This window comes from Actinosynnema sp. NPDC023794 (assembly GCF_040639675.1).
Classification (GTDB): domain Bacteria; phylum Actinomycetota; class Actinomycetes; order Mycobacteriales; family Pseudonocardiaceae; genus Actinosynnema; species Actinosynnema luteola.
In genome coordinates this window covers 393674-502540 of sequence record NZ_JBFAFR010000003.1, presented here as the reverse complement: position 1 = coordinate 502540, position 108867 = coordinate 393674, and the positions used below count along the sequence as shown (strand labels likewise).

108 protein-coding genes, 2 tRNA genes and 1 pseudogene (1 of these 111 running past the window's edge) are annotated in these 108867 nt (G+C 71.4%); 65 read left to right on the top strand and 46 right to left on the bottom strand.

Annotated features, from left to right (window positions below):
- The 4 genes from AB0H12_RS10975 to AB0H12_RS10960 all read right to left on the bottom strand — a co-directional run.
- The coding region (locus AB0H12_RS10975; RefSeq protein ID WP_499622466.1) for a tetratricopeptide repeat protein at positions 1-3428 on the bottom strand (3428 nt) is incomplete at its 3' end.
- Between the two features lie 41 nt (positions 3429-3469).
- Positions 3470-3943: a hypothetical protein gene (locus tag AB0H12_RS10970; protein WP_499622464.1), complete on the bottom strand. Its 474-nt coding sequence runs from the start codon at positions 3941-3943 to the stop codon at positions 3470-3472.
- 149 nt (positions 3944-4092) lie between these two features.
- Positions 4093-4166 (bottom strand) — tRNA-Pro (locus tag AB0H12_RS10965).
- Positions 4167-4190: 24 nt separating this feature from the next.
- Positions 4191-5150: a metallophosphoesterase gene (locus AB0H12_RS10960; RefSeq protein WP_499622463.1), complete on the bottom strand. Its 960-nt coding sequence runs from the start codon at positions 5148-5150 to the stop codon at positions 4191-4193.
- A gap of 64 nt (positions 5151-5214) precedes the next feature.
- Here AB0H12_RS10960 and AB0H12_RS10955 point away from each other — a divergent pair, with 64 nt between their 5' ends.
- Positions 5215-5682 carry a GatB/YqeY domain-containing protein gene (locus AB0H12_RS10955; RefSeq protein ID WP_499622462.1) on the top strand — a complete coding sequence of 156 codons (468 nt, stop codon included), beginning with the start codon at positions 5215-5217 and terminating at the stop codon, positions 5680-5682.
- A 543-nt stretch (positions 5683-6225) separates the two neighbouring features.
- Here AB0H12_RS10955 and AB0H12_RS10950 read toward each other — a convergent pair.
- The gene (locus AB0H12_RS10950; RefSeq protein WP_499622461.1) at positions 6226-8697 is read right to left on the bottom strand and encodes a penicillin-binding protein; all 2472 of its coding nucleotides are present in this window, start codon (positions 8695-8697) and stop codon (positions 6226-6228) included.
- A 256-nt stretch (positions 8698-8953) separates the two neighbouring features.
- Between AB0H12_RS10950 and AB0H12_RS10945 the strand changes: the two genes are divergently transcribed.
- Complete coding sequence (locus AB0H12_RS10945; protein ID WP_123744590.1) at positions 8954-9250, top strand: WhiB family transcriptional regulator; 297 nt, start codon at positions 8954-8956, stop codon at positions 9248-9250.
- A 13-nt stretch (positions 9251-9263) separates the two neighbouring features.
- On the opposite strand, the gene bagB is transcribed toward AB0H12_RS10945, so the two are convergent.
- From bagB to AB0H12_RS10930, 3 genes are read right to left on the bottom strand one after another with little or no spacing between them, the layout of a single operon-like run.
- Entirely contained in the window at positions 9264-10379 is a 1116-nt protein-coding gene (gene bagB, locus AB0H12_RS10940; protein ID WP_230570035.1) for an ATPase BagB, read from the bottom strand.
- The gene (gene bagA / locus AB0H12_RS10935; protein WP_499622459.1) at positions 10376-11368 is read right to left on the bottom strand and encodes an ATPase BagA; all 993 of its coding nucleotides are present in this window, start codon (positions 11366-11368) and stop codon (positions 10376-10378) included. Before bagA ends, bagB begins: the two co-directional genes overlap by 4 nt.
- 55 nt (positions 11369-11423) lie before the next feature.
- Positions 11424-11675: a hypothetical protein gene (locus AB0H12_RS10930; RefSeq protein WP_499622458.1), complete on the bottom strand. Its 252-nt coding sequence runs from the start codon at positions 11673-11675 to the stop codon at positions 11424-11426.
- Positions 11676-11756: 81 nt separating this feature from the next.
- Here AB0H12_RS10930 and AB0H12_RS10925 point away from each other — a divergent pair.
- The 6 genes and pseudogenes from AB0H12_RS10925 to AB0H12_RS10900 form a co-directional block, all read left to right on the top strand.
- Positions 11757-12032: pseudogene (locus tag AB0H12_RS10925) on the top strand (Scr1 family TA system antitoxin-like transcriptional regulator); the annotation flags it as partial.
- A gap of 7 nt (positions 12033-12039) precedes the next feature.
- Positions 12040-12222 (top strand): DUF397 domain-containing protein, encoded by a 183-nt coding sequence (locus AB0H12_RS10920; RefSeq protein ID WP_499622456.1) that lies wholly within the window; start codon positions 12040-12042, stop codon positions 12220-12222.
- Between the two features lie 69 nt (positions 12223-12291).
- Positions 12292-12447, top strand: a complete 156-nt coding sequence (sp36, locus tag AB0H12_RS10915; RefSeq protein WP_106616451.1) for a Sp36 family protein — start codon at positions 12292-12294, stop codon at positions 12445-12447.
- Entirely contained in the window at positions 12444-12902 is a 459-nt protein-coding gene (locus AB0H12_RS10910; RefSeq protein WP_499622455.1) for a RidA family protein, read from the top strand. The genes sp36 and AB0H12_RS10910 overlap by 4 nt, the downstream gene beginning before the upstream one ends.
- Before the next feature lies 1 nt (position 12903).
- The gene (locus AB0H12_RS10905; RefSeq protein ID WP_499622453.1) at positions 12904-13506 is read left to right on the top strand and encodes a hypothetical protein; all 603 of its coding nucleotides are present in this window, start codon (positions 12904-12906) and stop codon (positions 13504-13506) included.
- 92 nt (positions 13507-13598) lie between these two features.
- Complete coding sequence (locus AB0H12_RS10900) at positions 13599-14807, top strand: hypothetical protein (protein ID WP_499622451.1); 1209 nt, start codon at positions 13599-13601, stop codon at positions 14805-14807.
- A 56-nt stretch (positions 14808-14863) separates the two neighbouring features.
- On the opposite strand, the gene AB0H12_RS10895 is transcribed toward AB0H12_RS10900, so the two are convergent.
- The gene (locus AB0H12_RS10895; RefSeq protein WP_499622450.1) at positions 14864-15763 is read right to left on the bottom strand and encodes a Gfo/Idh/MocA family protein; all 900 of its coding nucleotides are present in this window, start codon (positions 15761-15763) and stop codon (positions 14864-14866) included.
- A gap of 8 nt (positions 15764-15771) precedes the next feature.
- Positions 15772-16128 (bottom strand): hypothetical protein, encoded by a 357-nt coding sequence (locus AB0H12_RS10890; RefSeq protein WP_499622449.1) that lies wholly within the window; start codon positions 16126-16128, stop codon positions 15772-15774.
- 28 nt (positions 16129-16156) lie between these two features.
- Between AB0H12_RS10890 and AB0H12_RS10885 the strand changes: the two genes are divergently transcribed.
- Together AB0H12_RS10885 and AB0H12_RS10880 are read left to right on the top strand one after the other, a co-directional pair.
- A complete protein-coding gene (locus AB0H12_RS10885; RefSeq protein WP_499622447.1) occupies positions 16157-16960 on the top strand; it encodes an NUDIX hydrolase in 804 nt (267 codons plus the stop codon).
- Entirely contained in the window at positions 16957-17730 is a 774-nt protein-coding gene (locus tag AB0H12_RS10880) for an MBL fold metallo-hydrolase (protein ID WP_499622446.1), read from the top strand. The genes AB0H12_RS10885 and AB0H12_RS10880 overlap by 4 nt, the downstream gene beginning before the upstream one ends.
- On the opposite strand, the gene AB0H12_RS10875 is transcribed toward AB0H12_RS10880, so the two are convergent.
- Positions 17716-18030 carry a YybH family protein gene (locus AB0H12_RS10875; RefSeq protein ID WP_499622444.1) on the bottom strand — a complete coding sequence of 105 codons (315 nt, stop codon included), beginning with the start codon at positions 18028-18030 and terminating at the stop codon, positions 17716-17718. The two genes, AB0H12_RS10880 and AB0H12_RS10875, sit on opposite strands and share 15 nt — an antisense overlap.
- 25 nt (positions 18031-18055) lie before the next feature.
- On the opposite strand from AB0H12_RS10875, the gene AB0H12_RS10870 reads away from it, so the two are divergent.
- A complete protein-coding gene (locus AB0H12_RS10870) occupies positions 18056-18691 on the top strand; it encodes a winged helix-turn-helix transcriptional regulator (RefSeq protein ID WP_499622443.1) in 636 nt (211 codons plus the stop codon).
- A 53-nt stretch (positions 18692-18744) separates the two neighbouring features.
- Here the strand turns inward: AB0H12_RS10870 and dnaN are convergent, their stop codons facing one another.
- The 4 genes from dnaN to AB0H12_RS10850 all read right to left on the bottom strand — a co-directional run bounded on the left by dnaN (position 18745) and on the right by AB0H12_RS10850 (position 22708).
- On the bottom strand, positions 18745-19851 hold the full coding sequence (dnaN, locus tag AB0H12_RS10865) for a DNA polymerase III subunit beta (RefSeq protein ID WP_499622441.1): 1107 nt from the start codon (positions 19849-19851) through the stop codon (positions 18745-18747).
- Positions 19852-19899: 48 nt separating this feature from the next.
- Positions 19900-21135 carry an MFS transporter gene (locus AB0H12_RS10860; RefSeq protein ID WP_499622440.1) on the bottom strand — a complete coding sequence of 412 codons (1236 nt, stop codon included), beginning with the start codon at positions 21133-21135 and terminating at the stop codon, positions 19900-19902.
- A gap of 449 nt (positions 21136-21584) precedes the next feature.
- Positions 21585-22259, bottom strand: coding sequence for a Crp/Fnr family transcriptional regulator (locus AB0H12_RS10855; protein ID WP_033441932.1), 675 nt, complete (start codon positions 22257-22259; stop codon positions 21585-21587).
- A gap of 197 nt (positions 22260-22456) precedes the next feature.
- Positions 22457-22708, bottom strand: coding sequence for a hypothetical protein (locus AB0H12_RS10850; protein ID WP_015097743.1), 252 nt, complete (start codon positions 22706-22708; stop codon positions 22457-22459).
- A 269-nt stretch (positions 22709-22977) separates the two neighbouring features.
- Here AB0H12_RS10850 and nth point away from each other — a divergent pair, with 269 nt between their 5' ends.
- From nth to AB0H12_RS10830, 4 genes are read left to right on the top strand one after another with little or no spacing between them, the layout of a single operon-like run.
- Entirely contained in the window at positions 22978-23745 is a 768-nt protein-coding gene (nth, locus tag AB0H12_RS10845) for an endonuclease III (protein WP_499622439.1), read from the top strand.
- Positions 23742-24344: a TlpA family protein disulfide reductase gene (locus tag AB0H12_RS10840; RefSeq protein WP_499622438.1), complete on the top strand. Its 603-nt coding sequence runs from the start codon at positions 23742-23744 to the stop codon at positions 24342-24344. Before nth ends, AB0H12_RS10840 begins: the two co-directional genes overlap by 4 nt.
- Entirely contained in the window at positions 24341-25012 is a 672-nt protein-coding gene (locus AB0H12_RS10835) for an NUDIX hydrolase (RefSeq protein WP_499622437.1), read from the top strand. Before AB0H12_RS10840 ends, AB0H12_RS10835 begins: the two co-directional genes overlap by 4 nt.
- Positions 25009-26196, top strand: coding sequence for a MarP family serine protease (locus AB0H12_RS10830; protein ID WP_499622435.1), 1188 nt, complete (start codon positions 25009-25011; stop codon positions 26194-26196). The genes AB0H12_RS10835 and AB0H12_RS10830 overlap by 4 nt, the downstream gene beginning before the upstream one ends.
- Before the next feature lie 18 nt (positions 26197-26214).
- Here the strand turns inward: AB0H12_RS10830 and AB0H12_RS10825 are convergent, their stop codons facing one another.
- From AB0H12_RS10825 to AB0H12_RS10805, 5 genes are all read right to left on the bottom strand, one after another.
- Positions 26215-27141 carry an alpha/beta fold hydrolase gene (locus AB0H12_RS10825; protein ID WP_499622434.1) on the bottom strand — a complete coding sequence of 309 codons (927 nt, stop codon included), beginning with the start codon at positions 27139-27141 and terminating at the stop codon, positions 26215-26217.
- 8 nt (positions 27142-27149) lie between these two features.
- Complete coding sequence (locus tag AB0H12_RS10820) at positions 27150-27620, bottom strand: phage holin family protein (RefSeq protein ID WP_499622433.1); 471 nt, start codon at positions 27618-27620, stop codon at positions 27150-27152.
- 59 nt (positions 27621-27679) lie between these two features.
- On the bottom strand, positions 27680-28882 hold the full coding sequence (gene nhaA, locus AB0H12_RS10815) for a Na+/H+ antiporter NhaA (protein WP_499622432.1): 1203 nt from the start codon (positions 28880-28882) through the stop codon (positions 27680-27682).
- Between the two features lie 137 nt (positions 28883-29019).
- Positions 29020-30999 (bottom strand): acetate--CoA ligase, encoded by a 1980-nt coding sequence (gene acs, locus AB0H12_RS10810; protein WP_499622431.1) that lies wholly within the window; start codon positions 30997-30999, stop codon positions 29020-29022.
- Between the two features lie 202 nt (positions 31000-31201).
- On the bottom strand, positions 31202-31771 hold the full coding sequence (locus tag AB0H12_RS10805) for a GNAT family N-acetyltransferase (protein WP_499622430.1): 570 nt from the start codon (positions 31769-31771) through the stop codon (positions 31202-31204).
- 91 nt (positions 31772-31862) lie between these two features.
- Between AB0H12_RS10805 and AB0H12_RS10800 the strand changes: the two genes are divergently transcribed.
- Positions 31863-32588 (top strand): Fic family protein, encoded by a 726-nt coding sequence (locus tag AB0H12_RS10800; protein WP_499622429.1) that lies wholly within the window; start codon positions 31863-31865, stop codon positions 32586-32588.
- 127 nt (positions 32589-32715) lie between these two features.
- Here AB0H12_RS10800 and kynU read toward each other — a convergent pair whose 3' ends face one another.
- On the bottom strand, positions 32716-33837 hold the full coding sequence (gene kynU / locus AB0H12_RS10795) for a kynureninase (RefSeq protein ID WP_499622427.1): 1122 nt from the start codon (positions 33835-33837) through the stop codon (positions 32716-32718).
- Positions 33834-34649, bottom strand: a complete 816-nt coding sequence (locus AB0H12_RS10790) for a tryptophan 2,3-dioxygenase (protein ID WP_499622426.1) — start codon at positions 34647-34649, stop codon at positions 33834-33836. The genes kynU and AB0H12_RS10790 overlap by 4 nt, the downstream gene beginning before the upstream one ends.
- 107 nt (positions 34650-34756) lie before the next feature.
- On the opposite strand from AB0H12_RS10790, the gene AB0H12_RS10785 reads away from it, so the two are divergent.
- Entirely contained in the window at positions 34757-35206 is a 450-nt protein-coding gene (locus AB0H12_RS10785) for an Lrp/AsnC family transcriptional regulator (RefSeq protein ID WP_201438208.1), read from the top strand.
- On the opposite strand, the gene murQ is transcribed toward AB0H12_RS10785, so the two are convergent.
- The 6 genes from murQ to AB0H12_RS10755 form a co-directional block, all read right to left on the bottom strand.
- Positions 35175-36110, bottom strand: coding sequence for an N-acetylmuramic acid 6-phosphate etherase (gene murQ / locus AB0H12_RS10780; protein WP_499622424.1), 936 nt, complete (start codon positions 36108-36110; stop codon positions 35175-35177). The genes AB0H12_RS10785 and murQ overlap by 32 nt on opposite strands.
- Positions 36107-37024 carry a MurR/RpiR family transcriptional regulator gene (locus AB0H12_RS10775; RefSeq protein ID WP_230570005.1) on the bottom strand — a complete coding sequence of 306 codons (918 nt, stop codon included), beginning with the start codon at positions 37022-37024 and terminating at the stop codon, positions 36107-36109. Before AB0H12_RS10775 ends, murQ begins: the two co-directional genes overlap by 4 nt.
- Positions 37025-37133: 109 nt before the next feature.
- Positions 37134-38786 carry a serine hydrolase domain-containing protein gene (locus AB0H12_RS10770; protein WP_499622423.1) on the bottom strand — a complete coding sequence of 551 codons (1653 nt, stop codon included), beginning with the start codon at positions 38784-38786 and terminating at the stop codon, positions 37134-37136.
- A 12-nt stretch (positions 38787-38798) separates the two neighbouring features.
- Positions 38799-40046 carry an exo-beta-N-acetylmuramidase NamZ family protein gene (locus AB0H12_RS10765; protein WP_499622421.1) on the bottom strand — a complete coding sequence of 416 codons (1248 nt, stop codon included), beginning with the start codon at positions 40044-40046 and terminating at the stop codon, positions 38799-38801.
- A gap of 5 nt (positions 40047-40051) precedes the next feature.
- Positions 40052-41779 (bottom strand): glycoside hydrolase family 3 protein, encoded by a 1728-nt coding sequence (locus AB0H12_RS10760; RefSeq protein WP_499622420.1) that lies wholly within the window; start codon positions 41777-41779, stop codon positions 40052-40054.
- A 567-nt stretch (positions 41780-42346) separates the two neighbouring features.
- Positions 42347-43159: an HAD-IB family hydrolase gene (locus AB0H12_RS10755; protein WP_499622418.1), complete on the bottom strand. Its 813-nt coding sequence runs from the start codon at positions 43157-43159 to the stop codon at positions 42347-42349.
- A 474-nt stretch (positions 43160-43633) separates the two neighbouring features.
- On the opposite strand from AB0H12_RS10755, the gene ssd reads away from it, so the two are divergent.
- From ssd to AB0H12_RS10715, 8 genes are all read left to right on the top strand, one after another.
- Positions 43634-44686 (top strand): septum site-determining protein Ssd, encoded by a 1053-nt coding sequence (ssd, locus tag AB0H12_RS10750; RefSeq protein ID WP_499622417.1) that lies wholly within the window; start codon positions 43634-43636, stop codon positions 44684-44686.
- A gap of 583 nt (positions 44687-45269) precedes the next feature.
- The gene (locus AB0H12_RS10745) at positions 45270-46400 is read left to right on the top strand and encodes a TadA family conjugal transfer-associated ATPase (protein WP_499622416.1); all 1131 of its coding nucleotides are present in this window, start codon (positions 45270-45272) and stop codon (positions 46398-46400) included.
- The gene (locus tag AB0H12_RS10740; RefSeq protein ID WP_499622415.1) at positions 46397-47158 is read left to right on the top strand and encodes a type II secretion system F family protein; all 762 of its coding nucleotides are present in this window, start codon (positions 46397-46399) and stop codon (positions 47156-47158) included. Before AB0H12_RS10745 ends, AB0H12_RS10740 begins: the two co-directional genes overlap by 4 nt.
- Positions 47155-47709 (top strand): type II secretion system F family protein, encoded by a 555-nt coding sequence (locus AB0H12_RS10735; protein WP_499622414.1) that lies wholly within the window; start codon positions 47155-47157, stop codon positions 47707-47709. The genes AB0H12_RS10740 and AB0H12_RS10735 overlap by 4 nt, the downstream gene beginning before the upstream one ends.
- A 32-nt stretch (positions 47710-47741) precedes the next feature.
- Complete coding sequence (locus AB0H12_RS10730) at positions 47742-47918, top strand: DUF4244 domain-containing protein (RefSeq protein WP_499622412.1); 177 nt, start codon at positions 47742-47744, stop codon at positions 47916-47918.
- Positions 47915-48259 carry a TadE family type IV pilus minor pilin gene (locus AB0H12_RS10725; RefSeq protein WP_499622410.1) on the top strand — a complete coding sequence of 115 codons (345 nt, stop codon included), beginning with the start codon at positions 47915-47917 and terminating at the stop codon, positions 48257-48259. Before AB0H12_RS10730 ends, AB0H12_RS10725 begins: the two co-directional genes overlap by 4 nt.
- Complete coding sequence (locus tag AB0H12_RS10720) at positions 48252-48584, top strand: Rv3654c family TadE-like protein (protein ID WP_499622409.1); 333 nt, start codon at positions 48252-48254, stop codon at positions 48582-48584. Before AB0H12_RS10725 ends, AB0H12_RS10720 begins: the two co-directional genes overlap by 8 nt.
- Positions 48585-48854: 270 nt before the next feature.
- Positions 48855-49457, top strand: coding sequence for a bifunctional DNA primase/polymerase (locus tag AB0H12_RS10715; RefSeq protein ID WP_499622407.1), 603 nt, complete (start codon positions 48855-48857; stop codon positions 49455-49457).
- Here the strand turns inward: AB0H12_RS10715 and AB0H12_RS10710 are convergent.
- Complete coding sequence (locus tag AB0H12_RS10710; protein ID WP_499622406.1) at positions 49427-51835, bottom strand: DEAD/DEAH box helicase; 2409 nt, start codon at positions 51833-51835, stop codon at positions 49427-49429. The two genes, AB0H12_RS10715 and AB0H12_RS10710, sit on opposite strands and share 31 nt — an antisense overlap.
- 234 nt (positions 51836-52069) lie before the next feature.
- On the opposite strand from AB0H12_RS10710, the gene AB0H12_RS10705 reads away from it, so the two are divergent.
- The 8 genes from AB0H12_RS10705 (at position 52070) to AB0H12_RS10670 (ending at position 63500) form a co-directional block, all read left to right on the top strand.
- Complete coding sequence (locus AB0H12_RS10705; RefSeq protein ID WP_499622405.1) at positions 52070-54373, top strand: sodium-translocating pyrophosphatase; 2304 nt, start codon at positions 52070-52072, stop codon at positions 54371-54373.
- A gap of 143 nt (positions 54374-54516) precedes the next feature.
- Positions 54517-55101 carry a hypothetical protein gene (locus AB0H12_RS10700; protein WP_499622404.1) on the top strand — a complete coding sequence of 195 codons (585 nt, stop codon included), beginning with the start codon at positions 54517-54519 and terminating at the stop codon, positions 55099-55101.
- Between the two features lie 44 nt (positions 55102-55145).
- A complete protein-coding gene (locus AB0H12_RS10695; protein ID WP_499622402.1) occupies positions 55146-55751 on the top strand; it encodes a hypothetical protein in 606 nt (201 codons plus the stop codon).
- 90 nt (positions 55752-55841) lie between these two features.
- Entirely contained in the window at positions 55842-56759 is a 918-nt protein-coding gene (locus AB0H12_RS10690) for a hypothetical protein (protein WP_499622401.1), read from the top strand.
- A 126-nt stretch (positions 56760-56885) separates the two neighbouring features.
- Complete coding sequence (gene topA / locus AB0H12_RS10685) at positions 56886-59663, top strand: type I DNA topoisomerase (protein WP_499622400.1); 2778 nt, start codon at positions 56886-56888, stop codon at positions 59661-59663.
- A 13-nt stretch (positions 59664-59676) separates the two neighbouring features.
- The gene (locus AB0H12_RS10680; protein ID WP_499622399.1) at positions 59677-60168 is read left to right on the top strand and encodes a hypothetical protein; all 492 of its coding nucleotides are present in this window, start codon (positions 59677-59679) and stop codon (positions 60166-60168) included.
- 84 nt (positions 60169-60252) lie between these two features.
- Complete coding sequence (locus AB0H12_RS10675; protein WP_499622397.1) at positions 60253-62280, top strand: bifunctional MFS transporter/dTMP kinase; 2028 nt, start codon at positions 60253-60255, stop codon at positions 62278-62280.
- Between the two features lie 20 nt (positions 62281-62300).
- Positions 62301-63500 carry a DNA polymerase III subunit delta' gene (locus AB0H12_RS10670; RefSeq protein ID WP_499622395.1) on the top strand — a complete coding sequence of 400 codons (1200 nt, stop codon included), beginning with the start codon at positions 62301-62303 and terminating at the stop codon, positions 63498-63500.
- Between the two features lie 3 nt (positions 63501-63503).
- Here AB0H12_RS10670 and AB0H12_RS10665 read toward each other — a convergent pair whose 3' ends face one another.
- Positions 63504-65075: a hypothetical protein gene (locus AB0H12_RS10665; RefSeq protein ID WP_499622394.1), complete on the bottom strand. Its 1572-nt coding sequence runs from the start codon at positions 65073-65075 to the stop codon at positions 63504-63506.
- Positions 65076-65200: 125 nt separating this feature from the next.
- Here AB0H12_RS10665 and AB0H12_RS10660 point away from each other — a divergent pair.
- Positions 65201-65274, top strand: a tRNA-Thr gene (locus tag AB0H12_RS10660).
- Positions 65275-65292: 18 nt separating this feature from the next.
- Here AB0H12_RS10660 and AB0H12_RS10655 read toward each other — a convergent pair.
- On the bottom strand, positions 65293-65754 hold the full coding sequence (locus AB0H12_RS10655) for a tyrosine-type recombinase/integrase (RefSeq protein ID WP_499622393.1): 462 nt from the start codon (positions 65752-65754) through the stop codon (positions 65293-65295).
- 9 nt (positions 65755-65763) lie between these two features.
- Entirely contained in the window at positions 65764-66675 is a 912-nt protein-coding gene (locus AB0H12_RS10650) for a site-specific integrase (protein ID WP_499622392.1), read from the bottom strand.
- A gap of 328 nt (positions 66676-67003) precedes the next feature.
- Between AB0H12_RS10650 and AB0H12_RS10645 the strand changes: the two genes are divergently transcribed.
- Positions 67004-67975: an AAA family ATPase gene (locus AB0H12_RS10645; RefSeq protein WP_499622535.1), complete on the top strand. Its 972-nt coding sequence runs from the start codon at positions 67004-67006 to the stop codon at positions 67973-67975.
- Between the two features lie 391 nt (positions 67976-68366).
- Here the strand turns inward: AB0H12_RS10645 and AB0H12_RS10640 are convergent, their stop codons facing one another.
- From AB0H12_RS10640 to AB0H12_RS10630, 3 genes are all read right to left on the bottom strand, one after another.
- A complete protein-coding gene (locus tag AB0H12_RS10640) occupies positions 68367-68987 on the bottom strand; it encodes a hypothetical protein (protein ID WP_499622390.1) in 621 nt (206 codons plus the stop codon).
- Positions 68988-69507: 520 nt separating this feature from the next.
- Entirely contained in the window at positions 69508-70743 is a 1236-nt protein-coding gene (locus AB0H12_RS10635; protein WP_499622389.1) for a helix-turn-helix domain-containing protein, read from the bottom strand.
- A gap of 42 nt (positions 70744-70785) precedes the next feature.
- On the bottom strand, positions 70786-71208 hold the full coding sequence (locus tag AB0H12_RS10630; protein WP_499622387.1) for an NUDIX hydrolase: 423 nt from the start codon (positions 71206-71208) through the stop codon (positions 70786-70788).
- A gap of 161 nt (positions 71209-71369) precedes the next feature.
- Here AB0H12_RS10630 and AB0H12_RS10625 point away from each other — a divergent pair, with 161 nt between their 5' ends.
- The 5 genes from AB0H12_RS10625 to AB0H12_RS10605 all read left to right on the top strand — a co-directional run bounded on the left by AB0H12_RS10625 (position 71370) and on the right by AB0H12_RS10605 (position 74995).
- A complete protein-coding gene (locus AB0H12_RS10625) occupies positions 71370-72122 on the top strand; it encodes a TauD/TfdA family dioxygenase (RefSeq protein ID WP_499622386.1) in 753 nt (250 codons plus the stop codon).
- On the top strand, positions 72119-72463 hold the full coding sequence (locus AB0H12_RS10620) for a hypothetical protein (RefSeq protein WP_499622385.1): 345 nt from the start codon (positions 72119-72121) through the stop codon (positions 72461-72463). Before AB0H12_RS10625 ends, AB0H12_RS10620 begins: the two co-directional genes overlap by 4 nt.
- A gap of 330 nt (positions 72464-72793) precedes the next feature.
- The gene (locus tag AB0H12_RS10615; protein ID WP_499622383.1) at positions 72794-73876 is read left to right on the top strand and encodes a radical SAM protein; all 1083 of its coding nucleotides are present in this window, start codon (positions 72794-72796) and stop codon (positions 73874-73876) included.
- Positions 73877-73916: 40 nt separating this feature from the next.
- Positions 73917-74447, top strand: a complete 531-nt coding sequence (locus tag AB0H12_RS10610) for a class IV adenylate cyclase (protein ID WP_499622382.1) — start codon at positions 73917-73919, stop codon at positions 74445-74447.
- 368 nt (positions 74448-74815) lie between these two features.
- The gene (locus AB0H12_RS10605) at positions 74816-74995 is read left to right on the top strand and encodes a hypothetical protein (RefSeq protein WP_157620012.1); all 180 of its coding nucleotides are present in this window, start codon (positions 74816-74818) and stop codon (positions 74993-74995) included.
- Here the strand turns inward: AB0H12_RS10605 and AB0H12_RS10600 are convergent.
- The 3 genes from AB0H12_RS10600 to AB0H12_RS10590 all read right to left on the bottom strand — a co-directional run bounded on the left by AB0H12_RS10600 (position 74982) and on the right by AB0H12_RS10590 (position 77233).
- The gene (locus tag AB0H12_RS10600) at positions 74982-75932 is read right to left on the bottom strand and encodes a TIGR03617 family F420-dependent LLM class oxidoreductase (RefSeq protein ID WP_499622381.1); all 951 of its coding nucleotides are present in this window, start codon (positions 75930-75932) and stop codon (positions 74982-74984) included. The genes AB0H12_RS10605 and AB0H12_RS10600 overlap by 14 nt on opposite strands.
- A gap of 11 nt (positions 75933-75943) precedes the next feature.
- Entirely contained in the window at positions 75944-76708 is a 765-nt protein-coding gene (locus tag AB0H12_RS10595) for a thermonuclease family protein (RefSeq protein WP_499622379.1), read from the bottom strand.
- A gap of 72 nt (positions 76709-76780) precedes the next feature.
- Positions 76781-77233, bottom strand: coding sequence for a DUF4442 domain-containing protein (locus AB0H12_RS10590; RefSeq protein ID WP_499622377.1), 453 nt, complete (start codon positions 77231-77233; stop codon positions 76781-76783).
- Between the two features lie 128 nt (positions 77234-77361).
- Here AB0H12_RS10590 and AB0H12_RS10585 point away from each other — a divergent pair, with 128 nt between their 5' ends.
- Together AB0H12_RS10585 and AB0H12_RS10580 are read left to right on the top strand one after the other, a co-directional pair.
- On the top strand, positions 77362-77877 hold the full coding sequence (locus AB0H12_RS10585; RefSeq protein ID WP_499622375.1) for a MarR family winged helix-turn-helix transcriptional regulator: 516 nt from the start codon (positions 77362-77364) through the stop codon (positions 77875-77877).
- The gene (locus AB0H12_RS10580) at positions 77877-79547 is read left to right on the top strand and encodes an MDR family MFS transporter (protein ID WP_499622374.1); all 1671 of its coding nucleotides are present in this window, start codon (positions 77877-77879) and stop codon (positions 79545-79547) included. The genes AB0H12_RS10585 and AB0H12_RS10580 overlap by 1 nt, the downstream gene beginning before the upstream one ends.
- A 62-nt stretch (positions 79548-79609) precedes the next feature.
- Here AB0H12_RS10580 and AB0H12_RS10575 read toward each other — a convergent pair whose 3' ends face one another.
- Entirely contained in the window at positions 79610-80113 is a 504-nt protein-coding gene (locus tag AB0H12_RS10575; RefSeq protein ID WP_123744506.1) for an inorganic diphosphatase, read from the bottom strand.
- Positions 80114-80494: 381 nt separating this feature from the next.
- Between AB0H12_RS10575 and dacB the strand changes: the two genes are divergently transcribed.
- From dacB to hpt, 4 genes are all read left to right on the top strand, one after another.
- Positions 80495-81847: a D-alanyl-D-alanine carboxypeptidase/D-alanyl-D-alanine endopeptidase gene (gene dacB, locus AB0H12_RS10570; RefSeq protein ID WP_499622372.1), complete on the top strand. Its 1353-nt coding sequence runs from the start codon at positions 80495-80497 to the stop codon at positions 81845-81847.
- 205 nt (positions 81848-82052) lie between these two features.
- Positions 82053-83066, top strand: a complete 1014-nt coding sequence (locus AB0H12_RS10565) for a zinc-dependent metalloprotease (RefSeq protein ID WP_499622371.1) — start codon at positions 82053-82055, stop codon at positions 83064-83066.
- Positions 83063-83974: a tRNA lysidine(34) synthetase TilS gene (gene tilS / locus AB0H12_RS10560; protein WP_499622369.1), complete on the top strand. Its 912-nt coding sequence runs from the start codon at positions 83063-83065 to the stop codon at positions 83972-83974. Before AB0H12_RS10565 ends, tilS begins: the two co-directional genes overlap by 4 nt.
- Before the next feature lie 17 nt (positions 83975-83991).
- Positions 83992-84543 carry a hypoxanthine phosphoribosyltransferase gene (hpt, locus tag AB0H12_RS10555; protein WP_499622533.1) on the top strand — a complete coding sequence of 184 codons (552 nt, stop codon included), beginning with the start codon at positions 83992-83994 and terminating at the stop codon, positions 84541-84543.
- A 101-nt stretch (positions 84544-84644) separates the two neighbouring features.
- On the opposite strand, the gene AB0H12_RS10550 is transcribed toward hpt, so the two are convergent.
- On the bottom strand, positions 84645-86345 hold the full coding sequence (locus AB0H12_RS10550; protein WP_499622368.1) for a substrate-binding and VWA domain-containing protein: 1701 nt from the start codon (positions 86343-86345) through the stop codon (positions 84645-84647).
- A gap of 422 nt (positions 86346-86767) precedes the next feature.
- Between AB0H12_RS10550 and ftsH the strand changes: the two genes are divergently transcribed.
- From ftsH to AB0H12_RS10510, 8 genes are read left to right on the top strand one after another with little or no spacing between them, the layout of a single operon-like run.
- Complete coding sequence (gene ftsH / locus AB0H12_RS10545; RefSeq protein WP_499622366.1) at positions 86768-88990, top strand: ATP-dependent zinc metalloprotease FtsH; 2223 nt, start codon at positions 86768-86770, stop codon at positions 88988-88990.
- Between the two features lie 17 nt (positions 88991-89007).
- The gene (folE, locus tag AB0H12_RS10540) at positions 89008-89631 is read left to right on the top strand and encodes a GTP cyclohydrolase I FolE (protein ID WP_499622532.1); all 624 of its coding nucleotides are present in this window, start codon (positions 89008-89010) and stop codon (positions 89629-89631) included.
- Between the two features lie 29 nt (positions 89632-89660).
- The gene (folP, locus tag AB0H12_RS10535; RefSeq protein ID WP_499622531.1) at positions 89661-90449 is read left to right on the top strand and encodes a dihydropteroate synthase; all 789 of its coding nucleotides are present in this window, start codon (positions 89661-89663) and stop codon (positions 90447-90449) included.
- A 28-nt stretch (positions 90450-90477) separates the two neighbouring features.
- On the top strand, positions 90478-90840 hold the full coding sequence (folB, locus tag AB0H12_RS10530) for a dihydroneopterin aldolase (RefSeq protein WP_053715911.1): 363 nt from the start codon (positions 90478-90480) through the stop codon (positions 90838-90840).
- Positions 90833-91315: a 2-amino-4-hydroxy-6-hydroxymethyldihydropteridine diphosphokinase gene (folK, locus tag AB0H12_RS10525; protein ID WP_499622364.1), complete on the top strand. Its 483-nt coding sequence runs from the start codon at positions 90833-90835 to the stop codon at positions 91313-91315. Before folB ends, folK begins: the two co-directional genes overlap by 8 nt.
- 53 nt (positions 91316-91368) lie before the next feature.
- Entirely contained in the window at positions 91369-92025 is a 657-nt protein-coding gene (locus AB0H12_RS10520; RefSeq protein WP_499622362.1) for a maleylpyruvate isomerase family mycothiol-dependent enzyme, read from the top strand.
- A 17-nt stretch (positions 92026-92042) separates the two neighbouring features.
- Positions 92043-92495: a DUF3180 domain-containing protein gene (locus AB0H12_RS10515; protein WP_499622360.1), complete on the top strand. Its 453-nt coding sequence runs from the start codon at positions 92043-92045 to the stop codon at positions 92493-92495.
- Positions 92496-92545: 50 nt separating this feature from the next.
- A complete protein-coding gene (locus AB0H12_RS10510; RefSeq protein ID WP_499622358.1) occupies positions 92546-94237 on the top strand; it encodes a DUF6779 domain-containing protein in 1692 nt (563 codons plus the stop codon).
- A gap of 9 nt (positions 94238-94246) precedes the next feature.
- On the opposite strand, the gene AB0H12_RS10505 is transcribed toward AB0H12_RS10510, so the two are convergent.
- From AB0H12_RS10505 to AB0H12_RS10495, 3 genes are all read right to left on the bottom strand, one after another.
- Positions 94247-95311 carry an NADH-quinone oxidoreductase subunit D gene (locus AB0H12_RS10505; RefSeq protein ID WP_499622357.1) on the bottom strand — a complete coding sequence of 355 codons (1065 nt, stop codon included), beginning with the start codon at positions 95309-95311 and terminating at the stop codon, positions 94247-94249.
- Between the two features lie 4 nt (positions 95312-95315).
- The gene (locus AB0H12_RS10500; protein ID WP_499622356.1) at positions 95316-95801 is read right to left on the bottom strand and encodes a DUF1203 domain-containing protein; all 486 of its coding nucleotides are present in this window, start codon (positions 95799-95801) and stop codon (positions 95316-95318) included.
- Positions 95802-95864: 63 nt separating this feature from the next.
- Complete coding sequence (locus AB0H12_RS10495; protein ID WP_499622530.1) at positions 95865-96293, bottom strand: MarR family winged helix-turn-helix transcriptional regulator; 429 nt, start codon at positions 96291-96293, stop codon at positions 95865-95867.
- A 64-nt stretch (positions 96294-96357) separates the two neighbouring features.
- On the opposite strand from AB0H12_RS10495, the gene AB0H12_RS10490 reads away from it, so the two are divergent.
- Entirely contained in the window at positions 96358-96681 is a 324-nt protein-coding gene (locus tag AB0H12_RS10490; protein ID WP_499622355.1) for a cupin domain-containing protein, read from the top strand.
- Between the two features lie 3 nt (positions 96682-96684).
- On the opposite strand, the gene AB0H12_RS10485 is transcribed toward AB0H12_RS10490, so the two are convergent.
- Positions 96685-97596 carry an SAM-dependent methyltransferase gene (locus AB0H12_RS10485; protein WP_499622353.1) on the bottom strand — a complete coding sequence of 304 codons (912 nt, stop codon included), beginning with the start codon at positions 97594-97596 and terminating at the stop codon, positions 96685-96687.
- A 30-nt stretch (positions 97597-97626) separates the two neighbouring features.
- Here AB0H12_RS10485 and AB0H12_RS10480 point away from each other — a divergent pair, with 30 nt between their 5' ends.
- The 5 genes from AB0H12_RS10480 (at position 97627) to AB0H12_RS10460 (ending at position 101958) form a co-directional block, all read left to right on the top strand.
- Positions 97627-98799: a PrsW family intramembrane metalloprotease gene (locus tag AB0H12_RS10480; protein WP_499622352.1), complete on the top strand. Its 1173-nt coding sequence runs from the start codon at positions 97627-97629 to the stop codon at positions 98797-98799.
- A gap of 91 nt (positions 98800-98890) precedes the next feature.
- Positions 98891-99781: a Rossmann-like and DUF2520 domain-containing protein gene (locus AB0H12_RS10475; protein ID WP_499622351.1), complete on the top strand. Its 891-nt coding sequence runs from the start codon at positions 98891-98893 to the stop codon at positions 99779-99781.
- Positions 99778-100668: a pantoate--beta-alanine ligase gene (gene panC / locus AB0H12_RS10470; RefSeq protein ID WP_499622349.1), complete on the top strand. Its 891-nt coding sequence runs from the start codon at positions 99778-99780 to the stop codon at positions 100666-100668. Before AB0H12_RS10475 ends, panC begins: the two co-directional genes overlap by 4 nt.
- A gap of 10 nt (positions 100669-100678) precedes the next feature.
- On the top strand, positions 100679-101161 hold the full coding sequence (gene panD, locus AB0H12_RS10465) for an aspartate 1-decarboxylase (protein WP_230569962.1): 483 nt from the start codon (positions 100679-100681) through the stop codon (positions 101159-101161).
- Positions 101162-101172: 11 nt separating this feature from the next.
- Positions 101173-101958 (top strand): type III pantothenate kinase, encoded by a 786-nt coding sequence (locus AB0H12_RS10460; RefSeq protein ID WP_499622347.1) that lies wholly within the window; start codon positions 101173-101175, stop codon positions 101956-101958.
- A 64-nt stretch (positions 101959-102022) separates the two neighbouring features.
- Here AB0H12_RS10460 and AB0H12_RS10455 read toward each other — a convergent pair whose 3' ends face one another.
- The gene (locus AB0H12_RS10455; RefSeq protein ID WP_499622345.1) at positions 102023-102778 is read right to left on the bottom strand and encodes a class I SAM-dependent methyltransferase; all 756 of its coding nucleotides are present in this window, start codon (positions 102776-102778) and stop codon (positions 102023-102025) included.
- A gap of 62 nt (positions 102779-102840) precedes the next feature.
- On the opposite strand from AB0H12_RS10455, the gene lysS reads away from it, so the two are divergent.
- From lysS to AB0H12_RS10430, 5 genes are all read left to right on the top strand, one after another.
- Complete coding sequence (gene lysS / locus AB0H12_RS10450) at positions 102841-104352, top strand: lysine--tRNA ligase (protein ID WP_499622344.1); 1512 nt, start codon at positions 102841-102843, stop codon at positions 104350-104352.
- A gap of 114 nt (positions 104353-104466) precedes the next feature.
- The gene (locus AB0H12_RS10445; protein ID WP_053715841.1) at positions 104467-104814 is read left to right on the top strand and encodes a histone-like nucleoid-structuring protein Lsr2; all 348 of its coding nucleotides are present in this window, start codon (positions 104467-104469) and stop codon (positions 104812-104814) included.
- Between the two features lie 258 nt (positions 104815-105072).
- Positions 105073-106062, top strand: a complete 990-nt coding sequence (locus AB0H12_RS10440) for a FecCD family ABC transporter permease (protein ID WP_499622343.1) — start codon at positions 105073-105075, stop codon at positions 106060-106062.
- Positions 106059-107138 carry a FecCD family ABC transporter permease gene (locus AB0H12_RS10435; RefSeq protein ID WP_499622342.1) on the top strand — a complete coding sequence of 360 codons (1080 nt, stop codon included), beginning with the start codon at positions 106059-106061 and terminating at the stop codon, positions 107136-107138. The genes AB0H12_RS10440 and AB0H12_RS10435 overlap by 4 nt, the downstream gene beginning before the upstream one ends.
- A complete protein-coding gene (locus tag AB0H12_RS10430) occupies positions 107135-107929 on the top strand; it encodes an ABC transporter ATP-binding protein (protein ID WP_499622340.1) in 795 nt (264 codons plus the stop codon). Before AB0H12_RS10435 ends, AB0H12_RS10430 begins: the two co-directional genes overlap by 4 nt.
- Before the next feature lie 168 nt (positions 107930-108097).
- On the opposite strand, the gene AB0H12_RS10425 is transcribed toward AB0H12_RS10430, so the two are convergent.
- Positions 108098-108867: the 3' portion of a (2Fe-2S)-binding protein gene (locus AB0H12_RS10425; protein WP_499622339.1), read on the bottom strand. It continues 31 nt past the right edge of the window; only the last 770 of its 801 coding nucleotides appear in the window; the start codon falls outside the window, past its right edge — the gene reads right to left on this strand; the stop codon is at positions 108098-108100.

Genomic DNA, 108867 nt, shown 5'->3' with positions numbered 1-108867 from the left:
AGGATGCGTCGTTCGATGTCGAGGATGGCGCGTAGTTCGGCTTCGGCGGTGACGTGGTCGCCGCGGCTGCTGAACACGCTCGCCAAGCTGTGGCGGGTGGTCAGGGTGCTGGGGTGTTCGTCGCCGAGGATGCGTCGTTCGATGTCGAGGATGGCGCGTAGTTCGGCTTCGGCGGTGACGTGGTCGCCGCGGCTGCTGAACACGCTCGCCAAGCTGTGGCGGATGATCAGGATGCTGGGGTGCTCGTCACCGACCGTGCGCTGTTGCAGCTCGAGGATCATGCGGAATTCGGCTTCGGCGGTGAGGTGGTCGCCGCGGTCTTTGATGATCCCGGCCAGGCTGTGGCGGGTTGACAGGGTGCTGGGGTGTTCTTCGCCCAACATGCGGTTCTTGATGTCGAGGATGGCCCGTAGTTCGGCTTCGGCGGTGACGTGGTCGCCACGCCCGCTCACCACGCTCGCCAGGCTGTGACGGATGATCAAGGTTGCCGGGTGTTCGTCGCCGACGATGCGTCGTTCGATGTCGAGGATGGCGCGTAGTTCGGCTTCGGCGGTGACGTGGTCGCCGCGGTCTTTGATGATCCCGGCCAGGTTGTGGCGGGTGGTCAGGGTGCTGGGGTGTTCTTCGCCCAACATGCGGTTCTTGATGTCGAGGATGGCGCGTAGTTCGGCTTCGGCGGTGACGTGGTCGCCGCGGTCTTCGATCACCCCGGCCAGGTTGTGGCGGGTGGTCAGGGTGCTGGGGTGTTCTTCGCCGAGGATGCGTCGTTCGATGTCGAGGATCGCTCGCAGTTCGGCCTCGCCCGCCACTCGATCGCCGCGATCGATGAACATGCGGGCAAGGGAGTGGCGGGTGGTCAGGGTGCTGGGGTGTTCGTCGCCGAGCACACGTCGTTCGATGTCGAGGATCGCTTGGATCTCGGCTCGAGCCGCCCCGCGATCGCCGCGATCGTTGATCACCTCGGCCAGGTTGTGGCGGGTGACGAGGGTGCTGGGGTGTTCGTCGCCGAGGATGCGTCGTTTGATGTCGAGGATCGCTCGCAGTTCGTCCTCGGCCGTCATGTGGTCGCCGCGGTCTTTGATCACCCCGGCCAGGTTGTGGCGGGTGACGAGGGTGCTGGGGTGTTCGTCGCCGAGCAAGCGCTGTTGCAGATCGAGGATCATGCGCAGTTCGGTCTCGGCGGTGACGTGGTCGCCGCGCTCTTTCACCACGTTGGCCAAGGCGTGGCGGGTGGTCAGCGTGCTCGGGTGCTTGTCGCCGAACATGTGGTGCTCGATGGCGAGGATCGCGCGCAGTTCGGTCTCGGCGGTGACGTGGTCGCCGCGGTCGTTGATCACTTGGGCGAGGCTGTTGTGGGTGGTCAGGGTCGCAGGATGTTCGTCGCCGAGCACGCGCCGTCGCAGGCCGAGGATCGCGCGGAACTCGGTTTCGGCGGTGACGTGGTCGCCGCGACTGCCGACCACTTCCGCCAGGCTCTGACGAGTGGTCAGCGTGGTGGGGTGCTCCTCGCCGAGGGTCCGGCGTTCGATGGCGAGAATCGCCTGGAACTCGGCTTCGGCCGCAACGTGGTGGCCGCGGTCCCTGACCACGTCCGCGAGGTTGTGTCGGGTGGCCAGGGTGTCCGGGTGCTCGTCGCCGAGGATGCGTCGCCGTAGACCGAGGACCTCCTCGAACTCCGCCTGAGCCGCGACGTGGCGGCCGCGGTCGTTGATCATCGTGGCCAGGTCGTGACGAGTGGTCAGGGTGTCGGGGTGTTCGTCGCCGAGAGTGCGTCGCCGCAGGCCGAGGACTGCTTCGAACTCCGCCTCGGCTGCCGGGTAGTCGCCACTGCCACCGATCGAGACGGCGATCCCGTGCCGCGCCGCCAGAGTCCGAGCGTGCTCCGGGCCGAGGAGTTCGTGGCAGACCCGGTGCATGAAGTCGTACTCGGCCCTTGCCTGGGCGTGCAGCCCACGAACGTGCAGGTAGCGGGCGGCGAGGTCGACGACGTGTGCCACCCGGTCGATCAGCGAGGTGTCACCGATCGCCTTGGCCGAGACCGACCGCAAAAGGTGGAACGCGTGCGGCGCCAGCAATTGCCAGACCGGCCACTTGCGGTTGTCCTCGGCGGACGAACCGGATTCCCCGGTCACTGCCCCGAAAAGCAGTTGCGCAGCCAGTGACAGGTATTCGTCGTCATCGTGGGCCGGGTCGCGGTACCGGTAACTGGCATCTCTCATCAGGGGGTGGACGTACAGCAGGGGAACATCGTCTTCGGCAGACGAGGTAGTGGAAGTCAGGTCGATCAGATCGAGGTTCGACGCGTTCTGCAGCAACGACCTGATCTGCACGTGGGTGAGGTCGGCGAAGATCGGCGAGCCGGTGAGCGTTTCCCTTTTCAACATCAGCCGATAAGGAATCGGAGCGGCCGCGAACTGCGCCAGTAAACGCATGAACGGACCCGCCGACGGCAACTTCCGGCTTTCGAGCAACTGGATCGTCAACTGCCAGATGCGGTCGATCAGCAGCCGGGACGCCCGTTCCTCCGACTGATCGCCATCACGGTCGTCACGAGGCTCCAAAACGTCGACGCGACCCTCGTCGAGCGCGGCCCGATAAGCCTGGAAGGTCGTGACCGCCGTCGACTCGGGCCAGGGGTCATCCACCGACGCGGCGAGGTACGACCCGGCCAACGACAACGCCAACGGCAGCCCGCCGAGCCGTTCGGCAAGAGCCTGAGCCTCGGCCGAACCGCCACCGCGACTGCGCGTGTGGTCGAACAGCACCTGTGCGCCGTCGGCCGGATCGAGCATGCCGACGGCGTGCGGCACGATCCAATTGCCCCACTGGCCGGGATCAGCACCACGCCTGCTTGTCAGGAGGACGAACCCCGGGCTGTTCAAGAATGGCCTGACCCATCCACGCCCGTTCCTGAGCGTGTCGGATCCGCTGTCCGGGGACACGTCCAGCGTGTCGAGGTCGTCGGCGTTGTCCACCACCAACAACCACGGCTTGCGCAGCGCGTTCAACCAACGCCAGACGACGTCCGCACTGGCCTCGGGCTGCAGCTCGTCGGCGTCGGCGCCCGCCAGTCGTGCGACAGCGTGCAGTCCCGCTACCAGGCTCGCGCTGTCGACCGCCGACACCCACCAGACGTCAGCGCCCGTCGCCGACACCCGCCGCGCGACCTCTGCGGCGATGGACGTCTTGCCACTGCCACCAAGACCGTGCAGCAGGTGGACACGCCCACCGCCGTCGCGATCGTCGAACAGTCGGATCAACGCGTCGACGATCACCTCACGGCCACGCAGACGTCCCGTGACGTCCATGACCGCCAAAGGCGCGGTCACGGACTCGGAGAGCGCGGCCATTTCCGCGGAAACGACCGGGCTGCCCGAGCCGCCGTTTCCGATCAGCTCACCGGCCGCGACACCACCGGACGTGGCCACGACTGCGTTCCGGGCATAAACATGCGTGACCCCGGGAGCGGCTAGCCCTGACCCGCGCCCGGCTGCGGAGGGTTTGGCGACGTCGACACGTTCCCGTGGATCACGCCGGCGGACACACCACCGGTGCGCGAGACATTCGACATGTCCCGCCCCACGACCAGGCTGTGGTCGCCGGTCCTCGCCGACACCGCCACCCCGGCCGCGGCCAACTCGTCGAGCACCTCGCGCAACGCGTCGGCGGAATCCGGGTGCTCCTCGAGCGTGTCCCGCAATCGCGTCGTCCACTCGGCGGCGCGGACCTCACGGGCCCGTTCCAACTCCACCCCGGACAACGGCTCCAACTCCGCACGCGTGCTCTCGAGGCGCCCCTCGATCACAGCGACGCGGCCCTCGTCGCCCCGGCCGAGCATCCGGGCGAAACCGGACTTCGCCTTCTGCCACGCGTCCGTGGTCGCCGCCTCCACCAACGCTGTGCCACCCGCCGCGGCTAACGCGATCAATGCCTCTGCCAGCACAGAACCCTCCAGCGCGCTCGAACCGCCGTCAGCAGGCGGAAAGTGGACTACACCGCTATTCGGCCCGATGACGCCCGTCGTTACGGAGAGCCACATCGAAGACGACTCAGGGCCTGTCCGAAGACTTCTCGGACAGGCCCTGAGCTGCGTCGGGGTGACAGGATTTGAACCTGCGACCTCTTCGTCCCGAACGAAGCGCGCTACCAAACTGCGCCACACCCCGGCTTGCGATCGAACGAGGAGAACTCTACCTGACGTTCCCACCCACTCCGAACCGGGTATCCCTTTTCGCGTCGGACACGTCCTGACCTGCGTCGACAGGACGCGGCACCAAGGTCAACAGGCTCGCCTCCGGCGGGCACGCGAAGCGCACCGGGGCGTACGGCGACGTGCCCAGGCCGGCCGACACGTTCAGCCACATGCGCGCGCCCCACCGCGAGACGCCGCGCGCACGCGAGCGGTCCAGTTCGCAGTTCGTCACGATCGCGCCGTAGCCCGGGATGCGCAGCTGGCCGCCGTGCGTGTGGCCCGCCAGCACCAAGTCGTAGCCCTCGGCCGCGAACGGGTCCAGCACGCGCGGCTCGGGGGAGTGCGTCACGCCCAGCCGCAGCGGCACGTCCGGCAGCGGGCCGCTGATCTCGTCGAACCGGTCGCGCTTGAGGTGCGGGTCGTCCAGGCCCGCGGCGAAGACCTCCAGGCCGTTCACCTCGAACCGGCGGCGCGCGTGGGTCAGGTCCAGCCAGCCGCGCTCGATCATCGCCGCGCGCAGGTCCTTCCACGGCAGCGGGATGCCGTGCACGCGCCGCGTCTTCGCCGACGGCAGCAGGTAGCGGGCCGGGTTCTTCGGGCGCGGCGCGTAGTAGTCGTTGCTGCCGAACACGAACACACCGGGGCGGTTCAGCAGCGGACCCAGCGCGCGCACCACGGCGGGCACGGCCTGCTTGTGCGCCAGGTTGTCCCCGGTGTTCACGACGAGGTCCGGCTCCAACTCGTCCAACGCCGCGACCCACCGCTGCTTGGACTTCTGGCCCGGCATCATGTGGAGGTCGGAGATGTGCAGCACGCGCAGCGGCGACGAGCCCGGCGCGAGCACCGGCACCGTCGCCTCGCGCAACGTCCACCGCCTGCGCTCGATGCCCGCGGCGTAGGCGAGCGTGGCGGTGCCCAGGGCGGTCGTGGCAAGCAGCGTTCGGACGAGCGTGTTCACGTAGTCGAGGGTAGGGGGTTGACCGATTCGGGGTGAGACGGGCTTCCCGGTACCGTTCCGGCTCATGGCGGAGTTGAAGGCGCGGTTGCAGGCGGACCTGACGGCGGCGATCAAGGGCCGGGAGACGGTGCGGGCGGGCGCGCTGCGGATGACGTTGGCCGCCCTGACCACCGAAGAGGTCTCCGGCAAGAGCGCGCGCGAGCTGAGCGACGACGAGGTGCTCAAGGTCATCACCCGTGAGGTGAAGAAGCGCAAGGAGGCGGCGGAGGCGTTCGCCGGCGCCGGGCGGACCGAGCAGGCCGAGTTGGAGCAGGCGGAGTCCAAGGTGCTGGAGGCCTACCTGCCGGCGCAGCTCGACGACACCGAGTTGGCGACCTTGGTCGACGCCGCGATCGCCCAGGTGGCCGAGCAGCTGGGGGAACAGCCCGGCCAGCGGCAGATGGGCCAGGTCATGAAGATCGTCAACGCCCAGGTGGCGGGTCGCGCGGACGGCGGCCGAGTCGCCGCTGCGGTCAAGGCCAAGCTGGCCTGAGGCGCCGCTGACCGCGGTATCTTTGGAAGCGTCCGCGGACGACTCGCCTGTGCCCGTGCGGTAGGCCGAGAGGTCTGCGGTCGAGCGGTCGGCGCGTGCCCCTGTGGCCGGGACGGTCAGGGTGTACACGATCGGGTGATCATCGCCCGAGAATGTACGGGAACGCTGTTACCGCACCTCGGTTGAAAACCAGCGGAACCGCCGAAACCACCCCCGACCGCCCACCGCCACCGCCGCCACGGCGACCGCCCCGCCGCTACGGCCACAGCCCACGTCACCGGGCCGACGAGCCGACGAGCACTGCCGGCGGAAGAGACGAGCACTGCCGGCGGAAGCCGCGTCACGCTCGCCGGTGCCCGAACCACCACGCCGGACCCCGGAGCGAATGGGGCGTCCGCGTGTTCGGACCCCGTGCCCGCGCCACTGCCTCGCGGCCCGGCCGCAGCCAAGGCCCGGGTCCCCGATGGGCGCTGGAGCCCGCGGGCGACGGCGGGGTTGGTGCGGCGGTGTGGTTGGTGCGCCGCACCAGGCCGGTGGGGGCGGTCAGCGGCGGGGTGGGTCGGTGGGGATGGTGATCTGTGGCGGGCCCGTGGGGCGGCCCGGATCGCCTGGGCGGCCCGGTTCGCCTTGGCCCGGGTCGGGGGATTCGCTGGTCGGCGCCGGGTCGCTCGCCTGCGGTGGGGGGACGTAGCCCGTGGAGACCAGCAGGGTGATCACGGTGCCCTTCAGGGCGCTGCCGCGTGGCGTTTGGCTGACCACCTGGCCCTTGGGCTGCTCGGAGTTGCGGTTCTGCGCGGAGACCTTGTAGCCGGCCTGTTCGAGGATCCTGGTGGCGTCGTTGACGTTCCGGCCGACGACGTCGGGCACGCGGATCTCGCTGCCGCCCTTCAGGTAGCGCTCCTCGACGGCCGGCATGCCGCGCACCGGCAGTCCTTCGTGGACCTTCGTCATCATGTCGAACCACGTCCGCGCGGGAACGGTGCCGCCGTAGATGTCACCCTTGCCGCACAAGCGCGGCGGGCCGCCGTTGACGCAGATCCCGCGCGGCTCCACGCCGTCGTTGAACGTCTGCACCGCACCGGCGAAGTCCGGGGTCGCGCCGATGAACGCGGCCGACTTGTAGTCCTCCGTCGTCCCCGTCTTGCCCAGCATCGGCCGGGTCCACTTGAACTGCCGCGCCGCGGCGGCGGCGGTTCCGCTGCCCTGGTCGTCCTTCGACATGCCGAGGGCCAGACCGTTCGCCAACGGCTCGGCCACGACCTGCTCGCACGGCGCCTCGTTGATCGCCACCGGCTGGCCGGAGCGGTCCACGATCTGGGCGATCGGGGACGGCGGGCACCACACGCCGCCGCTCATGATCGTCGCCGCGACGTTCGCCAGCTCCAACGTGCTCACCGGGGCCGGGCTCAAGGTGAACGAAGCGTTGCCGCCGTTGGACTTGTAGAACTCGGTCTGCGAGATCCGCAGCTCCTTGCTCTTCGCCTTCGGGTCCGGCCGCACGCCCGCGATGTTCGTCGCCATCGTCTCGCGCATCCCCAACCGCGACGCCATGTCCACCACCGGGTCCATGCCCAGCTGCTCTTCCAGGATCACGAACCCGGTGTTCGGCGAGGTCTGCAACGCCGTCTGCAACGACATCTGCGGCGGGTACGTCGACGACGCGTTGCCGAGGCAGTACCACCGCGTGGCCGGCTCGGGGGCCGGCGGGCACTTGTCCCCACCACCCTTGAACACCCGCGACACGTACGAGTTCGGCGTGGCCATCGTGCTCTCGATGCCCATGCCCTTCTCCAACGCCGCCGCGGCCGTGAACACCTTGTAGACCGACCCGGCCCCGAACTTGTTCTCCACCCCGGACGGCAGGTCGAACTGCGTCTGGAACTGGTCGGCCTTCAACCCGTAGTCGCGGTTCGCCACCAGCGCCACGACCTCGTGCCGCTCCTTGCCCGGCCGCACGACCGCCATCGTGTTCGCGATCCCGTCGGTCGACTTCGCGACCTGACCCTCCGCCGCGCGCTTCGCGTGATCGGTGATCGTGCGGTCCAAAGTGGTCCGGATCGTGTAGCCGCCGGTCTTCAGCTGCTCCTGGCTGAAACCGTTGCGCTCCAAGTAGTTCAGCGCGTAAGAGCAGAAGAACCCGTGCTCCGGCCCGGCCCCGACGCACCCGCTCGGCGGCGTCCGCACCGGCGTCGCCAGACCGAGCGGCTCGGCCTTCGCGGCCTCGGCGGCGTCACGCGACAGCTTGTCGTTCTCGACCATCTTGTCGATCACCTGGTTGCGCCGCTCCAACGCCTTCTCCGGGAACACCTCCGGGTTCAGCGCGGACGGGCTGTTGACCATGCCCGCGAGCATCGCCGCCTGCGGCACGGTCAACTTGTCCGCCGTGGTGTTGAAGTACGCCTGCGACGCCGCCGCGATGCCGTAGATCGTCGAGCCGAACGGCACCACGTTCAGGTACCGGGCGAGGATCTCCTCCTTGCTCAGCTGGCTCTCCAGCTGCAACGAGATCCGCCACTCGCGGGCCTTGCGCGCGACCGTCTGCTCCTGCGCCTTCTGCTGCTCCACCTGGTTGTTGCGCGCGACGACGTGCACGAGGTAGTTCTTCACGTACTGCTGCGTGAGCGTCGACGCGCCCTGCGTGACCGAGCCGCTGAACTGATTCGTCAGCCCGGCCCGGATCGTGCCCCGCCAGTCCACGCCCTGGTGCTCGTAGAACCGGCGGTCCTCGACCGAGACCAGCGCGGCCTTCATCGTCGGCGAGATCATGTCGGGCTCGACGAGCACGCGGTACTGGTCGTACAGGTAGGCGATCGGCGCGCCGTCCTTGTCGGTGATCGTGGAGATCAACGGCGGGTCGGTGGTGACCAGGTCGGCGGAGATGCTGTCGACCGTGTCGCTGGCTCTGTTCGACACCATCCCCAGCGAGCCGACGACAGGGAACAACATGCCTGCCAGCAGCACTCCCGCCAGCAGACACAGTCCGAGCAGTTTCAGCACGCCGTTCCTGGCTCGCATGCAGGTCAGCGTACGCGGCACCTGAAGAGGTGATCGGATTCGCGCACAGTTGATTACACAGGATGAGTACTCGTACTCAAGACAGGTAACAGGTGCGCAACCCAGGGTTGGAGGTGGAACCGGAAGGCTCTACAGTCCGTCACTGTCCAAGACAGCAGCCAACGGCATGACCACTCGATGGTGAGCCTACGGCATCCGCGGCAGGGGTGTGGCGGATTTAGAACGTCTGGGCACTGTGTGAACTGAGGTGGGGGATATGCAGCAGGTGCAGGGGGATTGGCGTATCAAGGCCTCGTGCCGTGACGAAGAGCCGGACCAGCTCTTCGTGCGCGGCGCCGAGCAGCGCAAGGCGAAGGTGGTGTGCCTGGGATGCCCGGTGCGCACCGAGTGCCTCGCCGAGGCCCTGGACAACCGGATCGAATTCGGTGTGTGGGGCGGCATGACGGAGCGTGAACGGCGGGCGTTGCTGCGGCGACGCCCGGACGTCACCTCATGGCACGAGCTCCTCGACACCGCACGTCAGGAGCACCACGAGGAGTCCGCGGTCGGCTGACCGGCCGGACTCCCTACTCGCCCGCCAACCGCCGACCGATCTCGTGCAGGCCGTCCAGGTCGTGCACGTCGGTAGGCAGCGCGGGTACCCCGATCAGCGGAACACCGGGGTGCGCACGGGTGAACCGCGCGAGCAGTCGCTTCTCCCGATCGGCGACGGCCACGCGATCCGCGTGCACCCGCAACACCGCGGCAGCCAGCGGAGCGTCCCCAGTGCGCTCGAGCCGGTCCGCCGCCGCCAACGCGCCTGGTGCCGGCAAGGGGGCCAGCACCGGGTGCGTCCGGTTCGCGACCAGGCCGGTCAACGGCATCCGTTCCGCGCTCAACCGCTCCACGAAGTAGCTGGCCTCGCGCAACGCGTCCGGTTCGGCCGCCGCGACCACCAGAAATCCGGTTCCGGGTGATCGCAGCAGCTCGTAGGTGGCCTGGGCGCGTTGCCGGAAGCCACCGAACATGCTGTCGAACGCCTGTACGAACGTCGAAGCGTCCTGCAGGAGTTGGCCGCCGACGATCGTGGACACGGCTTTGGTGAACAGACCGAAGCCCGCGCCCACGATCTTGCGGATGCCGCGCCCGCCCGCCCGGGCGGGCGCCGACAGCATCCGGATCAGCTTGCCGTCCAGCACCGTCGACAACCGCTGCGGCGCGTCCAGGAAGTCGAGCGCCGACCGGCTCGGCGGCGTGTCCACGACGACCAGGTCCCACTCGTCGCGCTCGACCAGCTGGCCCAGCTTCTCCATCGCCATGTACTCCTGCGTGCCGGAGAACGACGTGGAGATCGTCTGGTAGAACGGGTTCGCCAGGATCTGCTCCGCCCGCTCACGACCGGCGTGCTGCCACACCATGTCGTCGAACGTGCGACGCATGTCCAGCATCATCGCGTGCAGCTCGCCCTTGACACCCTCCACCTCGACGCGCCGCGGCTGGTTGTCCAGCTCGCCGAGGCCGAGCGACTGCGCCAGCCTGCGCGCCGGGTCGATGGTCAGCACGACGGCACGCCTGCCGCGTTCGGCGGCGCGCACGGCCAACGCCGCCGCCGTGGTCGTCTTGCCGACGCCACCGGACCCGCAGCACACCAGCACCCGGGTCGCCGGGTCGTCCAGCAACGCGTCCACGTCGAGCCGGTTCACCGCACACCCCGCCCGACCAGCACCTCGGCCAGCTCATAGAGCGCGGCCACGTCCACCCCGTCGGTCACCTCCGGCAGTTCCAGCGTCGGCAGGTCCGCCTCAGCCAGCTTCTCCTTCGCCCGTTCCTCCATGCGGACGCGCAACGCGTGCTCCACGGTCTGCTCGACCAGCCCGTCCAGCACGTCGCCGTCCACGTCGAGACCGGCCGCCTCCAGCCCGGTGCGCACCCGGCCGACGTCGACCCGCCCCTCGGACGCCGACGCGACCGACCGCGCGGGCAGCCGCGGCGAGCTGACCCGGTTCACGAACACCGCGCCCGGCCGCAGGTCCGCGGCGTCCAGCTCGGCCACCGCGTCCAACGTCTCCCGCACCGGCATCTCCTCGAGCAGCGCGACCAGGTGCACCGCCGTGTCACCGGAGTGCAGCAGGTTGACCACGCCGTCGCTCTGGCCCTTGATCGGCCCCACCTTGGCGAGGTCGGCCATGGCCCTGGTGACGTCCAGGAACCGGACCACCCGACCGGTCGGCGGCGCGTCGAGCACGACGGCGTCGTACTCGTGCCGCCCCGTCTTGCCCGCGCGGCGCACGCACTCCTTGACCTTGCCGGTGAGCAGCACGTCCCGCAGACCGGGGGCGAGCGTGGTGGCGAACTCGATCGCGCCCATCTTCTTCAACGTCCGGCCGGCGAAGCCGAGGTTGTAGAACATGTCGAGGTACTCGAGCAACGCCGCCTCGGGGTCCACCGCGAGCGCACGCACCTCGCCGCCACCGGGCGCGGACGCGATCCGCTCCTCGGAGTACGGCAGCGGCGGGCGGTCGAACAGCTGCGCGATGCCCTGCCGGTTCTCCACCTCCACCAGCAGCACGCGCCGTCCACCGGTGGCCAGCGCCAGCGCGAGCGCGGCGGCGACCGTGGTCTTGCCGGTCCCGCCCTTGCCCGTCACCACGTGCAGTCGCGCACGGGCGAGTTCGTCGGTCCAGCCGTTCACCAGATCAGCCTATGCGCGCCGCCCTGAGGACCGCTGGCCACGCCGCCTGCCACGGTCAGTCCCACATGGTGACGAACACCACCGCGATAGCGGTCGCCGCGACCACGCCCCACGCGAGGACCGACGGCAGCACGTACGCGATCAGCACCGCCACGACGGCGACGATCACCGCCCCGACCAGCAACGCCCGCATCACGTCGGACCGCTTGGCGCCCTTGCGATCGCGCGCCTGCGCCATCCCGACCAGGATCATCACCAGCCCGCCCAGCAGGAACGCGCTGGTGGCGACGATCCGCCACGTTTCCACGTGATCAACGCTAGCGCCGCGTGATGGTCCAGTCACGTCACGCTTCGGGGCTCCGACACCACCTCCGCCCCCTCCACCCACACCAGGCGCGCCCGCGCCGTCCTGTCGATCGCCGGCCTGCCGAACGTGACCATCCAAGTCCTGCCGTACAGCCGTGGGGCGTACGAGGCGCAGGCCGGCGGGCTGCACCTGCTGGACTTCGCCGAGTCGGACGAGCCCACCACGGCCTACGTGGAGGCACTGACCGGCCTCGCGGCGGTGGAAGATGAAGATGCCGAGGTGCTGTCGGCTGTGTGGGACGACGCGGCACGCCTCGCGCTCACGGCCGAGGACTCCGTGGGCCTCATCAAGGACTAGGAGATTCGTGACCGACCGAAGATGGCGGAAGAGCAGCCGGAGCGCCTCCGCTGCGCAGTGCGTCGAGTTGGCGATCGGTGAGCAGGTCGCCGGGGTGCGGGACACCAAGAACCGGGACGGCGGGACGTTGGAGTTCGGCGTGCGGGCCTTCTCCGCGTTCCTGGCCGAAGTGAAGCGGTCTCGGGTCTGAGCACGGCGTGACACGAATGGGGGTACTCGGACGGGTGCCCCCATTCGACACCCCGCTAGGCTGCCGCTCATGCAGAAGTGGGAGTACGCGACGGTCCCGCTGTTGATCCACGCCACCAAGGCGATCCTGGACCAGTGGGGTGACGACGGCTGGGAGCTGGTCACCGTGCTGCCGAACCCGAGCGGTGAGCAGCACGTCGCCTACCTGAAGCGGCCCAAGGCATGAGCTGGACGGCACGTCTGGCCGAGCTGGGTGTCGAACTGCCCGAGGTCGCGGCTCCGGTCGCGTCCTACGTGCCCGCCGCGCGCACCGGGCAGCTGGTCTTCACGTCCGGGCAGCTGCCGTTCGTCAAGGGCTCGCTCGCGGCCACCGGCAAGGTCGGCGGCGACATCAGCCCCGAAGAGGCCAAGGCGCACGCCCGCACCTGCGCGCTGAACGCGCTGGCCGCCGTCGACTCGCTGGTCGGCCTGGACAAGGTCGTGCGCGTCGTCAAACTGGTCGGGTTCGTCGCCTCCGCCGACGGCTTCACCGGCCAGCCCGCCGTGATCAACGGGGCCTCCGACCTGCTCGGCGAGGTGTTCGGCGAAGCCGGGCGGCACGCGCGGGCCGCGGTCGGCGTCGCCGAGTTGCCGTTGGGCGCGCCGGTCGAGGTGGAACTGATCGTCGAGATCGGGGAGTGAGATGTCGGACACGTGCCACGAGCTGTTGCTGAGGCTGGCCGGACGGCTGCCGGACGACCTCCTCTGGAGGTTCCGGGACTGGGCCGCCACGGACGCCGTCGCGGTGCTCGCGAGAGCCCTCCCGCGCACGTTGCTGCACGACAGGATCGGTCTGACGGACTACGAGCAGCGCCTGCTGGCGGACGCCCTCGTGCCGCACGGGGCCGACCGGTCCACGATCAGTTCTGTCAAAGGGCTGGACGAACTGCCCGAATCCGGCTACACCTTCTCCCCGGAATCACCCGATCGGGTGTTGATGGGTGATTCCGCGACCGTGGTGCTCGGAGCGACCTTGCGGGGACGCCTCGGGGTCGGCGAAGTCCGGTCCTCGTGGCGGCTGGGCGAGGGCGGCCCCAGGAGGGTGATCCTGGTCACCGCCTCGACCGGCGAAGCCCGGCTGACCGGTGAGCTCCAGCGAGTGCTGCGGGCGCTCGGCGAGCACGACCCGTGTGTTGAGGTCCTGCCCGCCGGACTGGACCTGCCGCCCTACCACAGGGCGGCGTTGGCGGCATCGGAGCTGGTGTGCGCCGGCGCTGACGCCGACGGGCACTTGGTGCCCGTATAGAGCTCGGCGCTCCCGCGCGGGCCGGAAGGAGAACAGGCGTGACGAACGACGGAGTGGGACTCCCCGTCCGTTTACACGACCTCCTGTTGGCGTTGGCCGGACGTGTCGACGACGACGCGTTGACACAGGCTCGGGAGCTGCTGGCGGTCGCTGAGCTGGACAGAGCCGTGGAGCTCGTCGTCGGCTGCCTGCTGGCCGGCCGCATCCCGGTGTCGCCGGAGGAACGCCACGAGATCGGCTGGCTGCTGGGCGAGGTCCGGTCGGACCGGTCGCTGGCGGACAAGCTGTTCGCGGTGGAGCGCGTGCCGGTGGTCAAGCACCGGTTCAGCGTGGAGTCCGACCCGGCCGAGGGCCTGGGCGACGTGCTGGGCAAGACCGTGTCGGTGCTGCCGGACGTGCGCGGTGTGCGTGCCACGTGGCGGTCCACCCCGGCCGGCGCGACGCCCGGACCGCTGCCGCAGAGGCTCGTCCTGGTGGACATCGGCCCGGCGGGTTTCGCGCCCGCCACCGCCTACCGGGTGGACACCGTGCTGCGCAAGGCGGGCATCCGGGCAGCGGTCGAGGTGCTGTCCGTGGGCACGCAACTCGGCGAGTACCACGCGGCGGCCGTCACCACGGCGCGCGAGGTGTTCTTCCCGTCGGGGTCGACGAACCCGCAACCACCACCGGACTCGGCCGCCTGGTTCGACGGTGAACCGCGGGGCCAGGCACCGGTGGTCGAGCCGGAACCGGTGCCTGTCGAACCCCAGAACGGCTCCAAGTCACGTCGGGCGCGCGTCGAGTCCTATGAGGGCGTGCAGCCGTTCCCGCCCAAGCCGGTGAAGCGGTTGCCGGTGCGCGAGCCGGTCGAGGACGTCCACGTCGAGGAAGCGCGCGTCGAGGACGTCCACGTCGATGACGTTCGGGTCGTCGACGAGGTTCACGTGGTCGACGTTCACCCGGACGAGGTGCTGGACGTGCGCGTCGAGGAGACGCCCGTCGAGCCGCCGCCCGTCGTCGACGAACGGCCGCCGGCGCCGATGTTCGCGTTCCCGGACGACCACCCGCTGTCGCGGGCCGAGGTCACCACGGAACTCGGGCCGGACGACCTGGCCGCGTTGCAGGCCGCGTTGGCGGAGGGGCAGGCGCCCGCCGCCGTGCAGCTGCCGCCGACCGTGGACGCCAAGCTCAGCGACCGGGAACGGGCGTTGCTGCAGCAGCTGCACGAGGAGCTGGCGCAGCGGGAGCAGCAGTCGTGGCCGGGTGGTCCCGAGTTCGTCAACGGGACGCCCAAGCCGACGAACGGCAAGTACCCCGGCTAGAGGTTCGCTAGCTCGGCCCTGTCGTCCCTGGTGAGGGGCGGCAGGGCCGAGCTGCTTCACGCCTCCGCTTTCCTCCGCGCCAGGTCGATGATCCGTTGCAGGTGCAGGCCGCGGCGGACGTCCAGCGGGTGCTCGGTGGTGCCGCTGTCGATCATGGCCACGAAGTCGTCCAACAGGTTCGTGAAGGCCTGTTGCGCGGTCGTGCCGCGGTCGGCCAGCACGCGGTGGCCGTGCTCGCCGTAGACGATCACCTCGGCGATGCCCGGGTCGAGCGGCAACGTCATCGTCATCGTCGCCACGCTGGTCGCGCCGCCCTCGTGCTGGAACACGATCTGCCACAGGCCGTGCTCCGAGCGGTTGGCCGCGATGACGTCGGTGATCGTGCCCAGGGTGGCGTCGAGCAGGTCGAACGCGTGCGGGCCGATGTCGTCCAGCGGGCCGCGTTCGTGCCGCCACGGCGAGTGCGAGAACGGGCCGCCGAGGAGCGCTCCGGTCAGCCAGCGCGCGCTGCCGCCCACCCAGCCGCCCTGTTGCTCGAGTTGGGCCAGTTGTTCGCGGGTTTCCGGGGCGTAGCGCTTGGTGAGGACGACCAGGGACGCGACGCCGTTGGCCTTGACGGCGTCGGCGAGGCGTTCGGCGTCCGCGAGGGTGGCCGCGATCGGCTTCTCGAGGATGAGGTGTTTGCCCTGCTCGGCGGCCTTGACGGCGATCTCGGCCTGGACGCTCGGCGGGACGGCGAACGCGACCGCGTCCACGTCGGCGATGAGCTCGTCGGGGGTCCTGGCGACGGCCGCGTCGTGAGCCAGGGCCAGTTCGGTGGCTGCCTCTTCACGGCGGGCCCAGATCGCGGTCAGGCGGGTGCCGGGGTGGTCGGCGATGCCCGGCGCGTGCACCATGGTCGCCCACGGGCCGGCACCGACGAGTCCTACGCGCAGCTGTTCGTCCACTTGACCCATCCTGCCTTTCATCGGCCGCCGACGTAACTCGATTCCGGGACGAAGATCCGGCCGCCGTGGTCGAACCGCAGCTCCACGCCCTCGGGGCGGCGTTCGACCTCGGGCGTGGTGTCCCAGCCGCTCGGGATCTCGACGACGTGGCCGTAGTCAGGTGTCCGGCCGAGCCAGACCTCGTGGTGCGTGCCGCCGATCAGGCTGGAGCGCTCCTTGACGTAGACGTTCGGCGAACCCTCGTCCGTGCTGGTCGTGGTGCTGCCGGGGAGGAAGAGGATCACGGCGGCCGTCGCCGTCAGGGCAGTGCCCAGGATCGCGCCCGTGACGAACAGCAGGACGTTGAGGAGGCAGCCTTTGCGCGTGGTGTCCACATGCGGATGATCCTCGTAGGCTCGGGTCGTGCGCGAACTCCCCGATGAACTCGTGTTGCCTGCCTCCGTGGTGCCCCCGGACTTCAGCGGGCCTCCGGTGCAGCCGCGTGACGCGGCGACCGTGGTGCTGGTGCGTGATGGCGCGGCGGGGTTGGAGGCGTTCCTGCTGCGGCGGGTGGCCGGGATGGCGTTCGCGGGTGGGATGACGGTGTTCCCCGGTGGCGGGGTCGACCGGCGTGACGCGGACACGTCCGTGGCGTGGAGCGGGCCGCCGCCGTCGTGGTGGGCCTCGCGGTTCGGGTGTTCCGTCGAGTTGGCCACGGCGTTGGTGTGCGCGGCGGTGCGGGAGACGTTCGAGGAGTCCGGGGTGCTGCTGGCCGGGCCTTCGTCGTCGTCGGTGGTGGCTGACACGGCTGCTTATGCCGCGGCGCGTGCGGCGTTGGTGGGGCGGGAGTTGTCGTTGGCGCAGTTCCTGGCATCGGAGGGGTTGGTGCTGCGGGCGGACCTGCTGCGGCCGTGGGCGAACTGGTTGACGCCGGTGGAGGAGCCTCGGCGGTATGACACGTATTTCTTCGTGGCGGTGCTGCCCGAGGGGCAGAGTGCCGATGGGGTGACCACGGAGGCTTCGGACGCGGCTTGGCAGCGGCCCGCGGATGCGCTGTCGGACTGGAAGGGCGGGCGGCGGGCGTTGATGCCGCCGACTTGGGTGACGTTGTCGGAGTTGGACGAGTTGGGGTCGGTGGCGGCGGTGGTGGACGCGCCCCGGACGGTGTCGAAGGTGATTCCGAAGCTGGTGCGGGAGGGGTCGGTGTTCCGGGTGGTCGTGCCGTGAGCGGGTTGGCTTATGGGGTGTTGCGGCCGGTCACGCCCACGGCGGCGGTGCTGCTGGCGGAGAACCCCGGTGTGATGACGTTGGAGGGGACGAACACCTGGGTGCTGCGCGCGCTCGGGTCGGCGTCGTGCGTGGTGGTCGATCCCGGGCCCGCGGACGACGTGCATCTGGGGCGGATCGCGTTGGAAGCGCCGGTGGAGGTGGTGCTGCTGACGCACGGTCACCCTGACCATTCGGACGGGGCACGTTCGTTCGGGCGGCTGGTGGATGCGCCGGTGCGGTCCGTGGATCCGGCGTTCCGGTTGGGCGGGGAGGGGTTGGCGGAGGGGGACGTGATCTCGGCGGCCGGGTTGTCGATCCGGGTGTTGCCGACGCCGGGGCACACGGCTGATTCGGTGTGCTTCCTGTTGGACGACGCGGTGTTGACCGGGGACACGGTGCTGGGTCGGGGGACGACCGTGGTCGCCCATCCGGATGGGCGCCTCGGTGACTACCTGGAGTCGTTGCGGCTGTTGACCACGCTTCCGGTGGGCACGATCGGGTTGCCGGGGCACGGGCCGGAGCTGCCGGACGTGGTGGCTGCCGCTGGTGGGTACCTGGTGCACCGGGAGCAGCGGTTGGCGCAGGTTCGGGCGGCGGTGGAGGCGTTGGGCGGCGCTCCGACGGCGCGTGAGGTGGTGGAGGTGGTGTACGCGGATGTCGATCGTTCGCTGTGGCCGGCGGCGGAGTGGTCGGTGCGGGCGCAGTTGGAGTACCTACGCGATGCCTGACGGGTTGTCGATCGCGTAGCGCCAGGCTCCGTCGGGGCCGCGGCGTGCGACGTCGGTGGCGGTGCCGGTGATGTCGGTCGCGGTGCCGGTGACGTCGCCGATGCGCCAGTCGACGATGAGCAGGGCCAGGTCGTTCCTCGTGATCACCTTTCGGGTGACGACGGTCATTTTTTGGGTGAGAGCGAGGTGTCCGGCGAGTTCGGCGGGCTGTGCACCGGCCTCGTAGAGCCCGCTGGGGTCGCCGGCGTTGAAGGCCTGCGCGAACAGCGGGGGCAACTCTTCAGGGGTACGGGCGATCATTCGGGTGACGCTAGGAGGACGGCGCGTGACCAACCAAACGGTGAGTGCCGGGCCGCGCTCCGAGGCCACCGCAACCATCGCGGACCCATCCGCCGCCATCCCCGCCGCTGACGCCATCACCGACCGCGCGGCCATCGCCGAGGCCGCTGCCCCGACCAGTGCCTGGGCGGGCGACCCGCACGGCCAGGTCGATCACCCGGTGCCCGACTGCCCGGTGGAGGTGACGTTGCGGGCGTTGCGCGGTCGGTGGACGACGTTGGTGGTGCGGGAGCTGTTCGCGGGCGAGCGGACGTTCGGCGACCTGGCCGCCGCGCTGCCTGCGTTGTCGGACAAGGTGCTCAGCGACCGGCTCGGGCAGCTCGTCGCGTGCGGCGTCGTGGTGCGGGTGCGGGAGCCGGGGATGGCCCAGCCGGGTGCGGTACTCGCTCACGTCGCGTGGGCACGCGCTGCGTGGGGTCCTGGACGCCATGTGGGTCTGGGGCGCTGCCGCGACGTAGGTGGCTCAGGCCCGCGTGGTCAGGCAGGGCGGTCGTGTGGCGCTGGCGGCGTGTGGCGGTGGCGCTGGCGGCGGTGGGGTGGCTCCCGGGTGGTGTGGTGGGTGGGGGTAGTGGGTCGGGGGGTGGTCGAGGCGTTCCGCTGGTTTTCAACCGAGGTGCGGTAACGGTGTTTCCGTACACTTCTCGGCGATGATCACTCGATCGTGTTCGGCGGGGCCTAGGAGACGGTTCGGAGGGGGACGACCAGGTAGGTCAGTTCCACTCCGTCCGGCCCTGCTTGGCTCGTCAGAACGGTGGAGCGCAGGCCGTCTTGGATTCGCAGTTCGACTCGGCGGCCGCTGAAGGCGCGCAGGGCATCCGCCAGGTACTTGGCCTGGAAGGTCTTGGTCACGCGGTTGCCGTCGATGGTGGCTTTGATCGACTCCTCGGACTCGCCGCTCTGCGGATCGCTGCCGCGCACGCGCAGCTCACCGTCGTCCACCTGGATGGTGACCGAACCATGCGGCCCGGCGTACGGGACGGCACGTCGCACCGCGCCGGCCAGCACGTCGGCCTCCACCACCACCGTGCTGTCGATGACCGCCTCCAACAGCTTCCGCACTCGATCGTCGGGGAACGGGGCCGCCAGCAGCGCCGTGCTCACGCTCCCGCCCGCCCACGACAAGGCGATCCGGTCCGCGTCGGCGTGCACCGCCACCTCCGCCCCGCGGTCCGGCTGCCTGGACGCCTCGGCCAGCACCACCGCCGGCGCCAGCACGTCCAGCTCACCCGTCGGCGCCCAAGGTAGCGAAGCGAACGCCATGCGGTAGCGGTCCGTCGCGATCAGCTCCAGCCGCCCGCTCGGCGCGCTGTGCATCCGCACGCCGGTGAACATCGGGAGGGCGTCGTCCTTCGACGCGGCCGACGACACCGGGGTCAGGGCGGCGGTCAGGGTGACGGCGGGGATGACGCCCACGGCGGGCGGCAGTGGGGGGATGCCCGGGTGGGACGCGAGGTCCAGCAGCGGCAGGGCGAAGCGGGCCGTCGAGGTGCGCACGGCCAGTCGTGATCCCTCGACCACCAGTCTGACCTGAGGGTCTTCCAAGCCGCGGAGGGTCTCGGCCAGAGGGCGGGCCGGGACGACCACGGCGCCATCGGTGTGCACGGTCGCCGCTCGGGTCAGGCGGACGGCGTGTTCGCGGTCGCTGCCCGCCAGCTCGACGCCGCCGCCGGACGCGCGCAGCACCAAGCCGGCCAGCACCGGGTCGTAGACCCTGGTCGGCAGGAGGCGGGCGACGTCGGCAGCGGCGGCGGCGAGGTCGGCGGTGGTGGCGGTCAGGTCCATGCCGGTGAAGCTAGACCCGACCACCGACAATTCCGGGGCCCGACGAGGTCAGCGCGAGACCAGGGCCAGTTCGTCCTGGCGCAGCGGCACGCCGGCCGCCACCGTGCCGCGGAAGATCCACACCAGCGCCGCGATCACCAAGCCGGCGCCTGCCGCCGCGACGAACGCCACGCCGGTGCCGTAGACCTCGACCAGCTGACCGCTCGCCGACTGGCCGATCGCCAACCCGACCGTCACCGCCGTCACCACCCAGCCGAACGCCTCGGTGGCCGTCCCGGCGGGCGCGACCTGCTCGATCGCGGCCGAGTGGGTGGTGGCCTGCGGCGTGATCAGCGTGCCGACCACGAACAGCGCCGCACCCAGGCCGATCAACGTCGTCGGCACGGCGAGCAGCAGCGACAGCACCGCGAACCCGCCGAGCAGCACGGGCAGCCGCAGGTGCATCGCCCGCGGGAACGGCTTCATCGAGTACAGGATGCCGAACAGCACGGAGCTCACCGACCACAGGCTGAGCAGCAACCCGCCCATGCCGACGTGACCGGCCTGCGCCGCGGCGGCGGGCACGGCCACCTCGATGAACCCGATCGTCACGCCGAAGCCCAAGGCCGCCAACGCGACCGTGCGCATGCCGGGCGACGCCAGCGCGCCGAGCAGGTTCCGGCTCATGGGCGCCGGACGGACACCGCGCACGGTCGGGTTCAACGCGAACCACAGCGCGCCGACCGCCATCGACGCCGCGCCGATCACCACGCCGGTCCCCGCCCACGGCGCCGTGACCAGCAACCCGGCCAGACCGGGACCGAGGATGAAGAAGACCTCCATGCTGATCGCCTCGTAGGCGTACCCGGCGAGCCGCGTGGGCCCGGCGGGCAGCACGTGCGACCACAGGGCGCGGGACGCGGAACCGACCATCGGCTCGGTGATCCCGACCAGGAACGCCACCGGCACCAGCACGGCCAACGTGGCGCCGGCCTCGACCGCGCCGATCGCCAACGTGACGAACACCGCGAACAACGACACCGCGGCGAGCAACGGGCGGGTCGGCCCGTGCCGGTCCATCAACCTGCCCTGCACGATCGACCCGACCGCGACACCCACCAGCGACGACGCCGACACCAGACCGGCCGCGGCGAACGAGCCGGTCTCGCGCTGCACGTAGAGCAGCAGCGACAGACCGACCATCGCGATCGGCAGGCGGGCGAGCAGGGACGCGACCACGGGGCCGCGCATGCCGGGGGTGGTGAGGGCGGCTCGGTAGTCGGAGAGGCGGGCAGAGTGGGACATGCGTACCAGTATGCCCGACACTGGTACGCCCGTACCAGTCATTGCGCGGTGTGATCCATCACCTGGTCGCCGCGGGTGTGCCGGATGGTCTTGAACCGTCCATCGGCTGGGAGTGGGTTGCAGTTCGATTACAACAATGGGATGACCGGGTGAAACCACCCGGAGAAACCGCTGAACAGAGGGTCCTTGAGGGTGAACGGGCTTGAGTTGCGGGGGAGGTGGCGTGCGATCGTGGAAGCAGTCACCAGCACATCACACCCAGCCGCTGCCGCGCCGTTTCATGTGCGGTAGCAGCGGGTAACCAAGCCTCCTTCCGGCGCCACGAGGGTCGGGGCCTGCGGGTGCCGGAGGTGTGGAAGGCGCGGTCTGTCGGGGGATGGGCCGCGCGGCAACAAGACCGGTGCGCCGCGTCGGGGGCGGCGCCCGGTCTTGTTGTTCCTCCGGTGCTGTCAGCGGGCGCGGCGGGCCAGGCGCTCCGGGTCCAGGATCAGCACGCTCTTGCCTTCCAGCCGCAGCCAACCGCGGTGGGCGAAGTCGGCCAGGGCCTTGTTCACCGTCTCGCGCGAGGCGCCCACGAACTGCGCGATCTCCTCCTGCGTCAGGTCGTGGGTGACCCGCAGCAGTCCGGCCTCCTGGCTGCCGAAGCGCTGCGCGAGCTGCAGCAACGCCTTGGCCACCCGGCCGGGCACGTCGGTGAAGATCAGGTCGGCCAGCATGGAGTTCGTCCGGCGCAGCCTGCGGGCCAGGGCCCTCAGCAACTGCTCGGCGATCTCCGGCCGGTTGGTGATCCACTGCCGCAGCGCGGGGCGGTCCATGCTGACCGCGCGCACTTCGGTCACCGTGGTCGCGGTGGACGTGCGCGGACCGGGGTCGAAGATCGACAGCTCGCCGAACATGTCGGACGGTCCGAAGATCCCCAAGAGGTTCTCCCGGCCGTCCGGCGACTTGCGGCCGATCTTCACCTTGCCGGACTGGATGATGTAGAGCCGGTCGCCCGGCTCGCCTTCCGCGAAGATCACGTGGCCACGCGGGAATTCAACAGACTCCAGCGTCTGCGCCAGCGCCTCCGCTGCGGCCTGTTCAACCCCCTGGAAAATGCCCGCGCGGGCCAGGGTCTCGTCCACCTCGTCCCTCCTGTCGAGACGCGGCGGCATGGTTGAGCGCGTTCCGCCTTCTGGCGGATCAGCGCCTGCCGCCGATCACTGAGTGCAGTCTAAGGGCTGTGGTCGGGATCGCCTTTCGGCGCGCCGCCCATCGCAGCCCGGACAGCCCGATAAGGCCCGCGGGGGTTGACCCCGTGGGCCTCGCCGGTCCTTCCCGCTTAGCGGCGGGTGCGCCGCTGACGCAGGTTCCTGGCACGACCGCCCAGCCTGCGCAGCCGGAACAGCTCCAGCGCGCGGCCGATGCCGTGCCCGTAGAGCGCCCTGACCTCGTCGGGGCGCGCCGACTCCAGGAACTCCTCGACCTCGTCCTCCTGCACGGCGACGTGCCGCAGACGAGCTTCAACGCGCTCCATGAAGAGCGCGAAGAACATGATCACGATCGGAACGGCGATGACGAACCAGGCAGTCATGATGGCTCCGATCCTTGCGCATCCGGTTCGGCGCGCGGTCAAGGGGGTCACTCTGGCGTGTCGGTTCGAGGTCGTTCAGACGGTCAAAGGACGTGTGCGGTCGGCCGATGGTTGCCTGCCCACGATCGTCGCGCGTCAAACCGGACGTCGCCCGCCGGACCCATCCCCCGCGAGGGTGGGACTTCCCGGAGACCCGCGGAGAACTCCCGCGGGACTTCGCGGACGACCGAGCCGCCGTGCGCACGGCGCCGGCCAGTAATCTCGTCCGCATGGCGAAGAGCGCGGTGAAGCAGCCGGAGACGCGGCTGGGGCTGGTCCGCCGGGCACGTCGCATGGTGCGGGTCCTCGGTGAGGGTTACCCCGACGCGCACTGTGAGTTGGACTTCACCGAGCCGCTGGAACTGCTGGTGGCCGTGGTGCTCTCGGCGCAGACGACGGACGTGCGCGTGAACCTGGTCACGCCCGCGCTGTTCAAGCGGTACCGGACGGCGGCCGACTACGCCTCCGCCGACCGCGCCGAGCTCGAAGAGCTGATCAAGCCGACCGGGTTCTACCGCAACAAGGCGACCTCGCTGATCGGCCTCGGTTCCGCGCTCGTGGAGCGGTTCGGCGGCGAGGTGCCCGGCCGGTTGGAGGACCTGGTGACGTTGCCCGGCGTGGGCCGCAAGACCGCGAACGTGGTGCTGGGCGACGCTTTCGGTGTGCCGGGGATCACGGTCGACACGCACTTCGGCCGGCTCGTCCGGCGCTGGGGCTGGACCCGGGAAGAGGACCCGGTCAAGGTCGAGCACGCGATCGGCGCGCTGGTGGAGCGCAAGGAGTGGACCTTGCTCTCGCACCGCACGATCTTCCACGGCCGCCGCGTCTGCCACGCCCGCACCCCGGCGTGCGGCGCGTGCCTGCTGGCGCCGCAGTGCCCGTCCTACGGCATCGGCCAGGTCGACCCGGTCAAGGCGCAGAAGCTGGTCAAGGGCGAGGAAGCGCCGCACCTGATCGACCTCGCCGAACGCGTGCGTGCGGGGGAGAAGCTGGCGTGAGCGCGGCAGCGCGGTGGGCCGTCGTCGTCCTGGTGCTGGCGGTGGCGGGCGTGGTCGCGCTGTGGCCCCGCTCATCCGACCCGGTCGACCAGCGCGCGATCCCGACCCGGACCGAGCGGACGATGGACGTCGACGCGGCCCGCGCACAGGCCGCGCTCAGGCCCTGCCCGCAAGGCGCCCCGGACGCCCAGGGGCCGGAGGTCCTGCGCGGTGTGACCGTGACGTGCCTGGCCGACGGACGACCGGTCGACGTGGCGTCCACCGTGACGGGCCGCGCTGTGGTGAACTTCTGGGCCACCTGGTGCGTTCCCTGTCAGGAGGAGCTCAAGGTCCTCGACGCCTACGCGCAGGAGCCCGGCGCGGTTCCGGTGGTAGCGGTCCTGGTGGAGAGCAAGGAGGCTGACGGTCTGGAGCTGTTGGCGAAACTCGGCGTGCGCCTGCCGTCGGTGGTCGACCCGCCCGACGCGGTGCGCAAGGCCGTCCGCGCGCAACGGACGTTGCCGATGAGCTACGTCGTCGGCGCGGACGGCGCGCTGACCCAGGTGACCGATCCCATCGCCTTCACGTCGGTCGAGCAGGTGCGCGAGGTGGTCGGATGACGGCCCTGGTCGATCCGGACGACGTGCCGGAGTGGATGGGCGGGCTGGTCAAGGCGACCGCCGAGATCGACGCCCGCGCGTTCACCCGGATCACGCCGCCGCCCGACGGCACCGGACGTCCCGCCGCCGTGCTCATGCTGTTCGGCGACGGTCCGAGCGGTCCCGACGTGCTGCTGCTGCGGCGTGCCGACACGCTCGGCTCGCACCCCGGGCAGGTCGCGTTCCCCGGCGGCGCGGCCGATCCGACCGACGACGGCCCGGTGGACACGGCGCTGCGCGAGGCGTTCGAGGAGACCGGCGTGCTGCGCGAGGGCGTGCGGCCGGTGGCGACGTTGCCGCGGCTGTACGTGCCGGTGTCCGGGTTCGTCGTCACGCCGGTGCTGGCGCACTGGGACGAGCCGTCGCCGGTTGCGCCCGTCGACCCGGGCGAGACCGCCGCCGTGGCGCGGGTGCCGATCTCGCACCTGGCCGACCCGGCGAACCGGTTCCGGGTGAGCCACCCGTCCGGGTACATCGGCCCGGCGTTCGCCGCGCCCGGCATGCTGGTGTGGGGCTTCACCGCCGGCCTGCTCGACGGCCTGCTCGCGCTGGGCGGGTGGGAACGGCCGTGGGACCGCGCGGACGTGCGCGATCTCGACCTGGCCTTGCGAGCGGTGGAGGTGTCGTGAACTGGGTCGACCTGCTCGTGCTGGCGCTGGCAGCCTTCGCCGCGGTCTCCGGCGCGCGGCAGGGCATGGTCGTGGCGCTGCCCGCGTTCGTCGGGGTGCTGATCGGCCTGGTGCTGGGCACGCAGCTCGCGCCGCTGGTCGTCTCCCGGGTCGACAGCGTGGTGACCAAGGTCGTGTTCGCGGTCGGCATCGTGGTGCTGCTGGTGGCGCTGGGCGAGACGCTGGGCGTCTACATCGGCCGCAGCATCAAGCCCAAGGTCAACTCCACCCCGTTGCGCGGCGTGGACAACGCGCTGGGCGCGATCGTGCAGGGCGCGGTGGTGTTCGTGGTGGCGTGGATGATCGCGCTGCCGCTGACCATGGTCGCGGGGCTGCCGTCGTTGGCGAAGGCGCTCAACCAGTCGGTGATCCTGTCGACGGTCGACGACACCATGCCGCAGGCCGCGCGGACGTTGGCCGACGACTTGCAGAACCTGTTCGACGTGTCCGGTTTCCCGGCCGCGATGGACCCGTTCGACCGGACGCCGTTGCGGGACGTGGGTCCGCCGGACCCGGCGCTGAGCGCGAACCCGATCGTGCGGAAGCTGGAGCCCAGCGTGCTGAAGGTGCGCGGGCGCGCGCCGTCGTGCTCGCGGGCGTTGGAGGGCACGGGTTTCGTCATCTCGCCGGAGCGGGTCATGACGAACGCGCACGTGGTCGCGGGCACGACGGACGTGACGGTGGAGGTCGGCATCGGCGAGTTCGACGCCACGGTCGTGCACTACGACGCGCAGACCGACATCGCGATCCTGGCCGTGCCGGACCTGGAGGCGACGCCGCTGCAGTTCCGCACCGACGAGATCGCGCCGGGCGAGGACGGGATCGTGCTCGGCTACCCGTTGGACGGGCCCTACACGGCGTCCGAGGCGCGGGTGCGCGAGCGGATCAGGATGCTGCGCGGGCCGGACATCTACGACGCGCAGACCGTGACGCGGGACGTGTACACGGTGCGGGCGAAGGTCCGCAGCGGCAACTCCGGCGGGCCGTTGGTCGACCCGCAGGGCCGGGTGATGGGCGTGGTGTTCGGCGCGGCCGTGGACGACCAGGAGACCGGGTTCGTGCTGACGGCGGACGAGGTCGCGGAGGAAGTGGCGAAGGCGCCGACGATGGTGCGGCGGGCGTCCACGCAGACCTGCGCGTCGTGACCGGTGCCGTGACCGGCGCTAGACCTTCGCCAGGAAGTCGGTGATGTGCCGGCTCGTCGTGTCCGGCGCCTCCTGGTGCGGGAAGTGGCCCACGTCCGGCAGCACGAAGTACGCGGAGTGGCCGCCCGCCCACAGCCCCGAGTCGGCCGCGGTCTGCTCCAGCATCACCGGGTCGAGCGCGCCGTGCAGCTGCAGGACCGGGACGTCCAGCCTGCGGTCCACCGCCTCGGCGAAGCGGCGGCCGTCGCTGCGCAGTTGGGACCGGACGGCCCAGCGGTGGTACTCCATGGAGCTGTGCGCGACGCCGGGCACCAGGACCGCCTCGCGGTTGCGGCGCGCCACCTCGTCGAACTCGGGCGACACCCTCCACTTCGGACCGCCCCACCCACCCAGCATCCCGGCGACGGCCGCGCCGCGGTCCCTGGTCAGCCACCGCTCCGGGTACACCGGGAGCTGGAAGCGGAACAGGTGCGCGCTCGCCCGGCCCTGACGGCGCGGGTGGCGGCGGATCGCGCGGCGCAGCGCCAGCGGGTGCGGCGCGGACACGGCCGTCACCGAGTAGACCAGCCGGGAGTGCATGGCGGCGACCGTCCACGCCAGCATGCCGCCCCACGCGTGGCCGACGAGGTGCGCCCGCGGTTCGCCGAGCGCCTTCACCAGGCCCGCGACGTCACCGGCGAGCGTGAACCCGTCGTACCCGCGCGGTGGTTTGTCGGAGTCGCCGTAGCCGCGCAGGTCGACGGCCACGGCGCGGTAGCCCGCCTCGGCGATCGAGACGAGCTGGTGCCGCCACGTCCACCAGAACTCCGGGAAACCGTGCAGCAGCAGCACGAGCGGGCCCTCGCCCAGCTCGGCGACGTGCAGGCGGATGCCGTTCGCGGACACGTCGCGGTGCGTCCACGGGCCGGGCACCCGAGCGGTCGACGGGTCCGGAGGCAGCCGCACGGCGCGGCTCAGCGGCCCTCGCCGCGGTGCCGGAGTGCCGCGACGGTGTCCTTGGCCGAGTCGATGGTCCGCTGCGGCGCGCGCAGCTTCTTCACCTTCCGGTACCCCAGCAACGCGAACAGCACCGCGGTGACGAGCATCAGCCCGAAGACGATGAGGAACGCCGACCAGCGCGGCAGCCACACGTCCAGCAGTTCCGCGCCGAAGAAGAAGAGGAAGAACGAGCTGAACAGCAGCACCGTCAGCGCGATGATGAAGTAGACGCTGCCCTTGAGGCCCTTCTTGACCTCGCCCGCGACCTCGGACTTGGCGAGCTCGACCTCCGCCCTGACCAACGTGGACAGGTGGGCCGTGGCGTCGCGCACCAAGCCGCCGATGGACGTTTCCTCCGCGATCTTGGCCGCGCTCTCCGCGGTCAACGGGATCGACGGAACAGGTGGCAGTCCGCTGCCGTTGGTGTTCTCCCGAGCGCTGGTCACCGGCTCATCGTGCCATGCACGCGGGGCCGAGGCTGCTCGACCGGCTGAACCACTGCGGTTTACTCGTCCTCGTCCTCGTCGGCGCGTCGGTGCACCCGGCTGCGCCGCACCAGCAGGACCGCCGCGAGCAACGACGCCGTCAACGACGCCAGCAGCACCGCGGCCTTGGCCTGCTCGGCGGCCGGACCGTCCAGCGCCAGGTCCGCGATCAACAGGCTCACCGTGAACCCGACCCCGCCGAGCATGGCCACCGCGACGATGTCCCGCGGTCCCGCGCCGCTCGGCCACCGGGCGGCCTTGACCAGCACCGCCAACGCGGACGCGCCGACGATGCCGACCACCTTGCCCACCACCAGTCCGAGCATCACGCCCAGCGCCAGCGGATCGGTGAACAGCGAGCCCAACGCCTCGCCGTTCACCGGCACGCCGGCCGCGAACAGCGCGAACACCGGCACCGCCACGGCCGCCGACCACGGCTGCAACCGGTGCTCCAGCCGCAACGCAGGCGCCTCGTGCTCGTAGCGGTCCTTGCGCACGCGGGTCAGCAGGGCCAGCGCGACGCCCGCGATGGTGGCGTGCACGCCCGCCGAGTGCACGGCGACCCACGTGGCCACCGCGATCGGGACGTACAGCCACGGCGTCGTCACCCGCTTGTGCTGCAGGAACGCGTACAACGCCAGCAGCGCGACCGCGGCCACCGCCGCGACCAGGTCGAACGACGCGGTGAACAGCACCGCGATCAGGAAGATCGCGCCGAGGTCGTCCACCACGGCCAGGCTGAGCAGGAACAGCCGCAGGCCGGTCGGCAGCCCCGAGGCGGTGATCGCCAGCACGCCGAGCGCGAACGCGATGTCCGTGGCCACCGGGATCGCCCACGCCCGTTCGATGCCGGGTTCACCCCAGCCGACGCCCAGCGCGATCAACGCCGGCACGACCATGCCGCCGAGCGCGGCCACCACGGGCAGGATCGCCGACTTGACGTCGTTCAGCTCGCCGATCACGAGCTCGCGCTTGAGCTCGAGCCCGGCGACGAAGAAGAAGATCGCGAGCAGGCCGTCCTTGGCCCAATCGCCGACGCTCAGGCTCAAGTGCAGCGACTCGGGTCCGACGTGGAAGTCCCGCAACGCCGTGTAGGAGCCGGAGATCGGCGAGTTCGCCCAGATCAACGCCACGGCGGTGGCGGCGAGGAGGATCATGCCGCCGACGGTCTCGGTGCGCAGGTAGCGCGCGAACTCGGCGGCGGTGGGGCGAATGCGGTTCAAGATCGACTCCGGTGGTTCGGCAACGACTCATCCTCGTGCCGACCAGGCTTCCCGGCTCACCGGAACCGACCCTAACCCAAGGAGGGGCCCGCCGACGAACCGGCGGACCCCTCCTGGCGTGCTCAGTCCTGCCGCGTTCACTCCTCCTGGGAAGCGCCCGACTTCAGGCCGCTGGAGATCAGGTCCATCACCGACGAGTCCGCGAGCGTGGTCACGTCGCCGACCTGCCGGTTCTCCGCCACGTCGCGCAGCAGGCGGCGCATGATCTTGCCCGAGCGGGTCTTCGGCAGCTCCGGCACGACCATGATCTGCCGCGGCTTCGCGATCGGGCCGATCTCCTTGGCCACGTGGTCGCGCAGCGCCTTGATCGCCTCGGCGCCGTCGGAGCCCTCGGCCACGCCGCCGCGCAGGATCACGAACGCCACGATGCCCTGGCCCGTGGTCGGGTCGGTCGCGCCGACCACCGCCGCCTCGGCCACCGTCGGGTGCGAGACCAGCGCGGACTCGACCTCGGTGGTGGAGATGCGGTGCCCGGACACGTTCATCACGTCGTCCACCCGGCCCAGCAGCCAGATGTCGCCGTCGTCGTCGTACTTCGCGCCGTCGCCGGCGAAGTAGTAGCCCTGCTCGGCGAACCGCGACCAGTACGTGTCGCGGTAGCGCTCCTCGTCGCCCCAGATGCCGCGCAGCATGCCCGGCCACGGCTGGTCGAGCACCAGGTAGCCGCCGCCACCGTGCGGCACCTCGTTGCCCTGGTCGTCGACGACCTTCGCACCGATGCCGGGCAGCGGGCGCTGCGCCGAACCGGGCTTGGCGGACGTCGCGCCGGGCAGCGGCGAGATCATGATCCCGCCGGTCTCGGTCTGCCACCAGGTGTCCACGACGGGCGTCTTCCCCGCGCCGATGGTCTCCCGGTACCAGATCCACGCCTCGGGGTTGATCGGCTCGCCGACGCTGCCGAGCACGCGGAGGCTGGACAGGTCGTAGCGGGCCGGGATGTCCGCGCCCCACTTCATGAACGTGCGGATCAGCGTCGGCGCGGTGTAGTAGACCGACACGCCGTACTTCTGCACGATCTCCCAGTGGCGGCCCTCGTGCGGGGTGTTGGGCGTGCCCTCGTAGACGACCTGCGTGACGCGGTTGGACAGCGGCCCGTACACGATGTAGCTGTGCCCGGTGACCCAGCCGATGTCGGCGGTGCACCAGTAGACGTCGGTGTCCGGCTTGAGGTCGAACACGTTGTAGTGCGTGTACGACGCCTGGGTCAGGTAGCCGCCGGAGGTGTGCAGGATGCCCTTGGGGCGGCCCGTGGTGCCCGACGTGTAGAGGATGAACAGCGGGTGCTCGGAGTCGAACGCCTCCGGCGTGTGCTGGTCGGACTGGCGGTCGACGACGTCGTGCCACCAGACGTCGCGGCCCTCGGTCCACTCGACGTCGGTGTTCGTGCGCTTGACCACCAGGACGTGCTCGACGCTCGCGGCCTTGGCCACGGCCTCGTCCACGGCGGGCTTGAGCGCCGCCGGGTTGCCGCGCCGGTACTGGCCGTCGGTGGTGATCACCAGCTTGGCCTGCGAGTCCTCGATGCGGGTGCGCAGCGCCTCGGCGGAGAAGCCGCCGAACACCACGCTGTGCATCGCGCCGAGCCGTGCGCAGGCGAGCATGGCGAAGATCGCCTCCGGGACCATCGGCATGTAGATGGCGACCCGGTCCTCCGCGCCGACGCCCAGCTCGACGAGGGCGTTGGCGGCCTTGGAGACCTCGCGCTGCAGGTCGGCGTAGGTGATGGCGCGGCTGTCGCCGGGCTCGCCCTCCCAGTGGATGGCGACCTGGTCGCCGTGGCCGGACTCGACGTGCCGGTCGACGCAGTTGTAGGCGACGTTGAGCTTGCCGCCGACGAACCACTTGGCGAACGGCGCGTCGGACCAGTCGAGGACGCGGTCCCACTTGGTGTCCCAGGACAGCCGCTCGGCCTGCTTCGCCCAGAACGCCTCGCGGTCGGCGTCCGCCTCCTCGTACAGCGCGGAGGTGGCGTTGGCCTGCGCGGCGAAGTCCTCGCTCGGCGGGAACGTCCTCGTCTCCGTCGACAGGTTGTCCAGGGCGACTTGCGGCTCTGTCATGGCGGGCGGACCTCCTGAATCCGTGGGGGTGCGCACTGACCGTAGTGCGATTCAGCTCACTGCGCACCCAAAAGGTTCAGACCAATTGTGGCCGAGTTCGAAACGCGTGGGTAACTGTGTAACCCGTGGCAGGCCCCGTGACCACCGCGATTCCGCCGAACGACACCTGGGTTGCGACCAGCGGCACCTCTCGTGACTCACGTCACGTCGTGAGCTTGGCCTTCAGGTGCGGCCACTCGTTCGAGGTCATCGAGTACACGACCGTGTCGCGCAGGGTGCCGTCCGGTCTGATGCGGTGCACGCGGAGGACGCCCTCGCGGGTCGCGCCGAGGCGTTCGATGGCCTTCTGCGAGCGCTCGTTGCGCAGGTCGGTGTGCCAGCCGACGCGGAGCGCGCCCAGGTCCTCGAAGGCGCGGCGGAGGAGCAGGAGCTTGGCGTCGGTGTTGAGGGCGGTGCGCTGCCAGCGCGTGCCGATCCACGTGTGGCCGATGTAGAGCCCGCGGTTCTTCGGGTCGATCTCGTAGTACGACGTGGTGCCGGCGACCTCGTTCGTCCGCGGGTCGATCTGCGCCCAGGCCAGCCGGGTGGGGTCGGCGAGGCTGCGCTCGACGTACGCGCGGGTCTCGTCCAGCGTGGCCGGTTGGTGGGAGCTCAGCCAGCGCCAGACCTCGGGGTCCTTGCCCGCCTCGTGCAGGCCCTCCCCGTGGTCGGGGGTGAGGGGTTCGAGGCGGACGTGGTCGCCGGTGAGCACGGGGCGGTCGTACCAGTTCATGCTTCGACGATAAATCGATCAGTGGCTACTTTGCAGGTCCATTTTCGATCCGTTCCAGATAGCCACTTACCGGCGGGTAGTGTGCTGCGGCGTGACCGATCCGCTTGCCCCGCTGCTGGACCTGCCCGGTGTGGCCGACGCCGTCGCCGGTGCTCGTGACGCCGTGTTCCAGGTGCACCGGCACCGGGTGAACCTGCGCGGCTGGGCGACCACCGCGGCCGAGGCGTCCGTGCGCGCCGCGCGTGCGTCGGCGGCGTTGGACGGCGGGCCGACCGCCATCCCGTCGGACGGGACCGTGTCGGATCCCGTGCTGGCGGGGGCGTTGCGGGTGGCCGAGTCGTTGGGCGTGGTGTTCCCGACGTGGCAGCGGGCGCCGTTGCAGGCGTTGGCGCGGTTGCACGTGCTGGCGGGTGCGGACCTGGGCGGTGAGCTGGGCCGTCCCCGTTCCGCTCCGGGCGTGTCGGAGCGCCTCGGCATGCTGTCGCAGCTGGTCACCGGCGGCACGTCCGTCCCGGGTCCGCTGCTGGTGGCCGTGGTGCACGGCGAGCTGATGTCGCTGGCGCCGTTCGACACGGCCAACGGCGTGGTGGCGCGCGCGGCGTCCCGGCTGGCGTCCATCGCCACGGGGCTGGACCCGAAGTCGCTGGGTGTGCCGGAGGTCTTCTGCCTGCGCCGCCAGAACGACTACGCCTCCGCCCTGCACGGCTTCTCCACCGGGGACCCCGAGGGCATCACCCGCTGGCTGCTCTTCTACTGCGAAGCCCTGACCGCCGGCTCCCGCGAAGCCCGCAGCATCGCCGACGCCGCCTCCACGTAACCCGAGAGTCCAGCGTTCGCGCCGCGAGAGTCCTACGTTCAAGCACCCCGAGTTCACCATTGAGCGTTGAATTCAGGTGCGCTGGGCGTAGGACTCTCGACGTCTGGACGTAGGACTCTCGCGGGGGTTAGAGGAGTTCTTTCAGGGTGGCGGCGGCGCGATCGGCGTCGGTGAACGTGTTGTAGAGCGGGGCGAAGCCGAAGCGCAGCAGGTCCGGTGCGCGGTGGTCGCCGATGACGTTGCGCTCGACCAGCTCGCCCATGATCCGCTCGGCCTCGGGGTGGCGGAGGGTGATCTGGTGGCCGCGCCAGTCGTCGGCAGGGGTGATCACCTCGATGCCCGGCAGGTCCTCGACCAGCGACCGGAAGTGCGCGGTCAGGGCCAGGCCCTTGGCGCGGACGTCACGCAGGTCCACGTGGTCCCAGACGTCCAGCGCGGCGTCCAGGGCGAGCATCGAGATGATGTCCGGCGTGCCCACGCGCGCACGGGAGACGCCCGGGTCCGGCGTGTACTCCGGCGACATCGCGAACGGCACCTCGTGGCCCGTCCACCCCGTCAACGGCTGCTCGAACGTCGCCTGGGCGTGCTTCGGCACGTAGAGGAACGCGGGCGAACCCGGCCCGCCGTTGAGGAACTTGTACGTGCACCCCACGGCCAGGTCGACGTTCAACGCGTCCAGCTCGATCGGCAGCACGCCCGCGCTGTGGCACAGGTCCCACACGACCTTCGCGCCCACCGCGTGCGCCTGCTCGGTCAGCTTCGCCATGTCCAGCAGCCGACCCGTGCGGTAGTCGACGTGGTTCAGCAGCACGACCGCCGTCGTGTCCCGCAGGTCCAGCTCCTCCGGCGGCGCCGGCCGCAACGCCAGGCCGGTCAGCTCCGCCACCGACCGGGCGATGTACCCGTCGGTCGGGAACGTCCCCGCGTCCACCACGATCTCCATGCGGTCGGTGTTGCGCACCGCCGCCATCAGCGCCTTGAACAGGTTCACGCTGGTCGAGTCCGCCACGACGACCTGCCCTGCCTTGGCCCCGATCAACCGGCCGACGCGGTTGCCGACCCGCTCCGGCGCCTCCCACCAGCCCTCGGACCAGCTGCGGATCAGCCGGCGGCCCCACTGCTCGCGCACGACGTGCTGCACGCGTTCGGCGACGGCCTTCGGCGGCGCGCCCAGGGAGTTGCCGTCCAGGTACACCACGTCGTCGTCGAGGTCGAACAGGTCGCGGAGGTGCGCCAACCGGTCGTTCACACGTAGCTCCTGGCCGTCCACAGTTCGGGGAAGACGGAGCGTTGCGTGCGCTTCTCCAACCACGCAACCCCCGCGGAGCCGCCGGTCCCGGTTTTCGCGCCCATCGAACGGCGGGTGGCCAGCAGGTGGTCGTACCGCCAGCGCGCGAACTCCTCGGCGATGTCGGTCAACGCCTCGCCCAGTTCGAGCAGGTCACGCGACCCGCCGCGGTAGATGTCCGCCCACACGGCCTCCACCTCGGCGTTCGGCTCGTACGGCCGGCTGACGTCACGCTCGAGCACCTCCGACGGGATCGGCAGGCCTTGGCGGCTCAAGGCGGCGAGCACGTCGTCGTACAGGCTCGGCTCGTGCAGCAGCCGTTCGAGCGCGTCGTGCTGCTGAGGCACGGCCCGGTGCGGCACGAGCATCGACCGCGACTTCTCGCCGAGCAGGAACTCCACCTCGCGGTACCGGCCCGACTGGAAGCCCGAGCCCTCGCCGAGGGCGTCGCGGAACGAGTTGAACTCGGCGGGCGTCATCCGGGCGATCGGCCGCCACGCCGCGTTGAGCGCCTGCATGTGCAGGTCGCTGCGGTGCAGCGTGCGGACCGCCGCACGCAGGTCGTCCGCGCGCAGTTCGGCCTTGGCCTGCCGCCACTCGAAGCACAGCAGGCCGAAGTACAGCTCCATGACCTGCGTGATCACCAGGAACGACATCTCACGCGGGTCCTTGGACCACTGCTGTTGCAGCGAGTGCAGCACGGAGGCGTGCACGTAGTCCTCGTAGGGCGTCGTGCCGCCGAAGTCGAGCTTGGGTGAGACGGGGCAAGTCATGCCTTCCATGATGACCGCGTGATCGGGGTAGTTGAATGGGTGACAGACAGTGATCCAGCGGAAAGTTCTTATGAGTGAAAGGTGTTCGCCCGAGTAGCTTTGCGATCGTGAGCATCGAACTGGACGGCGTGGACTGGGCCCTGCTGGAGGCCCTGCAGGAGGACGCGCGGCTGTCGTACAACGAGCTGGCACGGCGCGTGCACGTATCGCCGCCGACCGTCGCGCAACGCGTGCGGCGGCTGGAGAACGCGGGCGTCATCACGGGGTACCGCGCGACCGTCGACCCGACGGCGGTGGGCCGGTCGGTGGTCGCCCTGGTGCGGATGAAGTGCTACGGACCCCGGTGCATCACGGTGCACCCGGAGCTGCTCGACGACTGCCCCGAGGTGGTGGAGGTGGTGCGGCTGACCGGCGACATCTGCTCGGTGGTGAAGGTGGTGACCACGTCGATCAGCGAGCTGGAGCGGTTGCTGGTGCGGCTGGGCGGCTACGGCGAGACGTCCAGCGCGATGGTGTTGTCGACGCCTATCCCGTGGCGCCCGGTGCTAGCTGGCTGAGCGCCATCCGGACGTGCCCCTGGGTGCGTTCCAGCGCCTCGGCCGCCAGCGCCGCGGGCGCACCGGACAGCAGGTGCACCAAAGCGACCTTCAGGTCGCCGCCCGAATCGGCCAACGCCGTCGTGCACTCCTGCTCGCCCAGGCCCGTCGCCTCACGCAGGATGCGGACCGTGCGACCGCGCAGCTTGGCGTTGGTCGCGCGCATCGACACCATCAGGTTCGAGTACGTGCGGCCGAGCCGGACCATCACGGCGGTCGAGAACGACGTCAGCACCAGCTTCTGCGACGTGCCCGCCTTCATCCGGGTGGACCCCGCGATCGCCTCCGGTCCGGTGTCGACCGCGATCAGCACGTCCACCTCGACCGGCGCGGGCGCGGTCGGGTTGTTGGACACCAGCACGGTGTGCGCGCCGAGCGTGCGCGCCTCCTCCAGCGCCGCCATGACGAACGGCGTGCGGCCGGACGCCGTGACGCCGACGACCAGGTCGCCCGCCGCCGCGTGCTTGCGGATCTCGGCGGCGCCGTCGGCCCCCTGGTCCTCGACGTCCTCCACGGCGTTGACCAGGGCGTCCCGGCCTCCCGCGTGGTGGGCGACGAACCAGTCCGGCGGCGCGTTGAACGTCGGCACCAGCTCGGCGGCGTCGAGCGTGGCCAGCCGGCCGGAGGTGCCCGCGCCGACGTAGTGCACGCGGCCACCGCCGCGCAGGGCGCCGACGGCGAGGTCCGCCGCCCGCGCCAGCTCGGGCAGCACGGCGGACACGGCGTGGGGGACCAGGTGGTCCTCGGCGTTGATCAGGCGGAGCACGTCCAGCGTGGAGAGCCGGTCGATGTCCTGCGTCCGCGGGTTCCTGGCCTCGGTGGGTGAGTCCACGCGGACCGCGACACCGTCCGGGGGCGGGGTCATTTACCGGACTCCCGACGTCGCCTGCCGTCCGGCCGGGCGCCGAGGCGGTGCCCCGACACCGCGTCGTACGTCGCCTCGAGCGCCGACTTGGCGCTGTCCACGTGCCGTTGCGCGACACCGATGAACAGGCAGTCGATCACGGTGAGCTGGGCGATCCGGCTGGCCATCGCGCCCGAGCGGAACGTGGTCTCGCGCGCCGCCGTGGTCAGCACGTGGTCGGCGACCTCGCTGATCGGCGAGCGCGGGAAGTTCGTCAGCGCCACCGTGGTCGCGCCGTGCTCCTTGGCCACCCGCAGCGCCTCGACGGTCTCGGACGTGGAGCCGGTGTGCGATATCCCGACCGCCACGTCCGCCTCGGTGAGCACGGCGGCCGACGTGAGCGCGATGTGCGTGTCGTTCCAGGCGAAGCAGGTCCGCCCTATCCGGTGGAGCTTCTGCTGGAGGTCGAACGCGACGAACGCGCTCGCCCCGAACCCGTAGACGTCCACCCGGCCCGCGCCCGCGACCGCCTCGACCACCGCTTCGAGCGTCTCCACGTTCAGCTGCTCGGCGGTCTCCTCGACCGCGCGCGCGTCGGCGAACGCCACCTTGCCGACGACCTGGCGCAGGTCGTCACCCGGGCCGATGTCGCCGCCGAGGTCGCGGTCGGGGCGCATGGACGTGCGGGCCGTGTCGGCGGCCAGCGCTATGCGCAGCTCCGGGTACCCGCCGACGCCGATGGCCTTGCAGAACCGGGTCACCGTTGTCTCGCTGGTGCCCGCGGCCTCGGCGACCTCGGTGATGCTGCGGTGTGCGACGGTCGCCGGGTTGTCCAGCACGACCTTGGCGACCCGTTGCTCGGCCCGGGCCAGGCCGGGCAGGAGCGAACGGATCTTGACCAGGGGACTGGAATCGGCGGTACTTTCGGTGGACACGTGGGAAACTTACTAACCGCTCAACGTACGGTCAACGCGGGGTGGGGGTAACTCACCCCAACCGTGACCCAATCTCACCGCTTGGCGGGACCGGGCGGACCGAATGTCACTAACGGTCCGCGGTCCGCCACCCTTCGAGCCTCATAGCCGCTGGTTCGCGCTCCGCGTCCAGCGCCACGCCGCGCGCGTCGGTCACGCGGACAGCGTCCACGTACACGCCGCGCCCGCCGTAGCCCGTGCCGCGCACGTACCGCCAGCGGAACTTCGTCGCCGACTCCGTGTCGACCTCGACCTTCTGCCAACGCCGTTCCCCATAGCCGGCCAACACCCGGACCTCGCGCCAGGTGGACCCGTCGTCACTCGCCTCCACCACGACCTGGTCGCCCGGGTCGAGGTCGACGAACGCCCAGAACGACAGCTTCTGCCGCTCGGCGCGCCGCGGGAGGTCACGCGTGGTCAACGTGCCGCCGGCCGCCTCCGGCGTCCACGCCGTGCCGTGCCGCGGGCGCACCGCCAGGGCCTGCGCCAGACCGTTGGCCGCCACGCGTCGGGCCGGGTTGATCGAGCCCCAGTTCCGGCTCGGGTGCACGCGGTTGGTCAGCAGGATCGCGATCGACCGCGACAACGGGTCCAGCACCAGCGTGGTGCCCGTGTAGCCGGTGTGCCCGGCGGCCCTCGGCGACGTCAGCGCGCCCATGTACCAGCGCTGGTCCAGCTCGAAGCCGAGGCCGTGCGAGTTGCCGGGGAAGCCCTGGTTGAAGTCGGTGAGCATCAGCTCGACGGTGTCCTCGCGCAGGATCCGGCCGCCCGCGTGCGCGCCGCCGTTGAGGATCGCCTGGCCGAGCACGGCCAGCTCGCGCGCGGTGGAGAACATGCCCGCGTGGCCCGCGACGCCGCCGAGCGACCAGGCGTTCTCGTCGTGCACGCTGCCGCGGATGATGCCCCGGCCCGCCTGGTACTCGGTGGCCGCGATCCGGTCCAGCTTGGCCACCGGCGGGTTGTAGCCGGTGTCCACCAGGCCCAACGGGCGCGTGATGTCGTCGTGGACGAGCTGGTCGAGCTTCTTGCCCGACCACTTCTCGGCCAGCACGCCGAGCGTGATCAGGTTCAGGTCCGAGTACAGGTAGGTGGTGCCGGGCGTGCTGCGGGGCGTCGTGTCCATCACGGCCTTGAGCCGGGACGGGATGTCCGGGTACTGCGACCACAGCGGCAGCCACGCCACCAGGCCCGAGGTGTGGGTCAGCAGCTGCCGGACGGTGATGGACTCCTTGCCGTTGACGCCGAACTCCGGCAGGTGGCGGGCCACCGGGTCGTCCAGGCCGAACTTGCCGAGCTCGTGCTGCCGCATCACCACGATCGAGGTGAAGAGCTTGGAGATCGACGCCAGGTCGAAGATCGTGTCCCGGGTCATCGGCACGCGTTGCGCCTCGGGCAGCTCGGTGCCGGCGGCGTCGGCGTAGCGGACCGCCCAACCCGTCGGCTCGTGGGTGACCACGACGCCGTCGTGCGCGAACAGCGTGACGGCGCCCGCGAACAGCGGGTGGCCGGTCGCGTCCGGCACCGTGTACCGCTCGATCTGCGCCAGTGCGGCGGCCAGCGGCGCCGGGTCGAGTCCCACGTGGTGCGGGGTACCCGTTCGCAGCACGCTGCTCGACCAGCCCTCGTGCGGCTGGTCGAAGCGGGCCTCACGGCCTTCGGCGTGCGCCGGCAGCGTGACGGACACTGCCATGGCGGTCGCGATCAGCAGGGCGGGGATGCGCATCGCTGTCTCCCTCTACCGGTAGCGCAGGTACGGCTGGCGGGTGCGGTCGAACGCGGCCAGCTCGTCGGCCCAGGCTCCGACCACCTCGTCGGCGCCCGCGCCCGCGTCGACCATGCGGCGCAGCCGGTCCGAGCCGCTGAGCTTGTCGATGTAGAGGTCCGGGCGCCACGCGAAGACCTGGGGGTAGCGGGCCTTCGCGGTGACGATCATGGCGACGGCCGTGCGCGGCGCGTCGAAGCGGTGCGGGTCGGTGAGGTGCAGGACGACACCGCCGCACAGCTTGTTGGCGTGCTTGTTGAACGTGGGCGTGAAGTAGGTCTCGCGGAACCGGACGCCGGGCAGCCCCAGCGCGTTCAGGTCCTCGGCCCACCGCCAGTCCAGGCCCGGCGCGCCGATCGTCTCGAACGGGCGGGTGGTGCCGCGGCCCTCGGAGAACACGAGCCCTTCGAACAGGCACGTGCCGGGGTAGACCAGCGCGGTGTCGTGCGTGGGGACGTTCGGGCTCGGCGGGACCCACGGGATGCCGGAGTGCAGGTCGTCCCGCTTCCAGCCCTTCACGTCGACCACTTCGAGGCTGCTCACCCGGCCGCCGTCGGTGGGCAGGAACGCGCCGTCGAACAGCCGCGCCAGCTCGCCGATCGTCATGCCGTGCTGCTGGGCGATCGGCTTGCGGCCGACGAACGTGGCGTAGGCCGGGTCGAGCTGCGGGCCGCGGGCCGTGCCGCCGACCGGGTTGGGGCGGTCGAGCACGACGAACCGCACGCCGGTCGCGGCGGCGGCCTGCATGACGGCGTACATCGTCCAGATGTAGGTGTAGAAGCGCGCGCCGATGTCGGCGATGTCGAACACGAGCGTGTCGACCCCCGCCTTGGTGATCATCTCGGCGATCTTGGCGGTGCTCGCGCCGTAGGTGTCGTAGACCGGGATGCCGGTGCGCGGGTCGAGGTAGTTGCCCTCCGAGCCGCCTGCCTGCGCCGTGCCGCGGAAGCCGTGCTCGGGACCGAACGCGGCGTGCGGCCCGATCCCGGCGGCCACCATCGAGTCGACGATGTGGGTGTGGTCGCGCAGCACGCCGGTCGGGTTGGTGACCACGCCGACCTTGTGGCCCGCGAACCGCCGCCAGCCGTCCTCGGCCAGCTGCTCGGCGCCGGTCTTGACCAGCCGCGGCCGGTCGGGGTGCTCGGGAGCGCTGTCGAAAGCGCTGAGGGCGGGGACGGCGAGGGCGCCGGCGCCCGCGGCGAGGAAGTGCCTGCGGTCCATGTCGCTCACCACTCCAAGCCGTGGCCGAAGGGGTACGGGGTCGGTCCGGGCACCACTACCGGCAGCTTGCCGACGGGGCTCACCTCACCGGTGATCACCCTGGCCAGCGCTTCCATCGACACCGCGCCGTAGGAGTAGGTCGCCAGCCAGGTCGGCGCGGCCGTGTGCGCCACGTCGTACGGGTTCTGCACGGCGACCGCGATCACCGGCTTGCCGGTGGCCAGGAGCCTCGTCAGCAGGGTCTGCTGCGCCGGTTGGCGCGACAGCGCGTTGGTGAGCACGACGACCACGTCGGCGTTGGCCGCGGCTTGGACGGCGGCCGTGACCTGGGCCTGGGTCGGCGCGCTGCCGGTGGGTAGCGCGGTGCCGCCGAGCACGCCCGCCAGGGTGCGGGTCGTCGTCTCGCCCCAGCCCGTGACCAGGGCGGCGGTGGGCTTCGCCCGGAGGGGCAGCACGCCCGCGTCGTTGCGCACGGCGGTGACGGTCCGGTCGGTGATCGCCCTGGCGGCGGCGAGGTGCTCGGCCGGGCCGACCGCCGAGTCGACCTCGTCCACGTCGACGAGCGGGCCGGTGAGCATGCCGCGCAGGAACTTCATCCGCAGGATCCGCAGCACGCTCCGGTCGACGCGCTGCTCGGTGATCTCGCCGCTGCGCACGGCCGCCAGCACGCTGTTCACCGCGAGTTCCAGGTCGACCGGCATGAGGAGCTGGTCGACGCCCGCCTTCAGGGCCAGCACGGGGATCTCGGCGTCGTCGTGCAGCTGCCGCACGCCCGCCATGGCCAGCGAGTCGGTGATGACCACGCCGTCGTAGCCGAGGTTCTCGCGCAGCAGGTCCAACGAGGGCTTGGACAACGTCGCCGGCTCGCCCGACGGGTCGATCTTCGGCATCTGGATGTGCGCGGTCATGACCGAGTCGACGCCCGCGGCGATGGCGGCCCGGAACGGCGGCGCGTCCACCTCGTCCCACTCCGCCTCGGTGCGGTCTACCTTCGGCAACGTCGTGTGGCTGTCGGTGTCGGTGTCGCCGTGGCCGGGGAAGTGCTTGGCGGTCGCGCTGACGGTGTGCTTGGCCAGGAAGCGGCCCTGGTAGCCGCGCACCTGGGCGGCGGTCAGCTCGGCCGCCAGCGCCGGGTCGCTCGAGTAGGAGCGCACGCCGATGACCGGGTTCGCCGGGTTGGAGTTGACGTCCGCGTCCGGCGCGAAGTTCTGGGTGATGCCCATGGCGCGCAGCTCGCGTGCGGTGATGCGGGCGGCGTGCTCGGCGTTCTCCGCGCTGCGGCCGGCGCCGAGGGCCATGTTGCCGGGGAACTGGGTGGCGGGCGCGCCGATGCGGGTGACGATGCCCATCTCCTGGTCCGTGGCGATGGCCAGTGGAACGCGGCTCGCCCGTTGCAGGCCGTTGGAGAGGGCGGCGATCTGGCGCGGGGTGTCGATGTTGTCGTAGCTGGAGTTGTTGAAGTAGACGACGCCGCCCGGCTGGAACTTGGCCACCACCTCGGCCGGGGTGGCGACGCCGAAGTCGCGCAGGTTGCCGGGGTGCGCCTCGTCCGGTGACTGGCCGTGCAGGTAGGTGACGAACAGCTGGCCGACCTTCTGCTCCAGCGACATGCCGCGGACCAGGGCGGTGATGTGCTGCGCCTGGTCCGGCGAGGCGTGCGCCGGTGGCGCCGCTGCCGGTGAGGTCACTGCGGAAGCCGCGGCCACGGCGACGGCGACGAGCGGACGGAGCACTGCGGCCTCCCCTCTGGGAACTTTCCACCACTCGGTGGTGCGTTTGGCAAGTTACCCACGTCACAGTGGCGGGTCAACGGGTTGCGCTGTGTGGCCATTGTGCGGAGGGGGACCGACAGGACCAGGGGGTTCGCGCTTCACTCGTTCGGGCAGTGTTTCGGTGTCCGGGCGCGGAAAGACGGTGGGGCCCCTCAGCTGAGGGGCCCCACCGTCGTCAGCGCGGGCTTCTGAGTTACCAAGCGTGCAACTCGTGTCGTACCGACCTGGCCTCGGCGTCCGGCGTCCCGGTACGCAGGCCCTAGACGACAAGCCTCCCGCGGCGTGCTGCGCGTGGGTGTCTCGAAGTCCGCGCACGGAGCTCTGCCGGGGTGGACGCTGCTTCTCTTCCGCTTCGTCCCTGGCCGACCCGAGGTCCGCACTTCCTTTGTAGTGCGTGTCCGGCGTCACAGCAAGGGCTCGATGGGGTGCACCGTTCAAGCGACGTTCAGTAGCGGAAAGGCTTTTGTGACAGTGATTCCGACGCGCTCGGGACCACTGGTACCGCTGACCGGGGCACGGCGGGGTGAACTAGCTCCGGCGCCGCCTGCGCAGGCCGTACCAGGCCACGCCCGCGGCCGTCGCGGCGCCCAACCCGATCGCGGTCACGGCGACCGCGGCGCCGGACGGGCGGGGGATGCGGGCGCGCAGCGACACGGGGTCGGAGAAGGTCAGCACCGGCCAGCCGCGCTGGGTGGCGATCCGGCGCAGCGCGCGGTCCGGGTTGACCACCGTGGGGTGGCCGACGGCCTCCAGCAGCGGCAGGTCGGTGATGGAGTCGGAGTAGGCGTAGCAGCTGCTCAGGTCGTAGTCGTGCTGCTCGGCGAGCTGCTTGACGGCGATCGCCTTGTTCTCGCCCGCGCAGTAGAAGTCGACCTCGCCGGAGTAGCGGCCCTCCGCGACGACCATCCGCGTGCCGACGCTGTGCGTCGCGCCGACCATGGTCGAGATGGGCGCGACCAGTTCCTCGCCCGAAGCGGACACGACGACCACGTCGTGCCCTTCGCCCTTGTGGTCGGTGATGAGTTGCGTGGCCTCCTTGTAGACGAGGGGGTCGACGATGTCGTGCAGCGTCTCTTCGACGATCGAGCGGACCTGCTCGACGTCCCAGCCCTCGCAGAGCGCGGTGATGTGCGAGCGCATCCGGTCCATCTGGTCGGCGTCCGCGCCGGCCAGCATGAAGACGAACTGCGCGTAGGCGCTCTTGAGCACCGCACGCCGGTTGATCAGGCCCTCTTGGAAGAACGGCCGGCTGAACGCCAGCGTGCTCGACTTGGCGATGACGGTCTTGTCCAGGTCGAAGAACGCGGCGACCCGACTGCCTTCGGTGGCGTGCTCGGTCACCGGTCAAGCTTAAGCGGGGAGCGGTCGGCGGGCCGCCGCCAGTGCTTCGCCACTTTACGAAGTAGGTGTGCGGTCCGTCGAAATTTGGTCTCCCTCTGACGGAAGACACGCAAGACCCTGTCCTGTGGGGATACAGTAGACGGGTCCGGCTCGACCGGACGGGTTCAGTCCGACCCCCCGGGACTGAACCAATGACGACCCCCGTCCCTCCCCCCTGGCGGGGGTCGTCCCATGTCCGGGGTCGGTTTTGCCGGTGCTCCGCGCTGGACCTCCGCGCGTTCGCGCCGCTTCTTGCATCAGCCTCTGATCTTTCGCCGCCGCGCCCGTGCCGGCTGCCGTCCGCCTGCGTGCGGCGCGTCGAGTTGTCCACAGGCAGTCCGGTTGTCCACATGTTGATCATGTGTCGTTGTGTCGTTCCTCACCGCCCGACACCGTGGAACCCGTAGATCCACCACGGAAAACGGGGAGAGCGGCATGAAGCGACCGGTGGCACTGCTGACCGATGCGGGCTTGGTGGACGAGGTGCTGAACGCGGCGGCGGTCGTCGGCTGCGAGGTGGAGCGCGTGGTCGACGTGACGGCGTTGCGCGGGCGTTGGCACGGCGCGGCGGCGGTGGTGCTCGACTTCGAGGCCGTCCTCGCGTGCGGTGGATTCCCGCGCAGAGCGGGAGTCCACGTCGTCGGCGCCGGTCCGCCCGGCGCGGAGGTGTGGCGGCGTGCCCTGGCTTTGGGGGCGGAGCAGGTGTTGGAGCTGCCCGCCGACCAGGAGCGGCTGCGGGCGGTGCTGGCCGATGCCGCCGAGGGCGCGCCGGTCGGTGAGGGGAAGGTGCTGGCGATCCTGGGCGCCCGTGGTGGCGCCGGGGCCTCGGTGCTGGCGGTGGCGGTGGGCCAGGCCGTGTTGGCGGCCGGCGGCCACGGCCTCCTCGTCGACTGCGACCCGCTGGGCGGCGGCCTGGACCTGACGCTGGGCGCGGAGCGGCAGGAAGGGCTGCGGTGGCCGACTTTGCAGCTGACGGGTGGCCGCGTGCCCGCGGCGGCGCTGCGCACGGCGCTGCCGGGCCGTTCGGGCAGGCACGGCGGCCTGACCGTGCTGTCGTGCGGCCGGACGGGGCCGGGACCGGAGCCCGACGCCGTGGTGGCGGTCGTCGAGGCGGGCAGGCGGGCCGGTGGCACGGTCGTGTGCGACGTGCCGCGGCAACTGACCGAGGCGGCCTGCGCCGCCCTCGACCGGGCCGACTTGGCGGTGCTGGTGGTGCCGGCGGACGTGAAGGCGTGCATGGCGGCCAAGACGGTGGTCGACCGGGTCGGTGAGCGGGGCGTGCGGCTGAAGGCGGTGGTCCGCGGCCCGGCCCCGGGCGGCCTCACCGCGGCGCAGGTCGTCGCGGCGACAGGCGTTCCGCTGCTGACCACCATGCGTCCGGAGCCGAGGCTGGCCAGGGCCCTGGACAACGGCCACTTCCCCGAAACCACGCGCGGCCCGTTGGCCAAGGCCGCCCGAAAAGTCCTGGAGGCCCTCCATGCGCACTGATCAGCGAACGCTCGCCGACAACCGCAACCACCACCGTGGCCCGACAGCCGACGAACGACGACCGCTTGCCCGCGGCCCGGCGCACCGGTTGTCGTGCCACGCGACCGGGGCTGTTCTGCTCTGGCTGCCTGGAGCGCGACGCCGGACCCCGCAGTTCGCCGCGGTCGTGGGCGATGGGGTTCGCGGCAAGGCGGTGGCGGCGCGTTGGTCGTCGGGCCCGTTCCGCGATCTCGTCCACCCACCCCATCGGCACGATCCGGCCGTTCCTCGCCTGCCCTCGGGAAGAAGTCACGGGATGGGCCGGGACAACGGTCGTCGTGCGGATGTCGGTGGTGGCGCGGATGTTCCGCGCTGGATCGGCGGTGGGCTGTGAGTTGTGATCGCGGGCCCACGGTGCGGCGGCATCCCGGGTTCCGGCCGCCCGCGGGGTTTCGGAGCTGTCGGCCCGTGTCGCTGTCGGAGCTGGTGCTCGCCGAGTTGTCCGCGCCGTTCCTGGGCGAACCGGGCGAGGGCGGGCAGGGGCTGGTCGAGGCGGCTCGGGAGGCCCTGGGAGGGCGTCGTCGAGCCTTGAGGGAGGGTGGTCGTGAACGATCTGGTTGAGCGCGTTCGGCTGCGGCTGGCCAGTGGGCGCGGCGACCTCACCTCCGCGGCCGTCGCGGCGGCCGTGCGTGGTGAGGCCGGTGGGGTGCTCGGTGACGAGGACGTCCAGCGGGCGCTTTCGGTGTTGCGGCAGGAGTTCGTCGGGGCCGGGCCGCTGGAACCGCTGTTGCGGGACCCGGACACGACCGACGTCCTCGTCACCCGGCCGGATCAGGTGTGGGTCGACGGGATCGGCGGGTTGCGGCGCACCGACGTCGCGTTCGCCGACGAGGCAGCCGTTCGTCGGCTCGCGCAGCGGCTCGCCGTGGCGGCTGGGCGGCGGTTGGACGACGCCGCCCCCTACGTCGACGGGTGGTTGCCCGGCTCGGTGCGGTTGCACGCGGTTCTGCCGCCGATCTCGCCGTTCACGTGTCTGTCGTTGCGGGTCCTCCGCCCGGCGGTGCACGACCTGGAGACCCTGGAGGCTTGCGGCACGTTCGACCAGGTGGCGGCCGACCTGCTGCGGGCGATCGTGGTCGCCCGGCAGGCCTTCCTGGTCGTCGGCGGCACGGGTTCGGGGAAGACGACCCTCCTCGCCGCCTTGTTGGGGTGCGTGCCGCACGACGAGCGGGTCGTGTGCGTTGAAGACGCGGGGGAACTCCAGCCCGACCACCCGCAGGTCGTCCGCCTGCTGGCACGGGGCCCGAACGTCGAGGGCGCGGGCGAGGTGACGATGCGCGACCTCGTCCGGCAGGCGTTGCGGATGCGGCCCGACCGCATCGTGGTCGGGGAAGTGCGGGGCGCGGAGGTGTGCGAGCTCCTGTCGTCGCTGAACACCGGGCACGACGGCGGCGCGGGGACGTTGCACGCGAACTCGCCGGCCGAAGTCCCCGCCCGGCTGGAGGCCTTGGCCGCGCTCGGTGGGCTCGACCGGCACGCCCTGCACAGCCAACTGGCCGCGGCGGTGAAGGTCGTGCTGCACATGCGCCGCGCGGGCGATGGCACGCGCTACTTGGCCGAGATCGGTGTGCTGGAACGGTGGTCCGGTCATCTCGTCGTGCGGCCCGCGTGGCGGCGTGACGGGGGTTGGCAGGAAGCAGGCACGGTGCTCAAGGGCCTGGTGAGGGCGTCATGAGCCTGCTGTTGCTGGCCGCCGCGTTGGCGGTGCTGCCGTCGGCCGGGGCGCGACGGCGGCTTGCCGGCCCACGGCGCAGGGCGCGGTGGAAGTCGGTGAAGCCCAACCGGGTGTTGGCGGTCCTGGTGGGGCTCGCGCTGGGCACGCCGGTGGGAGCCGGTGGCGCGATCGCGGGTGCGTTGCTGGCCGCGACCGTGTGGCGGACGTACCGCGAGACGATCCGGCAGCGCGACCGGATGGCGGCGTCCGTCGCGCTCGCCGACGGGCTGAAGGCCTTCGTCGCCGAACTGCGGTCGGGCGCCCACCCGGCCAAGGCGGCGATCGGCGCGGCGGAGGACGCGGAGCCGCCGGCGACCGACGTCCTGCGGGCCATCGCGGCGACGTCGGCACGTGGTGGCGATGTCGAGGCGGCGCTGGCCGGGTTCCGCGACGCCGACCACCTGGCCAGGGCGTGGCGGCTGTCGGCGGTGCACGGCGTGCCGTTGGCCGACGTGGTGGACGCGGTCCGGCGGGACCTCGACCGGCGCACCGCGTTCGCCGGGCAGGTCCACGCCCGCATGGCCGGTCCGCGGGCCGGCGCGGCGGTGCTGGCCGGGCTGCCGCTCTTCGGCGTGGTGCTCGGCGAGTTCGGCGGCGCGGGACCGTTGGCCGTCCTGTCGGGCACTCCGCCGGGACAGGTGCTGCTGGTCGCCGGGGTGGTCCTGATCTGCGCCGGGCTGCGGTGGAGCGGCCGGTTGACCAGGCAGGTGATCGCATGAGCCTGCTGCTGCTCGCCCTGGCGGTCATCGCCTTCCCCGCGCCGTCGAGAGCCGCGGCGCGGCTGCGACCGAGGACCAGGCGAAAACCCGTGCCGAAGGCCGGACCGCCGGACCCGTTCGCCGCGGCGGCGACGTGGGACCTGCTGGCCGCCGCCTTGCGGGCGGGGCTGCCGGTAGCCGGTGCGGTGCGGGCCGTCCTGCCGGGTGTCCCACCGGGGCCGGCCGAACGCCTCCGCGAGGTGGTCGACCTGCTCACGTTGGGCGCGGACCCCGTGCACGCGTGGGCCAAGGCGCTCGTCCACCCGGACACCGCGCCGCTGGCGAGAGCGGCACGCCGGACGGCCCGGTCGGGCGCGGCGCTGGCCGGGGCGGCGGCGGACCTGGCCGCGGAGGCGCGGGCGAGGGTGGCCGACCAGGCGGAAGCGCGTGCGCAACGTGCCGCGGTCCTCGTGGCGGGACCGCTGGCGCTGTGCTTCCTGCCGGCGTTCCTGTGCCTGGGCGTCGTGCCGGTGGTGATCGGCATCGTCGCCGGTGTGAGTGACAACTGGTGAGTGTCCACAATGGACTCAAAGGAGAGTGGGAGATGGTGGTCGGCAGGCGGGATGTGTTGGGCGACAGCGGGATGTCGACGGTGGAGTACGCGATCGGCACGCTCGCCGCCGCGGCGCTCGCCCTGCTCCTGTACTCGCTGATGAGCGGGACCTGGGTGCAAGGGCTCCTCCAGGCCTTGTTGCGGCGGGCGTTCACGGTGGACGCGTGAGGCGGGCGGTGCTGGGCGACGACCGGGGCGGGGTGACGGTCGAAGCGGCGGTGGCGGTGTGCGGGTTGGTCGCCGTGCTGGTGCTGGGTGTCGCCGCGGTGATGGCGGTCGTGGCTCAGCTCCGGTGCACGGACGCGGCACGGGAGGCGGCACGGCTGGTCGCCCGCGGTGACCCGGCGCGGGTCGACGGCGTGGTCGGGGCGATCGCGCCGGAAGGGGCGCGGTGGGCGGTGCGGAGGGACGGGGACACGGCGTCGGTGGAGGTCGCCGTCTCGCGGCTGGGGGTCGAGCTGCGGGCACGTGCCTACGCGGTGGTGGAACCGGGGGTGGTCGGTGGATGACCGTGGGTCGGCGTCCGTCATGGCGGTCGCGGTGGGTGCTGTGTGGTTCGGGCTCGTGGTGGTCGGCGTGCACGTCGGCGAGGCCGTTGTGGGCAGGCATCGGTTGAGCGCGGCGGCCGACCTCGGGGCGTTGGCGGCGGCCGGGCAGTTGGCCGGTGGGGTCGGGCACGCCTGCGGCCGGGCCGAGTGGGTCGTCGAACGGATGGGCGGTCGGTTGGCCTCGTGCCTGGTGGAGGGGTGGGAGGTGAGCGTCCACGTCACCGGCGGGCCCACGGTGTTCGGCGCGCCCAGCGCCCGCGCCCGTGCAGGTCCGGCCGAACCGTGATCCCCACCCGGCACGACGAACGGTCGTCCGTCGGCGGTGAGCGGACTCACACGACCGCAGATTCGCGGCTTCGCGGTGGGCGGACGGCTCGCACGCCGTTCTGCCCCACGCCCGCGCCGGCGGCGTTCGCCGTGCCACAACGACCAGTTGTCGACTGGCGGGTTACCAAAACCCCCGGTCATGGCGTTAGTTCAAGTGGTGGCACCGACGCGGTGTCGAACAACACGCGACACGGTGTCGTGGACGCGGAACGCAGGAGGCGAACGAAAGATGGAGTGGTCGGATAGCTGGCGCGGGGCCTTCCGCATCGAGCTGCGCGCAGAGGCGGTCAACCTCGCGTGGCACGGGTGGCCTGTGCTGCCGGGCACCTATCCGGCGGGTGAGCGGTGGGCCGGGCGCGACGGCGTCGAGGACCGCGGGCCGGTCCCGGTGCACCGCGACTGGCAGGAGCGCATCGGCACCAAGGCGGAGCAGGTCGCCACCTGGTGGGCCGGCCACTCCTACAGCATCCTGCTGGCCACCGGCCACGGCGTGGACGCCGTCGAGGTGGGCGCCGACCTCGGCCGCCGCGCCGCGGTCGAGCTGCGCGCCGCCGGCATCCCGGTGCCGATCGTGGCGACCCCGGAGGGCCGCTGGATGTTCCTGGTCGCCTCGGGTGGCACGCCGGTGACCGACCCGGACGTCAAGCACCACGGCCAGGGCGAGTACGTCCCGCTGCCGCCGAGCACGGGCCAGGTCGGCGTCGTGCACTGGCGGGTCAAGCCGCAGATCTGCGCGTGGCACCTGCCGCACGTGGACGTGGTCCGCGACGCCCTGCTCCAGGCCGCCGACCGCACCAGCGCCTACGGCCTGGTCGCCGCCGACCGGTCCTGATCGACTCGGCCGTGCCGGACGTCGTGTCGGCTCTCCCCGACCACCCCGAGCACGACGTCCAGCACGGCCATCCCGCCCGCCTTGTCCAGCGGATCGTTGCCATTCCCGCACTTCGGCGACTGCACGCAGGACGGGCACCCGGCCGGGCACGCGCAAGCCGCGATGGCCTCCCTAGTAGCGACCAACCACGGGACTACCGCGTTGAACCCGCGGTCGGCGAACCCGGCTCCCCCGGGATGACCGTCGTGCACGAACACCGTCGCCTCCCCGGTGTCCTGGTGCAGTGCGGTCGAGACTCCGCCGATGTCCCAGCGGTCACAGGTCGCGAAGAGCGGTAGCAGGCCGATCGCCGCGTGTTCGGCGGCATGCAGTGCGCCGGGGACGCGCGCCGGAGCCAGACCGGCGCCCCCCGGCGCACTGCGCCCACCACCAGCGCCCGGCAACCCGGTGCCCAACAGTTCGGCTGACACCGTGTACCAGACCGCCCGTGTCACCAACGTCTGCGCGGGCAGCGACAGCGGCACCGAGTCGACCACCTGCCCGGACGGCAGTTTCCGCAGGTAGCCGACGACCTGCGAGGTCACCTCGACCTCGCCGAGGCACACCGTCACCCCGTCGAACGAGCGCTTCTCCAGCACCCGCACCACCGAGATGTCCTTGGTGTCACGCGCGGTCGTCGTCCAGTCCGGCTTCTCCGCGTGCACCATCGCGAGACCGCTGTCCAGGTCCAGCTCGTCCACCACGTACGACTCGCCCTGGTGCAGGTAGACGGCGCCGGAGTGCACCTGCCAGCACGCCGAACCGGGATCGACCGTGCCGAGCATCCGCCCCGAGTCGGCCTCCACCACCACGACCTGCTCGCCGCCGGACCCGCGGATGTCCACGGACGCGTGCGGCCGGTCGTGCGAGGTCCAGTACCAGCCGTTCGGCCTCCGCCGCAGCACCCGCCGCGCCACCATGTCCTCCACCACGGCCAACGCCGCGTCACCGCCGAACGACTCCAGCGACTCCGGCGTCAGCGGCAGCTCCGCCGCCGCGCACGCCAACTGCGGCTCCAGCACGTACGGGTTCGAGGGGTCCAGCACCGTCGCCTCGACCGGCTTGTCCAGCACCGCCGACGGGTTGTGCACCAGGTAGGTGTCCAACGGGTCGTCCCGCGCCACGAACACCACCAGCGCGTCGGTGTCCTCCGTCCGCCCCGCCCGCCCGGCCTGCTGCCAGAACGACGCCAGCGTGCCCGGGAAACCGGCCACCACCACGGCGTCCAACCCGACGATGTCGACGCCGAGCTCCAACGCGTTCGTCGTCGCCACGCCGAGCAGCTCGCCCGACGACACCGCGCGCTCCAGCGCCCGCCGCTCTTCCGGCAGGTACCCACCCCGGTAGGCGGCCACCCGATCGGCCAGCGACGGGTCGACCTCCGACAACACCCGCCGCGCGCCCAACGCGGTCAGCTCCGCGCCCACCCGCGACCGCACGAACGCCAACGACCGCGCGCCCTCCACGACCAGGTCGGCCAGGATCCGCGCCGTCTCCGCGCCCGCCGAACGCCGCACCGGCGCCCCGTTCTCGCCCTCCAGGTCGTCCAGCAGCGGCGGCTCCCACAACGCCACGGTCCGCCCCGCGCGCGGCGACCCGTCCTCCGTCACCGCCTCGCACGGCGCGCCGAGCAACGCCGCCGCCGACGCCGCCGGATCGGCCACCGTCGCCGACGCCAGCACGAACACGGGATCCGCGCCGTACCGCTGCGCGACCCGCCGCAGCCGCCGCAGCAGCAACGCCACGTGCGAGCCGAAAACTCCCCTGTACGTGTGACATTCGTCGACCACCACGTAGGACAGCCGGCGCAGGAACCTGATCCACCGGGCGTGGTTGGGCAGCACGCCGCGGTGCAGCATGTCCGGGTTGCTGAACACCCAGTTGGCGTGCGCGCGCACCCAATCGCGTTCCGCCATCGGCGTGTCGCCGTCGAACGACGCCGCGCGCACGCCCGGCACGCCCAAACCGCTCACCGATCTCAACTGGTCCGCGCCCAACGCCTTCGTGGGCGAGAGGTACAGAGCCGTTGCCTTCGGATCACCTGTCAACGCGCTGAGGACCGGCAATTGGTACGCCAGCGATTTGCCCGACGCGGTGCCCGTCGCCACGACGACGTGTGATCCGGACCACGCGTGCGTCGCCGCTTCCACCTGGTGCCGCCACGGTCGGGTCACACCCCGTTCCACCAGCGCGGACACCACCGGATCAGCTGCCCACGCCGGCCACTCGACGGGTTGCGCGGGCCGCGGGGGCTGCTCTTCGGTGTGCGTCAACGGCGATTCGCCCGCAGGTACCCCGGCGAGGACCCGGTCCAGCAAACGACGTCCCTGGTTCGCCACGGGCGCAGCTTCGCACACCCGGCCGAGATCTGAACCCTACCTCTGCGGATAACGGTGTGTGCACGGATCGGGACGCGTTGTTGCCTGGTTGCGCACTATGAATAGACTCCGCCGCTATCGCATCCAATGAGGGGTGCATCACGTTGTGTCGGGGCTGACAGTCGCGTGAGTGACCCGCCTCACATCAGCGGGGTGGCCCTGACATTGGGCTTGGAAAACTCACCAGGAGGACGGATGTCCCGGCAATTCCTCGCGGAGGGCCTCGAGCTCTCCGGAGGTGATCGCGGCCTCGTCGCCGTGGTCGCCGTGGTCGCCCTGGCTGCCCTGGCCGTGGGCTACGTGCTGCTCCGGGAGGTGCTGGCCGCGGGCCAGGGCACCTCCAAGATGCAGGACATCGCCAAGGCGGTCCAAGAGGGCGCAGCGGCCTACCTCAACCGGCAGTTCCGAACGCTCGGCATCTTCGTCGTGATCGTGTTCGTCCTGCTGTTCGCGCTTCCTGCCGAGGACATCGGCGAACGGATCGGCAGGTCGCTGTTCTTCCTCGTCGGCGCCGGCTTCTCCGCCGTCATCGGCTACCTCGGCATGTGGTTGTCGACCCGCGCGAACGTGCGCGTCGCCGCCGCGGCCAAGGAGACCGGCGGCCGGGAGAAGGCCATGCGGATCGCGTTCCGCACCGGCGGCGTGGTCGGCATGTTCACCGTCGGCCTCGGCCTGTTCGGCGCGGCCCTGGTCGTCTTCGTCTACGTCGGCCAGGCGCCCAGGGTGCTGGAGGGCTTCGGCTTCGGCGCCGCCCTGCTCGCCATGTTCATGCGGGTCGGTGGCGGCATCTTCACCAAGGCCGCCGACGTCGGCGCGGACCTGGTCGGCAAGGTCGAGCAGGGCATCCCCGAGGACGACCCGCGCAACGCCGCGACCATCGCCGACAACGTGGGCGACAACGTCGGCGACTGCGCCGGCATGGCGGCGGACCTGTTCGAGTCCTACGCCGTCACCCTGGTCGCGTCGCTGATCCTCGGCACGGCCGCGTTCGGCGCGAAGGGCCTGCTGTTCCCGCTGATCGTGCCCGCGATCGGCGTGCTCACGGCGGTCATCGGCGTCTACATCACCAGTGCCCGCACCGGCGAGAACGGCCTCACCGCGATCAACCGCTCGTTCTACATCTCGGCGGTCATCTCGGCGGTGCTGTGCACGGTGGCGGCGTTCGTGTTCCTGCCCAGTTCGTTCGCGGGCCTCGCCGGCGTGTCGGAGGAGATCGCGGGCACGCCGGGCAACCCGGCCCTGATCGCCGCCGTCGCGGTGATCATCGGCATCGTGCTGGCGGGCGTCATCCTGTGGCTGACCGGCTACTTCACCGGCACCGAGCACAAGCCGGTCAAGGAGGTCGGCCGCACCTCGCTCACCGGCGCGGCGACCGTCATCCTGTCCGGCATCTCGGTCGGCTTCGAGTCGGCGGTCTACACCGCGCTGGTCATCGGCGGCGCGGTCTACGGCGCGTTCCTGCTGTCCGGCTCGGTGGTCGTGTCGCTGTTCGCGGTCGCGCTGGCCGGCTGCGGCCTGCTGACCACGGTCGGCGTCATCGTGGCCATGGACACCTTCGGCCCCGTCTCCGACAACGCGCAGGGCATCGCGGAGATGTCCGGCGACGTGGACGGTGAGGGCGCGCAGATCCTCACCGAGCTGGACGCGGTGGGCAACACCACCAAGGCCATCACCAAGGGCATCGCGATCGCCACCGCCGTGCTGGCGGCGACCGCGCTGTTCGGCTCCTACAAGGACGCGATCGAGCAGGCGCTGCGGGACGTGCAGGTGGGCCTCGGCGAGGTGCCGGTGTCGTTCACCAACGTGGTGTTCAGCCCGAACGTGCTGGTCGGCCTCATCATCGGCGCGGCCGTGGTGTTCATGTTCTCCGGTCTCGCGGTCAACGCGGTGACCCGCGCGGCGGGCGCGATCGTGTTCGAGGTGCGCCGCCAGTTCCGCGAGAACCCCGGGATCATGGACGGCACGGTCAAGCCGGAGTACGGCAAGGTCGTCGACATCTGCACGAGGGACTCGCTGCGCGAGCTGGCGACCCCCGGCCTGCTCGCGGTGCTGGCGCCGATCGCGGTCGGCTTCGGCCTCGGCGTCGGCCCGCTGGCCGGTTACCTGGCCGGCGCGATCGCCACCGGCACGCTGATGGCGGTGTTCCTGGCCAACTCCGGTGGCGCCTGGGACAACGCGAAGAAGCTGGTCGAGGACGGCAACCACGGTGGCAAGGGCTCCGACGCCCACGCCGCGACCGTCATCGGCGACACCGTCGGCGACCCGTTCAAGGACACCGCCGGTCCGGCCATCAACCCGCTGATCAAGGTGATGAACCTGGTCTCGGTGCTGATCGCGCCCGCGATCGTCGGGTTCTCCGTCGGCTCGGGCGAGTCGGCGGGCATCCGGTACGCGATCGCGATCGTGGCGGTCGTGGTCATCGTGGGCGCCGTGGTCGTGTCCAAGCGGCGCGGCACGGCTATCTCGGACACCCCGGCGGAGGTCACCACCTCCGCGTGACGTGCGAGTGGAGGGCGGGGTGCCGCGGTCGGGGGCACCCCGCCCTCCCACGTCCGGGTAGCCCGGGTGGGCGCGCCCGGATGGGGGCACACTGTCGGTATCGCCCGGGATCGGAGTCGCACACAACGATGGGGAGCACCCTGATGAGACTTCTGCCGATGGTCGCCGCGACCGCCCTGGTCGTGGCGGTTGCCGGGTGCGGGTCCGGGGACGACTCGACCGCGCCCACGTCGTCGTCCGCGGCTCCGTCCGACGCGGCGGCGGTGGCGTACATGGACAAGGTGTGCACGGCGGCGGCGGCGTTCGCCACGGTGCCGAAGACACCGCCGCAGCTGGACGCGAACGACCCGGCGAAGCTGAAGGCGGACATGGGCGCGTACATGGGCCAGATGGCCGACGCGTTCACCCAGACCGCGACCAAGCTGCGCGACGTGGGCCCGTCGCCGGTGGCGGGCGGTGACCAGCAGGTCGAGCAGATGGCGGTGACGTTCACCGGGATCGCGAAGAACTTCAGCGACGCCAAGGCGGCCATCGAGGCGGCGGACGCCAACGACCCGGTCGGCGGGTTGCAGGCCGCCGGTGAGGCCATCACACGGCTGGATGATTTCGTCGCGCCGCTGAAGCAGCTGGAGGCGTCGCCGGAGCTGTCGGCGGCGGCCGAGAAGGCGGCGGCCTGCCAGGACCTGCGGACGTTGAGGCCGTCGGAGCCCGTCACGCCGACCTCGTAGTACGTTGCCCCCTCACCTTTTCACCCGATTTGGGGGGCATTTCCGTGAAGCACCGTGTCGCGCTCGCCGGCGTGTTCGCCGCAGTCCTGGTCACGTCCGCGTGCGGGGGTGGCGGCTCGTCCTCGTCGTCCGGTTCGACCGCGACCACCACGACCACGACCGCGGCGGCCACCGCCGACCCGGTCGAGTGGACCGGCACGTTCTGCGAGGGCATCAGCCCCACCATCGAGGGCGTCGTGGACCTGCTCAAGGCCATGTTCGAGGGTGGCGCGCAGGACCCGGCCGCGCAGAAGACCGCGATGCTGGACTACACCTCGAAGGCGGGGAAGTCGCTCACCGAGGCCGGCGAGAAGCTGGCGGACCTGGGCGCGCCCTCGGCGGAGAGCCAGGCCCTGCACGACGAGCTGGTCAAGTTCTTCACCGACTCCGGCAAGGAGATGGTGACGGTCAACGGCGAGCTGGCCGCGCTGGACCCGGCCGACCCGGAGTTCTCCACCAAGCTCGGTGAGCTGGGCAGCGACGAGGCCGACCCGTCCAAGCTCCAGGAGCAGATCAAGAAGCTCCAGGACGACCCGAAGCTCGGCGAGGCGTTCAAGCAGGCCCCGCAGTGCGTGGCGATGGCCGAGACGCTGAAGAGCCTCGGCAGCTGACACCGCTGGGACGCCTGAGGCCGATGGGGTACGTGGTTCAGCCCTTCGGAGACTGGCCGTGGTCGAACGTGTGTTCTACGCTGCGTCTTCGTGGGGCAATTGTCCTTCTACTCGGCCGAGGCGAGACAGCCTTGCCTCGGTGACCTGGCGGGCCTGCTGTGCGGGCCCGGCCGGGCGCTGGGCTTCGCCCGTGGACGTGCGGCCCGGGTGTCGGTGGGTCTCGACACCCGGGACCGGGCTGCCGCGGTGGTGGCGGCGCTGGCCGAGCGGGGCGTGCAGGCGCAGGTCGAACTGGTCCGGACGGTGCAGGTCGGGGCCGAGGACGAGCCCGAAGCGGCTGGCTCGGCGTTGGACGAGCCGGCCGGGATCGAGGCCGCGGACGAACCCGCCCCGGACGAGCTGTCGGATGAGCTGGTCGAACCCCTCGACGACCTGGACGATCCCCCGCCCGACCTGGACGAGCCCCTGGACGAGCTGCTCGACGACGAGCCGGACGGGTTCGCGCCCGTGGTGATCGGGTCGGGCCGGCGCGGACCGCCGGAACCGGAGCCGGAACCCGACATCGAGCCGGAGCCCGAGCCGGGAGCGGAGTCGGCCGAGATCGAGACCGAGACGGCCGAACCGGTGGTCATCGAGTCCTGGCAGGTCACGACGGCTTTCCGCACCGACCTGGCAGGGTTGGCGGGGCAGTGGTTCGACGGCGACCGCAAGGTCGTCCCACCCGATTTCACGCTCGACGGCGCGGCCCTGCGGCTGTGGGCGCTCACCTCCGGCCGGTGGGTCGAGTCCGGCTCCGGGTACCTCCTCGGCCTCGACCCCGAGGCGCCCGACACGCACGAAGCGTTGCGAAAAGCATTGGCCACGTCGGGCCTCCCCTCGACACTCTTGACCGGGAAAGCCGGGGGACCGGCGTTGCGCGTCGTCGGCAGACGGCGGCTCGAACGGCTCGCCGAGCTGGTCGGACGCGCGCCGACGGGCGTCGCGGAACGCACCTGGCCGGCCGCGTAGCGCGTCCTCCTGGCAGAGGATCCGGCACAGTTGTGTCACCCTGTCCCGACCAGGGCTGCCCAGCGGCGACGAAGGACAGTGCACACTGGCGGGTCGGGACACAGTGTTCGAAGAGAGCGGGACGGCGTGGCTGGATCGACACGGGCGAGGAAGACAAACGGGGGATCAGCGAGCGGCAACCGGCGGTTGGTGATCGTCGAGTCGCCCGCGAAGGCGCGGAAGATCGCGTCGTACCTCGGCAGCGACTTCGTCGTGGAGTCATCCAAGGGACACATCCGCGACCTGCCCCGCGGCGCGGCCGACGTGCCCGCGAAGTACAAGGGCATGCCGTGGGCCCGCCTCGGGGTCGACGTCGACCACGGCTTCGAGCCGCTGTACGTCGTCACGCCGGACAAGAGGTCGACCGTCTCCGAGCTGAAGGAGCTGCTCAAGGACGTCGACGAGCTCTACCTCGCGACAGACGGCGACCGCGAGGGCGAGGCCATCGCCTGGCACCTGCTCGACACGCTGAAGCCGAAGGTCCCGGTCCGGCGGATGGTGTTCCACGAGATCACCGAGCCCGCGATCCTCGCCGCCGCCGCGAACCCGCGCGACCTGGACCAGGACCTGGTCGACGCCCAGGAGACCCGCCGCATCCTCGACCGCCTCTACGGCTACGAGGTCAGCCCGGTGCTCTGGAAGAAGGTCATGCCGAAGCTCTCGGCGGGCCGCGTCCAGTCCGTGGCGACCCGGATCGTGGTCGAGCGCGAGCGCGAGCGGATGAAGTTCGTCACCGCCTCGTACTGGGACGTCTCGGCGACCATGGACGCGGGCGAGGACGCCGCGCCCCGCACGTTCGGCGCCCGGCTGATCGCGGTCGACGGCACGCGCCTGGCCTCGGGCCGCGACTTCGGCTCCGACGGCAGGCTCAAGGCGGGGCCCAAGGGGACTCCCAGCGACGTCCGCGTGCTGGACGAGGCGCAGGCCAGGGCCATCGCGGACGGCCTGGTCAACGCCTCGATGACGGTCTCCTCGGTCGAGGAGAAGCCGTACACGCGCAAGCCGTACGCGCCGTTCATGACCTCCACGTTGCAGCAGGAGGCGGGCCGCAAGCTGCGCTTCTCCGCGGACCGCACGATGCGCACCGCGCAGAAGCTGTACGAGAACGGTTACATCACCTACATGCGCACCGACAGCACGACGCTGTCGGAGACCGCGATCGCGGCGGCACGGGCGCAGGCCACCGAGCTGTACGGCTCGCAGTTCGTGTCCAAGGAGCCGCGCCAGTACACGCGCAAGGTCAAGAACGCGCAGGAGGCCCACGAGGCGATCCGCCCGGCCGGCGAGGTGTTCCGCACCCCCGGCCAGGTGGCCCGTGAGCTGGAGTCCGACGAGTTCAAGCTCTACGAGCTGATCTGGCAGCGCACGATCGCCTCCCAGATGGCCGACGCGCGGGGCAACACGACGTCGGTCCGCATCTCCGGGACCACGGCGGGCGGCGAGGACGTCACCTTCGCCGCGTCCGGCCGCACGATCACCTTCGCGGGCTTCCTGAAGGCCTACGTGGAGACGGTCGACTCGGAGGCGGGCGGCGAGTCCGACGACGCCGAGTCGCGCCTCCCGCAGCTGGTCAAGGACCGGGCGCTGCTGGCGGCCGAGCTGTCCGCGGACGGCCACTCGACCTCACCGCCGCCGCGCTTCACCGAGGCGAGCCTGATCAAGACGATGGAGGAGCTCGGCATCGGCCGGCCGTCCACCTACGCCTCGATCATCAGCACCGTCCAGGACCGCGGCTACGTGTGGAAGAAGGGCTCCGCCCTGGTCCCGTCGTGGGTGGCGTTCGCCGTGGTCGGCCTGCTGGAGCAGCACTTCGGCCGGCTCGTGGACTACGACTTCACCGCCGCGCTGGAGGACGAGCTCGACGGCATCGCCGCGGGCCGCCAGGAGCGGACCACGTGGCTGTCCGGGTTCTACTTCGGCGGCAACGTCGGCCCCGAGTCGTCGGTCGGCCGTTCCGGCGGGCTGAAGAAGCTGGTCGGGTCGAGCGTCGAGGCGATCGACGCCCGCGAGGTCAACTCGATCCCGCTGTTCCCCGACGTCGAGGGCCGCACGGTCTACGTCCGGGTCGGCCGCTACGGGCCGTACCTGGAGCGCGAGGTCGAGGGCGAGGACGGCACGACCAGCGCGCAGCGGGCGAACCTGCCCGACGACCTGCCGCCGGACGAGCTGAACCGCGAGATCGCGGACAAGCTGTTCGCCACGCCGCAGGAAGGCCGCTCGCTGGGCAACGACCCGGTCACCGGGCACGAGATCGTGGCCAAGGAGGGCCGGTTCGGCCCGTACGTGACCGAGGTGCTGCCCGAGGCGCCGGAGGGCACGAAGAAGGCGCCGAAGCCGCGCACCGGCTCGCTGTTCAAGTCGATGTCGCTGGACACGGTCACGCTGGACGACGCGCTGAGGTTGCTCTCGCTGCCGCGCGTGGTCGGCAAGGACCCGGAGACCGGCGCGGAGATCACCGCGCAGAACGGCCGGTACGGGCCCTACCTGAAGAAGGGCACCGACTCGCGGTCGCTGACCAGCGAGGACCAGCTGTTCACGGTCACCCTCGACGAGGCGCTCAAGATCTACTCCGAGCCGAAGAAGCGGGGCCGGGCCGCCGCCGCGCCGCCGTTGAAGGAGCTGGGCGAGGACCCGGTCTCCGGCAAGCCGATGGTGGTCAAGGAGGGCCGGTTCGGCCCGTACGTGACCGACGGCGAGGTCAACGCGTCGCTGCGCAAGTCGGACAGCGTCGAGGGCCTCTCCGACGAGCGGGCGGCCGAGCTGCTGGCCGAGAAGCGGGCCAAGGGGCCGACGACGAAGAAGAAGGCCCCGGCGGCCAGGAAGGCGCCCGCGCGCAAGAAGGCTCCGGCGAAGTCCAAGAGCTAGGGGAGGCGGGGCGGTGGACGGCTCGGGCGCAGACCGGTTCGGCTACGACGGCACGCAGCCGCCCCCGCCCCCTCCGCTGTTCCCGGACCCGCTCGCGGGCCTGGTGACGGGCGAGCGCCACGTGACGGAGGTCGTGCCGCCGGTCGTGCCGCCGACGCCGGCGCCCGTGCCGCAGCCCGGACCGGCGCACGTCCAGCCGAACCGTCGTGCGCCCGCGCGCAAGCCGGTGCGCACCGCGGCTCAGCAGGTGTCGGGCGAGCCCGCGGCGCACGTGCCGCACGCCGGGCTGGGCAGCCATCAGCCCAGGCAGGACGCGGTGCAGCCGACGTCCGGGCCGTGGGAGGGGCCGGGTCGGCACCAGTCCGGGCGTGTGGTCGTCGAGCAGGGGCCGAAGAAGAGCAAGAGTGGACTGATCGGGTGCTTGGTCGTGCTGGCCGCGCTCAGCGGGCTGCTGTTCAACGTCGTGCGTGAGATCATCGAAGCGGTGGTCGACCTCGTGCGCTGATGTCGCGCAGGTCACCCGAACGGCGGATGTGGTCAGACGGGTGAATCGGTCCGGCTACCCTTACCGCCTGCACCATCGGCGGGGGTGAGCACCATCCAAGACGGCGGCACAGCGGCCTCGACCAGCCACCGGATTCGCAGCGTGTTGGCGATCCGGCCGTTCCGCAGGCTCTGGGGTGTCACCTATCTGTGCAGCGTCGGTGACTGGTTGTCACTGCTTGCCTTGACCGGCCTCGTCACCAAGATGATGGACAGCTACCAGTGGCAGAGCTTCTCGCTCAGCCTGGTCGTGCTGACCCAGCTGCTGCCCGGGATCCTGTTCGCCCCGCTCGGCGGCGTGCTCGCGGACCGGTTCGACCGCCGCAAGATCATGGTGGTCTGCGACCTGCTGCGCGGCGGCCTGTTCATCTCGATCGCGCTGGTCGGCACGGCGTGGTGGTTGTTCATCGCGAACTTCCTGGTCGGCTGCTGCGCGATGCTGTGGATCCCGGCCAAGGACTCGGCGGTGCCGAACCTGCTGCGCCGGCCCGACCAGGTGGAGACGGCCAACCAGCTCGGCCTGGTGATGACCTACGGCATCTCGGTCATCTCCGGCGCGGGCCTGTACTCGATCATCTCCGGCATCCCCGGCTACCTCGGCCTGCAGAACAGCGACCTCGAGTTCCGCATCGCGACCATCGCGGTCATGGTCAACGGCGCGCTGTACGTGACGTCGGCGATCATCGTGGCGACCCGCATCCCGGAGCTGTCCGGTCGGATCGCCGCGGTCAAGCACACCCGCGAGAACGGCGAGGCGCCCGGCTTCTTCGCCATGCTGCGCGACGGCATGAAGTACGCCGCCCGCACGCCGCTGGTCCGCGGCCTGGTCATCGGCATGATCGGCGCGTTCGCCGCAGCCGGCGCGGTGATCGGCACGGCCACTCCGTACTCCCTGTCGCTGCTGGGCGGCGACTCCACGTTCGGCCTGCTGTTCGTGGCCGTGTTCGCCGGGTTGGCGCTGGGCATGGCGACCGCGCCGAGGATGGCCCGGCGGCTGCCCTACGACCGCCTGTTCGGCGTGACGATCCTGGTCGCGGGCGTGAGCCTGCTGTTCGTGGCGTTCGCGCCGCACCTGTGGGTGGCGCTGGTCGCGGTGGCGTGCGTCGGCGCGTCGGCGGGCATGGCGTTCCTCACCGGCCTGACCATCGTCGGCTCGCAGGTCGAGGACGCGATGCGCGGCCGGACCGTGGCGCTGCTCCAGTCGTTGCTCAAGATCGTGCTGTTCGCCGCGTCGGCCGCCGCTCCGCTGCTGGTCACGCTGGTGCAGAAGCGCACGGTCACGGTCTTCGGCCACCCCATGGTGGTGGACGGCACCCGTCCGGTGCTGTTCGGCGCGGGCGTGATCGCCGCCCTGCTCGGGCTGATCGCCTGCCGGCAGATGGACAACCGGCGCTCCGAGCCCTTCCTGTCCGACCTGCTCGCGGCGCTGCGCGGGCGGGCGCGGCGGACCGCCGGCGTGCTGATCGCGGTCGAGGGCGACACCCGGCAGGACACGTCCGTGCAGGCCAGGCGGCTCGCCGAGGCGTTGCGCGAGACCGGCCGCGAGGTCGTGCTGGCCTCCGACCCGGACCTGGACGAGCAGCGGTTGCGCAACCTGCTGACCACCGCCGACCTCGCCGGGGTGCGGGCGCACGCCCTGGTGGCCGCCGCCGTGCGGGCCGACGTGGTGGAACGCGAGGTGCGGCCCGCGTTGGACAACGGCGCGCTGGTCGTCATGGAGCGGTACGTCGACAGCCCGCTGGCGCACTTCAGCGCGGCGGGCAGCGTGGAGCCGCGCGAGGTGGAGGGCCTGGTCGACTGGGCCACCGGCCGGCTGCGGCCGGACATGACCGTGCTGCTGGACCGGATGCCGCCCACCGTGCGGGCCTCCGGCGGCACGCTGGACACCGTCGAGCACCACTGGCGGGTGCAGAAGCTGCTGACCGACATGGCCTCGGCCGACCCGGAGCGGTACGTCGTGGTCGACGCCGACGGCACCGAGGACGAGGTCGCCGCACGGGTGCGGTCCGCCGTGCTGCCGCTGCTGGCCCGGCGGACCAGGATGCCGGTCAAGCCGGTGGCGGAGACGCCCTGACGGATCGGTACGGTCGCCTGGTGAACCGTGGTGTGTGGGGCGACGTCGTCGGCCAGCCGGAGGCGGTCGCGGTGCTGTCGGCGGCGGCGGAGGCCGCCGCGTCGATCGTGGCGGGCGGCACGCCGGCTTCGGGCGCGATGACGCACGCGTGGCTGTTCACCGGGCCTCCCGGGTCGGGGCGCTCGGTCGCGGCACGGGCGTTCGCCGCCGCGCTGCAGTGCACCGCCGTGGACGACCGGCCGGGCTGCGGCTCGTGCGCCGGGTGCCACACGACGGTGGCCGGCACGCACGCCGACGTGCGGGTGGTCGCGCCCGAGGGCCTGTCGATCTCGGTGGCCGAGATGCGGTCGCTGGTGCAGGTCTCGGCCCGGCGGCCGACGTCCGGGCGGTGGCAGGTGGTGATCATCGCCGACGCCGACCGGCTCACCGAGGGCGCGGCGAACGCGCTGCTCAAGGCGGTGGAGGAGCCTCCGGCGCGGACCGTGTTCCTGCTGTGCGCGCCGTCGGACCACCCCGAGGACGTGTCGGTGACCATCCGGTCGCGCTGCCGGATCGTGTCGCTGGCGACCCCGCGCGCCGCGGCGATCGCGTCGGCGTTGGAGCACGAGGGCGTGGCGCCGGAGGTGGCGTCGTGGGCGGCCTCGGTGTGCGGCGGGCACGTGGGCCGGGCGCGGCGGTTGGCCAACGACGAGGACTCGCGGGCCCGGCGCGAGGCGGTGCTGCGGATCCCGACCGCGTTGCGGCGGCCCGCGGACATCTTCACGTGCGCCGACCAACTCGTGTCGGCCGCCGAGGGTGACGCGCTGACCGCGAACGAGGGCCGTGACGTGGCCGAGCGCGAGGCGTTGGAGACCGCCATGGGCGGTGGCGGCACGGGCAAGGGCACGGCCGCCGCGTCCCGCGGGGCGAAGGGCGCGCTGAAGGACCTGGAGAAGCGGCAGAAGTCGCGGGCCACCCGGACCCAGCGCGACTCGCTGGACCAGGCGCTGGTCGACCTGGCCGCGTTCTACCGGGACGTGCTGGTGACCTCGACGGGCGCGCCGGCCGTGCTCAACCACCCGGACCGGGCGGAGGACGCGCGCGCGGCGGCGGCGCAGTGGTCGCCGGAGTCGACGTTGCGCCGGCTGGAGGCCGTGCTGAACTGCCGGACCGCGCTGGAGCTGAACGTGAAGCCGCGGATCGCCATCGAGGCCATGCTCACCACGCTCCAGCGGGGCTGACGCTCACCCGGACGGCTTGGTCGTCGTCCGCGCCGGGCGACGGGCCGGCAGGGCGGCCACCAGGACGACGCCGACCAGCAGCAGCGCGGTGCCCGTCCAGAAGATCGGGACGGTCCGGTACGCCGCGTTCGTGTAGGCCAGCGGCTCGCCCTTCTTCGGCGGCGCGGCCTGTCCGCCGCCACCCGGCGGCTGCTGCGCCGGAGCGCAGACCACGCCGCCGTTCGGGGCCGCCGCGCGCACGATCTGCTCACCCAGGGACACCTGTGCCAGCGCCGACGGCAGGTTCGGCAGACCGAGGGCGTCGGTCGGCAGCAGCTGGAGGTCGAGCAGGCGCGCGGTGGCCCCGAGCATGAACCCGTTGATGGTGGGACCGCCCTGCTGGAGCGGGCCGTCGATCACCACGTCCTTCTGGTTGAGCTGGGCGATCTGCAGCCGCAGCACGCCGATGTCGAGCTTGGGCAGGCCCTCGGCCAGGGCGCCGACCAGCGGCAGGTCCCGGCCCGGCGCGACGCCGATGGGCACGTCCAGCTTCGGGTTGGCGGCGTCGAGCGTGCCCAGCTCCTTGCCGCCCTGGCTGACCCGCAGCACGGGCGCGGTGTAGGTGATCCCGGACGTGGCCCGGTCGCCGGTCGACAGGGCGACCAGCGTCGGCTGACCGACCACGTCCACGCGGATCTCCGCCGGCGTGCCGGCGAGGAGGCGGACGCTCGCGGCCTGGAGCGTGGAGGTCGACCGCACGGCCTTGTTCGGGCTGCCGGGCAGGTCGACGAGGTCGACGGTGGAGCGGGCGCTGAGCGTCTCGGGGAGGCTGAGCAGCGAGCCGTTCGCGCCGGTGTCGGGCGTGCCGGAGAGCAGGCCGCCCAGTTGGCTGAGCGGCGCGGTGAGCTGCTTGACGTTGTCGATCAGGGCCTGCCGGGCGGCGGCGTCGAGCTTCGGCGCGTCCCCGGCGAGCAGGTCGGTCAGGTCCGGCGTGCTGGGCAGGGTCGGGATGGCGTTGAGGACGCTCAGGGACGCGACGGAGGTCTTCGCGTCGGCGAGGGGCTGCACGCACGGGCCCAGCTCGTCGTCCCAGCGGGCGTGCACGCTGCCGTCGAGCAGACCGACCTTGAGCAGGGCGTCCAGCGGGGTGGCGGGTGGCGTGAGGCCGCCGGTGACGGGCGCGGCGTTGTCCGGCGACGCGGTCTGCACCAGCGTGCCCGGCGTCTGCGGCGCCCGGCCCTGGACCGCGAAGCCGAGCGGGGACGCCTGCGCGATCGCCCGCTCGTAGGACAGGAACGCCTCGGTGTTGGCCTGGGCGGAGGCGAGGCCGACGCCGATCTCGGCCGCCGACTGCTCGGGCAGCTGCTCGCCGAAGCCCGGCAGGATCGTGCTCGTGGGCGTCGAGCCCGGCGCGAGCCTGACCACGGCCAGGCCGGTGCCCGCGTCGCCGATCGCGTGCGTCCGGGGCGCCGGTCCGGCGGACACCGGCGGCTGGCCGGGGTCCCGCGGACCCGGCACGGGCGTCGTGGGCTGGGCGAGAGCGGGGGCGGCGCAGAGCGCGACCAGCGCGGCGGCGGGCACGGCCATCAGGCGCATGTGGTCGGACCTCCAGGACAGCGGCGGTCATCGGCGACGCTCGCGTGAGCACCGTCACTTGTCGCTCTAACGACCATCCCCCTGTTCGGTGACGCCGGAGGGGTCGGCTATAGTTGTCGCGTCTCGCCGCCTTAGCTCAGTCGGCCAGAGCGGCTCACTCGTAATGAGCAGGTCATCGGTTCGATTCCGATAGGCGGCTCGCGAGATAGGGACCAGGTCAGCGCGTCTGACCTGGTCCTTTTTCATTCCCCAGGTTGGTGACGAGCTGTAGGGCTGCACCGTCTCGGGCGTCGTGTGTGCCCGAAGTGTGCCCATCGGTCCCGGTGGACCTGCGCGGGACGAGTTGGGCCGCTGCCTCTGCCGCCCGGTGTGCGACCTCGGGCAACACGCTGGTGTAAATGTCCGACGTGATCGTGATGGACGAGTGGCCAAGCATCTCCTGCACGGTCTTCAGGTCAGCGCCACCAGCGAGCGCGAGCGTGGCCGCACCGTGCCGGAGGTCGTGCAGCCGGACCGGAGGCAGGTCCGAGGTCCGCACGATCTTCTCGAACGCCTCGGACACCTTGCCGGGGTGCAGCAGGGTGCCGTCAGCCTCGGTGAACACGCGGCCGGTGTCGATCCACGCTTCGCCCCACTTCAGCTTCTCGGCGGCCTGTTGTGCCTTGTGGGCACGCAGCACCTTGACCGTCTAGCCGTCCAAGGCGATCACGCGAGCGCCGCTCGACGTCTTCGGGTCGCCCTCCTCGACCTCCCAGCCGTCGAGCACGAGCTGAGTCGCCACCGTCGCCGTCTTCGCGTTCAGATCGACGTCAGCCCACCGGAGGCCGCACGCCTCGCCTCGGCGCAGCCCTCGGAAGGTGATCAGGTGGTAGAGCGCGTACAGCCGGTCCTCGTGGACCAGGTCGAGGAAGTCGCCGGTCTGCTCCGGAGTCCAGACCATGACCGGTGACGGCTTCTCCCCGGTCCGCCGCCACTGCTCGACGCGGTCAGCCGTCCACACCAGCGCCTGGGGACGCTTGGCGGTGTCAAGCTCGACGTGGGCGGCAGGGTTGAACGTGATGATCTGCTGCGCGATGGCATCGTTCAGGGCTGCTCGCAGCGTTGCGCGCAGCCGGTGCTGTGCGGCCGGTCCGGTCGTTCGGCGGAACGGCGGCATCTCCCGGAGCTGCGCGCGGAGTGCGCGCTGTTCCGCTCGCCTGGTGGCCTGCTTGCGAGCGTCATCCACTGCCCGACGTGCGGCGTTCGCCGAGATGATCTCGTCGTTGTTCTCCGCGATCTTGGCGAACATCTCGTTCAGGTGGCTCACCCGGAGCCGGTTCAGCGGGACGTGCCCGATGAGCGGCTTCAGGTGCACCCTGATCGCCGATTCGTAGTGCCTGCGGCTGGTCTTGCGGATGCGCTTGCCCGGTAGCCACTGGTCCAGCCACTCGCCGACCGTCATCCGGCTGACGAGGCTCTGACCGGTTCGCAGACGGCGGGTCATCTCCTCGTGGTCAGGGATCGGCTGCTTGCTGTCAGCGGCCACCTGGACGAGCAGTGCGGCGATGGCGTCGCGGCCCTCGTCGTCGTCCTTGTCCGGGATTGCCAGGAGCGCGCGCACCTTGTCGAGGTCGGCTCGACCTGGCGACGTTGGAACATGCCGCACAGCTCACATGGGGTGCGGCGGGCGTCGAGGTGGTCGGTCGGGACAGCGGCGCAATCGCCGAGGTCGAGCGGTACGTGCGCAGCGCCCATGAGCGCTACGCCCTTGCAGAGGTCGAGCACGCGCGTCACATGGCGCGGTGGGGCCTCGGTGATGCCGCGTGACGCTGGCCTACGGCACCGACCCGCCGAACATCGAGACGCCACCGGGTAGGCACATCAGGCTTACCCCGGCTTCCGGCTTCCGGCTTCCGGCTTCCGGTATCCGGATGCGTGCGGTGCGCTAGATCTGGCAGGACAGGGTCCCCGCGGGCTCCCTGTCGCTGGTGCCCGGTCGCGAGGGCATCGGCAAGAGCCAGTTCGCCTGCTGGCTGGCAGCGCAGGTCACCAACGGAACGTTGCCGGGTGCTCTGCACGGCGAGCCGCGACCGGTCATCTACGCCGCAACCGAGGACTCTTGGGCGCACACTGTGGCGCCCAGGCTGGCCGCTGCCGGTGCCGACCTCGACGCGGTCTACCGGGCCGAGGTGGACGTGGACGGCATCGTCACGGGGCTGACGTTGCCTCGGGACTGCGAGGCGCTGGGCGAGGAGATCACGGCGCGTGGCGTCGGCCTGCTGATCCTCGACCCGCTGCTGTCCGCCATCGGTGCGGGGATCGACACCCATCGGGACCGGGAGCTGCGCCAGGCCCTCGAACCGCTGGCGCGCATGGCCGACCGAACCGGGTGTGCGGTGGTCGGGCTGGCCCACTTCAACAAGTCGGCGAGCCCGGACCCGCTGAACCTGATCACCGGCAGTCGGGCGTTCTCCGCTGTGGCACGCGCCGTGTTGGCGGTCGCCCGCGACGAGGAGAGCGACGACGGCGCGTGCGTGATCAGCCAGGCCAAGAACAACCTCGGGCGGTTGGACCTGCCGTCACTGGGCTACCGCATCGAGTCCGCCGTGATTCCGACTGACGACGGTCCCGCCGAGGTCGGTCGGTTGGTCATGATGGGTGAGACAGAGCGCAACGTGCGCGACATCCTCGCCGAGACGGGTGCTGATCCCGAGGCGCGCTCCGAGCGTGACGAGGCTGCCGGGTGGCTGCGCGACTACCTGATCCAGCACAGCGGCAGCGGCAAGGCAGCCGAGATCATCAAGGCCGCACGCGCGGACGGCATCGCCGAGGCGACGTTGAAGCGTGCCCGCAAGCGCGCCGGTAACGCCACCACCCGGCAGGGCTTCGGACAGGGATCGGTCTGGTCGCTCGACTTGTGACCCGTCATCCGGATCACCATTCGGCCCGTTCGGATCACGTCACGGGTGCTGATCCGAATGAGCCGAATGGTAATCTGAACCGGCACGGTCACGACCGGTCGGCAGCCTCCCCGCGCGCACGCGAGCAGCCCCGACCAGGGGTGGGGGATGACCTCCCGACTGCCTTCCTCCCGACCGGTACGTCATAGCAGCTCGCGCTGTGTACGAAACTCGGGGATGCGGGGCGTCGTTCCCAGCCCACGCCGTGCGCTCCTCCTTGTTTCACCCGCTGGTGATGGGAGTGCCTTTGCGGTCCGTCGAGACCAAGGCGATACCGAGAAGGCCATCCTGATCGAGTTCTCCGGTGCCTTCACCTATTGTCTGTGGACAAGCCGTGCATGTTTCGGTCGGACTAACTGTCCGACTTCTCCCTAGACAGTCTCTCGGTCAACTCTCTGAAGCATGGAATACTCATCCTTGTGCATGGGGTGTCATAGTCGATCACGTCGGTAATGATCCAGTTCTCAATCCTGCCGGCAGTAATTTGAAGGCTCGCCGCTAGCAGGGGCGGTACTTTTTCGAATCTCTGAATGTACTCTAAGATTGGATTCGACTCTGGCTTGCTTGGGTCCGATTGATAAATGACGGTCGCATCAGGGTTTGCCTGAATCATTGCATATATTCGTCTGAAGGTCTCGTCTGATGCCAGTTCTCGGAACTCCTTTGGCTTGTTGTCTTTGGCGACCCTCTTCCAGAACCTTCTCCTCACGGGCTTGTCAATCCTTGCGTCAATTCGGGCGAACCTTACTAGCATTAGCCGTGCCTCTTCGTAGTCGTCTGGCATCGCCTCAAGATGCTTCAGGTTGACGCCGTCGAAAGTGGTCCGGAATAGCCACTTCAGGGCTGGGGCGAGGTGGTCGTAGTGCAGTGAGTGCTCGCGAAGTCGGTCGATCCCTGTGGACAGCGTCGTTTTGATCTTTGTGAGCAGTGATGGCCACTCTTTTTCCCAGTCGAACGGTGGAGGTTGGGACATATTGGATAGTTTGAGATGGCAGCGATAGTGCCACGCAAGATCGAATGCGCCGAGGTCGTGTCATAACCGCGTTTCAGTGCTTCGGCGCGGCGCTGTTCGCTTTGTCCGACAAGTTCGAGTCTTTTTGTGTGCACGGTCGCAAATGCGGCAATAAGTGCCACGATGAGTGCTACTGTGCCGGCGATTATTGCTGTGGCCACGCGTTCATGATGGCCCGGTGGGCGGCACATTCTGTACGAGCGTTCCTGAAACCACCTGATCGGTCTAGTGCTAGTCCCATGTCGGCACGCCCACGGGTCGCATAGAACATGGCCGCCATGGGGCGCTGCTCGGGTGCGAACCGGCGCAATCACAACGTTAAGGATTGCGACTGGTCCTCGGTTTTCGTGTGCCGTTCGATGGCCTGTCGCCGGATGCGCCCTCGTTGGGTTGACAGCGGCGGCACGCTGAGGCAAGAGCGTCGATGGAAGAGGTATGTCATTGCGACTCGCACCGTGCCCGAAACTCGGGTGACCTGGAGCTACCGCTGTGCCGACGACGGCGCGAGCTGATCGGTCAACCGTTGGAGAGCTGCGCGACCGTCCGCACTGATCTCGGCAAGACCAGCGTCGTCGGCTGCTCGGATCGTCCGTTGCACCTGGTGCGGCAACCGGTGGACCTCGGCAGCGGTCATCGCCGCTCGGAACGCCTCCGTAGCGCCGTCTCGATGCCGGGCAGCGAGCAGCACTTGCCCGGCGGTCACCCGCTCGATGATGTGCCACTGCGGCGCGACAGGTGGGCCGCTGACGTCGGTCTGCAACGCGCGCACGGCCTCGGCGGCGCGGCCCGTCGAGATCAGGCCGCGTAGCTCGATCTCCCGGAACGTGAACCGGTTGAACAGCATCCCCCGCCCCGCTTCCGCGTCGAGCAGGTCGCGGTAACCGGTGATCGCCTGGTCGAAGAGGCCCGCGTTGCCCTGTTGGCCTGCCGCACGCGCGAGCAGTGCGAACGCCGCGCCCTGGCCTTCCCGATCACCTGACACGGCCACAGCTCGACTCAGACGCGCGATCGCCGCGCCGACGTGGTCGGCCTTGCGCAGCTCGTTGCCGTGCATCCGGAGCGCGTGCGCGAGGAACACGGGATCGCCCAGCCGCTCGGCGATGACGAGGGCCTTGCCGGTCCAGCGCGCCGCAGCGGCCAGGCGTTCCTCGGGCAGGACGGTGCCCAGCGAGACGCCCAGGGCCGCCCGGCCCTGCCCGAGCAGGATCATCGTGTCGCGCTCGGCGCGGCCCTCGGCGGCGCGTGCCTCCAACCTGGCGACGAGTGGCCACAGCTCGTTGACCGCGTCGACCGCGCGCCCGGACTGGCGGGCGATCTCGGCGAGTCGGATGGTCGAGTCACCGAACTGGATCATCGCGGCGAAGTCGGCATCGTCGTTGTCCGTCACGCCGAGCACGTGCATCGGCAGGCCGAGCGCGCGGGCGATGTGGCGTCGGGTGGTGACGTCGCTGATGGTGCGCCGACCGGTCTCGATCATCGACACGTAGGTCTTGTCGTAGCCGAGCAGCGCGGCGAGCCGTTCCTGGCTGAGGCCGTTCACCCGGCGGTAGACGCGCAGGATCGTCGCCAGGTCACGAGTCCTCAGCGCCGCTGCCGCCTCGGGAGCCGACCACAACCACACCGCTGGTGTCAGCGGACGAACCGGCATGATCGGCGGCGCGTGACGTGCGCTCGCGTGGCACGTCGGACAGACGGGCTCGACCGCGAGCCTGCTCAACTCGGCTCCGCACGACTCGCAGCGTCCGCCCGTCATGAGCGGCTACCGGATCAGTTCCCGGTCGGTCTCGCGCAGCCGCGCGAACCAACTCCCGATCGAACGCTTGTACCCGTCCGGCATGTTCAGCTCGCGTACCTCGGACGCGGTGAACAGCCCGATCTCCTTGTGCTCGTGGGAGAGCACGGGTTCAGCGTCACCGTCCGGGTAGCAGCCGTAGGTCACGATGAACACGTTCTTCTCCGCCACGTTGATGTAGTACATCCACGTGTCGAGGATCGGGCCGGTGGTCACCTGCCACTGCGTTTCCTCGGCGATCTCGCGCGCCACGCACTCCTCGGGCGTCTCGCCGGGTTCGATCCGGCCGCCGGGCAGCTCCCACTCGTCGCGTTCGTTCTTCAGCAGCAACACCCTGTCGTCACGCACCACCACGCCCTTGATCGAGACGGGGTAGACGGGCTGGCTCATCGGCGTTGACCTCCGGAAGGCGTGCGCGATCTGCTCACCGCAACGTAGCACCTGATCATCGGCCACCAGGCGACGCTGTGTTGACAGCTTGTCACTGGACGTGCCGGACCGGATCGCGCTCCCATGATCTTGCGGAACAAGCGTTTCGGGAGGTAGAGACGATGGACAACCCCGTTGATGGCGGTTGGATCACGGCCGACGACGAGTCGGCAGTGGTGGGCGCTCTGAGCCGTCACGGCCTGGTGTTGGTGGAAGGGCTCGCCGACTCGGCGGACCTGCTCCGTCTCGCTCGCTCCGTCGCCACGGTCGTCCCGCATCGGGACAGCGCGTCGGACGGCGTCACGACGCTGGTAGACCTTGGTTCCGACCAGAACGGCGCGTTCGCCGGGTTCAGCTCGTGCGCGCTCCCGCCGCACACGGATCGCTCCGGTGTCGCCAACCCGCCCGCCTTGCTGGTCTTGGGTTGTTCGCAGCCCGCGACGAGCGGCGGTCAGTGCGTGCTGATCGACGGCCAGGCGGTGTACGACACGCTCGCAGACACCGCACCTGACGCGCTGGCGGCGCTGTGCACGCCCCGGTCAGTGCTGTTCGGCGGTGCGTCCGGCCACCTCGGCGCGATCTTCACCGAGTACGACGGCGGACGGGTCACCATCAGGCTGCGCCAAGACGACCTCGTGCACTTCTCGCCCGAGGTGAGCCGGTGGCTGCCGACGCTGCGAGCGGCGATCGCCCGGCACATGCACGAGCTGGACCTGAGCGCCGGACAGGGCTACATCCTCGACAACCACCGATGGCTGCACGGCCGGCGAGCGTTCACCGGGCACCGCGTGGTGCACCGCGTCAACGCCAACCCGCTGCCTCACCTCGGCATCCGGACCGGCATCCCCACCAGCGCGCGGAGCAGTGCGGTATGAGCGACGAGGCGGCGGTACGTGCGTTCCCCGCCTTGGCGGGACTGGTCGCCATCCGTGACGCGGGATGGCAGTTCGTGCACCAACGGGTCGTTGACGGCATCCCCACCGAGGTGGACGGGTTCCGGCTGTGGCCGGACGGGTGGCACGACGCCATCCGCGTGCGCAGCAGCACCGACGCGATGGCGCTGCGCGCGGACGGCGACGAGCCGCCCGGCATCGTGTGGGAGCGCACAGGCTCGCTGTCCGAGGTGGTCGAGGGCCTGTTGAGCCTGCCCGCGCCGACTCAGCGGCACGCGCCCCGCCTGGTGGTCGCGTCGGCCCCCGTGCTGTGGGTGCCATGACTCGACCGGACCTCAGCGACCGCCCCGCGGCGCACCTCGCGTGACCAGATGTGCGTCTGCGGCTGGCAACTGATCGCCGTGACGTTGGCGTTGGTCGTGCTGGTCATCGGCTATGGCGAGATCGAGGGCCGCCGCCGAGCCCGCGCCCATGACGCCCGTTCCGCGACAAGACCACCTGACCGCTTCGGCAGCACCGGGCGGAACCTCTCCCGCTCCCGGCCGTCCGGCCGCCGAGGCACCCGGCGCGGTGGGAGGGCAGCCCGTCCCGACCCGGACAGCCCTCCCTCCGCGTCCTCGGACACCACCCACCAGAAGGGCTAACAACTCCCCATGATCCCCACGGATCTGCCCGTTCACATCGAGCAAGACAAGACCGCTCGCGCGAAGGTGATCGACGCCTGCGGTCTGACGTGCACGTTCTGCCACAACGAGGGCACACCCGTTGCAGTGGACAACCGCCGTCGTCCCGTTGGCGACTTCACGATTGCCGGTCCGAGCGGGCGCATGTCGATCTACGCCGCCACCAACGACGCGACCTTCCTTCCTGCCCCGATGCCCGCGAACGAGCAGTTCGGGCGCGCGCTGATCGCGTTATGCGAGGCGCTGCACCTGACCGAGGTCCACCTGACCGGCGGTGAACCTTCCAAGCATCCCGCCATCGCGCGGCTGACCAAGATCGCCACCGAGGCGGGTTTGCGGGTCGGGATGACGTCCAACGGCGAGAACGGCGCGGAGGTGTTGCCCGCCTGCGCTGACGCTGGATTGGACCGAGTGAACTTCTCGATCTTCGGCACCACGGCCGCCGAACTCGCCCAGACCCAGCACGCCCGCTACCGCGACCCCGAACGCACGCAGCGCAAGATCGACGCACTGAAACGCTCGATCGCCGTCTGTGAGGCGCATGGGGTCAAGGCCAGCGCCAACATCGTGGTACTCGACTACAGCCACGCGCCGCGCGTGCACCGCCTGCTCGATGAATACTCCCCGCACCTGTCGGTCCGACTGCTCAACTCGCTGGACCACGGCCCTGCCTCCGTCGAGGCGATCGAGCGCATCCTGGCCGAACGCGGGGCGGTCGCCGAAGCGCACTACATCACCGCAGGCGTCTCCGGGGCGCGCACCGCCTACCGACTCCCGGACGGACGTCGGGTGTACTTCAAGCAGATCCGCCGCGTCCGGCTGCCCGAGACGTGCGCCGGATGCCGGTTCAACAACGACACCGACTGCCAAGAGGGCTTCTACGGCGTGCGGCTCTACTACGACCGCAACGGCCGGTACCAGGTCGGTGTCTGCATCCAACGGATGGACCTGACCATGCCCCTTGACGACTTCCTCACCGGGCCGGTGCCGGCAGAAGTGCTGGCTCTGCGTGAGGTCGAGTACGACCGACTCACCCGCCGCCACGCGGCATAGCGTCGGACCAGCACCGATCAACCAGGAAGGACGGCCGCGAGTGCCGATCGAGCACGAAGCGAAGATCCTCGACGTCGACCCCGCCGAGATGGAACGGCTCATCCTCGACAAGGGCGGGCAGAAGCTCGGCGAGCGGTTCATGCGCCGCTACGTCTACGACGTCACGCCCGGCGACCAGTCGAAGTGGATCAGGCTGCGCGACACCGGGGACGAGGTGACGCTGACGGTCAAGCAGATCACCAGCGACGCCATCGACGGCACCCACGAGACCGAAGTGACCGTGAGCGACTTCGCCGAGACCAACGCGCTGCTCGGCGCGCTCGGTTTCACCGCGAAGTCGTACCAGGAGACCAAGCGCACGAGCTTCCTGCTCGACGGCGCGCAGGTCGAGATCGACACGTGGCCGCGCATCCCGCCCTACGTCGAGATCGAGGCCGGATCGAAGGACGAGGTCGTTCGGGTCGCGGCGCTGCTCGGCTACGCCGAGGAGGAGCTGACCGGGGAGAACACGATCAAGGTTTACGCCCTCTACGGCATCGACCTCAACACCATCTCTGACCTGCGCTTCTAGGCGTCAACGAGTGTGCTCGGCGTGTGCCCGAGGTGTGCCCGGACGCATGATCACCGAGCGACAGGGATCGTTCCGAAACGGCAGCCGCCCCGGTCTGACCTGCACGGATCAGACCGGGGCGGTACTACCTGTCAGCGCTCGACACGATCACTGGAGAACTCGTAATGAGCAGGTCATCGGTTCGATTCCGATAGGCGGCTCGCGAGATATGAAGGCCCCGGGCGTCCGTCCGGGGCCTTCGTCGTGTCCGGTGCACCCGTCCGCTCCCGTGCCGGCTACGGCCGGGTGTCCGGCGCTGCTCCATCGGGGTGACCTTTTCACCATTGGCGTCAGCTGTGGGTCACCGTGTCGTTGCCACCGTGGAGGTGATGGCGATGGTCACGATGGTCGTGCTGACGGTGCTGGCCCTGCCGCTGGCCGTGCTCGCGGCACGCGTCGGGCGTCGGCGCTGGGTGCGGAGGCGGGCCGTGGCGCGGGTCCGGGCCGAGTTGTTCCGGCACTGGGTGATGCGGGACGAGCCGAGCGGTCGGCACCTCATCCGGTCCTGACGACCGGCGCCGCGATCCTGGTGATCACGTCGCCGTAGCGGCGGGTCAGCTCGGCCTTCGCCGCGGCGGGCGTGCCCACGACGGCGAAGGCGGCCAGGACCTCGTCGGTGACGGCGGCGGCCATGTCGTCCCACCGCCCCCGCCGGGACAGGTGGTGCAGCTCCTCGTGCAGGTCGCCCCAGCCGTGCAGCTCCAACACCCGGCGGTAGGCGGGCGTCGAGCCGTAGAACGCGATCTGCCGCCTGACCTCCGCCACGCCCACCTCGTCGCACGCCACCATCGACGGCCCGCTGATCTCCAGCCCCGCCAGGGGTTTGCCGGCCTTGGCCCGGCCGCGCGCCAACGAGGGCAGCGTCACCTCCCGCAGGTACCGCTCGGTGGTGAAGGAGTGGCACAGGAACCCGTCCGCCACCTCGCCCGCGACCTCGGTCATCAGCTCGCCCACGCCCGCCAGCCACACCTTCGGCGGACCGTGCGGGTTGGGGCCCGGGTCGAAGAACGGCGTCATCAGCGTGTGCGTGTAGAACTCGCCGCGGAACTTCAGCCGCTCGCCGGTGTCCCAGCTGCGCCAGATGGCGCGCAACGCCAGCACGAACTCGCGCATGCGTGCGGCCGGCCGTGACCACGGCATGCCGAACCGCTTGGTGACGTGCGGTTCCACCTGCGAGCCGAGGCCGAGGTGGAACCGGCCGCCCGACAGCAGTTGCAGGTCGTTGGCCTGCACCGCGGTGCTCATCGGGTTGCGCGCGAACGCGACCGCGATCGCGGTGCCGAGCTCGACCCCCTCCACCTGCCCGGCCACGCGGCCCAGCGCCAGGAACGGGTCGTGCCTGGTCTCCGCCAGCCAGAACCCGTCGCAGCCCTCGTCCGCCGCCGCACGTGCCGCGGCCGGCACGGTCCGGGGGTCGTACTCGATCTCCAGCCGGTCCACCTTCACGTCGGTGGAACCTACTCGCAGGCCACGCCGTCCTTGTTGCGGTCCAGGGCCGCCCGGTAGCCGGGCTGGCCGGCGTAGAGCGGCGCCTTGCCGGCGGCCCGGACGGCGTCGCAGTTGGCGTAGTAGGCGTCGGCCGGCGGGGCCGGCTGCACGGGTTGCGGCGGAGGCGGGTCGTACGTCGGCTTCGGCGCGGGCGGGGGAGGTGGTGGCGGTGCGACGGTGTCGGCGCCGGCGCACGGCGCGCCCCACAGGCCGAGACCGGCGGCCTTCGCCGCGTCCTGGGCCGAGGCGAGGGCGGCGGACGCGGTCTGCTCGGCGCGGGCCATGCCCTGGCCCACCACGTGCCCGGCCAGGTCGACGCCGTCGGGCAGCAGCACGGTCGCGCCGACGACCCGCAGGTCCTTGCCCGCCAGCGTGGTCTTCAGGAAGTCCGCCGCGAGCGCGGCCCAGCACTCGCCGGGCTGCGCGAGCCCGGCCAGCTGGACCCGTCCGCCGCCGGACACGGTGATCGTGCGCCCGTCGACGACTTCCGCGACCCTCACGGGAGGAGGCGTGGTCGTGGTCGTGGTGGTCGTCGTCGACGTGGCGGTGGTCGTGGTCCCCGTCGCGCTGAGTCCACGTGGGGTGCTGTTCCCGGACCCCAGATTCGCGAGGCCGACGATGAACAGGAGCAGCACCACCACACCGACGGTGATGAGGAAGCGGCGCTCGCGGGGGAGCCTGCGCCAGGAAGCTAAGGGGCCCGAATCCGCCGGGCCTGCGGGTCTACCTGCCATGTCCGCCTCATCGTCCGTGCGACGACTGGGTGTTACCTACATCACATGGCACGCCCGGCCGGTCACGCTGAGTCAGCGGTTCGGGCGCAGCGTCCACACGACGGTCATCTCGCCGGTCGTCACGCCGTTCGCGTCGGTGATCGTCACGGCGACGGGGAACTCCGGCCGCGTGCCCGCCTCCAGCTCGGCCACGACCTCCGCCGCGGGCCGTCCCAGCACCGCCTCGGCGCGGAGGTCGCCCAGCGCCAGCTTCTTGTAGACGATCTCGGACCGCGCCACCAGCGGGGTGGCCTTGCCCAGGTGCGGCGCGAACGCGGCCATCACCACCGCGCCCGACGCGGTCTCCGCGACGCCGAACATCATCGCCGCGTGCGGTCCGCCGACGTGGTTGCGCAGTTCCTCGCGGTCGGGCAGCTCGGCGACCACCCGATCGCCCGCGACCTCGGTGAACTCCACGCCCGCGGTCCTGACCCACGGCACGGCCTGCTTCATCGCGTCGGCGACGAACGAGTAGTCAGCGCTCATGGCGACTGATGCTACCGGCCGGTAACCATGAGACCCGAGTCACCGGCAATTCGGTTGCCTCATCACCCGTTCGAGCGCATGCTTGTAGTCAGCAACTAGTTGGTTGATGCAAGCAAACGGAGTGTGCGATGACGACCCCGGTGGGTGACGAGGTGCGGGCCGACGAGCTCGCCATGGCCGACCGGCTCGGCATGGCCTTGGTGCGGATGAACAAGATGCACGCCTGCGTCGCCGCGCACATGAGCAAGGCGGGCCTGGACAAGGCCTCCTTCGTGCTGCTGGCCAACCTCAACCAACTGGGCCCGTCACGGGCCGGCGCGCTGGCCGAGGCGGTGTTCTCCGACCCGTCCACCGTCAGCCGCCAGGTGGCGACGCTGGTCAAGGACGGCCTGGTGGAACGCCGGGCCGACCCGGAGGACGGCCGGGCGAGCGTGCTGGCGGTGACCGAGGCGGGCGCACGGCTGCTCGCCGAACGTCGCGCGCAGCGCAACGTCGCGCTGGCCCGCCTGTTCACGGACTGGTCCCCGCAGGAGTGGACGCAGTTCATCGAGTACTTCGAGCGCTTCGTGGGGGACTACGAGAAGGCGCTACCGGATTTCATCGCTGAGAGCGGACTGGGGCCGCGCTCAGAAGGGGAGAAGTGATGTCGGAGACGACAACCCGAGCGGACGCGCCGCCACCCGGCGCCGCCCTGCTCACCCACCGGCAGATCCTGACGATCCTGTCGGGCCTGCTGCTCGGGCTGTTCCTGGCCGCGCTCGACCAGATGATCGTGGCCACCGCCATGAAGACCATCGCGGACGAGCTGCACGGCCAGACGCTCCAAGCCTGGGCGACGACCGCGTACCTGATCACCGCGACGGTCTCCACGCCGCTGTACGGCAAGCTGTCCGACATCTACGGCCGCAAGCCGATGTACCTGACCGCGATCACCCTGTTCCTCGCGGGCTCGCTGCTGTCCGGCATCGCGAACTCGATGTACGAGCTGGCCGCGTTCCGCGCGGTGCAGGGCCTCGGGGCCGGCGGTCTGATGTCGCTGGCCATGGCGATCCTGGCGGACATCACCTCCCCGCGTGAGCGCAGCCGTTACACGGGCTACTTCATGGCGGTGTTCGGCATCTCCAGCGTCGCGGGCCCCGTGGTCGGCGGCCTGTTCGCGGGCATGGAGTCGTTCCTCGGCACGGCCGGCTGGCGCTGGGTGTTCCTGATCAACGTGCCGATCGCGCTGGTCGCGCTCGTCGTGGTGGCGAAGGTGCTCAACATCCCGCACCAGCGGGTGAACCACCGGATCGACTTCGTCGGCGCGGGCCTGCTGACCACCGGCCTGGTGCCGCTGCTGATCGTGGCCGAGCAGGGCCGCGGGTGGGGCTGGGCGTCGGGCACCTCGATCGCCATGTACGTCATCGGCGTGCTCGGCCTGGTCGGGTTCGTGGTCACCGAGCGGCGGATGGGCGACGAGGCGCTGCTCCCGCTGCGGCTGTTCAAGCGGCAGACGTTCGCGCTGGGCAACGTCATCAACTTCCTGCTCGGCGTCGGGATGTTCGGCGGCATGGTCTCGCTGCCGCTGTACCTGCAGATCGTGAAGGGCTACTCGGCCACCGAGTCCGGCCTGATGATGCTGCCGCTGACGTTCGGCATCATGGCGGCGGCGGGCACGAGCGGCAACATCACCGCCAAGACCGGCCGCTACAAGGTGTTCCCGATCATCGGGTTCGGGCTGATCACCGCCGCGCTGTTCGTCTTCAGCACGGTCGGCACGGACACGTCGATCTACCAGGCGCTGGCGCTGATGTTCTTCCTGGGCGCCGGGCTCGGCCTGTGCATGCAGACCCTGCTGGTGGCCATCCAGAACGACGCCGAGCCGCGCGACATGGGCGTGGCGACCTCGTCGGCCACGTTCTTCCGCCAGATCGGCGGCACGGTCGGCACCGCGGTGTTCCTGTCGATCCTCTTCAGCACGGTCGGCGACAAGATCGGCAACGGGTTGCGCGCGGCGGCGGCCACGCCAGACTTCCAGGCGGCGCTGGCCCGGCCGGAGAACCGCGAGTTCGCCGCCGGCCTGCAGGGCGGCGGCCCGGCGTTCGACCTGGACAACACCGAGTTCCTGACCAAGCTCGACCCGGTGCTGGCGAGGCCGTTCCTGGACGGCTTCTCCTCGTCAATCGACCTGGTGTTCCTGGTCGGCGGCCTGGTGACGGCGATCGGGTTCGCGGTGATCTGGTTCCTGCGCGAGGTGCCGCTGTCCACCCGGTCCGGCCTGGAGCGGGTGCAGGACGCGGCGGGCGAGAAGCCCGCGCCGATCGCGGCGCACTGACGCCCCGGAAAGCGGAAGAGGCCCGTCCCCGGTGAACGGGGGCGGGCCTCTCGCGTGTCAGCTCAGTGGTCTTCGCCGCGCGCCACGGCGTCCTTCAGGCGCTGGTACGAGCGGACGATCTCGGCCTCGGCCTCGGTGCGGCCGACCCAGGTCGCGCCCTCGACGCTCTTGCCCGGCTCGAGGTCCTTGTAGACCTCGAAGAAGTGCTGGATCTCCAGCCGGTAGAACTCGTTCAGGTGGTGGATGTCGCGCAGGTGCTCGGAGCGCGGGTCCTCCGCCGGGACGCAGAGCAGCTTGTCGTCGCCGCCCTTCTCGTCGGTCATCCGGAACATGCCGATCGCGCGCGAGCGGATCAGGCAGCCGGGGAACGTCGGCTCCTGGACCAGCACGAGCGCGTCGAGCGGGTCGCCGTCCTCGCCCAGTGTGTTGTCGACGAACCCGTAGTCCGCCGGGTACTGAGTGGCCGTGAACAGGGTCCGGTCCAGCCGGATGCGCCCCGTCTTGTGGTCCATCTCGTACTTGTTGCGGACCCCCTTGGGGATCTCGATGGTGACGTCGAACTCCACTGCGCGGTCCTCGCTCGTCTTCGCCGTTCGTTACGCCACTAGTGTGGACTACGTCGTCTCGTCAACCCCTTGCCGAGGGTGTGACGTTGCCCGTACTCGACCGCGGAGGACTGCGTGCCCGACGAGCCATCGTGGCCGACCTTTGACGGTGACGAAGTCGATCACGAGCCGCCGACGGTGCAGGTCAGGAGGCCTGACCCGCCCACGATGCGCATTCCGGCGCCGGTGCCCGCCAAGCCCGTGAGGGTGCCGCCGAAGCCCGTCGCGCCGCACCCGCCCGCGCCGCCGACCGAGATCAAGTCGGAACCTGAACCGGTCCCTGAACCGATCACGGAACGTGAAGAGCCACCAGCTCCGACGCGGCGGCGGAAACGCCCGTTCGTGTTGGGCGTGGTGGCGCTGGTGGTGCTCGCGCTCGCCGGCACGGCGCTCGTCGGGACCCGGCAGGGGTGGTTCGACGCCACGCCCGTGCCGACGACCGCCGCGCCGCTGCCGCCCGCGCAGGTGTCGTTGTCGATGAAGGGCGTCGGCGCGGACGGCAAGCCGGCCACGGCGGCGGGCGTGCGCGCGGTGCTGGCCGGTCCGGCCGCGAACGGGCTGCTGGCGCCGTTGTCGGGCGTGGTGGTGGACCCGGTGGCGGGCACGGCGCTGTGGAACCAGGGCGAGACCACGCCGCAGACCCCGGCGTCCACGATCAAGGTGCTGACCGCGGCGGCGGCGCTGCTCGCGCTGGACCACGGGGCCCAGTTCTCGACGAAGGTCGTGCGTGGCGCCCAGCCGGGCTCGGTCGTGCTGGTCGGCGGCGGCGACCCGACGCTGTCGTCCCGGCCCGCCGGCGAGCTGACGGTGTACCCCGGCGCGGCCACGATCGACGACCTGGCGGCGCAGGTGCGCGCGTCGGGTGGCCAGGTGACGCAGGTGCAGTACGACGTGTCGCGGTACGCGGGCCCGGGCACCGCGCCGGGCTGGGACCCCAGCGACGTGCCGAACGGGTACGTCGCGCCGATCGAGCCGGTGATGCTGGACGGCGGGCGTGGCGACCCGACGAAGTACGACACGCCGCGCACGGCCACCCCCGCGGCGGCGGCGGCGCAGGCGTTGGCTCAGCGGTTGGGCGTGGCGGCGGTGGCGGCGGGCGTGGCGTCGCCGGGCGCGGAGGTGCTCGGCGAGGTGAAGTCCGCGCCGGTGGACCAGCTGGTCGAGAACCTGATGCAGATCTCGGACAACGTGCTGGCCGAGACGATGGCGCGGGAGGTGGCGAAGGCGCGTGGGCTGGAGCCGTCGTTCGCGGGCGCGACGCAGGCGGTGCGGGACGTGCTGACCGAGAGCGGGTTCGACCTGTCGACGTCCACGATCGTGGACGGCAGCGGGCTGTCGCCGAACGACAAGGTGCCCGCGAAGCTGCTGGCGGACGTGCTCGTGGCGGCGGCGAAGCCGGACGCGTCCGACGCCAGGACGGCCAAGCTGCGGCCGTTGCTGACGGCCCTGCCGGTGGCGGGCGGCAGCGGCACGCTGGCGACCCGGTACGAGCAGTGGGGCGCGGGCGGCCGGGGCTGGGTGCGGGCCAAGACAGGCACGCTGACCTCGGTGAACACGCTCGCCGGCGTGGTGGTGGACGCGGACGGCCGGCTGCTGGTGTTCGCGTTCATGTCGTTGAGCCCCGAGCAGAACAACAGCTTGGTGCGCGGCGGGCTGGACGAGATGGCCGCCGCCCTCCGGACCTGCGGCTGCTGACCGTCCCGAGCGTGGAACTCGGCGTACCCGAGCGTTCGACACGCGCGCTCTGAACGTTCGACACGCGCGACGCGAACGTAGGACACGCGCGCGTGTCGAACGCTCAGGTACCGCGCGTCGAACGTTCAGGTACCCCGAGTTCCACGCTCAGGACGTGGACGGCGGGAGTGTCGGCCGAGCGGTCCTCGCAGGTAGCGTCAGAAGGGTGAACCCGGCGACGCAGGACCGCAGTGCCCCGGTCGATTGGGCCCTGGCCGTCACCACGGCGACCAGGCTCGTCCGACCCGGCCCGATCGTGCCCAGAGCCGAGGCCGACATCGCCGTGCACCGCCTGCGCGAACTCGCCGTGGACGCCGAGGTGCACGTTCGCGAGCTCACCGGTCTCGGCCACGGCATGCCGCTCCAGCAGGGCGAGGTGGTCGACCGGCCGGGCTGGATCCGCGCCGCCGTGCAGGGCCTCGCCGCCCTCACCGACGGCGCGCTGCCCAAGCAGTCCGGCGCGCTCAGCGGCGTCCTCGCGGGCACGGCGGGCGTCCAGGCGGGCGTCGTCATCGCGTTCCTCAGCGGCCGGGTGCTCGGCCAGTACGACCCGTTCTCCGAAGGCGGCAGGCTGCTGCTGGTCGCGCCCAACATCGTCGGCGCCCAACGGGCCCTCGACGTCTCCGGCGAGGACTTCAGCATGTGGGTCTGCCTGCACGAGGGCACCCACCGCCTGCAGTTCACCGCCGTGCCGTGGCTCGCCGAGCACTTCGCGGGCCTGGTCGCCACCCTGCTCGGCAGCATGGAGGAGGGCTCCGCGCCACGCCTGCGCGACCTGCCGAAGCGGCTGCGCGAGTCGGGAGGCCTGGTGGAGCTGCTGCAGAGCCCCGGCCAGCGCGAGGTGCTCGACCGGCTCATCGCCCTGTCGACGTTGCTGGAAGGCCACGCCGACCACGTGATGGACGCCGTCGGCCCGGACGTCGTGCCGTCGGTCCGCACGATCCGCGAACGCTTCACCGCCCGTCGTCAGGGCGGTGGCGTGCTGGACCGCGTGCTGCGCACGCTCCTCGGCGTCGAGGCGAAGGTCCGCCAGTACGCGGAGGGCGCGGCGTTCACCGGGCACGTCGTCGACGCGGTCGGCATGGACCGCTTCAACACCGTCTGGACCAGCGCCGACACCCTGCCGACGCGCGCGGAGATCGCCGACCCGGCCGGTTGGCTGCGTCGCGTCCAACCGTGAACGGACCGCTCGCCGAGGTGCGCACGGCCGTCAAGCGCTTCCTCGCCGAACACCGGCCCGACCGGGTCGCGGTGGCCGTCAGCGGCGGTGCGGACTCGCTCGCCCTGGCCGCCGTCACGGCCGGGCTGACCGAGGCGCGTGCCGTCGTCGTGGACCACGGCCTGCAAGCCGACTCGGCGCAGGTCGCCGAACGTGCCGCGGGTACGTGCCGCGAGCTGGGCCTGGCCGCCGAGGTGCGCCGGGTCGAGGTCACCGGATCGGGTGGACCTGAGGCCGCCGCGCGCAAGGCCAGGTACGCCGCGCTGAGACCGGAGCGCGGCCTGGTCCTGCTCGGCCACACCAGGGACGACCAGGCCGAGACCGTCCTGCTGGGCCTGGGCCGCGGCTCCGGGCCGCGCAGCATCGCCGGCATGCGCGCGCACGACCCGCCGTGGGGCCGTCCGCTGCTGCGGGTCTCCCGGGCCGTGACGGAGGCCGCATGTGACGAACTCGGCCTCACCCCGTGGCGCGACCCGCACAACGAGGACCCGCGCTACACCAGGGTCCGCCTGCGCCGCGAGGTCCTCCCGCTGCTGGAGGACGTGCTCCAGGGCGGAGTCGCCGACGCCCTCGCCCGCACCGCCGCCCACCTGCGCGAGGACAACGACGCGCTGGACGAGCTGGCCGAGGCGTTCGACGGAGACCACCGCTCGGTGGACGACGTCGGTCGCCTGCCGACCGCCCTGCGCCGCCGCGTCCTGCGCCGCTGGCTGCTGGAGGAGAACGTGCCCGAGTTGTCCGACTCGCACCTGCGCCGGGTGGACGCGCTGGTGAGCGAGTGGCGCGGGCAGGGCGGCGTGTGGCTGCCCGGCGGCTTTGTGGCGCGGCGCGCGCATGGCAGGCTGCGAGTGGAACCAGTGCAGTCATGACAAAAGGGGAACCGTCCGTGTACGACGGCGACATCAGTTCCGTGCTCATCAGCGAGCAGGAGATCAGCGACAAGGTCACCGAGCTGGCCAACAAGGTCGCGGCTGACTACCCGGCCGACGGCGGGAACGACCTGGTGCTGATCACCGTGCTCAAGGGCGCGGTGATGTTCATGACCGACCTGGCCAGGGCGTTGCCGGTGCCGGTGCAGCTGGAGTTCATGGCGGTGAGCTCCTACGGCTCGTCGACCTCGTCCTCCGGCGTGGTGCGCATCCTCAAGGACCTCGACCGGGACATCGCGGACCGCGACGTGATCATCGTTGAGGACATCATCGACTCCGGCCTCACGCTGTCGTGGCTGCTCAAGAACCTGGCGTCGCGCAAGCCGCGGTCGCTGGAGGTCTGCACGCTGCTGCGCAAGCCGGACGCGGTCAAGGTCGAGGTGCCGGTGAAGTACGTCGGGTTCGAGATCCCGAACGAGTTCGTGGTCGGCTACGGCCTGGACTACGCCGAGCGCTACCGCGACCTGCCCTACATCGGCGCCCTGGACCCCAAGGTCTACTCGGTGTAGCTGGCCGCTGCTCCGCCGACGGCGGCTCGGTCGCCTGGAAGTCGATCGACGCGACCTCGCGGGGGTGGCCCGGTAGGGCCGCCCCCGTTCACCCGCCTCACTCAGCAGTTCGGTCGGCAGCGGCGCTGGGAGATGCCGTCCAGCAGGACGCCGCGGATGTCCTCCGGCTCCATCGCCTGGTAGGCCTTGCCGCCGGTGGCCTCGGCGATCTGCCGCAGCGCGTTCATGTCCGCGTCCGCGCCCAGCCCCACCATGATCATCGGCACCGGCCGCGACGGGTCGGACTCCTGCTTCAACGTGGCCAGCAGGCCGGGCAGGTCGATGCTGGAGATGTCGTCGTTGCTGCCGTCCGTGATCAGCGTGACGGAGTTGATCTTGGACGGGTCGTAGGTCTGCTGCACGTGCCGGAACGCGGCCAGCGCCGTCTCGTGCAACGCCGTGCCGCCGCCGACCAGGGCTGGCAGGTTGCCCGCGCCCTTCTGCAGCTGCACGCGCCGCGGCGCGCCGCCGATCGGCTCGCCGAGCGGACCGACCGGCACCAGCTCGATCCAGTCGTTCGGCGGCTTCTTGTTCGTCGAGAACGCCCACAGGCCGATCTCCGAGGTGTCGGGCAGCATGCCCAACGCGGTCAGCGCCGCCTCCCGGGCCGCCTCGACCCGGGTCTGGCCGTTGCTCATCTTCTCGGCCATCGAGCCGGACACGTCCAGCACCGCGAGCAGCCGGGTGTCCAGGCTGACCGCGCCCCACGTGCGCAGCAGCTCGGAGACCTGGTCCGGGTCCGGCGTCTTCAGCACGGCCACGTCGTCGCCGCGCACGCCGTGCTCCTCGTTCGTCCAGCCGCCGGGCGCCTTGCCGTCGGGCGTGCGGAAACCGGCCTCGGCGAACCGCTGCGCGGTCCGGCCGGTGCGCAACGCCTGCTCGAAGCCCTCCGCGGCCTGCGCGGTGCCCGCCTGCTCGCTCAACCGGCTCACCCGCACCAGGGGGTAGTCGAACGAGACCGTGCCCTCCTTGGGGTAGGAGGCGACGACCCGGCGCGACCCGGCCGTGCGGTTGGCGGACAGCACGGACTGCTCCGAAGCGGTGAACACGGGCGCGTCCTCCGCGCCCTGCACGACCTTGCCGAACGCGTCGCGCACGGACGGCAGCGCGTTGCGGCCGACCCGCAGCAGCGCGCCGATCAGCTCCGGCTTCGGCGTGCCGTCCGGGTTGCCGAGCTGCGCCCGGATGACCGCGAGCGTGGCCAGGCCCTCGGTGGACGTGGTCGGGTCGCTCAGCGTCACCGGCACCTTCGGGTCGACGACCTTCGCCCACGTCACGGGCGTGATCGGCCAGCCCAGCGGGGTCATGGCCTGCTCCGAGCCCACGATCACCAGCGGCGAGCTCGCCAGCGGGTCGTGGATGTCCAGCCGCGGCGCCTCCGCGCCCTCGTCACCGGCCTGCCGCTGGGTCTCGGCCGCCCACATGGACGAGTCCGGCACCCACAGCGCGGGCGGGTTGATCTGGGCGGTCGGCAGCTCGTTGGCCACGTCGGCGGCGCCGCGGGCCTCGACCTGCACCTGCACGCACTTGCCGTCCACGATCGGCTGGGTCGCCTGGTAGTCGTCGGCCGCGCCGCGCACGACCTCCTCGATCGCCGGGGTCACCGCGATCTTGAGGGGTAGGGTGCCCTTGCACTCGGGTCCGCTGGTGGCTCGCAGCGCCACCACGGTGACGCCCGCGGCGGCGACGACGCCGAGCAGCGCGCCGACGGGCAGGATGACGCGGCGGAGGCGGCCGGGGCGGTCCGGGTTGCGAGCTGACATTGCTTCGTACCTTCGGTCGGTGTTCACCCTTTCGGGTGGGCGAGGAACACTCGGTTGGTTGCCGAGGATGACACGGCTCACTCACATGACAAACTCTCGTGTTCTACGTCACTCGAGTGGTCGTCGAGTTGTCGCTACCTGCTAGTGCCGGATAACCCCTCGTGAGTGGTTACGGGATCGAGCCCGCACCGGTTCACGATCGAGTCAGTCGATCGGCTGAACCTCGTTGACCTGGGATCCGTGTTCGCGGTCACCACGGGAACACCGGACGCCCCTCGCCCGTTGGTCCGGCAAGACGCGACAGGGCCCGCACGCGGAGCGCTTCGCCCGAGCCATGGGCGGTAGTCTGGTCGGACGGGTGTGCCCGTCTACGCCCGTCGACAAGTCAGGGAGGGTCGAGGCCGCCCGCCGGCCGTAAGTGCATGGACCGCAAGCGCCTGCTTCGCAACCCGCTGCTGTGGATCGTGGCGGTGTTGTTGCTCTTTTACGCCTTCAACGTGCTCTTCGACGACAACCGGGGCTACACCCCGATCAAGACGTCCCAGGCACTGCAACAGATCCGGGACGGCCAGGTCAAGGAAGCCACGATCGAGGACAAGGAGCAGCTCCTCAAGCTCACCCTCAACGACGGGGTGACCGTCGAGGGCAGCAACCGCGTGCGCGCCCAGTTCCCGGCGAGCTCGACGGACGAGGTCTTCACCATCCTCGACCAGGCGGGCAACAAGCCCGTCGTGGAGACCAAGGTCACGCAGGACTCGTTCCTGATGCAGATGCTGCTGTACATGATCCCGCTGGGTCTGCTGCTGCTCCTGCTGATGTGGATGATGAACAACTCGCAGGGCGGCGGCAACCGCGTCCTGAACTTCGGCAAGTCCAAGGCCAAGCAGCTGTCCAAGGACATGCCCAAGACGACGTTCAACGACGTCGCGGGCGCCGAAGAGGCCGTCGAAGAGCTCTACGAGATCAAGGACTTCCTGCAGAACCCCGGTCGCTACCAGGCCCTGGGCGCGAAGATCCCCAAGGGCGTGCTGCTGTACGGCCCGCCCGGCACCGGCAAGACGCTGCTCGCGCGTGCCGTGGCCGGCGAGGCCGGCGTGCCGTTCTACTCGATCTCCGGCTCGGACTTCGTCGAGATGTTCGTCGGCGTCGGCGCCTCGCGCGTCCGCGACCTGTTCGAGCAGGCGAAGCAGAACGCGCCGTGCATCATCTTCGTCGACGAGATCGACGCGGTCGGCCGCCACCGCGGCGCCGGCCTCGGCGGCGGGCACGACGAGCGCGAGCAGACGCTCAACCAGCTGCTGGTGGAGATGGACGGCTTCGACTCGCGCGGCGGGATCATCCTGATCGCGGCGACGAACCGGCCCGACATCCTCGACCCGGCGCTGCTGCGCCCCGGCCGGTTCGACCGGCAGATCCCGGTGTCCGCGCCGGACCTGAAGGGCCGCAAGCAGATCCTGCGCGTGCACGCCAAGGGCAAGCCGTTGGCCCCCGAGGCGGACCTGGACGGCCTGGCCAAGCGCACCGTCGGCTTCTCCGGCGCCGACCTGGCCAACGTGATCAACGAGGCCGCGTTGCTCACCGCGCGCAAGAACGGCACGGTGATCAGCAGCATCGAGCTGGAGGAGTCGGTCGACCGCGTGATCGGCGGTCCGGCCCGCAAGAGCCGGATCATCTCCGAGAAGGAGAAGAAGATCACCGCCTACCACGAGGCCGGGCACGCCCTGGCCGCGTGGGCGATGCCGGACATCGACCCGGTCTACAAGGTCACGATCCTGGCCCGCGGCCGGACGGGTGGTCACACCCTCTCCGTGCCCGAGGAGGACAAGGACCTGATGACCAGGTCCGAGATGATCGCCCGGCTGGTGTTCGCGCTGGGCGGCCGGTCCGCCGAGGAGCTGGTCTTCCACGAGCCGACCACGGGCGCGTCCAACGACATCGAGCAGGCGACCAAGATCGCCCGCGCGATGGTCACCGAGTACGGCATGTCCGCCCGGCTCGGCGCGGTCAAGTACGGCCAGGAGCAGGGCGAGCCGTTCCTCGGTCGCACGGCCGGCCGGCAGGCCGACTACTCGCTCGAGGTCGCGCACGAGATCGACGAGGAAGTCCGCGAGCTGATCGAGGCCGCGCACACCGAGGCGTACGAGGTGCTCAACACCTACCGCGACGTGCTCGACGCGCTCACGCTGGAGCTGATCGAGAAGGAGACCCTGCACCAGAAGGAACTGGAGCGGATCTTCGCCGCGGTCGAGAAGCGCCCGCGGATCACGAAGTTCAACGACTTCGGACACCGCACCCCCTCGGACAAGCCGCCGGTCAAGACCCCGGCGGAACTGGCCAAGGAGCGCGGCGAGCCGTGGCCGCCGGCGATCGAGGACACCCTGGACGACGAACCGCCGGTCCAGGACCCCGTCCCCACGCCGCCGAACGGCCACCACGGCGTGCTGCCCCAGAGCCCGCAGCCGCAGGCCTACCCGCAGCAGCAGCAGCACCCGTCGTCCGGCCCGCCGAACTACGGCGCGCCGCCCGGGTGGACGCCCGCGACGGCGCCCGGCGGCGCACCGCAGCCACCGCAGTGGCGGCCGGAGCCGACGGACGCGGAAGCGGGGAAGCGGTCCTTCGACACGGACCCGGACAACCGCACGTGACCGAGCACGGCACCGCGATCGACCAGACCGGCCTCTCCGTCAACGGGGAGGCCGGTCTCGCGCGCCCACCCTTCGACCAGAAGCGGGCCGAGGCGGCGGTGCGTGAGCTGCTGCTCGCGTGCGGTGAGGACCCGGAGCGCGAAGGGCTGCGCGACACGCCGGCACGGGTGGCGCGGGCGTACCGGGAGCTGTTCGCCGGCCTGCACACCGACCCGGACGCGGTGCTGGCCAAGACGTTCGACGAGAGCCACGAGGAGCTGGTGCTGGTCACCGACATCCCGATGTTCTCGTTCTGCGAGCACCACCTGCTGCCGTTCCACGGCGTCGCGCACGTCGGGTACATCCCGAACGAGCACGGCCGGGTGACCGGGCTGTCGAAGCTGGCCCGCCTGGTCGACCTGTACGCCAAGCGGCCCCAGGTGCAGGAGCGGCTGACGTCGCAGGTGGCGGACGCGCTGATGCGGCGGCTCGAACCGCGCGGCGTGATCGTGGTGGTCGAGGCCGAGCACCTGTGCATGGCCATGCGCGGCGTGCGCAAGCCGGGCTCGCGGACCACGACGTCGGCGGTGCGCGGGCTGCTGCGCAGCTCGGCGTCGTCGCGGTCGGAGGCGATCGAGCTGATCAAGGGACGTTTGCGGTGAGCGTGCCCAGGCCGGGGCACTGCGTGGTGATGGGCGTGCTCAACGTCACCCCGGACTCCTTCTCCGACGGCGGCCGGTACCTCGACCTGGACGACGCGGTGGCGCACGGCGTGGCCCTGTTCCGCCGCGGCGCGGACTTGGTGGACGTCGGCGGCGAGTCGACGCGTCCCGGTGCGGACCGGGTGTCGCCGGAGGTGGAGGCCGCGCGCGTCGCGCCGGTGGTCCGGGCGCTGGTCGCGGAGGGCGTGCCGGTCAGCGTGGACACCACGCGGGCCGAGGTGGCGCACGCGGCGCTGGACGCGGGCGCGTCGATCGTGAACGACGTGTCCGGCGGGCTGGCCGACCCCGCGATGGCGCCCCTGGTGGCGTCGGCGGGCGTGCCCTACGTGCTGATGCACTGGCGCGGGCACAGCAGGCGGATGGACCGGCTGGCCGTGTACGACGACGTGGTGCGCGAGGTGCGCGACGAGCTGTGCCGCCAGGTGGACGCCGCCCTGGCCGCCGGTGTGGCGTCGGACGACATCATCCTCGACCCCGGGCTGGGTTTCGCGAAGGACGCCACGCACAACTGGCAGCTGCTGCACGGGCTCGGCTCGTTGCTGGAGCTGGGTTTCCCGGTGCTGGTCGGCGCGTCGCGCAAGCGGTTCCTCGGCGCCCTGCTCGGCGACCGGGCGCCGGACGGCCGGGAGGACGCGACGGCGGCGGTGTCGGCGCTGGCGGCGTTCGTCGGCGCGTGGGGCGTGCGGGTGCACGACGTGGACCGCTCGTTGGACGCGGTGGCCGTGGCGCGGGCGTGGAGGCAGGGCCATGCGGGCTGACGGAGCGGGCTCGGCGGAGGTGGGCGGGATTTCCGACCGGATCTCGTTGCGCGGCCTGCGGGTGCGCGGGTTCCACGGCGTGTTCGAGCACGAGAAGCGCGACGGGCAGGACTTCCTGGTCGACATCACCGCGTGGCTGGACCTGTCGCGCGCGGCGGCCACGGACGACCTGCGGGAGACGCTGCACTACGGCGAGCTGGCCGAGCGTGCGGCGGCGATCGTGGCCGGCGGGCCGTACGACCTGATCGAGACGGTGGCGGGCAAGGTCGCCGACGAGGTGATGACCGACCTGCGGGTGCGGGCGACCGAGGTGACGGTGCACAAGCCGTCGGCCCCGATCCCGCTGGCGTTCGAGGACGTCGCGGTGACGATCCGGCGCTCGCGTGACTAGGGCGGTGCTGTCGCTCGGCTCGAACCTGGGCGACCGGCTCGGCTACCTGCGGCTCGCGGTGGCCGGGTTCGCCGACGTGCTGGTGGCGGCGTCACCGGTGTACGAGACCGCGCCGTGGGGCGTCACGGACCAGCCCGACTTCCTCAACGCGGTGCTGATCGTCTCCGGTGACGTGGACGAGTGGGGCTGGCTGCGGCGCGGGCAGGCGGTGGAGCGGGCCGCCGGACGGGTCCGGGAGCTGCGGTGGGGTCCGCGCACGCTGGACGTGGACGTCGTGACGGTGGACGGCGTGCGGTCGTCGGACCCGGAACTGCTGCTGCCGCACCCCGGCGCGCACGACCGCGCGTCCGTGCTGGCGCCGTGGGTGGACGTGGAGCCGGACGCGGTCGTGCCGGGGCACGGCCCGGCACGCGACCTGCTCGCCGGCCTCGACCTCGGCGGCGTCACCCGACGGGATGATCTTCGGCTGAGGTGATCAGCCCTGCGGCGTCCGCGCGGCGGGGTTAGCGTTGGCGCGGAGGTGGCGCGATGAGCAACGCGGTCACTTACGACGCCGCACGGCGGCGGATCATCAGCCTGGTCACCGGCGGCGATCCCGACGCGCCGGTCGGGGCGTGCCCGGGGTGGACGGTCCGGGACGTGGTCGCGCACCTGGCCGGTGGGCTCGGCGACTTCACCGAGCGGCGGTTCGAGGGCGTCGACGACGGCTCGTGGGGCGAGCGTCAGGTGCACGACCGGCGTGGCCGCACGCTGGGCGAGCTGCTGGTCGAGTGGGAGCGGAACTTCCAGATCGCCGAGGGGCTGTTCGACTCGCCGATGGGCGCGGTGCTGATCGCCGAGATCATCTCGCACGAGCACGACATCCGCACTGCCCTGGGGCAGCCGGGCGAGCGGGACAACGTGGCGGTGCGGGCGGCGTTGACGCGACCGCTGCAGGACCTGGACAAGCGGCTGCGGGCCAAGCACCTGCCCGCGCTGCGGATCACCTTGGAGCACGGTGACCGGGTCGTCGGCGAGGGCGAGCCGGCGGGCGCGCTGCGGACGTCGTCGTTCGAGCTGCTGCGCGTGCTGGGCGGGCGGCGTGACGACGACCAGGTGCGCGCGCTGGACTGGGACACCGACCCGGGGCCGTGGCTGTCCGAGCTGTCGCTGTTCGGCAGGCGCGACACCGCCTTGGTCGAGTAGTCGGGGACGATGGTGGGGTGAGGTTCACCAAGCCCCGTGACCTGCTCGCCGCCGGACTCGTCGCGGGCCTGCTCGCGCACCTGCTGATCAGGCTCGCCTACGACACGCTGCCGCCGCTGCCGACGTTCGCCGGGTTCACCCTGCTGGTGATCGCCGCGGTCAACCTGTGGCTGGCGTTCTCGCTGCGCGCCCGCATCCTGCGCAAGCCGGGCGCGCGGCCCGTCGAGCCGTTGACCGCGGCCCGGGCGGTGGCGTTCGCCAAGGCGTCGTCGCTGCTCGGCGCGATCATGCTGGGCGCGTGGGCGGGCGTGCTGGTGTACGTGCTGCCGGCGCGCGGCGAGTTCGAGGCGGCCGACCACGACGTGCTCAGCGCGAGCGTCGGGGCGGGCTGCGCGGCGCTGCTCATCGCCGCCGCGTTGTGGCTGGAGCGGTGCTGCAAGACGCCCGACGACCCGCACCTCGATCAATAGATGCGGACGCCGAGGTCTCAATCGGGTAACTGACCGGTACGGTAGACGCCATGACCGGGCGAGGCGCGTCGGACGATGACGAGCAGCAAGATCACGGTCGTGGCTCTGGGCGACTGCTGCTGGTAGCGGCGTTGACGCTCGCACTCGGTGCCGCGGCGGTGTTGGTGCTGAGCGACAACGCCCGCTGGCTGCGGCTGGCCGTCGTCGCCGCGCTGTGGGCGGCGCTGGTCGGCGCGTTCCTCGCGGCCCGCTACCGCAAGCAGGTCTCCGAGCGCGAGGACGAGGTCGCCGACCTGCAGTCGGTCTACGAGCTCGAGCTGGAACGCGAGATCGCCGCACGGCGCGAGTACGAGCTGGAGGTCGAGGCCGAGACCCGCAAGCGGGTGCGCGAGGAGGCCAAGGACGACCTGGACGCGCTGCGCGGCGAGTTGCGCGCCCTGCGGGAGAACCTGGAGGCCCTGCTCGGCGGCGAGGTGCTGGTCGAGCGGGTGGCGCTGCGGGCCGAGTCGACCCGGATGCGCGCCCTGTCCGACCAGTCGCGGTTGATGGCGGTGGGTGACCAGCGGATCATCAACGCCGGCGCCGCCGTGCCGGTGACGAAGAAGGCCGCGGAGACGCCGCAGGTGGAGCGGGTCGAGCGGACCGAGCTGATCGAACGGGTCAACGTCGACACCTCGCGCAAGGACCAGGTGCGGCGTCCCGAACCGACGCGCCCCGAGCCCGCGCGGCGCGAGCAGGCCCAGCCGGTGCGCCGTGAGCCCGCCCGCGCGACGGCCCAGCCCCGCCCGACGCCGCCGGTGGTGGTGCGGCGGGAGGCGCCCAAGCAGGAGCCGACGGAGCGCGTGGGCCGTGACCTGGCGGCCCGGTTGGCCCCGCCGGCGGCGCCGGCCGCTCGGCCCGCCGAGCCGTCGAAGACCGAGCACACCGTGCAGCGGCGCAGCCGGGTGGCCGACCGGACCGAGATGATCAGCCGGGACGCGTTGGCCGAGGATCCCGTGCGGCGGCCCGAGGGTGCCGGCGGCGCCGTTCGGCGGACGGGTGAGCAGCGGGCCGTGCCGAGGACCGAGTCGACCGGCGAGCAGCGCTCGGTGCCCGCCGAGCCCCGCCGACCGTCGACCGCGCGGGTGGAGCTGACCGGTGAGCACCGCCCGGTCGAACCCGTCCGCCGGCCGGCTGCGCGGCCGGACCTGACGGGCGAGCACCGGCCGGTGGGCCGTCCCGAGCAGACCGGTGAGCAGCGGTCCGTCGCCGGTGGCGAGGCCGGTCGTCGGATCGGCACGACCGGTGAGCAGCGGTCGGTCGGCCGCCCCGACCCGGCGCGCCGACCCGTGACGCGGGCCGAGCTGACCGGTGAGTACGTCCCGGTGGCCGAGACCGCGCGCCGGGCGCAGCCCGAGGACGACGCGCGCCGGTCGCGCCGCGCGGCCGAGCCGACCGGCGGCCACCGCCCGGTGGTCGAGCCGGAGTCGATCGGCGGTCGTTCGGCGGATTCCGCGTCGGCCTCCGTGACGCCCGAGGGCCGTCGCCGGGCCGCCGAGCCCGCGGCCGAGTCGGGTGGCAGGCGTCGGGCCGAAGAGCGCTGGGACTCGTGGGAGGACACCCCGAAGCCGGCCGGCAGGCGCAGCGCGCCGGAGCCCGCCGAGCCCGCCGGGGCGCACGCGGACGGCAAGTCGGTCAGCGAGCTGCTCGCCGCGTTCGGCGGCGGCGACTCGCCGCGCCGCCGCCGTCGCCGCGAGGACTAGCCGCACCGACTACTTGTCGATGTCGCCGACGACCACGGCGAACGACCCGAGCACGGCGGGCAGGTCGGCCACCTTCGTGCCGGGCAGCAGCGCGGACAGGGCCTGCACGTTGTTGAACGACGGCGTGCGCAGCTTCAGCCGCCACGGCGTCTTCTCGCCCCGGGACGCGAGGTGCACGCCGGACGTGCCCAGCGGCGCCTCGACCCACGTGTAGACCGAGCCCTCGGGCGCCTTGACCGCCTTGGGCAGGCGCAGGTTCACGGGCCCTGCCGGCAGGTGGTCCAGGCACTGGTTCGCGAGCGCGACGGAGTGGCGGACCTCGTCCACCAGGCCGCGGACGCGGGCCAGCGCGTCGCCCCCGGTGCGGACCACGGGCCGCACGTCCAGGTTCCGGTAGCCGGGCAGCGGGTCGTCGCGGCGCAGGTCGAAGTCCACACCGGACGCCCGGCCGATCGGACCGGTGACGCCGTACGCGAGCGCGGCGTCGCGGTCGAGCACACCGAGGCCCGCCAACCCCTCCGGCGCCTCACCGGGGTCCACAGTGGACAGAACCTCGCGCACCCGGCCGGTCCAGCCGGCGGGCACGTCCTCGCGCAGGCCGCCGATCCGGTTGGCCATGAAGTGGATCCGGCCGCCGGACGCCTCCTCCAGCACGGCCTGCACGGCGTCGCGGTCGCGGGCGCCGGTGAGCGGCGCGAGGAACACCAGGTGCGCCATGATCCGGTTGAGCTCGCACAGCAGGACCCGCAGCGCCTGGGCGCGCGGTGGGACGTCCATGCCGGTCATGCGCTCCACGGCCAGCGCGACGGCCAGCTCGTTGCAGAAGGCGGCGAGCCAGTCGTGCCGGTTGGCGAGGGTGAGGACCTGCCGGTAGTCCCGGACCTCGAACAGCTTCTCCGCGCCCCGGTGCAGGTGGCCGACCAGGGGAGCGGCGGCGGTGATGACCTCGTCGTCGCGGACCGTCAGGCGCAACCGGTACGCGCCGTGCGCGGACGGGTGCAGGGGGCCGAGGTCGACCACCCGGTCCACGCCGAGGTGGCGTGCACCGGCGCCCACGCCAACGGTGATCTCCACCCGGTCATCGTCGCACGGCCGTGCCGCCGTTCGGGGGCAAGGGCCGATCGCGGGTGATCGCGAACAGGAAGCAGCCGTGGGACACGCTGCGGACCTGGATCTCGGCCACGTCCGGGTCGTCGAGCAGCGCGGCGACGCGGTCGGCGAGGTGCTCTGGGTCGGCGATCTCGCCGCCGTGGATGCGGCCTTCGGCGGTGTAGGCGCGCAGGGTCCGCGGCGCGTGGCGGAACGCTTCGGGGAACGCCGCGGTGGTCGCCGGCCCGTCGCACGGCTCGGCGTGCGCGAAGACCGGGCCGAGCTCCTCGTACGGTCCCGCGCCCGAGGCGGGGCGGTGGCGGAAGAGGACCACCGGCTCGCCCGGCTCGGCCTTGCGCAGGCAGCAGCGCAGCGGCGCGCCGGGTGACTCGGCGTGCCACTCGTGGTGCTCGTCGGCGCCGGCGCGCTCACGGGCGCGGTCCAGCACGTCGTCCGGCAGCGCGTGGATTCTCATGCGCTCGACCTTCGCCCGGACCGGATGTCGTCGCCGGCGGTCTTCGGCCGTCGCACTGGGCGATCACCAGACGGGGCGGATGCCCTCCGCGTCGGCGTCGGCGAGGTAGGTCTCCAGGGCTTCGCGCAGGACGGCCAGCCGTTCCGCGCCGACGACGGAGGCGAACTCGTCCTCCAACTCCGACCAGAGGGTGTCGGCGAACCGGAGGTAGGACCGGCCCTTGCCGGTGAGGGTCAACGCGTGGGCGCGGCGGTCCGTGGGGTGGGGCGCCCGCCGCACGTAGCCCCAGTCGACCAGCTCGGCCACGGTCTTGGTGGCGGCCTGCTTGGAGACGCCCAGGTGGGCGGCGAGGTCGACGGCGGTGGCCGAGGGCTGCGCGGCGAGGTAGCGGAAGACGAAGCCGTGCGCCGGGCGCAGTGGTTCGAGGTCGCGATCGGCCAGCCGTTCGTGGAAGCGGTCGGTCATCGCGCGGAACGTTCTGGCGAACAGCATCGACACGGGTTCCACGGTCGCCTAGTCTGCAACTAGACAACTTGATTGACTAGTTTGGAGAGCGATGTTCGAGCGCCACGGCTTCGTGTTCCACCCCCACGCCGGCCCGTCCAACGGCGGCAGCACGCAGATCGCCCTGTGGACCGTCGAGGTGCCCGCGGACGCGAGGAGCGAACGGCACCAGGTCGACAAGGAGGAGGTGTTCCACGTGCTGGAGGGCCGGGTGACCGTCAACGACGTCGAGGCGGGCGCCGGCGACACGGTCGTCGTGCCGCCGCACGTGGAGTTCCAGCTGGTCGGTGGGCCGGCCAAGGTCCTGGTCGCCACGTCGGTCGGGATCACCGGCCTGGTCGGTGACCAGCGCATCACCCCACCCTGGGCGTTGTAGGCCTCAGGGCCGCCACGGCGGCAGGGGCGGGAGCAGGGACGACACCGGCACGTCGACGCCGTGCAGGAGCCAGCCGAACGAACCCAACCCGCCCTCGGCCCGCAGCTCGGCGATCCGGGACGCCCGCTCGGCCGCGCCGAGCCAGTCGGGCGCACCGGGCGACACCGTGCCGACCAGGCCCAACGCGGCCAACGCGTCCCGCTGGGAGACCAGCACCCACTCGCCACCGGCCGCCTCGGCGCACGCGTCCAGCGCCACGTGCGCCGTCAGGTCGCACGTCCCGTCGAACACCGGCTCCACCCGGCGCCCGCCCCGGTACGCGGCGAACGTGCCCGCCGCGTACCTCCCCGCCACCCGGTCGGCCCGCACGTGCCCGTAGTCCACCGCCAACGCCGCACCGCGCGCCACCCGCGACACGGCACCCGCCCACGCCACGTCCCGCGGCTGCCCGATCTCCGCCCGCTCCCCCTCGCCCACCGGCCACCACCGGTCCAGCCAGGGGTGCGACGACGGGCCCGTGACCAGCGGACACGGCACCGCGTCCAGCCACTCGTGCCCCACCAACAACCCGCACACCGAGTCCGGCAGCGTCGACGTCCACCGCACCCCGGGCACCGACCGCGCCGGCCCCACGTCCACCGCCGTGACCACCAACCGCGCCGCCAGCGCACCCGACGCCGAGGACCGCACCGCACCCGCCAGCTCACCGCCACCGGCGCCCACGTCCACGAAATCCAGCCGCGGGGGCCGACCGAGCGCGAGGTCCACCCGATGGAGCAGCACGAGCAGCGCTTCGGCCAGCTCAGGACCCACCAGCGGCGCGGTGCGGAAGTGGTCGGCCGGCACCTCACCACGGGTGAAGAACCCGGTCGGCCCGTACAACGCCGCCCGCCACAGGGCTTCCGAGTCCACCACCGGTCAAGTGTCCCTTTAAGGTTTCCCACCGTGACCACTCCCGCCCGCAAGCGCGTCGACCAGCAGCGCTGGACCGTCCTGCTCCCGGTCCTGGGCCTGATCGCGTTGGGCGTGTGCGGCCTGGTCCTGCTCGGCCTCGGCACGTCTCAGACCGGACTGCTGCCGATCATGGTCGGGGCGGTGGCCGCGCTGCTGCCCGTCCTCGCGGTGATCGGCGCCTACCTGTGGGTCGACCGCTGGGAGCCGGAGCCCGCGAAGATCCTGCTGCTGGCGTTCCTCTGGGGCGCGTGCGGCGCGACGATCACCTCCCTGGTGTTCAACCAGAGCGCGCACGTGCTCGGCCAGCTCATCGACGGCGGCGACGGCAGCACGTTCGCCGCCGTGGTCGGCGCGCCGATCACCGAGGAGGCCGCGAAGGCCGCGTTCATCGTGGTGCTGTTCCTGCGCCGCCGCCAGGAGTTCGACGGCGTGGTGGACGGCGTGGTGTACGCGGGCGTGACGGCCGCCGGCTTCGCGTTCACCGAGAACATCTGGTACTTCGCCCGCGTCTTCTCCGACAGCGGTTTCGGCGACCTGAGCAGCGGCGTGATCGCGCTGTTCATCCTGCGCGGCGTGCTCTCGCCGTTCGCGCACCCGCTGTTCACGTCGATGACCGGCATCGGGATCGGCATCGCGGCCATGACCACGAGCCGGAAGGTGCGGATCGCCGCGCCGGTCCTGGGCTACCTCGGCGCGGCCGGCCTGCACTCGCTGTGGAACTTCTCCACCACCGTCGGCACCGGCTCCACCTTCATCAACCTGTACTTCCTGATCATGGTGCCGATCTTCGCCGGCATGGTGCTGATGGTCGTCTGGCAGCGCCGCCGCGAGCAGCGGATCGTCGCGGGCCAGCTGCCCGCCATGGCCGCCAACAAGTGGATCGCCTCCAGCGAGGTCACCCTGCTGGCCAGCCTGCAGGGCCGCAGCCGGTGGCGGCGCACGGTGCGGCGGCGCGTCGGCGACCAGGCGGCCAAGGCGGTCGCGGGCTACCAGGTCGCCGCCACCGAACTGGCGTTCCTGCGCCACCGCATGGCCAACGGCACCGCGGGCCACGACGCGGAGGAACGTCACGAGAAGCTGCTCGCCGCCCTCGTCGCCGCACGTCAGGCCGCCGTGGACGCGCCGGGCGCGCTGAAGGCCGCGGGTGGCGTTCGTCGCAGTTGACGGCCCACCGCAGCACACCGGATTACGCTCGCGGCCGTCGTCCGGTACCCGAGCATCGGGACTGGAACGCCGCGGTGAAGGAGTACGTCGCATGGACGCGACCCCCCGCCCCGCGCGGTTGGCCGTGGGAGTCATCTCGGCCGGCCGAGTGGGTTCGGTGCTGGGCGCCGCGCTGTCCCGGGCGGGACACGTCGTGAGCGCTGTCTCCGCCGTTTCCCGCGACTCGCTGCGCCGCGCCGAAGAGCTGCTGCCCGACGTGCCCGTGCTGTCGCCGCCCGAGGTGGCCGCCTCCGCCGACCTGGTGCTGCTCGCCGTGCCGGACGACGAGCTGCCCGGCCTGGTCCGCGGCCTCGTCGCCACCGGTTCGCTGCGCGCAGGGCAGATCGTCGTGCACACCAGCGGCGCGCAGGGCGTGGACGTGCTGCGGCCCGCCGCCGCGCTCGGCGCGCTGTGCGTGGCCCTGCACCCCGTGATGACGTTCACCGGCCGCGCCGAGGACGTGCAGCGGATGAACGCCTGCTCGGTCGGCGTCACGGCGGCCGACGACGACGAGGTCGCGTGGCACGTCGGCGAGGCGCTGGTGGTGGAGATGTCCGCCGAACCGGTGCGCGTGCCCGAGGCCGCCCGCCCGCTCTACCACGCCGCCCTCGCGCACGGCGCCAACCACCTGATCACGCTGGTCGCCGACTGCGCGGACCTGCTGCGCGACGCGGGCATCCAGGACGCCGAGCGGATGCTGGGCCCGCTGCTGTCCGCCGCCCTGGACAACGCCCTGCGGCACGGCGACCGCGCCCTCACCGGCCCCGTCGCGCGCGGTGACGCGGGCACCGTGGCCAAGCACCTGGCGGTGCTCGCGGACACCGAGGCGCTCCCCGCGTACCGAATCCTCGCGCTCCGCACCGCGGCCCGCGCCCAGGCCGCCGGGCTGCTCAAGCCCGAACTCGCGTCCGAAGTCCGCACCACCCTCGAGGGACAAGCATGACCAAGCCGCTCACCAAGGACGACTACACGCCGAACGACGTGACGGTGCACCGCGACCCGGATCGGCTGCGCCGCGTCACGAAGGCGTTGAAGGCGGCCGGCCGCAACATCGCCCTGGTGCCGACCATGGGCGCGCTGCACGCGGGTCATCGTCAGCTGATCCGCGAAGCGCAGGTCATGCAGAACACCGTGGTCGTCGTCTCCCTCTTCGTGAACCCGACCCAGTTCGGCCCGAACGAGGACTTCGACCGCTACCCGCGCAGCTTCGACTCCGATGTGGACCTCTGCCGCGAGGAGCGCGTGGGCCTGGTGTTCGCCCCGTCCGCGGACGACATGTACCTGCCGGGCAGCACGGTGACGGTGGACCCCGGCCCGCTCGGCGACGAGCTGGAGGGCAGGACCCGCCCCGGCCACTTCGCCGGCGTGCTGTCCGTCGTCGCCAAGCTGTTCAACATCGTGCAGCCGACCTACGCGGTGTTCGGCGAGAAGGACTACCAGCAGCTCACGCTGATCCACCGGATGGCGCGCGACCTGAACTTCGGCCTGGACGTGGTCGGCGTGCCGACCGTGCGCGAGCCCGACGGCCTGGCGCTGTCCTCGCGCAACCGCTACCTGTCCGACGAGGAGCGCGCCGCCGCGACCGCGTTGTCCGCCGCCCTGGTGGCCGGCGCGTACGTCAGCGGCCAGGGCGCGGAGGCCGTGCTCAAGGCCGCGCGCGACACGCTCGCGGCGGAGCCCGGCGTCGACCTCGACTACCTCGAGCTGCGCGCGCCCGACCTCGGCCCGGCGCCGGAGAACGGCGACGCCCGCCTGCTGGTGGCCGCCCGCGTCGGCTCCACCCGACTGATCGACAATGCCGCCGTGCTGCTCGGCACCGGTGACGAGTAAGGGGACCGCCATGTTCCGCACCATGCTCAAGTCGAAGATCCACCGGGCCACCGTCACGCAGGCCGACCTGCACTACGTCGGCTCGGTCACGGTGGACGAGGACCTGATGGAGGCCGCCGACCTGCTGGCCGGCGAGCAGGTCGCGATCGTGGACGTCACCAACGGCGCGCGCCTGGAGACCTACGTCATCCCCGGCGAGCGCGGCACCGGCGTGATCGGGATCAACGGCGCGGCGGCGCACCTCGTCAAGCCGGGCGACCTGGTGATCCTCATCGCCTACGGGCAGATGGACGACGCCGAGGCGCGGGTGTACGAACCCAAGGTGGTCTTCGTCGACGCCGACAACAAGGTCGTCGAGCTCGGCGCGGACCCGGCGCACGCGCCGGAGGGCTCGGGCCTGGTGAACGGGTCGGCGACCGCGCTGCCGGAGCCGGTGGCGGCGGAGACCGAGGACGCGGCGGCGCTGGACGCGTTGATCCAGGCCGAGGACTAGGGGGAAGCGCTGTGCTGCTCGCCATCGACGTCGGCAACACCAACATCGTGCTCGGCCTGTACGACGGCACGGGCGAGTCCGCCGCGCTGATCCGCGACTGGCGGATGCGCACCGACGCCCGGATGACCGCCGACGAGCTGGCGCTGACGATGCGCGGCCTGCTCGGCGAGTACGCGGACAAGATCACCGGAATCTCGGCGCTGTCCACCGTGCCCGCGGTGCTGCGCGAGCTGCGCGTGATGCTCGGCCGGTACTACGCGGGCGTGCCGAAGGTGCTGGTGGAGCCGGGCGTGCGGACCGGCGTGCCGCTGCTGGTGGACAACCCCAAGGAGGTCGGCTCCGACCGGGTGATCAACACGCTGGCCGCGCACCACCTGCACAGCACGGCGTGCGTGGTCGTCGACTTCGGCACGTCCACGAACCTGGACGTGATCTCGGCGAAGGGCGAGTTCCTCGGCGGCGCGCTGGCGCCGGGCATCGAGATCTCCGTCGACGCCCTGGCGGCCCGCGCCGCGCAGCTGCGCAAGGTCGAACTGGTGCGGCCCCGGTCGGTGATCGGCAAGAACACCGTGGAGTGCCTGCAGTCCGGCATCGTCTACGGGTTCGTCGGCCAGGTGGACGGCCTGGTGCGCCGGATCGTGGACGAGCTGCAGCTCAGCGAGCCCGGCCCGGTCACGGTCATCGCGACCGGCGGCCTCGCGCCCTTGGTGGTGACCGAGTCGGCCACCATCCAGGCGCACGTGCCGGACCTGACGCTGCTGGGCCTGCGCCTGGTCTTCGAGCGGAACCGCGTTTGATCGCCCCTGCCCCCGCGAGGTCGACTTCCCGGCGACCTCGCCGCCGTCCGCGGAGCAGCGGCAATCAAACTCGGCGCGCGCGCGTCACGTAGGCGACCAGGGGGAGGTCGAACTCGCCCTCGGCGGTTTCGGGGCGGGACTTGAGGAACGCGAGCATCCGCGCGTTCAGCTCGGCCCGCTCCTCCTCCGGGATCACCAGGGCGTGCGAGTGCGTGTTGACCATCGCCACCAGGGACTCGGCGGTGCGCGGGTGCACGTGCGGGAAGACCCGCCGCACCGCGTCGGTGAACAGCTCGTGCCTCGTCATCGGGTCGAAGGCCAGCTCGTCCTGCGCGCTGACGCTGGACTGCGCGGTCCGGACGAACTCCGCCATCCACGGCGCCGAATCGTCGTAGTCGTTCCACATCGCCGCCAGCACGCCACCCGACCGCAGCGCGCGGGCGATCTCCGGCATCGCGCGCGCCGGGTCGAACCAGTGGAACGCCTGGCCGACCACGACGGCGTCGACCGTGCCGTCCGGCACCGGGATCCGCTCCGCGCTGCCGGGCAACGCGCGCGCCGCGCCGTGGTGCCGCACCAGTTCCGACAGCATCGCCTCGTCCGGCTCGACCGCCGTCACGTGGTGCCCCTCGGCGAGCAGCCCGCCGGTCAGCTTGCCCGTGCCCGCACCGAGGTCGAGCACCTGGTGCGGCCCTTCGCCCAGCGGCTCCAGCACCCAGCGGATGGCCTCGGCGGGGTAGTCCGGTCGGTGTTGCGCGTACGCCGAGGCGTGCGCTCCGAAGGAGTTCGCCCGCCGGGCCCGCAAGTCATCTCCCGTCACCCGCAAGAGCCTAGTGAGATCCGGTTCGATTTCCCGAGTGGTCTTTCCGTACTCTTCGTCTTGTGAGTGAGCAGCCAGCGACCGGTTCCGCGACCAGCGACGACGATCTCCCCGAGCAGCTGAGGGTGCGCCGGGAGAAGCGGGCGCGACTGCTGGAACGCGGGGTCGACCCGTATCCGGTCGAAGTACCGCGCACGCACACGTTGCGCGAGGTGCGCGAAGCGCATCAGGGACTGGAACCGGACACCGCGACCGGTGTTGAGGTCGGTGTGACCGGCCGGGTCATGTTCATCCGCAACACCGGCAAGTTGTGCTTCGCCACGCTGCGCGAGGGCGACGGCACCGAACTCCAGGCGATGCTGAGCCTGAACGGCGTCGGCGAGCAGTCGCTCGGCGAATGGAAGTCCGAGGTCGACTTGGGCGACCACGTATTCGTGCACGGCGAGGTCATCACGTCCCGCCGCGGCGAACTGTCGGTGATGGCGGACCGGTGGTCCATGGCGGCGAAGGCGTTGCGCCCGTTGCCGGTCGCGCACAAGGAACTCGCCGAGGAAACCCGCATTCGCCAGCGGTACGTGGATCTGATCCTGCGCGAGCAGGCCCGGAACACGGTGCGCAACCGGGCCGCCGTGGTGCGCTCGTTGCGGGAGTCGTTCCACCGGCGCGGTTACATCGAAGTCGAGACCCCGATGTTGCAGACGTTGCAGGGCGGCGCGAGCGCCCGGCCGTTCGTGACCCGGTCGAACGCGCTCGACATCGACCTGTTCCTGCGGATCGCGCCCGAGCTGTACCTCAAGCGGTGCGTGGTGGGCGGTATCGAGAAGGTCTTCGAGATCAACCGCAACTTCCGCAACGAGGGCATGGACTCGTCGCATTCGCCCGAGTTCTCCATGCTGGAGTACTACGAGGCGTACGCCACCTACGACACGAACGCGGTGCTGACCCGGGAGCTGATCCAGGAAGCCGCGATGGCGGTCGCCGGTTCGCACGTGGTGACGCTGGTCGACGGCGCCGAGTACGACCTCGGCGGCGAGTGGACCACGTTGAGCATGTACGACTCCTTGTCCGAAGCGGCGGGCGAGGAAGTCACGCCCGAAACTTCTTCGGAGCGGTTGCGCGAGCTGGCCGACAAGCACGGCTTGGACGCGGACCCGAAGCTCGGGCACGGCAAGCTGGTCGAGGAGCTGTGGGAGCACCTCGTCGGCGACACCCTGCACGCGCCGACGTTTGTGCGCGATTTCCCGGTGGAGACCTCGCCGCTCACCCGTCAGCACCGCACCCGGCCGGGTGTGGCCGAAAAGTGGGACCTGTACGTGCGCGGTTTCGAGTTGGCCACGGGATACTCGGAACTGGTGGACCCGGTGGTCGAGCGGGAGCGGTTGGAAGCCCAGGCCCGCCTGGGGGCGACCGGTGACACCGAGGCGATGCCGGTCGACGAAGACTTTCTGCGATCACTGGAGTACGGAATGCCACCGAGCGGTGGTGTGGGAATGGGCATCGACCGGCTGCTGATGGCGCTCACCGGTCTCGGTATCCGGGAGACGATCCTGTTCCCCCTCGTGCGCCCGGAATGAGTAACTTCTCGGACTCCAGGCGGCGCATTCCTCCAGTTGTGCGCTAACCTGCACTCGCCAATGCTTTAGGTCGCGGTCGGGGAACACCGCGCATTCGAGTCCAGGAGGATACGCATGGCGCAGAAGGTCACCGTGACCCTGGTCGATGACCTGGACGGTGGGAAGGCGGAGGAGACGGTCGGCTTCGGATTGGACGGCGTGTCCTACGAGATCGACCTTTCCGCGAGCAATGCGGGCAGGCTCCGCGACGCTCTCGCCGACTTCGTCGCCAGTGCCCGCAAGGCGGGCGGCCGCAAGCGCGGCCCGGGTCGTCCGGCCGGTGTGAAGGCAGCTCGTCCGGCTTCGGCGGATCGCGAGCAGAACCAGGCCATTCGGGAGTGGGCGCGCAAGCAGGGGATGAAGGTCTCCGATCGCGGGCGCATCCCGGCCGAGGTGCTGGAGGCTTACCACCAGCAGGGCTGACGCGAGTTGTGCGCGTGGCGCAGGCCACGGCAATTACGTCAATCGACGAAGGGGCGCCGGAATCCTCCGGCGCCCCTTCGGTTGTTTTTCGGACTCGTCGTCGGAGTTGTGAAGATCCATTGTGCGGATCGGCGGTCGCACTCAGGTGATCAACGACTCGACCGTTCGGCGGCACGGAGCGTGCTCGGCGGTGATCGGACCGTGTTCGGTTAGGCTCACCTCACCAAAGGTCGGGTAGCCGTGGGAGGAGCGAGCGCCGTGGCCCTCCGCCTCGCCCGCCTGGCCCTGCTCGTCGGGCTCCTGGCCCTGGTCGGGCTCGCCAGCGTCGCCATCGGCGCGAAGGACATCCCGATCGCGGACGTCTGGCACGCGTTGACCGCGCCGACGGGGCTGGAGAACGACCTCGTCGTCCGCGAACTGCGGGTGCCGCGCACGTTGCTCGGCATCGCGGTCGGTGTCGCGCTGGGCGTCGGCGGCGCGCTGATGCAGGGTCACACCCGCAACCCGCTGGCCGACCCGGGCATCCTCGGCGTCACGCAGGGCGCGGCGTTCGCGGTCGTGCTGTCGATCTTCACGCTGGGCGTGACCAGCCTCTACGGGTACGTGTGGTTCGCGTTCGGCGGCGCGCTCGTGGCCAGCGTCGTGGTGTTCCTGCTGGGGTCGGGGCGCACCGGGCCGACGCCGGTGACGTTGGCGTTGGCCGGCGCGGCGGTGAGCGCGCTCATGCACGGCCTGGTGTCCGCGATCGTGCTGCTGGACCGGCAGAGCCTCGACGCGTTCCGGTTCTGGCAGGTCGGCGGCATCGCCGGGCGCGACCTCGTCGTGCTGTGGCAGGTGCTGCCGTTCCTGGTGCTCGGGCTCGTGCTGGCGGCGGCCAACGCGCCCGGGCTGAACGCGCTGGCGCTGGGTGACGACGTGGCCAGGTCGCTGGGGCAGCGGGTGGCGGCGACCAGGGTCGTCGGCGTGGTCGCGACGACGTTGCTGGTGGGCGGCGCGGTGGCGGCGTGCGGGCCGATCGGGTTCCTCGGGCTCGTCGTGCCGCACGCGGCACGGGCGCTGACCGGGCCGGACCACCGGTGGCTGCTGCCGTTCGCCGGGGTGATCGGCGCGATCGTGCTGCTGGTCGCGGACGTCGTCGGACGGGTCGTGACGAGGCCGGGCGAGCTGGAGGTCGGTGTCGTGATGGCGCTGGTCGGCGCGCCGTTCTTCATCGCCCTGGTGCGGCGGCGGAAGCTGGTGAAGCTGTGAAGGGCGTCGTGGACGGGGCGGTCCTGAACAGGGGTTTCCGGGTCGGACCCGTGTCGGGGCCGCTGCGGTGGCGGCCGGTCGCCGTGGTGGTCGTCGGGCTGGCGCTGCTGGTGCTCGCGGGTGCGGTGAGCGTCGCCCGCGGCGACTTCCCGATCCCGCTGGGGCAGGTGTTCGACGTGCTGCTGGGCGGCGGGCAGCGCGGGCAGCGGTTCATCGTGCTGGACCTGCGGCTGCCGCGGGCGCTGACCGGGGTGTTCGTGGGCGCGGCGCTCGGCGTGGCGGGCGCGGTCTTCCAGTCGGTCGCGCGCAACCCGTTGGCGAGCCCGGACATCCTCGGCGTCACGTGGGGCGCGGGGGCGGGCGCGGTCACCGTGATCACGTTCGCCGGGTCGATGGGCGCGGTCGGCGGGACGATGGCGACGGTCGGCGTGCCGCTGGCGGCGCTGGGCGGCGGGCTGCTGGCCGGGCTGCTGGTCCACGGGCTGGCGTGGCGTCGGGGGATCGAGGGGTTCCGGCTGGTGCTCGTCGGCATCGGCGTCTCGGCCGTGACCGGCAACTTCACCCACTACCTGCTGACCGTCGGCGACGTGACCGACGCGGCGCGGGTGATGGTGTGGATCACCGGCAGCCTGAACGGGCGCGGGTGGGAGCACGTCGTGCCGGTCGGGCTGGCGCTGGCGGTGCTGATCCCGGCGGCCCTGGTCGGCTCGCGGCTGCTGGGCGCGCTGCAGTTCGACGACGACACCGTGCGCGGGCTCGGTGTGCGGCTCAACGGGGCGCGCAGCGTGATGCTGCTGATCGCGGTCGTGCTGGCGGCCGTGGCCACGGCTTCGGCCGGACCGGTGGCGTTCGTGGCGCTGGCGTCGCCGCAGATCGCGCTGCGGGTGGCCGGGACCGCCACGCCGCCGCTGCTCGGGTCGGCCGTGGTCGGTGGGCTGCTGGTGGTCGTGTCGGACCTGGTCGCGCGGCTCGCGTTCGGAGGGTTCGAGCTGCCGGTCGGCGTGGTGACGGCGGTGCTCGGCGCTCCTTATCTGATGTACCTGCTCGTCCGCAGTCGCCGGGAGGCACGGGTATGACCGCTGTTCGGCTGCAGGCGCAGTCGCTGTCCGTGGGGTACGGGGAGCGGCTGGTGGTGTCCGAGCTGGATCTGGACGTGCTGTCCGGTTCGGTGACGGCGGTGATCGGGCCCAACGGGTGCGGCAAGTCGACGTTGCTGCGCGCTCTGGGGCGGCTGCTGCCCGCGCGTTCGGGCGCGGTGGTGCTGGACGGCAAGCGGATCGACCGGACGCCGACCCGTGAGGTGGCGAAGGTGCTGGCGATGCTGCCGCAGTCGCCGCAGGCGCCCGAGGGGTTGACCGTGGCCGAGCTGGTGGCGCGCGGGCGGCACCCGCACCAGGCGTGGTACCGGCAGTGGTCGCCGGAGGACGAGGCGGCGGTGGCCTCGGCCCTGGAGATGACGGGTATGGCGGAGCTGGCCGACCGGACCGTGGACGAGCTGTCCGGCGGGCAGCGGCAGCGGGCGTGGATCTCGATGGCGCTGGCGCAGGGCACCGACCTGCTGCTGCTGGATGAGCCGACGACCTACCTGGACCTGGCGCACCAGGTCGACGTGCTGGACCTCGTGCACCGGCTGCACCGGGACTTCGGCCGGACGGTGGTGATGGTCCTGCACGACCTGAACCTGGCCGCCCGTTACGCGGACCGCCTGGTCGCGATGAAGGACGGCCGGATCGTCGTGTCCGGCGCCCCGTCCGACGTGCTGACCGAGCCGAACCTGCTGGACGTCTTCGGCCTGGCCGCCCGCGTCGTCCCCGACCCCGTCTCCGACACCCCTCTGGTCATCCCCATCGGCCACCACCACCACTAACCCGCGTGTCGAACCCTCCCGTCCCGCGTGTCGAACGCTCAGGACCCCTGAATTCAACGTTCAGGACGCGGACGGCTGACCTGAGTGTCGAACTCGGGGGTCCTGGAGGTTCGACACGCGGGGCCTGAGGGTTCGACACGCGGGCGCTGGAGGTTCGACACGCGCGGGTCAGCAGGTGCGGGGGCAGGTGGCGCAGGCGTCGGCGTTCGGCAGCACGAAGTGGAAGCAGCAGCTCTCGCGGCGGCGGGTCCAGCCCGTGTCCGTCGCCTTCAGGGTCGACGCCGACGTGAACGGGTCGAGCTTGGCCGGCAGCAGCAGCGCCGCGTCCATCACGCCCGCCGTCTCGTCGCCGCACAGCTGACCCGCCGTCCACGCCGCGCTGTCCAGCGCGTCCGTGGCCGCCGCCCACAGCATCCGCCGCCCCAGCCGCACGGTCGGCCCGAACGCGCCCACGAACTGCGCGCTGTGCGCCGCGAACCGGGCCCTCAGCAACGCCGCCAACGCCGTCTCGTCGGCCACCGCCGTCGCCGCCGGGTGGTCGCCCTCCGGGTCGTCAGGCAGGCACGCGAACTCGTCGTTCAACAACGCCACGCCCACCACGTGCGGCCGGCCAGCGGCCGCCACCTTGATCGCCACGTCGGCCGGCCGCAGCGACGGCACCCGCCGCGCGGTGTGGAACAGCAGCCCGCCCAGCACGCCGACGACGTTGAGGTACCAGCTCATGACGTACCCGGCCGTGGTGCGCTCGGGCGCCTCGCCGTGCTGCTCCCGCAGCCACTCCGCCAGCGCCTTGCGCCACGCGTCGAACCGCTGCGGCTCGCCGGTGAACTCCGAGCACAGGACCCAGTCGCCACGCTCGGCCGGCAGCCCGAACCGCATCTCGAAACCCTCGTACAGCGACACCTGCCCGAGCGTCCGCGCGACGGGGGTCGTCACGT

Bases quoted from the DNA above. Each gene is read 5' to 3' on its own strand.
- AB0H12_RS10955 (WP_499622462.1), top strand. From the start codon at position 5,215: ATGGCGGAGTTGAAGGCGCGGTTGCAGGCGGACCTGACGGCGGCGATC.
- AB0H12_RS10950 (WP_499622461.1), bottom strand. From the start codon at position 8,697: ATGCGAGCCAGGAACGGCGTGCTGAAACTGCTCGGACTGTGTCTGCTG.
- AB0H12_RS10945 (WP_123744590.1), top strand. From the start codon at position 8,954: ATGCAGCAGGTGCAGGGGGATTGGCGTATCAAGGCCTCGTGCCGTGAC.
- sp36 (WP_106616451.1), top strand. From the start codon at position 12,292: ATGCAGAAGTGGGAGTACGCGACGGTCCCGCTGTTGATCCACGCCACC.
- AB0H12_RS10910 (WP_499622455.1), top strand. From the start codon at position 12,444: ATGAGCTGGACGGCACGTCTGGCCGAGCTGGGTGTCGAACTGCCCGAG.
- AB0H12_RS10905 (WP_499622453.1), top strand. From the start codon at position 12,904: ATGTCGGACACGTGCCACGAGCTGTTGCTGAGGCTGGCCGGACGGCTG.
- AB0H12_RS10895 (WP_499622450.1), bottom strand. From the start codon at position 15,763: ATGGGTCAAGTGGACGAACAGCTGCGCGTAGGACTCGTCGGTGCCGGC.
- AB0H12_RS10875 (WP_499622444.1), bottom strand. From the start codon at position 18,030: ATGATCGCCCGTACCCCTGAAGAGTTGCCCCCGCTGTTCGCGCAGGCC.
- dnaN (WP_499622441.1), bottom strand. From the start codon at position 19,851: ATGGACCTGACCGCCACCACCGCCGACCTCGCCGCCGCCGCTGCCGAC.
- AB0H12_RS10860 (WP_499622440.1), bottom strand. From the start codon at position 21,135: ATGTCCCACTCTGCCCGCCTCTCCGACTACCGAGCCGCCCTCACCACC.
- AB0H12_RS10850 (WP_015097743.1), bottom strand. From the start codon at position 22,708: ATGACTGCCTGGTTCGTCATCGCCGTTCCGATCGTGATCATGTTCTTC.
- nth (WP_499622439.1), top strand. From the start codon at position 22,978: ATGGCGAAGAGCGCGGTGAAGCAGCCGGAGACGCGGCTGGGGCTGGTC.
- AB0H12_RS10835 (WP_499622437.1), top strand. From the start codon at position 24,341: ATGACGGCCCTGGTCGATCCGGACGACGTGCCGGAGTGGATGGGCGGG.
- acs (WP_499622431.1), bottom strand. From the start codon at position 30,999: ATGACAGAGCCGCAAGTCGCCCTGGACAACCTGTCGACGGAGACGAGG.
- AB0H12_RS10805 (WP_499622430.1), bottom strand. From the start codon at position 31,771: ATGAACTGGTACGACCGCCCCGTGCTCACCGGCGACCACGTCCGCCTC.
- AB0H12_RS10790 (WP_499622426.1), bottom strand. From the start codon at position 34,649: ATGACTTGCCCCGTCTCACCCAAGCTCGACTTCGGCGGCACGACGCCC.
- murQ (WP_499622424.1), bottom strand. From the start codon at position 36,110: ATGACCCCGCCCCCGGACGGTGTCGCGGTCCGCGTGGACTCACCCACC.
- AB0H12_RS10770 (WP_499622423.1), bottom strand. From the start codon at position 38,786: ATGCGCATCCCCGCCCTGCTGATCGCGACCGCCATGGCAGTGTCCGTC.
- AB0H12_RS10765 (WP_499622421.1), bottom strand. From the start codon at position 40,046: ATGGACCGCAGGCACTTCCTCGCCGCGGGCGCCGGCGCCCTCGCCGTC.
- ssd (WP_499622417.1), top strand. From the start codon at position 43,634: ATGAAGCGACCGGTGGCACTGCTGACCGATGCGGGCTTGGTGGACGAG.
- AB0H12_RS10740 (WP_499622415.1), top strand. From the start codon at position 46,397: ATGAGCCTGCTGTTGCTGGCCGCCGCGTTGGCGGTGCTGCCGTCGGCC.
- AB0H12_RS10735 (WP_499622414.1), top strand. From the start codon at position 47,155: ATGAGCCTGCTGCTGCTCGCCCTGGCGGTCATCGCCTTCCCCGCGCCG.
- AB0H12_RS10730 (WP_499622412.1), top strand. From the start codon at position 47,742: ATGGTGGTCGGCAGGCGGGATGTGTTGGGCGACAGCGGGATGTCGACG.
- AB0H12_RS10715 (WP_499622407.1), top strand. From the start codon at position 48,855: ATGGAGTGGTCGGATAGCTGGCGCGGGGCCTTCCGCATCGAGCTGCGC.
- AB0H12_RS10705 (WP_499622405.1), top strand. From the start codon at position 52,070: ATGTCCCGGCAATTCCTCGCGGAGGGCCTCGAGCTCTCCGGAGGTGAT.
- AB0H12_RS10700 (WP_499622404.1), top strand. From the start codon at position 54,517: ATGAGACTTCTGCCGATGGTCGCCGCGACCGCCCTGGTCGTGGCGGTT.
- AB0H12_RS10665 (WP_499622394.1), bottom strand. From the start codon at position 65,075: ATGCGCCTGATGGCCGTGCCCGCCGCCGCGCTGGTCGCGCTCTGCGCC.
- AB0H12_RS10640 (WP_499622390.1), bottom strand. From the start codon at position 68,987: ATGTCCCAACCTCCACCGTTCGACTGGGAAAAAGAGTGGCCATCACTG.
- AB0H12_RS10630 (WP_499622387.1), bottom strand. From the start codon at position 71,208: ATGAGCCAGCCCGTCTACCCCGTCTCGATCAAGGGCGTGGTGGTGCGT.
- AB0H12_RS10625 (WP_499622386.1), top strand. From the start codon at position 71,370: ATGGACAACCCCGTTGATGGCGGTTGGATCACGGCCGACGACGAGTCG.
- AB0H12_RS10620 (WP_499622385.1), top strand. From the start codon at position 72,119: ATGAGCGACGAGGCGGCGGTACGTGCGTTCCCCGCCTTGGCGGGACTG.
- AB0H12_RS10615 (WP_499622383.1), top strand. From the start codon at position 72,794: ATGATCCCCACGGATCTGCCCGTTCACATCGAGCAAGACAAGACCGCT.
- AB0H12_RS10605 (WP_157620012.1), top strand. From the start codon at position 74,816: ATGGCGATGGTCACGATGGTCGTGCTGACGGTGCTGGCCCTGCCGCTG.
- AB0H12_RS10595 (WP_499622379.1), bottom strand. From the start codon at position 76,708: ATGGCAGGTAGACCCGCAGGCCCGGCGGATTCGGGCCCCTTAGCTTCC.
- AB0H12_RS10590 (WP_499622377.1), bottom strand. From the start codon at position 77,233: ATGAGCGCTGACTACTCGTTCGTCGCCGACGCGATGAAGCAGGCCGTG.
- AB0H12_RS10585 (WP_499622375.1), top strand. From the start codon at position 77,362: ATGACGACCCCGGTGGGTGACGAGGTGCGGGCCGACGAGCTCGCCATG.
- AB0H12_RS10580 (WP_499622374.1), top strand. From the start codon at position 77,877: ATGTCGGAGACGACAACCCGAGCGGACGCGCCGCCACCCGGCGCCGCC.
- AB0H12_RS10550 (WP_499622368.1), bottom strand. From the start codon at position 86,345: ATGTCAGCTCGCAACCCGGACCGCCCCGGCCGCCTCCGCCGCGTCATC.
- ftsH (WP_499622366.1), top strand. From the start codon at position 86,768: ATGGACCGCAAGCGCCTGCTTCGCAACCCGCTGCTGTGGATCGTGGCG.
- folP (WP_499622531.1), top strand. From the start codon at position 89,661: ATGGGCGTGCTCAACGTCACCCCGGACTCCTTCTCCGACGGCGGCCGG.
- AB0H12_RS10520 (WP_499622362.1), top strand. From the start codon at position 91,369: ATGAGCAACGCGGTCACTTACGACGCCGCACGGCGGCGGATCATCAGC.
- AB0H12_RS10510 (WP_499622358.1), top strand. From the start codon at position 92,546: ATGACCGGGCGAGGCGCGTCGGACGATGACGAGCAGCAAGATCACGGT.
- AB0H12_RS10500 (WP_499622356.1), bottom strand. From the start codon at position 95,801: ATGAGAATCCACGCGCTGCCGGACGACGTGCTGGACCGCGCCCGTGAG.
- AB0H12_RS10495 (WP_499622530.1), bottom strand. From the start codon at position 96,293: ATGCTGTTCGCCAGAACGTTCCGCGCGATGACCGACCGCTTCCACGAA.
- AB0H12_RS10490 (WP_499622355.1), top strand. From the start codon at position 96,358: ATGTTCGAGCGCCACGGCTTCGTGTTCCACCCCCACGCCGGCCCGTCC.
- AB0H12_RS10475 (WP_499622351.1), top strand. From the start codon at position 98,891: ATGGACGCGACCCCCCGCCCCGCGCGGTTGGCCGTGGGAGTCATCTCG.
- panC (WP_499622349.1), top strand. From the start codon at position 99,778: ATGACCAAGCCGCTCACCAAGGACGACTACACGCCGAACGACGTGACG.
- panD (WP_230569962.1), top strand. From the start codon at position 100,679: ATGTTCCGCACCATGCTCAAGTCGAAGATCCACCGGGCCACCGTCACG.
- AB0H12_RS10445 (WP_053715841.1), top strand. From the start codon at position 104,467: ATGGCGCAGAAGGTCACCGTGACCCTGGTCGATGACCTGGACGGTGGG.
- AB0H12_RS10430 (WP_499622340.1), top strand. From the start codon at position 107,135: ATGACCGCTGTTCGGCTGCAGGCGCAGTCGCTGTCCGTGGGGTACGGG.